104 protein-coding genes and 2 tRNA genes (2 of these 106 only partly in view) are annotated in these 114,736 nt (G+C 66.2%); 68 read left to right on the top strand and 38 right to left on the bottom strand.

Features of this window, described 5'->3' with window-relative positions; all coding sequences use genetic code 11:
• The 9 genes from F467_RS0105385 to F467_RS0105425 all read right to left on the bottom strand — a co-directional run.
• Positions 1–460, bottom strand: partial view of a glycosyltransferase family 4 protein gene (locus F467_RS0105385; protein WP_018138748.1) — the 5' portion only. Its footprint begins 755 nt before the window's first position; 460 of the gene's 1,215 nt are visible here — the first part of the coding sequence; it begins with the start codon at positions 458–460; its stop codon lies beyond the left edge, outside the window.
• A gap of 183 nt (positions 461–643) precedes the next feature.
• A complete protein-coding gene (locus tag F467_RS0105390) occupies positions 644–1,933 on the bottom strand; it encodes a nucleotide sugar dehydrogenase (RefSeq protein ID WP_018138747.1) in 1,290 nt (429 codons plus the stop codon).
• Positions 1,934–2,007: 74 nt separating this feature from the next.
• The gene (locus tag F467_RS0105395; RefSeq protein ID WP_018138746.1) at positions 2,008–3,354 is read right to left on the bottom strand and encodes a glycosyltransferase family 39 protein; all 1,347 of its coding nucleotides are present in this window, start codon (positions 3,352–3,354) and stop codon (positions 2,008–2,010) included.
• Entirely contained in the window at positions 3,351–4,487 is a 1,137-nt protein-coding gene (locus tag F467_RS0105400; protein ID WP_018138745.1) for a glycosyltransferase, read from the bottom strand. The genes F467_RS0105395 and F467_RS0105400 overlap by 4 nt, the downstream gene beginning before the upstream one ends.
• Positions 4,484–5,821 carry a phenylacetate--CoA ligase family protein gene (locus F467_RS0105405; protein ID WP_018138744.1) on the bottom strand — a complete coding sequence of 446 codons (1,338 nt, stop codon included), beginning with the start codon at positions 5,819–5,821 and terminating at the stop codon, positions 4,484–4,486. The genes F467_RS0105400 and F467_RS0105405 overlap by 4 nt, the downstream gene beginning before the upstream one ends.
• A 12-nt stretch (positions 5,822–5,833) precedes the next feature.
• Positions 5,834–6,553, bottom strand: a complete 720-nt coding sequence (locus F467_RS0105410) for a hypothetical protein (RefSeq protein WP_018138743.1) — start codon at positions 6,551–6,553, stop codon at positions 5,834–5,836.
• A gap of 26 nt (positions 6,554–6,579) precedes the next feature.
• Complete coding sequence (locus F467_RS0105415; protein WP_018138742.1) at positions 6,580–7,665, bottom strand: sugar-transfer associated ATP-grasp domain-containing protein; 1,086 nt, start codon at positions 7,663–7,665, stop codon at positions 6,580–6,582.
• A gap of 34 nt (positions 7,666–7,699) precedes the next feature.
• Complete coding sequence (locus F467_RS0105420) at positions 7,700–9,535, bottom strand: ABC transporter ATP-binding protein (protein ID WP_018138741.1); 1,836 nt, start codon at positions 9,533–9,535, stop codon at positions 7,700–7,702.
• On the bottom strand, positions 9,535–10,560 hold the full coding sequence (locus F467_RS0105425) for an NAD-dependent epimerase (RefSeq protein WP_018875225.1): 1,026 nt from the start codon (positions 10,558–10,560) through the stop codon (positions 9,535–9,537). The genes F467_RS0105420 and F467_RS0105425 overlap by 1 nt, the downstream gene beginning before the upstream one ends.
• 390 nt (positions 10,561–10,950) lie before the next feature.
• On the opposite strand from F467_RS0105425, the gene F467_RS0105430 reads away from it, so the two are divergent.
• From F467_RS0105430 to F467_RS0105440, 3 genes are read left to right on the top strand one after another with little or no spacing between them, the layout of a single operon-like run.
• On the top strand, positions 10,951–12,081 hold the full coding sequence (locus F467_RS0105430) for a polysaccharide export protein (RefSeq protein ID WP_018138354.1): 1,131 nt from the start codon (positions 10,951–10,953) through the stop codon (positions 12,079–12,081).
• Between the two features lie 2 nt (positions 12,082–12,083).
• On the top strand, positions 12,084–12,527 hold the full coding sequence (locus F467_RS0105435; RefSeq protein WP_018138353.1) for a low molecular weight protein-tyrosine-phosphatase: 444 nt from the start codon (positions 12,084–12,086) through the stop codon (positions 12,525–12,527).
• Positions 12,528–12,549: 22 nt separating this feature from the next.
• The gene (locus F467_RS0105440; protein WP_018138352.1) at positions 12,550–14,730 is read left to right on the top strand and encodes a polysaccharide biosynthesis tyrosine autokinase; all 2,181 of its coding nucleotides are present in this window, start codon (positions 12,550–12,552) and stop codon (positions 14,728–14,730) included.
• 488 nt (positions 14,731–15,218) lie between these two features.
• Here F467_RS0105440 and F467_RS0105445 read toward each other — a convergent pair whose 3' ends face one another.
• The 4 genes from F467_RS0105445 to F467_RS0105460 form a co-directional block, all read right to left on the bottom strand.
• A complete protein-coding gene (locus tag F467_RS0105445) occupies positions 15,219–17,312 on the bottom strand; it encodes a YjbH domain-containing protein (RefSeq protein ID WP_018138351.1) in 2,094 nt (697 codons plus the stop codon).
• A 17-nt stretch (positions 17,313–17,329) separates the two neighbouring features.
• Positions 17,330–18,073, bottom strand: coding sequence for a capsule biosynthesis GfcC family protein (locus tag F467_RS0105450; protein ID WP_018138350.1), 744 nt, complete (start codon positions 18,071–18,073; stop codon positions 17,330–17,332).
• A 38-nt stretch (positions 18,074–18,111) separates the two neighbouring features.
• A complete protein-coding gene (locus F467_RS0105455) occupies positions 18,112–18,651 on the bottom strand; it encodes a YjbF family lipoprotein (protein ID WP_018138349.1) in 540 nt (179 codons plus the stop codon).
• 147 nt (positions 18,652–18,798) lie between these two features.
• On the bottom strand, positions 18,799–19,101 hold the full coding sequence (locus F467_RS0105460) for a hypothetical protein (RefSeq protein ID WP_018138348.1): 303 nt from the start codon (positions 19,099–19,101) through the stop codon (positions 18,799–18,801).
• A 275-nt stretch (positions 19,102–19,376) separates the two neighbouring features.
• Between F467_RS0105460 and F467_RS0105465 the strand changes: the two genes are divergently transcribed.
• Positions 19,377–19,832 carry an RT0821/Lpp0805 family surface protein gene (locus F467_RS0105465; RefSeq protein WP_018138347.1) on the top strand — a complete coding sequence of 152 codons (456 nt, stop codon included), beginning with the start codon at positions 19,377–19,379 and terminating at the stop codon, positions 19,830–19,832.
• 68 nt (positions 19,833–19,900) lie between these two features.
• On the opposite strand, the gene soxB is transcribed toward F467_RS0105465, so the two are convergent.
• The 3 genes from soxB to F467_RS0105480 form a co-directional block, all read right to left on the bottom strand.
• Positions 19,901–21,712 carry a thiosulfohydrolase SoxB gene (gene soxB / locus F467_RS0105470; RefSeq protein WP_018138346.1) on the bottom strand — a complete coding sequence of 604 codons (1,812 nt, stop codon included), beginning with the start codon at positions 21,710–21,712 and terminating at the stop codon, positions 19,901–19,903.
• A gap of 253 nt (positions 21,713–21,965) precedes the next feature.
• Positions 21,966–23,408: a M48 family metalloprotease gene (locus F467_RS0105475; RefSeq protein ID WP_018138345.1), complete on the bottom strand. Its 1,443-nt coding sequence runs from the start codon at positions 23,406–23,408 to the stop codon at positions 21,966–21,968.
• A gap of 58 nt (positions 23,409–23,466) precedes the next feature.
• The gene (locus tag F467_RS0105480; RefSeq protein WP_012982042.1) at positions 23,467–23,778 is read right to left on the bottom strand and encodes a hypothetical protein; all 312 of its coding nucleotides are present in this window, start codon (positions 23,776–23,778) and stop codon (positions 23,467–23,469) included.
• A 268-nt stretch (positions 23,779–24,046) separates the two neighbouring features.
• Between F467_RS0105480 and F467_RS0105485 the strand changes: the two genes are divergently transcribed.
• The 20 genes from F467_RS0105485 (at position 24,047) to F467_RS0105580 (ending at position 41,517) form a co-directional block, all read left to right on the top strand.
• Complete coding sequence (locus F467_RS0105485) at positions 24,047–24,376, top strand: rhodanese-like domain-containing protein (RefSeq protein WP_018138344.1); 330 nt, start codon at positions 24,047–24,049, stop codon at positions 24,374–24,376.
• 140 nt (positions 24,377–24,516) lie between these two features.
• On the top strand, positions 24,517–24,747 hold the full coding sequence (locus F467_RS0105490; RefSeq protein ID WP_012982044.1) for a sulfurtransferase TusA family protein: 231 nt from the start codon (positions 24,517–24,519) through the stop codon (positions 24,745–24,747).
• A 188-nt stretch (positions 24,748–24,935) separates the two neighbouring features.
• A complete protein-coding gene (locus tag F467_RS0105495) occupies positions 24,936–25,610 on the top strand; it encodes a 4Fe-4S dicluster domain-containing protein (RefSeq protein WP_017941141.1) in 675 nt (224 codons plus the stop codon).
• A 45-nt stretch (positions 25,611–25,655) separates the two neighbouring features.
• Positions 25,656–27,062: a heterodisulfide reductase-related iron-sulfur binding cluster gene (locus tag F467_RS0105500; RefSeq protein ID WP_018138343.1), complete on the top strand. Its 1,407-nt coding sequence runs from the start codon at positions 25,656–25,658 to the stop codon at positions 27,060–27,062.
• Positions 27,063–27,085: 23 nt separating this feature from the next.
• Positions 27,086–28,114, top strand: a complete 1,029-nt coding sequence (locus F467_RS0105505) for an FAD-dependent oxidoreductase (protein WP_018138342.1) — start codon at positions 27,086–27,088, stop codon at positions 28,112–28,114.
• Positions 28,089–28,925: a hypothetical protein gene (locus F467_RS0105510; RefSeq protein WP_038038661.1), complete on the top strand. Its 837-nt coding sequence runs from the start codon at positions 28,089–28,091 to the stop codon at positions 28,923–28,925. Before F467_RS0105505 ends, F467_RS0105510 begins: the two co-directional genes overlap by 26 nt.
• A 49-nt stretch (positions 28,926–28,974) precedes the next feature.
• Entirely contained in the window at positions 28,975–29,691 is a 717-nt protein-coding gene (locus tag F467_RS0105515; RefSeq protein WP_018138340.1) for a 4Fe-4S dicluster domain-containing protein, read from the top strand.
• Positions 29,684–30,595 carry a CoB--CoM heterodisulfide reductase iron-sulfur subunit B family protein gene (locus tag F467_RS0105520; RefSeq protein WP_018138339.1) on the top strand — a complete coding sequence of 304 codons (912 nt, stop codon included), beginning with the start codon at positions 29,684–29,686 and terminating at the stop codon, positions 30,593–30,595. Before F467_RS0105515 ends, F467_RS0105520 begins: the two co-directional genes overlap by 8 nt.
• A 95-nt stretch (positions 30,596–30,690) precedes the next feature.
• On the top strand, positions 30,691–31,137 hold the full coding sequence (locus F467_RS0105525) for a glycine cleavage system protein H (RefSeq protein WP_018138338.1): 447 nt from the start codon (positions 30,691–30,693) through the stop codon (positions 31,135–31,137).
• Between the two features lie 8 nt (positions 31,138–31,145).
• On the top strand, positions 31,146–31,553 hold the full coding sequence (locus F467_RS0105530; protein ID WP_018138337.1) for a DsrE family protein: 408 nt from the start codon (positions 31,146–31,148) through the stop codon (positions 31,551–31,553).
• Between the two features lie 37 nt (positions 31,554–31,590).
• Entirely contained in the window at positions 31,591–32,028 is a 438-nt protein-coding gene (locus F467_RS0105535) for a glycine cleavage system protein H (RefSeq protein ID WP_081601199.1), read from the top strand.
• A 77-nt stretch (positions 32,029–32,105) separates the two neighbouring features.
• Positions 32,106–33,284 (top strand): radical SAM protein, encoded by a 1,179-nt coding sequence (locus F467_RS0105540; RefSeq protein WP_018138335.1) that lies wholly within the window; start codon positions 32,106–32,108, stop codon positions 33,282–33,284.
• The gene (locus F467_RS0105545; protein WP_038049568.1) at positions 33,277–34,368 is read left to right on the top strand and encodes a biotin/lipoate A/B protein ligase family protein; all 1,092 of its coding nucleotides are present in this window, start codon (positions 33,277–33,279) and stop codon (positions 34,366–34,368) included. Before F467_RS0105540 ends, F467_RS0105545 begins: the two co-directional genes overlap by 8 nt.
• Positions 34,369–34,405: 37 nt before the next feature.
• Positions 34,406–35,488 (top strand): NAD(P)/FAD-dependent oxidoreductase, encoded by a 1,083-nt coding sequence (locus F467_RS0105550; RefSeq protein WP_018138333.1) that lies wholly within the window; start codon positions 34,406–34,408, stop codon positions 35,486–35,488.
• 50 nt (positions 35,489–35,538) lie between these two features.
• Positions 35,539–36,711 (top strand): radical SAM protein, encoded by a 1,173-nt coding sequence (locus tag F467_RS0105555; RefSeq protein WP_018138332.1) that lies wholly within the window; start codon positions 35,539–35,541, stop codon positions 36,709–36,711.
• A gap of 248 nt (positions 36,712–36,959) precedes the next feature.
• Positions 36,960–38,279 (top strand): OmpP1/FadL family transporter, encoded by a 1,320-nt coding sequence (locus F467_RS0105560; protein ID WP_018138331.1) that lies wholly within the window; start codon positions 36,960–36,962, stop codon positions 38,277–38,279.
• Positions 38,280–38,492: 213 nt separating this feature from the next.
• A complete protein-coding gene (locus tag F467_RS0105565) occupies positions 38,493–39,464 on the top strand; it encodes a hypothetical protein (protein ID WP_018138330.1) in 972 nt (323 codons plus the stop codon).
• Positions 39,465–39,606: 142 nt separating this feature from the next.
• Positions 39,607–40,026 carry a hypothetical protein gene (locus tag F467_RS0105570; protein ID WP_012982060.1) on the top strand — a complete coding sequence of 140 codons (420 nt, stop codon included), beginning with the start codon at positions 39,607–39,609 and terminating at the stop codon, positions 40,024–40,026.
• Positions 40,027–40,029: 3 nt separating this feature from the next.
• The gene (locus tag F467_RS0105575) at positions 40,030–41,076 is read left to right on the top strand and encodes a lipoate--protein ligase family protein (protein WP_012982061.1); all 1,047 of its coding nucleotides are present in this window, start codon (positions 40,030–40,032) and stop codon (positions 41,074–41,076) included.
• A gap of 54 nt (positions 41,077–41,130) precedes the next feature.
• Positions 41,131–41,517 carry a hypothetical protein gene (locus F467_RS0105580; RefSeq protein ID WP_012982062.1) on the top strand — a complete coding sequence of 129 codons (387 nt, stop codon included), beginning with the start codon at positions 41,131–41,133 and terminating at the stop codon, positions 41,515–41,517.
• Between the two features lie 90 nt (positions 41,518–41,607).
• Here the strand turns inward: F467_RS0105580 and F467_RS0105585 are convergent, their stop codons facing one another.
• Entirely contained in the window at positions 41,608–41,925 is a 318-nt protein-coding gene (locus tag F467_RS0105585; RefSeq protein WP_012982063.1) for a hypothetical protein, read from the bottom strand.
• 245 nt (positions 41,926–42,170) lie between these two features.
• Between F467_RS0105585 and F467_RS0105590 the strand changes: the two genes are divergently transcribed.
• From F467_RS0105590 to F467_RS0105600, 3 genes are read left to right on the top strand one after another with little or no spacing between them, the layout of a single operon-like run.
• Positions 42,171–43,031, top strand: a complete 861-nt coding sequence (locus F467_RS0105590; RefSeq protein WP_012982064.1) for a CbbQ/NirQ/NorQ/GpvN family protein — start codon at positions 42,171–42,173, stop codon at positions 43,029–43,031.
• Positions 43,028–45,586 carry a nitric oxide reductase activation protein NorD gene (locus F467_RS0105595; protein WP_018138329.1) on the top strand — a complete coding sequence of 853 codons (2,559 nt, stop codon included), beginning with the start codon at positions 43,028–43,030 and terminating at the stop codon, positions 45,584–45,586. Before F467_RS0105590 ends, F467_RS0105595 begins: the two co-directional genes overlap by 4 nt.
• The gene (locus F467_RS0105600) at positions 45,583–46,803 is read left to right on the top strand and encodes an acetoin utilization protein AcuC (protein ID WP_018138328.1); all 1,221 of its coding nucleotides are present in this window, start codon (positions 45,583–45,585) and stop codon (positions 46,801–46,803) included. Before F467_RS0105595 ends, F467_RS0105600 begins: the two co-directional genes overlap by 4 nt.
• Before the next feature lie 12 nt (positions 46,804–46,815).
• On the opposite strand, the gene F467_RS0105605 is transcribed toward F467_RS0105600, so the two are convergent.
• From F467_RS0105605 to F467_RS0105620, 4 genes are all read right to left on the bottom strand, one after another.
• The gene (locus F467_RS0105605; protein WP_018138327.1) at positions 46,816–47,376 is read right to left on the bottom strand and encodes an SRPBCC family protein; all 561 of its coding nucleotides are present in this window, start codon (positions 47,374–47,376) and stop codon (positions 46,816–46,818) included.
• A gap of 130 nt (positions 47,377–47,506) precedes the next feature.
• Positions 47,507–48,733, bottom strand: coding sequence for an MFS transporter (locus F467_RS0105610; RefSeq protein ID WP_018138326.1), 1,227 nt, complete (start codon positions 48,731–48,733; stop codon positions 47,507–47,509).
• Complete coding sequence (locus F467_RS0105615) at positions 48,734–50,272, bottom strand: GTPase family protein (RefSeq protein ID WP_018138325.1); 1,539 nt, start codon at positions 50,270–50,272, stop codon at positions 48,734–48,736. It lies immediately after the preceding gene.
• The gene (locus F467_RS0105620) at positions 50,269–51,504 is read right to left on the bottom strand and encodes a GTPase family protein (protein WP_018138324.1); all 1,236 of its coding nucleotides are present in this window, start codon (positions 51,502–51,504) and stop codon (positions 50,269–50,271) included. The genes F467_RS0105615 and F467_RS0105620 overlap by 4 nt, the downstream gene beginning before the upstream one ends.
• A gap of 133 nt (positions 51,505–51,637) precedes the next feature.
• Between F467_RS0105620 and F467_RS0105625 the strand changes: the two genes are divergently transcribed.
• The 15 genes from F467_RS0105625 to F467_RS0105695 all read left to right on the top strand — a co-directional run bounded on the left by F467_RS0105625 (position 51,638) and on the right by F467_RS0105695 (position 68,639).
• Positions 51,638–53,002, top strand: a complete 1,365-nt coding sequence (locus F467_RS0105625) for a replication-associated recombination protein A (RefSeq protein ID WP_018138323.1) — start codon at positions 51,638–51,640, stop codon at positions 53,000–53,002.
• Positions 53,003–53,008: 6 nt separating this feature from the next.
• Positions 53,009–53,701, top strand: a complete 693-nt coding sequence (locus F467_RS0105630; protein ID WP_012982072.1) for a TVP38/TMEM64 family protein — start codon at positions 53,009–53,011, stop codon at positions 53,699–53,701.
• Between the two features lie 14 nt (positions 53,702–53,715).
• Positions 53,716–54,420, top strand: coding sequence for a TIGR04283 family arsenosugar biosynthesis glycosyltransferase (locus F467_RS0105635; RefSeq protein ID WP_018138322.1), 705 nt, complete (start codon positions 53,716–53,718; stop codon positions 54,418–54,420).
• Entirely contained in the window at positions 54,413–55,099 is a 687-nt protein-coding gene (locus F467_RS0105640; RefSeq protein WP_018138321.1) for a TIGR04282 family arsenosugar biosynthesis glycosyltransferase, read from the top strand. Before F467_RS0105635 ends, F467_RS0105640 begins: the two co-directional genes overlap by 8 nt.
• A gap of 10 nt (positions 55,100–55,109) precedes the next feature.
• The gene (locus tag F467_RS0105645) at positions 55,110–55,352 is read left to right on the top strand and encodes a hypothetical protein (RefSeq protein WP_012982075.1); all 243 of its coding nucleotides are present in this window, start codon (positions 55,110–55,112) and stop codon (positions 55,350–55,352) included.
• A 91-nt stretch (positions 55,353–55,443) separates the two neighbouring features.
• A complete protein-coding gene (locus F467_RS0105650; RefSeq protein ID WP_018138320.1) occupies positions 55,444–55,800 on the top strand; it encodes a DsrE family protein in 357 nt (118 codons plus the stop codon).
• Between the two features lie 126 nt (positions 55,801–55,926).
• Positions 55,927–57,246 (top strand): nitrate regulatory protein, encoded by a 1,320-nt coding sequence (locus F467_RS0105655; protein ID WP_018138319.1) that lies wholly within the window; start codon positions 55,927–55,929, stop codon positions 57,244–57,246.
• Positions 57,247–57,627: 381 nt separating this feature from the next.
• Complete coding sequence (locus F467_RS0105660; RefSeq protein ID WP_018138318.1) at positions 57,628–58,932, top strand: CmpA/NrtA family ABC transporter substrate-binding protein; 1,305 nt, start codon at positions 57,628–57,630, stop codon at positions 58,930–58,932.
• A gap of 48 nt (positions 58,933–58,980) precedes the next feature.
• A complete protein-coding gene (gene ntrB, locus F467_RS0105665) occupies positions 58,981–59,916 on the top strand; it encodes a nitrate ABC transporter permease (protein WP_026182200.1) in 936 nt (311 codons plus the stop codon).
• Between the two features lie 26 nt (positions 59,917–59,942).
• On the top strand, positions 59,943–60,743 hold the full coding sequence (locus F467_RS0105670) for an ABC transporter ATP-binding protein (RefSeq protein WP_018138316.1): 801 nt from the start codon (positions 59,943–59,945) through the stop codon (positions 60,741–60,743).
• Positions 60,743–63,223, top strand: coding sequence for a nitrite reductase large subunit NirB (gene nirB, locus F467_RS0105675; protein WP_018138315.1), 2,481 nt, complete (start codon positions 60,743–60,745; stop codon positions 63,221–63,223). The genes F467_RS0105670 and nirB overlap by 1 nt, the downstream gene beginning before the upstream one ends.
• The gene (nirD, locus tag F467_RS0105680; RefSeq protein WP_018138314.1) at positions 63,220–63,591 is read left to right on the top strand and encodes a nitrite reductase small subunit NirD; all 372 of its coding nucleotides are present in this window, start codon (positions 63,220–63,222) and stop codon (positions 63,589–63,591) included. Before nirB ends, nirD begins: the two co-directional genes overlap by 4 nt.
• Position 63,592: 1 nt before the next feature.
• Entirely contained in the window at positions 63,593–66,283 is a 2,691-nt protein-coding gene (locus tag F467_RS0105685; protein ID WP_018138313.1) for a nitrate reductase, read from the top strand.
• 2 nt (positions 66,284–66,285) lie between these two features.
• Complete coding sequence (gene cysG, locus F467_RS0105690) at positions 66,286–67,758, top strand: siroheme synthase CysG (protein ID WP_018138312.1); 1,473 nt, start codon at positions 66,286–66,288, stop codon at positions 67,756–67,758.
• Positions 67,755–68,639, top strand: a complete 885-nt coding sequence (locus F467_RS0105695; RefSeq protein ID WP_018138311.1) for a uroporphyrinogen-III synthase — start codon at positions 67,755–67,757, stop codon at positions 68,637–68,639. The genes cysG and F467_RS0105695 overlap by 4 nt, the downstream gene beginning before the upstream one ends.
• A 21-nt stretch (positions 68,640–68,660) precedes the next feature.
• Here F467_RS0105695 and F467_RS0105700 read toward each other — a convergent pair whose 3' ends face one another.
• The 5 genes from F467_RS0105700 to hisI all read right to left on the bottom strand — a co-directional run bounded on the left by F467_RS0105700 (position 68,661) and on the right by hisI (position 74,261).
• Positions 68,661–70,469 carry a long-chain fatty acid--CoA ligase gene (locus F467_RS0105700; protein ID WP_018138310.1) on the bottom strand — a complete coding sequence of 603 codons (1,809 nt, stop codon included), beginning with the start codon at positions 70,467–70,469 and terminating at the stop codon, positions 68,661–68,663.
• Positions 70,470–70,549: 80 nt separating this feature from the next.
• Positions 70,550–71,668, bottom strand: a complete 1,119-nt coding sequence (locus tag F467_RS0105705) for a nickel/cobalt transporter (protein ID WP_018138309.1) — start codon at positions 71,666–71,668, stop codon at positions 70,550–70,552.
• A 69-nt stretch (positions 71,669–71,737) separates the two neighbouring features.
• Entirely contained in the window at positions 71,738–72,394 is a 657-nt protein-coding gene (locus F467_RS0105710) for a DUF1007 family protein (protein WP_018138308.1), read from the bottom strand.
• Positions 72,395–72,396: 2 nt separating this feature from the next.
• A complete protein-coding gene (cysS, locus tag F467_RS0105715) occupies positions 72,397–73,821 on the bottom strand; it encodes a cysteine--tRNA ligase (protein ID WP_018138307.1) in 1,425 nt (474 codons plus the stop codon).
• Positions 73,818–74,261, bottom strand: a complete 444-nt coding sequence (hisI, locus tag F467_RS0105720; protein WP_026182199.1) for a phosphoribosyl-AMP cyclohydrolase — start codon at positions 74,259–74,261, stop codon at positions 73,818–73,820. The genes cysS and hisI overlap by 4 nt, the downstream gene beginning before the upstream one ends.
• 290 nt (positions 74,262–74,551) lie before the next feature.
• Here hisI and F467_RS0105725 point away from each other — a divergent pair, with 290 nt between their 5' ends.
• The 3 genes from F467_RS0105725 (at position 74,552) to F467_RS0105735 (ending at position 77,854) form a co-directional block, all read left to right on the top strand.
• Entirely contained in the window at positions 74,552–75,919 is a 1,368-nt protein-coding gene (locus F467_RS0105725) for a PAS domain S-box protein (RefSeq protein ID WP_018138305.1), read from the top strand.
• A gap of 168 nt (positions 75,920–76,087) precedes the next feature.
• On the top strand, positions 76,088–77,068 hold the full coding sequence (locus F467_RS0105730; RefSeq protein ID WP_018138304.1) for a M14 family metallopeptidase: 981 nt from the start codon (positions 76,088–76,090) through the stop codon (positions 77,066–77,068).
• 6 nt (positions 77,069–77,074) lie between these two features.
• The gene (locus F467_RS0105735) at positions 77,075–77,854 is read left to right on the top strand and encodes a sulfite exporter TauE/SafE family protein (RefSeq protein WP_018138303.1); all 780 of its coding nucleotides are present in this window, start codon (positions 77,075–77,077) and stop codon (positions 77,852–77,854) included.
• Positions 77,855–77,984: 130 nt separating this feature from the next.
• On the opposite strand, the gene F467_RS0105740 is transcribed toward F467_RS0105735, so the two are convergent.
• From F467_RS0105740 to F467_RS0105750, 3 genes are all read right to left on the bottom strand, one after another.
• The gene (locus F467_RS0105740; RefSeq protein ID WP_018875222.1) at positions 77,985–79,079 is read right to left on the bottom strand and encodes a GTP-binding protein; all 1,095 of its coding nucleotides are present in this window, start codon (positions 79,077–79,079) and stop codon (positions 77,985–77,987) included.
• 63 nt (positions 79,080–79,142) lie between these two features.
• On the bottom strand, positions 79,143–80,684 hold the full coding sequence (locus F467_RS0105745) for a S10 family peptidase (RefSeq protein WP_018138300.1): 1,542 nt from the start codon (positions 80,682–80,684) through the stop codon (positions 79,143–79,145).
• Positions 80,678–81,433, bottom strand: coding sequence for an FKBP-type peptidyl-prolyl cis-trans isomerase (locus F467_RS0105750; protein WP_018138299.1), 756 nt, complete (start codon positions 81,431–81,433; stop codon positions 80,678–80,680). Before F467_RS0105750 ends, F467_RS0105745 begins: the two co-directional genes overlap by 7 nt.
• A gap of 194 nt (positions 81,434–81,627) precedes the next feature.
• On the opposite strand from F467_RS0105750, the gene F467_RS0105755 reads away from it, so the two are divergent.
• Entirely contained in the window at positions 81,628–82,989 is a 1,362-nt protein-coding gene (locus F467_RS0105755) for a sulfite oxidase (protein WP_018138298.1), read from the top strand.
• A gap of 60 nt (positions 82,990–83,049) precedes the next feature.
• Positions 83,050–83,373 (top strand): cytochrome c, encoded by a 324-nt coding sequence (locus F467_RS0105760; RefSeq protein WP_018138297.1) that lies wholly within the window; start codon positions 83,050–83,052, stop codon positions 83,371–83,373.
• 161 nt (positions 83,374–83,534) lie between these two features.
• On the opposite strand, the gene rlmKL is transcribed toward F467_RS0105760, so the two are convergent.
• From rlmKL to F467_RS0105785, 5 genes are all read right to left on the bottom strand, one after another.
• On the bottom strand, positions 83,535–85,739 hold the full coding sequence (gene rlmKL / locus F467_RS0105765; protein WP_018138296.1) for a bifunctional 23S rRNA (guanine(2069)-N(7))-methyltransferase RlmK/23S rRNA (guanine(2445)-N(2))-methyltransferase RlmL: 2,205 nt from the start codon (positions 85,737–85,739) through the stop codon (positions 83,535–83,537).
• A gap of 50 nt (positions 85,740–85,789) precedes the next feature.
• Complete coding sequence (locus F467_RS0105770) at positions 85,790–86,578, bottom strand: ABC transporter permease (RefSeq protein ID WP_018138295.1); 789 nt, start codon at positions 86,576–86,578, stop codon at positions 85,790–85,792.
• The gene (locus F467_RS0105775) at positions 86,578–87,483 is read right to left on the bottom strand and encodes an ABC transporter ATP-binding protein (RefSeq protein ID WP_018875221.1); all 906 of its coding nucleotides are present in this window, start codon (positions 87,481–87,483) and stop codon (positions 86,578–86,580) included. Before F467_RS0105775 ends, F467_RS0105770 begins: the two co-directional genes overlap by 1 nt.
• A gap of 161 nt (positions 87,484–87,644) precedes the next feature.
• The gene (locus F467_RS0105780; RefSeq protein ID WP_018138293.1) at positions 87,645–88,085 is read right to left on the bottom strand and encodes a DsrE family protein; all 441 of its coding nucleotides are present in this window, start codon (positions 88,083–88,085) and stop codon (positions 87,645–87,647) included.
• Between the two features lie 288 nt (positions 88,086–88,373).
• Positions 88,374–88,817 carry a DsrE family protein gene (locus F467_RS0105785; protein WP_012982105.1) on the bottom strand — a complete coding sequence of 148 codons (444 nt, stop codon included), beginning with the start codon at positions 88,815–88,817 and terminating at the stop codon, positions 88,374–88,376.
• A 557-nt stretch (positions 88,818–89,374) separates the two neighbouring features.
• On the opposite strand from F467_RS0105785, the gene F467_RS0105790 reads away from it, so the two are divergent.
• Positions 89,375–90,292 (top strand): NAD(P)-dependent oxidoreductase, encoded by a 918-nt coding sequence (locus tag F467_RS0105790; protein ID WP_018138292.1) that lies wholly within the window; start codon positions 89,375–89,377, stop codon positions 90,290–90,292.
• A 9-nt stretch (positions 90,293–90,301) separates the two neighbouring features.
• Here F467_RS0105790 and F467_RS0105795 read toward each other — a convergent pair whose 3' ends face one another.
• The 3 genes from F467_RS0105795 to F467_RS0105805 all read right to left on the bottom strand — a co-directional run bounded on the left by F467_RS0105795 (position 90,302) and on the right by F467_RS0105805 (position 94,215).
• Positions 90,302–91,603, bottom strand: a complete 1,302-nt coding sequence (locus tag F467_RS0105795; RefSeq protein ID WP_018138291.1) for an NRAMP family divalent metal transporter — start codon at positions 91,601–91,603, stop codon at positions 90,302–90,304.
• Positions 91,604–91,703: 100 nt separating this feature from the next.
• Positions 91,704–93,287 (bottom strand): membrane-bound lytic murein transglycosylase MltF, encoded by a 1,584-nt coding sequence (gene mltF / locus F467_RS0105800; RefSeq protein WP_018138290.1) that lies wholly within the window; start codon positions 93,285–93,287, stop codon positions 91,704–91,706.
• Between the two features lie 67 nt (positions 93,288–93,354).
• On the bottom strand, positions 93,355–94,215 hold the full coding sequence (locus F467_RS0105805; RefSeq protein WP_018174730.1) for a diiron oxygenase: 861 nt from the start codon (positions 94,213–94,215) through the stop codon (positions 93,355–93,357).
• Positions 94,216–94,334: 119 nt separating this feature from the next.
• On the opposite strand from F467_RS0105805, the gene F467_RS0105810 reads away from it, so the two are divergent.
• The 5 genes from F467_RS0105810 (at position 94,335) to greA (ending at position 100,256) form a co-directional block, all read left to right on the top strand.
• Positions 94,335–94,676, top strand: coding sequence for a DUF1820 family protein (locus F467_RS0105810; RefSeq protein ID WP_018138288.1), 342 nt, complete (start codon positions 94,335–94,337; stop codon positions 94,674–94,676).
• Between the two features lie 93 nt (positions 94,677–94,769).
• Positions 94,770–94,860: transfer RNA gene (locus F467_RS0105815), tRNA-Ser, on the top strand.
• A 506-nt stretch (positions 94,861–95,366) separates the two neighbouring features.
• On the top strand, positions 95,367–96,500 hold the full coding sequence (gene carA / locus F467_RS0105820) for a glutamine-hydrolyzing carbamoyl-phosphate synthase small subunit (protein WP_026182198.1): 1,134 nt from the start codon (positions 95,367–95,369) through the stop codon (positions 96,498–96,500).
• Between the two features lie 46 nt (positions 96,501–96,546).
• Positions 96,547–99,780 carry a carbamoyl-phosphate synthase large subunit gene (carB, locus tag F467_RS0105825; protein ID WP_018138286.1) on the top strand — a complete coding sequence of 1,078 codons (3,234 nt, stop codon included), beginning with the start codon at positions 96,547–96,549 and terminating at the stop codon, positions 99,778–99,780.
• Complete coding sequence (gene greA / locus F467_RS0105830) at positions 99,777–100,256, top strand: transcription elongation factor GreA (RefSeq protein ID WP_018138285.1); 480 nt, start codon at positions 99,777–99,779, stop codon at positions 100,254–100,256. The genes carB and greA overlap by 4 nt, the downstream gene beginning before the upstream one ends.
• A gap of 21 nt (positions 100,257–100,277) precedes the next feature.
• Here greA and yhbY read toward each other — a convergent pair whose 3' ends face one another.
• A complete protein-coding gene (gene yhbY / locus F467_RS0105835; RefSeq protein WP_017925966.1) occupies positions 100,278–100,577 on the bottom strand; it encodes a ribosome assembly RNA-binding protein YhbY in 300 nt (99 codons plus the stop codon).
• Between the two features lie 73 nt (positions 100,578–100,650).
• Here yhbY and rlmE point away from each other — a divergent pair, with 73 nt between their 5' ends.
• From rlmE to nuoH, 15 genes are all read left to right on the top strand, one after another.
• On the top strand, positions 100,651–101,277 hold the full coding sequence (rlmE, locus tag F467_RS0105840; protein ID WP_018138283.1) for a 23S rRNA (uridine(2552)-2'-O)-methyltransferase RlmE: 627 nt from the start codon (positions 100,651–100,653) through the stop codon (positions 101,275–101,277).
• A 45-nt stretch (positions 101,278–101,322) separates the two neighbouring features.
• A complete protein-coding gene (gene ftsH, locus F467_RS0105845; protein ID WP_018138282.1) occupies positions 101,323–103,275 on the top strand; it encodes an ATP-dependent zinc metalloprotease FtsH in 1,953 nt (650 codons plus the stop codon).
• 90 nt (positions 103,276–103,365) lie between these two features.
• On the top strand, positions 103,366–104,259 hold the full coding sequence (folP, locus tag F467_RS0105850; RefSeq protein ID WP_018138281.1) for a dihydropteroate synthase: 894 nt from the start codon (positions 103,366–103,368) through the stop codon (positions 104,257–104,259).
• A gap of 33 nt (positions 104,260–104,292) precedes the next feature.
• Complete coding sequence (glmM, locus tag F467_RS0105855) at positions 104,293–105,633, top strand: phosphoglucosamine mutase (protein WP_018138280.1); 1,341 nt, start codon at positions 104,293–104,295, stop codon at positions 105,631–105,633.
• A gap of 183 nt (positions 105,634–105,816) precedes the next feature.
• Positions 105,817–106,584 carry a triose-phosphate isomerase gene (gene tpiA, locus F467_RS0105860; RefSeq protein ID WP_018138279.1) on the top strand — a complete coding sequence of 256 codons (768 nt, stop codon included), beginning with the start codon at positions 105,817–105,819 and terminating at the stop codon, positions 106,582–106,584.
• Entirely contained in the window at positions 106,581–106,961 is a 381-nt protein-coding gene (gene secG / locus F467_RS0105865; protein ID WP_018138278.1) for a preprotein translocase subunit SecG, read from the top strand. Before tpiA ends, secG begins: the two co-directional genes overlap by 4 nt.
• Positions 106,962–106,987: 26 nt before the next feature.
• Positions 106,988–107,072, top strand: a tRNA-Leu gene (locus F467_RS0105870).
• A 264-nt stretch (positions 107,073–107,336) separates the two neighbouring features.
• A complete protein-coding gene (locus tag F467_RS0105875; RefSeq protein ID WP_012982121.1) occupies positions 107,337–107,693 on the top strand; it encodes an NADH-quinone oxidoreductase subunit A in 357 nt (118 codons plus the stop codon).
• Entirely contained in the window at positions 107,684–108,160 is a 477-nt protein-coding gene (locus F467_RS0105880; RefSeq protein WP_012982122.1) for an NADH-quinone oxidoreductase subunit B family protein, read from the top strand. The genes F467_RS0105875 and F467_RS0105880 overlap by 10 nt, the downstream gene beginning before the upstream one ends.
• Positions 108,161–108,177: 17 nt before the next feature.
• Complete coding sequence (locus tag F467_RS0105885) at positions 108,178–108,897, top strand: NADH-quinone oxidoreductase subunit C (RefSeq protein ID WP_018138277.1); 720 nt, start codon at positions 108,178–108,180, stop codon at positions 108,895–108,897.
• Positions 108,890–110,143: an NADH-quinone oxidoreductase subunit D gene (locus F467_RS0105890; RefSeq protein WP_018138276.1), complete on the top strand. Its 1,254-nt coding sequence runs from the start codon at positions 108,890–108,892 to the stop codon at positions 110,141–110,143. The genes F467_RS0105885 and F467_RS0105890 overlap by 8 nt, the downstream gene beginning before the upstream one ends.
• On the top strand, positions 110,143–110,673 hold the full coding sequence (gene nuoE / locus F467_RS0105895; protein WP_018138275.1) for an NAD(P)H-dependent oxidoreductase subunit E: 531 nt from the start codon (positions 110,143–110,145) through the stop codon (positions 110,671–110,673). The genes F467_RS0105890 and nuoE overlap by 1 nt, the downstream gene beginning before the upstream one ends.
• Position 110,674: 1 nt before the next feature.
• Entirely contained in the window at positions 110,675–111,955 is a 1,281-nt protein-coding gene (gene nuoF / locus F467_RS0105900) for an NADH-quinone oxidoreductase subunit NuoF (RefSeq protein ID WP_018138274.1), read from the top strand.
• Positions 111,956–111,987: 32 nt separating this feature from the next.
• Positions 111,988–114,384, top strand: coding sequence for an NADH-quinone oxidoreductase subunit NuoG (gene nuoG, locus F467_RS0105905; RefSeq protein WP_018138273.1), 2,397 nt, complete (start codon positions 111,988–111,990; stop codon positions 114,382–114,384).
• Between the two features lie 13 nt (positions 114,385–114,397).
• Positions 114,398–114,736: the 5' portion of an NADH-quinone oxidoreductase subunit NuoH gene (gene nuoH, locus F467_RS0105910; protein ID WP_018138272.1), read on the top strand. 726 nt of this gene lie beyond the right edge of the window; 339 of the gene's 1,065 nt are visible here — the first part of the coding sequence; it begins with the start codon at positions 114,398–114,400; the stop codon falls past the right edge of the window.

The following is a 114,736-nucleotide window of genomic DNA, read 5'->3' on the forward strand; positions in this document are numbered from 1 at the left end:
TAAAGGCATGCCCGAGACCGGTAATCATCGCGTAGACCCGCGGGACCCCGGCCCAGCGGGCGGCCAGAGAACCGTACACCACGGGCTTCACGGTATAGCTGAACACGGCCTCCGGCCGCAGGCGGCGCATCAGTTGGGTCAGGGCGAAGGTCGTGCGCAGGTCTTCAATCGGGTTCACACCGGTACGGCCCAGGTCGAACGGGTAGATCGGGATGCCCAGCTCCTCGACTTCGGGCAGGTAGTCCTTGCGCGGGACGGCAGCGGCCACCGTTTGGCCGCGGCGGCGGATCTCGCGGATCAGGTCCCCGCGGTTGGCGATCAGCGACCGGGCATTGGCCGCCACGATCAGGAGATCGATACCGCTGTGTTCCCGCGACTCGCTTTCCCGTGCGGCCCGTTCTGTATGGGGGTGGTCCCCACGCAGGGTGGTGGCCATCCTGCGGTGCTCGGTGTTCTGCATGTCTTTTGCTCCTGTTCCCGAGGGGTGCCGGGTGGTCTCCGCCTATGCTGGAGAGGCCTCTCGGAAGTCCTTGTGCATAGGTGCAAAAGGTAAACAGGACAATGATTTATCGCCATGCTTCGGGGTGCTCAAAGTGTGCGAGACACCCCGAAAAGGCAGACCGGCTCAGGGGGGATGGCCGGTTTATAGACGCAGGTCACTCGCCTCGGGCGGGAGTACGGATTTCACGTCGAAGACCACCGCGCGCTCGCGTCCGAACCTCTGCAGGCCCTGGGCCCCAAGTTCGACGAACTCGTGGTGCGGGACCGCAAGGATGATGGCATCGTACGCGCCCTGCTTCGGCGACTCGGTCAGCAGGTCCAGTCCATACTCGTGACGGGCCTCGGCGGTATCCACCCAGGGGTCCCAGACATCGACCTCGGCGTTGTAGCCGTGCAGGTCATGGATGATGTCGACCACGCGCGTATTGCGCAGATCCGGGCAGTTCTCCTTGAACGCGAGCCCCATCACCAGGACGCGCGAGCCTACGACCGGGAACCCCTTGCGGATCATGGCCTTGATCGTGCGATCCGCGATGTAGCCGCCCATGCCGTCATTGGTACGGCGTCCGGCAAGGATCATCTCCGGGTGGTAGTTGGCGGCCTGTGCCTTGTGCGTCAGGTAGTACGGGTCGACGCCAATGCAGTGCCCGCCCACCAGACCGGGCCGAAACGGCAGGAAGTTCCACTTGGTCCCGGCCGCGGCCAGCACGGCCTCGGTATCGAGATCGAGTCGCTCGAACAGCATTGCGAGTTCGTTGATCAGCGCGATATTCACGTCGCGCTGGGTGTTCTCGATCACCTTGGCCGCCTCGGCCACGCGAATGCTGGGGGCCGGATGGGTGCCGGCACGGATGATGCGGGCGTACAGCGCGTTGACGAAGGTCGCGACCTCGGGGGTCGAGCCGGACGTGACCTTGACGATATCGGGGATGCGATGCTCCTTGTCGCCGGGGTTGACCCGCTCCGGGCTGTAGCCGAGGAAGAAATCCCGGTTCAGCTCCAGGCCGGATTCGCGGGCCAGCACCGGGGCGCAGTCTTCCTCGGTCGCGCCGGGGTAGACGGTGGACTCGTAGATCACCACGTCCCCTGGCTTCAGGGCACGACCCACCGTGCGGCTGGCCGCCAGTAGCGGGCCCAGGTCCGGGCGCCGGTGGGCATCGATCGGTGTGGGGACCGTCACGATGAACACGTTGCAGTCCTGCAGTCGCTCCAGATCGGCGGTCAGTTCCAGATGCTCGGCGGCGGCGAGTTCCTCACGGGAAACCTCGCGTGTGCGGTCGTGTCCCCCGCGCAGTTCCTCGACGCGGCCCGTATCGATATCGAAGCCCAGTGTGGGCAGGACCCGTCCGAACTCGGCTGCCAGAGGCAGGCCGACATAACCCAGACCAATTATGGCCAGACGCGGGGCGTCCGGTGCCGCAAATTCCGCCATCTTCCAATCTCCTGTGTGAATGTTGGTAATGGCCCCGGGAGCGGGGCGGGTGCGCGCGAGTCGCGCGCGGCCGATCAGGGCGCGGCACGCCGTGGTTGCGGCAGTTCCGCGCCGGAAATCTCCGGTGGATCCGTGGTGCTGTTCGGGGCTGACGAGCGACTGGCGCCAAGGCGTCGCAGTCGTTCCCAGCGCCACAGGCGGCGCCCGGCCAGGCCCGCCGCCAGGGCAATCAGGATCCCGAGGAACTTGGCCCGGTGACGGGCGGCGGTCCCGAAGTTACTGGTGCCCCAGGCGAAGATGATCGCCAGGACGATGAACACGACGACCAGCACGCGAAAATCCGAGCGATGCCACCAGTGGCGGCGATACACCGCCAGCAGCAGGACCAGTGTCAGATAGAACAGACCCTCCACCATGCCGATCAGATGCACGGGCGAGCGCACTTCCCACAGCGGGGGACCGAACAGCAAATAGCCCACCCGGATTGGTGTCAGGACCAGTGCCTGGAGGTCATTGGACGGGATCAAAAAGGACGGGTAGGCGGCCCCGCCGCGGGCGCTGCGCTCGGCCCGCTGGTCCAGCGTCTCGGTCTGTTCCATCACGTCGCCCAGTTGCCCGATCGACGAGAAGCGCATGTCGTCCATCACCACGAATCCGAGGACCCCGGCCGTGCCGAGCAGCATGCCGCCGAGCATCAGCCCGGGACGCATATGCCCCAGATCCGATGCGCGCAGGAATTCCTTGATCGACCAGCCGACCAGCACGACCGCGATGCCCGCGATCGCAAAGACTGCCGCGCCGTGCACGACCGCCGCGCCCAGCAGTACCCCGACGGCAGCCACCAGGAAACCGGTGCGCTGACTCTGAACCCAGCGCACCAGCCAGAGCACGCCCAGCAGGAAGAAGGCAGTAAACCAGACCTCGCGTAGTGGCACGGCCGCGTTCACGATCAGGATCGGGAACAAAGCAGCGATCCAGGCCGCACGCACGGCGGCCTGGCGGTCCCAGAGCTGCTCGGCGATGCGCGCAATCAGATAGACCGTCAGCATGCCCAGGGCGATGTTCACGGCCTGGAAGGCCAGGGGGGCGCGGTCGGCACATGCGTAGACGTTCGCGATCAGCCAGCTGTGCAGGTACGAGCTGCCCATGCTGAAGTGGTCGCCGAGATTGCCGCAGCCACTCTGGGCCCAGAACCAGGCCCGGCGCTCGAAGCTGATCGCATCGGCTCCACCCTGAGGCAGGGGAAACAGGAAGCGCTGTACCAGCGCCGCCCCGATGCGGGCCAGCAGGGCCGCCAACAGCGGCCACAGATAGCCCTCGCGTCTTGCCCCGGTCCACAGCACGGCGACCAGCACCACCATCAGGAAGCTGGCCGACAGGAGCAGCTCCATCGTCGTGAACGGGATCGAGGTGTAGCTCATGGCGAGACGGGCGCGGTATCGACCATCGCATCCTGGAACAGGGTCTGGTAGTGCGCGGCCACGGCCTCGAGGGCGTAATGCGATTCCATGCGTGCGCGCGCCTCGTCGCCCAGTTCGCGCAGGCGTTCACGGCCCTGGCCGATGGCCCGGGCAATGGCGTCGGCCAGATCCAGCGGCTCGGGGCTTGTGGCGACAAAGCCGGTGGACCCGACCACGCGGGCGGCATCACCGATATCCGTTACCACGGCTGGTCTGCCGCAGGCCATGGCCTCGCCCACGACATTGGGGAAGCCTTCGCCCCAGCGCGAGGGCAGCACTAGCAGGTCCAGGCCCGGGTAGAGGGCCTCGGGTTCGGGGGTGGGCGGCAGCAGCGTGACATGCCGGTCCATTCCGTGTTCGCGGATGGCCCGGTCCAGCGGGTTGTCATCCGCGGATACCCCGGTGCCTACCATTACGCAGTGAACGTCGGCTCCACCCCGGACCAGATGCGCCAGCGCGGCCACCAGTCCGGCATGGTTCTTCATCGGGTGAGCGCGTCCGACCATGCCCAGCAGCCAGGTATCCGCGCCAATACCCAGTTGGGTGCGCAGCCCGGGGGCGGCGTCCGGTGCCGGATGGAAGCGCGCCAGATCAAAGCCGTTGGGCAGGACCATGCGGCGATCCGCGGAGAATCCCAGTGCCTCGTGCTGGGCGGCCGCGGTTGCGCTGTTGTAGACGATGCGGGTCGGATACCGCGACAGCCAGGCGCCGCTGCGGATCACCCAGCGGGTCCCGCGTTTCTCGTGCGCCAGGTCATGCACCGAGTGGCGCACGTTCCAGAACACCGGTCCCTGATGCCCGAGGCGTCGGGTCAGCGAGGCCGCCAGATTGCCGTGGTACATCCAGCCCATCACGCCATCGGGCTGATAGGCGGCCAGCGCGCGGCGCAGGGCGACAATCCACCCCGTGGAGAGCGGGTTGCGCAGTCGTCCGGTATAGACCGGGATGCCCTGCGCGCGGATGTCGCCGGCCATCACGCCGGGCTCCTTGAGCGCGAACACGGCGCCGGCGTCCGGTGCCGCGTGCAGCAGGTTGCCCAGCTGGCGCTCCGCGCCGCCCTGGCCGAGCCCGTTGATCACGTGCAGGATCTTCACTGCCGGTTCTCCTGCAACTCGCTGATCACATGCAGGTGCTTGCCGCTGGGCGATGGCGGGATCTCGTTTACACGATCAATATCCAGGCGTGTGCCCGCGCCGAGTTGCTCGCGGATCTCGGGCGCCAGACGTGCCTGCAGGCGCTGTTCGCGTTCTCCCTGCGGGGCACGGTCGATGGGGATCAGGCGCAGGCGGATATGATCTGCCGCGTGCTGGACCCACTGGTACTGTCCGATCCAGTCTTCCGGGTACAGCAACTGGCGCAGCCACCCGCCGAACACGACGGCACCGTTGGCGCCGCGGATGTGGTCGGTCACGCGTCCCCATACCCCCTCCAGCAGCGGCCATTCCCGGCCGCAATCGCAGGTCTGGCCGGACCAGCTGGCCAGGTCGCCGATTGCATAGCGCAACAGGGGCATGCTGTGGTTCGTCAGCGAGGTGACCACGACCCGCCCGGGGGTTCCGGGTGGCGTCGGACGGCCGTCGTCGTCGAGGATCTCCAGGTACTGGGTCAGCGGATTCACGTGCAGCCCGCGGTGGTGCTCGCATTCGCAGGCGATGTCCCCAACCTCGCGCGAGCCGTAGCGGTTGAACACGGGGGCATCGAATGCCTTCTCGATGGTCTCGCGCATATCGGGAAAGAGGGTGCCGGCCGAGCTCAGGACACTGCCGATACCCGGCACACGGACCCCCCGGCGCAGGGCGTGCCGGGCGAGTTCGTGGCCACTCTCCGCGTAGATCTGCAACTGTCTGGGCGGTGCGGCGCGCAGCTGCTCGAGGTGCGCGTCCATCGTCTCCGGATCCATGCGGTAGGCGTTCAGCAGGGTGCGATTCTTCAGGCGTTCGGCGAGGCGGCGGGTGCCCCGGGGTGCGGTCAGGTCGCGCGAAGCCGCCCACAGCACGGCCTTGGGCTGACCCGGGCGGTAGCCGGTCCAGCCGTCGAACAGGGCCTTGGTGGCGCGACCCCAGCGGCGATAGGCGGTGTCCTGGTAGAACGTGGCGGGCTCGCCGGTGGAGCCCCCCGAGGTGTTGCGCCGCAGCCCGGGGCGGGGTTGCTGTGCGCACAGGCGCTCGCCTTCGCGACGGATGGTGTCCTTGTCGAGGATGGGCAGCGACAGCAGCGTGGCCAGCGGATCGGCGGCGATGGTGTCCGCATCTGGCAGGATTTCGCGGTAGTACGGCACGTCGTCGCGCGCGTGTACCAGCAGGCTTGCGATCCGCTCGGCCTGCAGGCGCTGCAGGGCGGGCAGGGACAGCCGCTCGGCCCGGCGCAGCGCGGCATATTCGCGCGGGCCGGAGAGCCAGGGGAGGAGGGCACCAAAGGCCAGGGACATGACGGTTGTGCCTCAGGCGCTGGCGGTGCGCGTCGAGCGCAGGCTGGAGCGCGCCCGGCGGGCCAGCTCCAGGAACGGACCCAGACGCGAGTACTGGATCGTGCGTCGCGACTCGCGCGAGAAGCGGCAGGGCTGGCAGTGACCACAGGGCTGTCCGAGGATCGGCGAATGACAGAACCACGACTGTTCGAGCAGCGGCAGGAAGCCCTTGGCCTCGGCGTCGTACTTCATCGCCTCCTTCGTCACCGACAGCAACGGGAAGCGGTAGTACTGGAACAGCTCCCAGGCGAAGTCGTCCTCGCGGAAGCGGAAGTCCCCGTACTGCGGGTTGCGGAACAGACGTTCCTGCAACTCGGTGCCGGCCTCGTGGCCGGTGAGCGACAGTTCCAGGTCGCGCAGGACTTCCTGTTCGCACAGGCGGGCGAGCCAGTCGTACTGGGTACCCACATGCACCTCGCTCGCCAGGCGCTGGTAGAGCTCGGTGATGTTCGGGTCCTCGAGGATGTCGCTGCGCAGATAGACACGAACCGGCGCTACGCGCCCGCGGGCCTCCGCCCGCGCCTCGATGCCCGCGCGGATATTGGCCATGGCCCGGAGCTCGTACACATAGGATTTCCGGCGCGGGTCCAGCACGTAGATTGGCTGCACCTTGCGGTTGCGATAAAGCGCCAGGTCCAGCAGGCGGTAGCTGGAGTCCCAGCCACCGGTCCACAGCAGTTTGATCGTGTTCATGTCGTTCTCCTGATGGCAGTGGCGGATCAACGCGGATAGCCGCGCGGGACCGAGGGCAGCAAGGGTCCGAAGCAGGACTCGTTGCGCGACCAGGCCACCTGCTCCGCATTCCACTCGAGGATTACGGGCTCGCTGTTGGCCTGAATGCAGACGTCCCAGCCAATGAAGCGCAGATAGGGGATGCGGCGATGGGCGTTCAGGCACAGCTCGCGTACCGCCCCGAAGTTGGGGATCCGGCAGTCCTTCACGTCCACGCCGCTGTCCGGGTGGACCGAGCCGATGCTGACGCAGACCGGGTCGCGCAGATGGCCGTCCAGCCAGCCCTCGCCATCGACACCGACGAAGTAACCACCGGTGGAGACGTTGTCGGTGCGCTGCCCCTCGCGGCCCAGGCGGAGGAAATGGTTCAGGATGCGCAGCTCGCCGGATTCCGGATCGAGGAAGGTCAGAACCCGCAGCGTATTGACCGAGCTGGCGTTGATCCGCGCGATATCCGGATGCTGCTCGATCAGGGGCTGTACGATGCAGTTTCCGGGGACCTTGCCGAGTTCCTCGGCCACCTGTTCGGCGGCGGTGAAGGTCACGCCGAGGCCCTGGCGACCCTCGTCGGGCTTGATCACATAGCTCTTGCCGGACTCGAGTCGGGAGAGGGCGGTTTCCAGTGGTTCCGGCGTCCCCTGGGCATCCAGGTACTGGCCGCCCACGCGCACGAAGACCGGGGGCACGACGCTGTCCGGGAACAGGCGCGAATCCATGGTCTTGAGCCCGCTCAGGCGGCGGATGTCCTGCCGGTTCCAGAGCGGGTTCAGGGACTCGGTGTAGTAGTCGTCGCCGATCCATCCCTCGACAAACTCGCGCCGCACCTCGGTGTAGGCGGCCAGCCACGGCCACCAGGACTCGCTCCCGTAGGTGTCGGTCGCATAGCGCTTGATCCGCTGCAGGACCGGGCGCGTGACCGCGGACTCGCCGTGGGCGCGGATCAGCTTCTCGCGCCACTGGATGGCGATCTTGCGCGACTTTTGCAGGTGGCGCAGATAGACCGCGCGCGCAATGGTGCGGGCGATGCGGCCGCTGTTCTTGATCTGCAGCGGCTGGGATTGAACGTGCGTCACGGGCAACTCCTCGTGTGGTGTCGGCATGGCGGGTTCAGCCATGGGTGCCGGAGGCCGCGGGGCCGGGGACGGACTGGACCTGGGGGTTATCTGCCTCGGTGTGAGTGACCAGCTCGTCGAAGCGGCCAACGGAGGCGAACGATCCCCGTTCCAGGTGGGCGACCTGATCGCAGGCGCGCACGGTACTCAGGCGGTGCGCGATCAGGATGATGGTCTTGCTGCGTGACAGGGACTCGATCGCCTCCATCACGGCGCGTTCGGTTGCGGTGTCCAGGGCACTGGTGGCCTCGTCGAACACCAGGACGTCGGGGTCGTGGTAGAGGGCGCGGGCGATCCCGATGCGCTGGCGCTGGCCCCCGGACAGGCGCACGCCACGCTCGCCCACCATCGTGGCGTACTGCTCCGGCATGTCCTGAACGATGAAGTCATGCACCTGTGCCATGCGCGCGCAGCGCTCGACGCGATCGTGGTCGATCTGCGCGGCGGGAATCCCCAAGGCGATGTTCTCGGCCACGGTCGAGTCGGTCAGGAAGATGTCCTGGGGGACGTAGCCCAGGGACTGCTGCCAGGCGCGCAGGTTGGCATCCGTGACCGGCTGGCCATCCACCGAGATGGCGCCCTCGGTCGGGCGCAACAGGCCCAGCAGGACATCGACCAGCGTGGTCTTGCCGGAGCCGGTGGTGCCGATGATCCCGACCGATGTACCGACCGGGATCTCCAGGTTGATGGACTGCAGCGCGGGGCGGTGGCCGCCCGGATAGGTAAAGTCGATGCCCTTGAGCGCGATGGTCTTGCGCGGGACGAGCGGCTGGGGGGCCCGGCGATGCAGTTCCGCCAGGGCCTCGCGTTCGCGCAGGTCCTCGGTCACGCTTTCCACGGCGGCGGCGCCGAAGCGAAGCTTCGCCAGGCCCGCGTAGATGTGCTGCGCGGCCGGCAGCAGGCGGTAGCCGGCAAAGGCGTACAGCCCGAGGATCGGCAGGATCTCGCCCAGCGCATCCGTACCGGTGCCGCCCTGGGTATGCAGCAGGATCAGGGTGAGCCCGATGATGCCGCCGAAGCCGATCGCCTCGATCAGGAATTTGGGGACCTGGGAGATGGTCTGGTTGGTCGCCTGGTGCCGGGCCTGGCGCTTGGAGGGAGCATCGAAGCGCGACAGGTATGCGTGTTCGCGACCCAGCAGCTTGATGTCCTTGATGCCGCCGAGGGCCTCGCCGGCGGCCGTGAAGCGTTCCTTGTTGGCGAGCGAGCGATCACGGCCGATGCGCCCGAGCAGGCCGCGCACGAACACGAAGATCGTCCCGTATACCCCACCGATCACGACCGCGACCCCCAGCGCGAGCCACGGATCCACAACGATCAGCAGTGCCACGATGGCGATGGTTACGACCAGGTAGGCGATCATCGTGATCCCGGGACGGAAGACGTTCAGCACCAGCTGGTCGACCTCGGACAGGATGCTCTTGGCCATGTCGCCGCTATGACGGTTCAGGAAGAACGCATACGGCTGGCGCAGGTAGGTCTCCAGCAGACGCTTGCCAAGGCTGTGACGGCGCATCTCGATGAAGCGGTTCATCGCGTAGTGCGTGAGCGTGCGGAATACCGCCGAGAACAGGATCAGCGCGAAGGCCGCCGCACCCAGGGCGAAGATGAACTGATCCACCGAGTTGAATCCCAGCCCCCTATAGAGCTGGTTCAGTACGGGGTTGGTGTTGACCAGCTCCGGGTTACCCAATACGGACAGGAACGGCATGATCGATGCGACCCCGGCGGTCTCCAGTACCGCCATGATCATCATCAGCCCCAGCACGAGCCCACCCCGGCGCTTTTCCGCCGGGGTGAGCAGCTGCAGCGTCTTGCGGTAGACCCCCATCAGGCGGCCGCCCGGTAATACCCCAGGTACCACTCGACGAAGCGGGCGACGCCCTCCTCGACCGAGGTGGTGGGTTCATAGCCGGTGTCGGCGCGCAGCGCCTCGACGTCGGCGTAGGTGTCCGGCACGTCGCCCGGCTGCAGCGGCAGGAGATTCTTCTCCGCCTTGCAGCCCAGGCAGTCCTCCAGCACCTCGATGTAGTGCATCAGCTCCACCGGGCGATGGGCCCCGATGTTGTACAGCCGGTAGGGTGCCGCACTGGTGGCCGAGTCGGGCTCGGCGCCGGTCCAGTCGAGGTTGGGCTGCGCCGGACGATCCAGCGTGCGGATCACGCCCTCGACGATGTCGTCGATGTAGGTGAAGTCACGGCGGTGGTGGCCGTAGTTGAAGACGTCGATCGGCTCGCCCGCCAGGATCTTCTTCGTGAACAGGAACAGCGCCATGTCCGGCCGGCCCCAGGGGCCGTAGACGGTAAAGAAGCGCAGGCCCGTCACCGGGAGCTGGTACAGATGCGCATAGGTATGCGCCATCAGCTCGTTGGCCTTCTTGCTCGCCGCGTAGAGGCTCAGCGGGTGGTCGACGTTGTCGTGCACCGAGAACGGCATCGTGGTGTTGGCGCCGTAGACGGAGCTGGAGCTGGCGTAGACCAGGTGCTCCACACCGTTGTGCCGGCAGCCCTCCAGGATATTGCCGAAGCCGACCAGGTTGGTGTCGACATAGGCCGCCGGGTTTTCCAGCGAGTAGCGCACCCCGGCCTGAGCCGCCAGGTTGACCACCCGCTCCGGGCGATGCTCGCGAAACACCCGCTCCATCGCCGCGCGGTCGGCGATGTCTTCGTGTTCGAACACGAAGCGCTGGCGGGATGCCGGCAGGGCGCGGATGCGGTCCAGCCGGGCCCGCTTCAGGCTCGGGTCGTAGTAGTCGTTCATGTCGTCGACACCGATCACGGTGTCGCCACGCTCCAGCAGGCGCAGGGCCAGATGGGAGCCGATAAAACCTGCCGCGCCGGTGATCAAGACTTTCATGTCGCCTCTTCCTTGTCGGATGGATGGGACCGGTGTGTCCGGACGTTTCGCTTGCCCAGGGGCGTTGTGACGAGGGTCCGGGTCACTCGTTCATGGGGTGAACGCGATGGATTCAAGCATCGGCCGGAATGGCCCCGCAACGCCGGTTCCGGGAAACGTGAGGTCGATCCGTCGAAGCTGTGACCAGCCCCGTAAGTTTCGGATCGCGGCATTGCCCGCAAGGGGTTGGCTGCCGATATTTTGCGCCAGTTCGACGACGATCCGGCCCATTCATGACATGGTCGGCCCGCTTGAGGCGGACCCGGTGGGGCTCGCCAGGATGAATCGCAAGGTGACGACGCGGCCGTGGGCGCCAGGGGCGTTGCGGCCATGCGCAAAAGAGGAAGATCCATGAACGTGATTCCCCCCGTACGCTGGGTCCTGTTACTGATCCTGCTGGTGACATTGGGTGGGTGTGCCTGGGCCCCTGGCGGGCACATTGCCGAGCGCACCTCCAGTGCCCCGGTGGAGGACCTGGTCGATATCGAGCCCATAACCTTTGGCCTGATCCGAGCCCAGGAGACTCGCTCGGTCCCGCCGGACCTTCGCCGTGTAAGCGACGAGATGGCACAGGACGTCGCTGAATACGACTACCGCATCGGTCGCGGCGACGTGCTGGCGGTCATCGTGTACGAGCACCCCGAGTTGACCATCCCCGCCGGGAGCGAGCGATCGGCCGTGGAGTCGGGGAATACCGTGCACCCGGACGGCACGATCTTTTACCCCTATATCGGGCGCGTGGAAGTCGAGGGGTACACGGTGTCGCAGGTGCGCGACCGTATTGCGCGCGATCTCGCCACCTTCGTGAACGAGCCCCAGGTCGAGGTGCGAGTGGCGGCCTTCAACTCGCAGAAGGTCCAGGTGACGGGCTCGGTACGCGAGCCCGGTGTGCAGCCGGTGACCAATGTCCCGCTGACGGTGCTGGATGCGATCCATCACTCGGGTGGGCTTTCCGACGATGCCAACTGGCACGAGGTGATCCTCACGCGGGAAGGCGAGGAGATCGTCATCTCGCTCTACGACATGCTGCGCTATGGCGACATGTCGCAAAACCGGCTCCTGCGTGACGGCGACGTGCTGCATGTCCCGGATACCGCCGGCCAGCAGGTCTACGTGATGGGCGAAGTGGGCGACCCGCAACGGCTGCCCCTGGGCCGCGGTCAGCTGACACTGATGGATGCGCTCAGCCAGGCCGGAGGGTTTAACGAGAACCGGGCGGACGCCAGCGGCATCTTCGTGATCCGCCGTGCGCCACCGGAGAGCGACAAGCTTGCGACCGTCTACCAGCTGGATGCGCGCAATTCCGCAGCGCTGATGCTGGGAGCCGAGTTCGAGCTGGAGCCGCTGGACATCGTGTATGTGACAACGACGTCGCTGGGCCGCTGGAATCGCGTGATCAGCCAGCTGCTGCCCACGGTCAGTGCCGTTTATCAATCCTCCCGTACCACGCGCGACGTGCGTCGCCTGTCGGATGACTTCTAGCCATGTTTAACCGGATTCTGGTGGTTTGTACCGGCAATATCTGCCGCAGTCCCGTGGGCGAGGCACTGCTGCGCGAGCGCCTGCCCGATCGCTCGGTGGAATCCGCGGGCCTTGGGGCGGTGGTCGGGGAGGGCGTCCACCCCGAGGCACGGCGCCTGGCCGAGGCCGACGGTCTGGACGTTACGGCGCACAAGGCCCGCCAGATCGAGGCGGACTGGCTGCATCACGCCGATCTGGTACTGGTGATGAGCGAGGGCCAGCGCCAGGCCGTCGGCGGGCGCCACCCCGAAGTGCTCGGCAAGACGATGCGATTTGGTCACTGGCTGGAAGGCGGCCGGGGCCGAGATATTCCCGATCCCTATGGCAAGAGCCCCGAGGTCTTTGCGCAGGCTCATGCCCTACTCGTGGAGGCTGCCGATGCCTGGGCACGGCGGCTGAACCGATGATCTCCGACACAGGTAAGTCCCGATGACAAAGAACCATTCCCCCGGGGTGCCGGAAGGCGAACTGGATATTGGCCGACTGCTCGGCCAGTTGCTGGACCACAAGTGGCTGATCATTTTCATAACGGCACTGTTTGCCATTGCGGGCGCGGTATACGCCACGGTGTCCACCCCGATCTACCGCGCCGATGCACTGGTGCAGGTGGAGGACATGGGACGCTTCAGCAGCCCGTTGTCCAGTGTGCGCGAGATGCTGGGGCAGGAGCCGCGCGTCGAGGCCGAGCTGCAGATCCTGCGTTCACGCATGGTCCTCGGGCGCACGGTCGATCAGGAGGCACTGGATCTGGTGGTACGCCCGCACCGTATGCCGGTGGTGGGCGATTACCTCGTTCGCCGGGGCATGGAGCGCCCCGCCTTTGCTCAGTCCAGTGTCTGGGCGGGCGAGTCGATCAACGTGGGCGAGTTCCAGGTGGCCCGAGCCTACGAGGGGCGCACCTTTACGCTGGAGGTCCTGGATGACGATCGTTATCGCCTGATCAACGGGGATCACGAACTGGGCGAGGGGCGTATCGGCGAGGACGTGGAGTTCTTCGAGGGTGACGTGCGCCTGCGTGTGGCCGAAATGGATGCGGGGCCGGGTGCGCGTTTTGATATCCAGCGGCGTTCGCGCCTGGCGGCGATCAACAGCCTGCGTGGGCAGTTCGAGGTGGGGCAGCAGGGCCGCGAGAGTGGCGTGTTCAGCCTGACCCTGACCGATCCGGACCCGCAGCACGCCCAGCGCATCCTGAACACCATCAGCCAGATCTATCTGACGCAGAATGTTCAGCGCAAGGCCGCCGAGGCCGAGAAGAGCCTCGAGTTCCTCGAGGAGAAGGTCCCGGATGTGCGCGATCAGCTGCAAACCGCCGAGGATGCGCTGAACGAGTACCGCACGGAGCGCGACAGCGTGGATCTCTCGCAGGAGACCCGTGCCGTGCTCGACCGCCTGGTCAACCTGGAACGTCAGCTCAACGAGCTGGAGTTCGAGGAGGCCGAGATCTCCCGGCGGTACACGGCCAGCCATCCGACCTATGCGGCCCTGATCGACAAACGCCAGAAGCTGCAGGAGGAGCGCAACCGGCTGAACCAGGAGGTCAGCGCGCTGCCGGAGACCCAGCAGCAGATCCTGCGTCTCAACCGGGATGTGGAGGTCAACCAGGACATCTACGTCCAGCTGCTCAATCGCATGCAGGAGATGGATATCGCCCGCGCCAGCACGGTGGGCAATGTCCGCATCCTGGACGACGCCCAGGCGGGGCTGTCCGCGGTCGAACCGCAGCGCAACCTGATCGTGATGCTGTCCACGGTATTTGGTGGTGGCCTGGCGATCGCGCTGGTGCTGGTGCGCGGGATGTTCAACCGCGGGGTGGAATCGCAGGAGGAAATCGAGGCGATCGACCTGCCGGTGTATGCCAGCGTGCCGCGTTCCAGGGCGCAGGAGAACCTGCTGCGCCGCGTGAAACGGAGCAACCAGCCGCGCGGCTACGATGTCCCGGGGGGCGTGCTGGCCTCGATCGATCCGGCCGACGATTCAATCGAGGCACTGCGTGGCCTGCGCAGCAGCCTGCATTTCGCGATGCTGGAGGCCGAAAACAACCGCCTGGTGATTACCGGTCCGAGTCCGAATGTGGGCAAGAGCTTTGTCTCGGTTAACCTGGCGACCGTCTGTGCCCAGGCGGGGCAGCGCGTGCTGATCATCGACGCCGATCTGCGCAAGGGGCATGTACACCACGCCTTCGGTCAGCGCAGCGACGGGGGACTCTCGGAGTTTCTGGCGGGCCAGGAATCCCTGGAAGGCGTGCTGCGCCGCACGGACATCCAGGGGCTGGACTACATCGCCCGTGGCAGCGCGCCACCGAACCCGTCGGAGTTGCTGATGAGCGACCGTTTCAGCCGCATGCTGGAACAGCTCAGCCGGGATTACGACCTGGTGCTGATCGACACGCCGCCGATCCTGGCGGTCACCGATGCGGCCGTGGTCGCACGCCAGTGCTCGACCACCTTGATGGTGGTGCGCTTCCAGTTGAACCCGCTGCGCGAGATCGAATCGGCACGGCGCCGTCTCGATGCGGCGGGGGTCGATGTGCGTGGCTGTATCCTGAACTCGATCGAGTACAAGGCCTCGACCAGCTACGGCTACGGCTATTACCACTACTCCTACAAGTAGTGGTCCAGGGGGGCCGCTAAACAGTGGCCCCATCTGACGCACCCCTGGCCCCGGCAAATGCCGGGGCTTTTTTGTGGCGCGGATCGGGTGCCGCCAGCCATGGGCCACGCCTTTGCCCTGGCCGGTTCTGCGTGACCCCCGCTGCGCGTGTGCAGTCTTTCAGTCGATTGCCAGGCGAATGACCCGGGCGGCCCGCACTGGCTGCTGGCCAGCGGACGTTGGGGTGCCCAGTCTGCCGGCGGGTTTCAGTGGGTTTCCTGCGCGGCGCGGAGAGTCGAAAGCCAGCTAACGGGTGTGTACCCGGGGGCGAACGATGCCGTGCGGTCCGGTTGGGGATGCGCGGCCGTGGCGGGCTTCCCGATTCAGAGGGGGGCTGGTTGTGTCGAATCTGGCAGGCGAACAAGGGCAGGCGACGCGGGTGCGTGCAGGCACGCAGGGTGTCTGGAAGGAAGGGGTGTCCGGGGCGCGACGCCCCGGACACCGGGGGATTAACGCCAGGTGGCGTCGGGCTCGTCCCAGTAGCGGCCGACCTGACGTTCTTCGGTGATGTCGAACAGCTGATGACGCCGGTTCAGGCGCGCACCACCGTCGCGGGTCAGCGGCTGCCAGGCGATGTTGGCCCGGTTGCGGCTGGAGGTGGAGAAGAAGGAGTCGTAGGGGACCGACAGGTACAGGCCCTTGTCGAAGCTGCCTTCGCCGAAATCGTCACCAGCATCGGTGAAGGTCGACCAGGCGCCGACCCGCACGCCATTGGCGAATTCGCGCGAGAAGTCGAGGGTGGTCCCGAGGTCGCCCGCCAGATAGCGGCCTACGCTCACCCGTGCATGGATGTCCTGCACGCCGGTGTCGATGTAGGTGGTCACATGCCCGGTCACCTGCTCGTAGTCCCGCAGGCCGAACTGCTGGTTAAACTCGCGCTGGCGTACCCAGTTGGCATCGACGCCGATGGCCCAGCGGCTGTTGAACGGCCGGTACAAGACCTCGGCCCCGACACCCGCGTACATCATCTCCAGAAGGCCACCGTAGCCCATCGCGTACCAGTTCTTGCCCAGTCGCTTGGTGTGGGTGGCCTGCAGGTTGGAGATGCCTACGCTGGTCTCGGCGAGATAGTCGCCGATGTGGGTGCGCACGCGGGGCAACTCGGAATCGGCGATGTATTCGTAGTTCTCGAGGTTGTCGGCCAGGGTTGTCGTGAGCATGGACGAGATCCAGGTGCCCTGGGCGAGGTGATAGCTGGCATCGAGATAGGCGGACAGCCGGTACAGATAGCCGTCGGGGCCGCCAAAGTTCTGTTCCAGAGAGGGGCCTGCGCCCCATTCGAAGCGCCGGGGTTCGGCCTCGTAAAGGACCTCGCCGCGATCATTGTTCGTCGTAGGTTCGATATCGCGTACCCGCACGCTGTGCCGGTAGTCGGTCTCGTGATCCGCGGAGGCCAGTGCGCGGCCAAAGGCCTCCCGGTCGTGCAGGCTCTCGCGCAGGTCGAGCCCCAGTGTCTGCCAGCGGTACTGGAAGGTGTGGATGCCGGCATCGGCCTGCGCCTCAAGCAGACGGTTGGCCCGCCCTTCGGACTGCTTCAGGTTGCGGTAACGGGCCGGTTCGCCCGTGACCTCGATGGTGTCGCCGACCTGGCGGATCTCGGTCACGTAGATCCCGGCATTGGTATTGAGGTCCGTGGCCACCGCATCCCAGTCGCGGCGCTCCACATGGGCGGGGTCGACTGGGGCCGGGTCGTCGGCCTTGGGCTGCGAGAGCCGCGCCAGGTTGGTCGTGAAATGGAGGCCCACCATCGCGGTATTGCCGCGCTGCCAGCCGGTATGCAGCTCAATGCTGTTGGTCAGTTTCAGCCGCGCGCCGAAATTAAAGCGGGAATCCTGTTCCTGGGCGTTGTCCTGAGGTTCTTGCTGATAGGTGTTGCCCTCGTATTCGACTTGAAGCAGCAGGCGGTCCCAGGGCGTCTGGTACTCGACCCCCCCGAACAGGGCCGCCGGGCCACGGAACATCTGGTGCGTGGCGACCTCGCCGCCTTGACCACCCCCGGCGGACCGTGGGCGTTCGTCAAAGCTGTCGTCAATCCAGCCAAGCGGTGATTCGATATCGCCGTGATTGCCCAGGTAACCCCAGCCAATCCCCAGGGAGAAGTCGAAGTTGTTCCAGCGCTTGTTGGCAACCAGGTACTCGCCACCGAACAGGGTCGTGCCGCCCAGGTCCTGAAAACCGACGGCCACTTCCGGGATATAGCGGCTCTCCTCGACCAGGCGGAGTTTGATGTCCGCGCCTTTGTCGATGTTGTAACGGTCGTCATCGCCGGCGGCCAGATATGGTCGGTTCTCGACCTGTATATAGCGAAAGCCGAGTTCCATCCAGTCGAGCGGCTGTACGAAGACGCTCCAGCGACGGTAGGGGTAGGTGCGGTTCCAGCCGGCGGCGAAGTGACCGGCATCACCGGTGCGGGCCGTGGGGGTCTGCATCAGACCGATCCCGCCGGTATCCCGCTGGCCCTGGCCGAGTCCGAATTCCTCGGCCTGTGCCGTGGGCAGGCCCAGGCCGAGGAGCACGGCGACCACCAGGCTGCGGCGGCGCATGCGCAAAGGTGTAGCGTTCATGGCAGTTTCCGAAGTGTGCAGTTGTCGCCCGGCAAACGGGTCGCAAGAAAGCGGGGTAGGCGCTGGTTGAGCAGGTCACCCTCTACCGACCCCCCCAGGTCACGGACATGGAGGTGCGTCATCACCCGGGTCCCGGGGGCGATCGCGGTGTCCTCACGGTTCCAGGGCGCGGCGCCGAATACGTGGACCTCGCCGACCGGCGAAACCACGGCGGCCGTGTCCGTGCCGCGCAGCGCCGTGCGCGAGGGCTTGGCGAGCAGGTCCTGCAGGGTCATCCCCGGGGTCCATTCATGGCGGTCCACACCATCCAGGGACCACAACTCCACCCAGTCGGGCGGGGTGCAGTAGCCAATGTGCTTCATGCCGGTGGGGTCGGGCGCTTGGCGCAGATTGGCCAGGAGCCAGGGCAGGTCGAGGCGCTCGGCACTGCGTACATTGGGTGCCGTCTCCATCGCGTCGACGGTTTCGCTCCAGGAATCGAGTGCCCGGGCCACCTCGGGGCGTCCGCCGATGTCCATCGTCTGTCCGATCAGTTCGATTTCGGCCAGGAGCCGTCGGCGTTCGTGGTCGATGGGGCGTACATCGCGGCTACGCAGGGCGAAACCGTAGGCCCAGTCGATGGGTTCGGACAGTTCTTCCTGCCAGGTCACCCAGGTTTCGGCGAGCGAGGGCGGGGCCGGCGTGTCGTCGGTCGAGCCCACCGTTGGGGCCAGGGCCAGCAAGCCCACGGCCAGCCACATGGGATGAAAATGGCGTTGCATCATGCCTCCTGCGAGGGCTACCACCAGGGGCGAGCCACCTGCCAGGCGATCGAGGGGCCATCCGGCCAGGCCTGGCCGTCGTATGCCCATAGATCGCGGGTTTCGGGGTCACGCCAGAAATCGGCGCGAGTCGTTCCGGCACCTTCCCAGTCGATACGCTCGCGGCAGCGCTCGAGTTCCAGAGTCACGAGGGGGAGGTCCCGCGATGTGCGAGTCCCGCAGTCCAGGGTGCCCTCGCCGACATGGCGGACAATGGCGCCGGAGGGTGCGCGGACATGCCGTTCGACCTGGTAGGTGGCGGGGCTTGCCTGGCGCCAGGGGGGGGCATCGGCATCGGGGTGGTGGGTTCCCAGAAGGTCCTGTTCGAGACCGGACGTGGCAAACAGCCCCCCGTCGCGCAGCTGCAGCGAAAGGCCCTCGGCACTCGGCCAGAAGGTGTGTTCGTCGGAGAGGGCCCCAAGGATCAGCAACCCCTGATGGTGTTCGGTGCGAACCGCGAGCGACGCATAGGGGATCTCCTCTGCCCGGGAGCTCACATCCGGCCCGCCCGTGACCATGCCTTGCAGGGATGCCCCCAGCGGCGTGGGCCCCCCGCTACCGCAGCCCGTGACCAGGCTCACGAAAACTCCAAGGCCCAGACATGCGAAAGCCGCCCGGAGGCGGCCTTCGCGAAGGAAGTGCGAATTGGTTCGCATGGGCGTTCGTTACCGAGTGCCGGTAGCGGGGGTGGTACCCGTGCCCGGGGTGGTACCGGTACCCGGAGTCGTACCGGTGGAGGCAATCAGGCCCACCAGGCGACCGGAGCGGGTCGCAATACGCGACACCGCGCCCGGTTCCGAACGCGCGGCTGCGGAGATGCCACCCGAGGGGGTGCCACCGGCGACCGGCGAGCTGGGGTTCCCCTGCGGGGCACTGGCGCTGGCGCCCGCGCCGGCGGACTGCGCCATCACCGGGCCGGCTACGAACACACTGGCAACAATGGCTGTGGCGAATATCTTCTTGATCATGGTCACGTTCCTCACTTCACCGGGGGGGTGTCTTGTACCGGAGGACAGTCTAGGAAGGGATGCCTGAAAGCGACAGCGGAGGGGGGCGATTCTGAGACATGAATACGAGGTTTCTCATACGTGTTTTGAACGGCTTGGAAGTTTTGCGGCCTGGAGGTCACATTCAGCCGCCGGCTTTGCGTGCCCGGATTTTCACGCAGCGTTCAGGTCTTCGCCGCTAACTTGAATGATGCAGTTGTGCAGTGCGGTCCGGTGGCCGCGCAACGGAGGCAGAGATGAAGAAGACAGTGTTGTTAGCGGCGGTGGCGAGCGTGACCTTTCTGCTCGCCGGTTGCCAGACGCCGCCCACCAAACAGCAGACCGGTGCAGTGATCGGTGGTGCGGCCGGCGGCGTCATTGGTTCCCAGATCGGCGGTGGTCGGGGGCGGACCGCGGCGATCATCGCGGGTACGCTGGCCGGCGCAGCGATCGGCGGCTCCGTTGGACGCACCATGGACCAGGTCGATCGCCAGCAGGTCTCGCATGCCCTGGAACACAATCCGGATCATCGGGCATCCACCTGGCAGAACCCCAATACCGGGTACCAGTATCAGGCCACCCCCACGCGCACCTATCAGGCGTCCGGGCAGGACTGCCGCGAGTACCAGGTGCAGACGACGATGAACGGACAGCCGGAAACGGTGAACGGTACGGCGTGCAGGGATGCGCAGGGACGCTGGGTCAATCAGTAAGACCGGTCATCTCCCACAAAAAAGCCCCGCGATCGCGGGGCTTTCTCGTTCCTGGACCTGCGGCAGGATCAGGAGGGACGGTACATGTCCTCGGTCGTCGGGACATAGCCGAGGTTGTCCTCGCCGATACCCTTGACCTTCGGCTCGTTGAGTTTGCTGATGCGAACACCGTCGGACTGGTTGCGCAGGTACTCGGCGACGTTGTCCCAGATCATCGTGCCGGTACCGCCCGCCGGCTCCTGCTGGACGCTGGCCCAGCCGGCGACGACGTATTCCTTGTCCGGATCGATCTTCTCGCCGCCCAGCTCCATCTCGGAGATGCGGCTACCGATCTCGGCTTCCGGATCGATCGCATAGCGGAGGCCGCCCACGCGGACCATGTCGCCCCCCTGCTGGTAGAACGGGTCGGCGTTGAACAGGTTGTCGGCGACGTCTTCCAGGATGTCCTTGATCTGCGCGCCGGTCATGGCGTTGCGGGTCGTCTCCGGATAGGTCAGGCCGGTCTGGTCCATGATGTGCTCGAAGGTGATCGGCATGCCCGGGAGTACGGTAGTGCCCCAGCGGAAGCCCGGCGAGAACGCGATCTGGGCATCGTGGACCTCCATCAGCGCATCACAGATCAGCTGGTCGAAGGTGCCGTTGAAATTGCCGCGACGGAACAGCAGGTCCTCGGCCACGGCCAGCTCTTCGGAGAGCTTCTCTTCCATGTTGAAGGTGTCGCCGTCGTAGGTGACTTCCTGGCTGCGCATGTTGTCGACGAACTCGGCCATCTCCGGATCTTCGTCCAGGAGGTTGGCGAACACCGGGACCAGGCGGTATTCCCAGTCCTTGATCTCGCCGTCGCGGAAATCGAAGTCCAGCACGCCAACGAACTTGGCATTGGAGCCGGCGTTGGTCACCAGGCAGGTGCCACCATCGGGGCGTTCTACCGGCAGCGGCTGCGGGACGGCATCGTGCGTGTGACCGCCCATGATCGCGTCGAGACCCTCGACCATGCCCGCCATCTTGATGTCCACGTCCATGCCGTTATGCGACAGCGCGACCACGATCTCGGCGCCTTCTTCGCGCGCGGCGTTGACCTGGCGTTGCATGTCGTCCGGACGAATGCCGAACGACCACTGCTCGACCATCCAGCGCGGGTTGGCGATCGGGGTGTAGGGGAACGCCTGGCCGATCACGGCGACGTTGACACCGTTCAACTCGCGGATCACGTACGGCTTGAAGATCAGGTCCCCCCAGTCCACGTCGCGCACGTTCTGGGCGACGAAGTCGATCCCGGCATCGGCGAAATCGCCGTTGACGACTTCTTCCACACGGTCGGCTCCGTAGGTGAATTCCCAGTGGCCGGTCATGATGTCGATGCCCAGCAGCTTCTGTGCATCGACCATGTCCTGGGCATTGGTCCACAGCGCGGTGCCCGAGCCGCCACCCCAGGTGTCGCCACCGTCCAGCAACAGCGAGTTCGGGCGCGAGTCGCGCAGCTTCTTGACCAGTGTCTTCAGCTGCGGGAAGCCGCCGACACGACCGTACTGTTCGGCCGCCTCCATGAAGTTCAGGTTGGTGTAGGCGTGGGCAAAGATGCTGTCGCGTTCGACGTCATAGTGCTTGAGGAAGTGCTCGCCGACGATGTGCGGCGGGCGGTTGCGCATATCGGCTACGCCCAGGTTCACGTTGGGCTCGCGGAAATAGATCGGCTTGAGCTGCGCATGGCAGTCGGTGTAGTGCAGCAGATGCACATTGCCGAAGCGATCCAGCATGTCGTACGGGTCTCCCGAGGTGCCGTACTTGCCATTGGTGGCCTTGGCGCAGCCCGCCAGGGGGAAGCCGGCCACGCTGGCGGCGGCCAGCAGCTGCATGAATTCGCGGCGTGAGATATGCATGAGGGTCCTACCTCTCTCTACAGTAGTTTATTGTGATTTTTGGGTTTCTCGAAGCAGCAATCTAGACGCTATTTCTTTGTGGAACATTCCCTGGGTATGGAGCTTCCTTGCCGACCGGCGCGACGCCCGGCTGGTATGAAGCCGTAGTCAGCCCGCAGCGCCTCAAGAACCGGATCCCCCGGTTTCTGGCCGTGACGGATGCTGATGTCTGCCCTTGACCGAGCCCCGAATCTTCGTGGGGGGCGGCGTCACCCTAGCGGCGCTGTTCGCGCGCCTGCCGCGCGGTTTCCTTGGCCGTGTCGCGCTTGTCCTCGATCCGCTGGATATCGCGCTCGCTGGCATCGCGTGCTTCGATGGCGGCCTCGAACTGGCGTACTGACTCTTCGTATTGCGCGCGGTGGAAGAAATATTCCGCCATGGCCTCGCGGCTGACCGCAATATAGCCGGCCCCATCCGCGATGTCTGCCTTCAGTCGCAGCAACTCGGGGTTGGGCGCGCGTTCATTGCGGATCATCTCGTTGACGATGCGGATGGCGCGGTCGGGGTTGTCGAGATCTCGGTGCACGCGGGCCAGCACTTCGCGGATGACCGGGTGCCCGGGGTAGACCGCGTCCAGGTCATTCAGGATCTCGAGCGCCGCTTCGTGGTTGCCGCGTTCGCGCTCCAGTGCGACGCGCGCCAGCTCCAGCGTCATCCCGGGGGCCTCCTCGACCGGGATTTCCTCCAGCCGTTCGGCGGCGCGGTCCAGTTCGCCGCGCTCCAGGTGAGCCACCATTGCGCCGTAGATCTGGTGCGGGGCCGGGTCCGAGGCCCCGCGATGGATCTCGATCGCACGGCGCGGGTCCTTCAGGGCCCGGGTGCGGGCCTGCATCCACTGGAACTCGGGGCCGCGGTTGCGCGTATCGACCGCCGGCAGGCCGGCCGCGCGATTGCGGGCGTCGGTGATGCGGTCGAGCGTGACCGGGTGGGTGCGCAGGTACTCGGGCACCGCGTCGCCAACGCCGCGCGAGAGTTCCTGTAGACGCTCGAAGAAATCCGCCATCGCGTTCGGGTCGAAGTCGGCGCTGGCCAGTATGCGCATGCCGGCGCGGTCGGCCTCGGCCTCGTTGGCGCGGGTGAAGTTGATCTGTTGCTGGATACCGCCCGCGACACCGCCGGTGATGATGGCCGAGCCCAGGGTGGGATCCGCCATCGATGCCAGGACCCCGGCGAGGATGGCCAGGCCGGTGGTGAAGTTGACCTCGCGCCCGCGCGCGAACATTCGGGCCAGGTGGCGTTGGGTGACGTGTGCAATTTCGTGGGCCATGACGGCGGCCAGTTCGGCCTCGTCGCGCACCTCGAGCATCAGTCCGGAGTGCACCCCGATGATTCCGCCGGGCATCGCAAAGGCGTTGACCTGACCGTTGTCGATCGTCAGGAAGTAGAACGGGCCATCTGCGTCAGGGGCATTGGCGAGCAGCTGCCGGCCAAGGGAGTCGACGTAGAAGGAAACTTCCGGATCGGTCACCAGTGGCAGGGACCGTCGGATCTCTCGAAGCAGTGAGCGGCCGAGCTCGCGCTCTTCCGCGGGGGTCAGTACGCCACCGGAGGCCTCGCCCAGATCGGGCAGGGCGGTCCCGGAGGCCGAAACCGTTGGAGCCCCCAGCGTGAGTACCAGGAGCAGGGTCGAAAGTAGCGTGAGAAGCCGTGTCTTCATACGACGGAGGCCGGCCGTTGGGGCCGGCCTCCGAAGGGTCTTGGCATCGCGGGCTCGGTTACTTGCCGAGGCCCGGAGCCGAAGAGTAGGTGCGCATGCTGTCACGGGTTTCCCAGAGCTTCGGCTTGAGCATCGCTTCCGGAATCATGAACTTCTTGCGGTCCAGCACCTTGTGGGTGCGCACGATCTTGACCACGTCGTCGTACTTCAGCTTGAACAGGAGACCCACGTCACCGCCGGAGGTGCGGCGCACGATCATGTATTCGTCTTCCATGCTGTGCACGTAGATGTTGGCCGGGCGCAGCTTGCCGTTTTCGTCCTTCATGGTCACGGCGTAGTGGCCGTTGACCTGGAATTCGCTCTTGTCCACCGCAAAGTCCTCCGCGAATGAATCAGGGGGTTGATCGTCTGGACGAGCCCGCCCGAGAGTCGGGTGCGTCCATCAGTCTTTCCTTCAACTCGGAACGATAGCACGACTTCTGTGCGCGAGAGAACAAACCACCTGCCGACCGTCGGACAAGTTTGCATTTGTGGTCCGTTTCGCTATTCTCCGCGCCCATCCTTCGTGACCGGTGCCATCTGTCGAGGCCCGCGAGCGAGGCAGGCAGATGCGGTTCAGCACACTTGGAGTGGGACGCATGTACGGATTCTCGGAGATTACGGCCGACGACCTCGAGCAGTGGCGAACGGAAGGCAAGTCCTTTCGGCTCGTCGATGTACGCTCCCCTGGCGAGACGTCCCGCGGCGTGATTCCTGGCGCCGAGCTGGTGCCGCTGACGGTTCTGCCATTGCGCAAGGACGAGTTTCTGGGAGGCGACACGCCGCTGGTCCTGTACTGCCAGAGTGGCGCTCGTTCCGCCCAGGCTTGCGCGTTTCTTGCGCAGCAAGGGCTGGAGACCGCAAACAGCCTGCGCGGCGGTATCGTGGCGTGGGCTCAGGCCGGCAAGTCGGTCGTCACCCCGGATTAGAATTCGGTTGTATTCCGATCCCGTTTCCCCTATAAGGGTGAATTCGGCTGGCAAGGGTTCGATCGTCGTGGTCCCCGAACCGCCACGATTGGTACCTCAGCACCCAACTGATTTTGGTAACGCACTAAAGGAGACACACCATGGCCAACTTTGACCAAGAACTCGACGCTTCCGGCCTGAACTGCCCGCTGCCCATCCTGCGCGCCAAGAAGGCCCTGGCGGCCATGGAATCCGGTCAGGTTCTGCACATCATCGCCACCGATCCGGGTGCCGTGAAGGACTTCCAGGCCTTCGCCAAGCAGACCGGCAACGAGCTGATGGAACACAAGGAAGAAGGTGGCAAGTTCTACTTCCTCGTGAAGAAGTCCTAAGGCGTCTCTAAGTGCCTGAAACGGGGCGGCGATCCGCAAGGATCGACCGCCCCGATTCCTGAAAAACGACGGTTGCCATGCGGTAACTGGATAGGTGCCTGGACGAGGTCTAGGCTGGCTGAGCAAGGTTCTCAAAGAAACCTGCCTCGCCAACAGCGAAGAGGTGACATATGGCGACATACGCTGAGATGCAGCAAATCTTCGACGACATCCGCGGAGATTTTCGCTACGACCACGAACTCAACGGCTGTCTGAACTGCGGCATCTGCACGGCGACGTGCCCCTCTGCTCAGTTCTATGACTACTCCCCGCGCGAGATCGTCCAGCTGCTGTGGACCGAAAACGTCGAGCAGATCTACGACGCGATGCAGGAAAAGATCTGGGCCTGCGCTCAGTGCATGACCTGCGCCGCTCGCTGTCCGTTCAAGAATTCCCCTGGTGGCCTGGTCGCGATCATGCGCGAAGTGGCCATCAAGCACGAAATGCAATCCGCGAAGGACGTGCTCCGCCCGTTCGGTCGCGTGATGCTGAAGCTGATCACCACGGGTAACCAGCTGTCGCCCGACATGATCCAGCCCGACCACTTCCCCGACTGGGGCCCCAATATCCAGAAGGTGGAAGGTGACCTGCGCATCCTGCGCAAGGCGATTCCGGTGAAGACGCTGCAGACGGTCGAGACCGCCTGGGAAGTGTCCCTGAAGACTTCGGTCGAGATGTACACCATCTGGGAAATGACCGGGGTGCTGAAGTCCCTCGAGCTGATGGACGAGAACCTCTTCGACGTGATCGAAGACTTCATCGACGAGAAGCGCGAGGACTACGAAGACTGGCTCGAGGAGCAGGAAGAGGAAGACGACGAATAAGTCGTCCCGTTTCCGACTCCACTCCAGGACATCAGGAGAAGCGTTATGAGTGAACAGACCCCAGGCAATCACAACCAGAACGGCGAAGGTGCCGGTGCTGGCACCATGAAGCCCGGCTTCCACAATACCGACGGTCAGGGTATCGCCGGTCACGGTTCCTTCTTCCAGGCGACCGACCTGTCCAAAGAAGACGCCATCAAGGCGACCGACTGGGTGCGCAAGCACGTTGACCGCCGTACGGTCGACCTCGGTGACCGCATGGATGACGTCCGCGAGCACATGTACGAGCTCGAAAAAGACGGCCAGATCATCATCCACCGCATCGAGGACCAACACGAGCCGATCTCGGTGAACACCCTGTTCGGCTGGGAGAAGAAGGTCCCGACCAAGCAGCTCTGGCACCACAAGTCCTGTGGCCAGTGCGGGAACATCCCGGGCTACCCGACCTCGCTGCTGTGGTTCATGAACAAGTTCGGCTTCGAGCCGGGCAAGGACTACCTCGACGAGACTGACCAGACCTCCTGCACCGCGTGGAACTACCACGGCTCCGGTATCGGGAACGTCGAATCGCTGGCCGCGGTGTTCCTGCGTAACTTCCACCAGTCTTATGTATCCGGCAAGCAGCACGGCCACGAGCTGGGCCACTTCTTCCCGCTCGTCCACTGTGGCACCTCCTTCGGTAACTACAAGGAGATCCGCAAGTATCTGGTCGAGTCTGCCGAGCTGCGCGAGAAGGTCACCAAGATCCTTGGGAAGCTGGGTCGCCTGGTCGACGGCAAGCTGGTCATCCCGGAAGAGATCATCCACTACTCCGAGTGGGTGCACGTGATGCGTAACCGTATCGCCTCCGAGCTCCAGACCATCGACGTTTCGAATATCCGCACCACGTCCCACGTGGCTTGCCATTACTACAAGATGGTCCACGAAGACGCGGTCTACGACCCGTCCGTGCTGGGGGGCAACCGTACCGCGATCATCACCTCCACGGCGCAGGCCCTGGGTGCGCAGGTGATCGACTACTCCACCTGGTACGACTGCTGCGGCTTCGGCTTCCGCCACATCATCTCCGAGCGCGAGTTCACCCGCTCGTTCACGATGGATCGCAAGATCCGCGTGGCCCGCGAGGAAGCCAATGCCGACGTGATGCTGGCCAACGACACCGGTTGCGTCACGACCATGGACAAGAACCAGTGGATCGGCAAGGCCCACAACCAGAACTTCCAGATTCCGATCATGGCGGAAGTCCAGTTCGCAGCCCTGGCCTGCGGCGCGGATCCGTTCAAGATCGTCCAGCTGCAGTGGCACGCATCGCCCTGCGAAGACCTGGTCGAGAAGATGGGGATCTCCTGGGACGAGGCCAAGAAGACCTTCCAGGAATACCTGAAGGAAGTCGAGGCCGGCAATATCGAATACCTCTACAATCCTGAGCTCGCTTACGGGGGCAAAGTCTGATGCAGCAAGATACTGTTCTAGTAGTGGGTGGTGGCCCGGCTGGGCTGGCCGCCGCCGCCAATGTCACCTCGGCCGGCTTCAAGGCCGTGATGGTCGAGAAGGAAGACGTCCTGGGTGGTGCCCCGATTCTGTCGGGTTACGCCAAGCTGGTCCCCTCTGGCGAGTGGGCCAAGGACGCCATTGGCCGCATGGTCAAGCGCGTGGAAGACGATTCCAACTCGACCGTGCACAAGGGTGCCAAGGTCGAGAAGCTGGAAGGCGAGGCCGGTAACTTCACCGCCACGCTGACCAACGGCGAATCGGTCCAGGCCGGTGCCGTCGTGCTGGCCACGGGCTTTACCCATTTCGATTCCATCAACAAGCCGGAGTGGGGCTTTGGCACGTACGAAGACGTGCTGACCACCACCCAGATGGAACAGATGGTCGCCTCCGGCAAGATCGCCTGCCCGTCCGACGGCCGTGTGCCGGAGCGGGTCTGCATCCTGCTCTGCGTGGGCTCGCGTGATCGCCAGATCGGTCGTGAGTGGTGCTCCAAGATCTGCTGCACCGTCTCCGCCAACCTGGCCATGGAGATCAAGGAACTGTCGCCGGAAACGGACGTGTTCATCTACTACATGGACATCCGCACCTTCGGCCTGTACGAAGACAAGTTCTACTGGAAATCCCAGGAAGAGTTCAAAACCAAGTTCGTCAAGGCCCGTATCGCGGAAGTGACGGCCTCTGGCGACGGCCGGCTGCTGGTCAAGGGCGAGGACACCCTGGTCAAGCGTCCGATCGTGATCCCGTTCGACATCGTCGTGCACGCCATTGGCATGGATCCGAACGCCGACAACCCGGAAATCTCCCAGGTCTTCGGTGTCGGTCTCGAGAAGCACGGCTTTATCGAGAAGGCCGAGCAGTACACCAACACCTGTGGCACCACCCGCAAGGGCGTTTACTCCTGCGGTGCGGCCTATGGCCCCGAGACGATCGATGATTCGATCGCGCAGGGTGCTGCTGCTGGTGGCCGCGCGGTTGCGGACCTGCATGCGCTGGTTTCGAAAGCCGGCTGAGGTCGTCAGCGACGCAGCGGCTTCGGGGCTGGCCCCGGAGCCGCTGGAGGTCAGCTTCGACAAGGATATCCTTGCGACGAAGCTGAACAGTCTGAACGAGGCCATCGCCGAGGCGGGTGGTGTCGACGGGCTGGGGACTTTCATCGAGGCCCTGCGGTCGAAACACGAAGTGTTTGCCGCGATTGTCGCGAAAGGGGACGAGATCGATGCCGAGGATGTTCGCACCCTCGGCGGTCTGGTTTTCTCGGTTCGGCGCAAGCTTGGCTCGTTGATGGCCGAGCGTCAGGGCGCCCTGGTGGACGGTGTGCGCACTCTGGTTCGCCCGGATGTTGGGGTGAACGAGCGGCTCGCGAACTTTGCGGATCTTGCGGCTGACGACAAGAAGCTTCGGCGCGCGATCTGGGATTTTGGCGCCGAGATCCTGCACTTCGCGGATCCGGACGCGGTGCCTCTGGCCTGCCGTTGGGTGTGGGATACGTCGACCACGACGGGCGCGTTGCGCGAGTTCATCCGCGGCAATGACACGCTCCGGTCGATCCCTATTGGGGATACGGTCGGTTCGATCGAGGGGGCGCGGCGCTGGTTTTTCGATGCGCTGGCCGAGGAAGGCTTTTATCGAGACCTGCCGTTTGTGACGGACCTGGTCTGGGTGCAAGCCTATTCCGACTATGCCCGAGCGCTTTCGATGAGTCTGGGGATGATCGACAACCAGTTCGGCGCCAAGCAGGATCCGCTGGAACTGGCGGTGAAGATGCTGGGGATCGACTCCCCGGAAGGTCGCCTGAAAGGAACCGATGCGTCGCTGCATTAAATAACGGAACGAACTTGAGCCTGGCTACACAGGTTTTCGGAGAGACGTCATGGCAATACATGAAAAGGCACTAATCGAGGACGAGCGCCTCCAGCAACACGACGAGCTGGTGGTCGACGGCGTGGACGTGTCCGGACACTGGAACACGATGATCGCCCCGCGCACTGTTCGCGATTACGACGACGATTTCGAGACGAAGATCCAGAGCTTTGCGGGTGGCGAGAACGTCCATCGTTGCTGGCAGTGCGGGTCCTGCACCAACTCGTGCACCATGTATGCGCAGAACGTGCAGTTCAATCCGCGTTATTGGATCTACCTCACCCGCCTGGGCATGAAGGAAGAGCTGGTCAAGGACAAGGACATCATCTGGCAGTGCGTCTCGTGCAACAAGTGCACGAACATCTGCCCGAAGGACGTGAAGCCGGAAGGCGTGATGAAGGCTCTGGCGCACTGGATGGAAGAGGAAGGGATCACCGAAAAGGCTCCGTCCACGATCTTCGACGAAGAGTTTGCCGATCAGATCTACAAGACTGGCCGCATCGAAGACTCCAAGGTGATGCAGAATTTCTTCAAGAAGACCGGCCAGCCTCTGGTGCAGGAATGGATGAAGATCTTCATCTTCCGGATGATGAAGCACCTGCCGGTGAAGCATCTGATGGCGATGGGCATCAACACCGTACATACGCCGCGCACCAAGTCCTGGGGCAAGACCGGGGACGTGCTGAAGAATTACGTGCGCGAACAGAAGGAGGCCGCTCATGGCTAAGGTTGCTTACTATCCGGGTTGCGCGCTCGAGGGCTCTGGTGGTCCGTACGACCGCTCCACCCGCGTGCTGGTCAAGGCGCTGGGACTCGAGATGGAAAACCTGCGCGACTACAACTGCTGCGGCGCGATGGAGGTGAAGAACATTCACCCGATGCTGCAGACCTATCTGTCCGCGCGGAACATGGCGATTGCCTCCGAACAGATGGGCATGGACACCGTGATGGCGCCGTGCAACGGCTGCTACCACAACCTGAAGAAGGCCGAGTACGAGACCGCGACCTCCCAGGATGCGATGGACACCGTCCAGGATCTGGCGCGCAAGTCCGACGACCCGGTCTACACCGGGGACGTCCGCACCCTGCATCTGCTCGAGTGGCTGATGGAAGAGCTGGGGCCCGAGGGCATCAAGCAGAAGATGACCAAGAGCCTGAATGGCATCAAGATCGCCAACTACTACGGCTGCATGTACACCCGTCCGCGCCAGATTTTCCCCGAGAAGGACAATGGCCCGGGTTCGGATTCCAGTTACCAGCCGCATTTCATGGATGACCTGCTGGGTGCCGCCGGCGCCGTGAACGTGGACTTTCCGCTTAAGACCTCCTGCTGCGGCGGTGCGCATACGCTGTCGGATTCTGACACCTCGACCCAGCTGGTGCTGAACCTGCTGCAGTCGGCGGAGGATTCCGGTGCCGAGGTGATCGCTACCGAATGCCCGACCTGCCACTCCGGTCTGGAGATGCACCAGGTGCGGGCCGAGACCGAGTTCGGCATCAAGACCGACGTGAAGGTGGTGTACTTCACGCAGCTGCTGGGCCTGGCGATGGGGCTGTCCCCGCGCAAGCTGGGTATCCACGAGAACGTGAGTGACTCCATCGGGCTGCTGAAGGAGAAGGGGGTCATCTGATCCCCTGATTCGAGGCCCGAATGGCCCAGTAGTACTTTCAGAAGACGGGCGCCTGGCGCCCGTTTTTTGTGTCGATGCCAGGAACGAGGCGAAACATGGACTGCAACGGTTGCGAGTTTCATCCCGAACTGTTCTACGACGACGAATTTCAGATCTGGCTGCGCCGCGAGGATGACGACACCCTGACCGTGGGGATGACCGACCTTTCGCAGACCATCGCGGGAAAGATCATTCACGTACGAGTGCGTCGCCCCGGTACCCGGCGTCCGCCCGGGAAGCCGGTCGCCACGATCGAAAGCGGGAAATGGGCCGGTCCGATCCCGAACTTCATCGACTGCAAGATCGTCGAGGGCAACGAGGAGGTGCTGGAAAACCCAGTGCTGCTGAACTCGGATCCCTACAATGCGTGGATCGCGCGTGTCGAAGCCACCGACGGTGTGGATGTTGCGCTGGAGCAGTTTCTGACCGGCGACAAGGCCGAGGAGGGCTACTGCAAGCGCGCCAAAGATGAAGACATCGAGTGTCAGCGGAAACTGCGATAGAGAGAACGATGGCGGAACTGGGCAACGATTACTATCTGGACAACGACGAGCAGACGGTCGTGTTCATCATGACCTCGGGGCCGTCGACGCCGCATCGTTGTGCGACGCCGTTCTACCTTGGGGCGGTGATGGCCTCGATGGATGTGGACGTCTATATCTTCTTCACCATGGAGGGCGTTCGCCTGATGGAGAAGGGGGTCGCCGACGACCTGCGGGCCATGGAAGATGGCAAGTTGATCAAGGATTTTATCCAGGACGCAAAACGCGCAGGTGTGCGCCTGCACGTTTGCCAGCCCGCTTTACCGGGGTATAGAATCGACGCGTCTTCGGATCTCATCGACGAGGTCGATGAAGTGAATCGGGCGAGCGAACTGGCGGACCTGATTCTGCGTAGCGATAAAACGATAACGTTTTAATTTTCCCGCATTATTACTTTCACGCTTGGAGGAAAACATGGGCGCAGTACGGGGTTGTGATATTCCGGAAGATCTGATGTACAACGTTGAAAACAACGTGTGGGTGCGCAAGGAAAGCGACGGTACCGCGACCGTGGGCCTGACCTCCTACGCGTGCTCGCTGGCCGGCACCATCGTGTCCTTCACTCCCAAGAAGGTCGGCAAGACCGTGAAGAAGGACAAGTCCTGCACCACCGTTGAATCTGGCAAGTGGGTGGGTCCGGCGAAGACCCCGGTGACCGGTGAAGTGACCGAAACCAACGACAAGGTTGCGGCCAACCCGGGTCTGATCAACGAAGACCCGTACGGCGAAGGCTGGCTGATCAAGCTGAAGCCTGAAGACTGGGACGGCGAAGTCGGCGACCTGAAGACCGGTTCCGACGCCCTGGCGGCGTTCGAAGCCAAGATGGAAGCAGACGGTTTCGGCGGCTGCTAAGCCCCTACCGAGCCTCGGGCCGCCGTTCCCCAGTGTTCGGCGGCCTTTTTTGATTCTGTGGTATCCGGAGCAAGCTGATGACGACCTGGAACGAGGTGATCCAGCGGGTCGAACCCCTGGAAGACATCCCTGTCGATGCGGCGTTGGTGAATGACCTTCAGCACAGCGTTCAGCGGGGCTCCGATCCCGGATCGGTGCATTTCTATACCCCGACGTTCAAGTCGTACCAGTCCAGTGAACTGGCGGACTGCGGCAAGAGCGCCTGGCCGGCGATGTCGATCACCGGTGGCGACTGCAAGCTCGCCTGTGACCATTGCAAGGCCAAGATCCTGGACCCGATGATCCCGGTGCGCACGCCGGAGGACCTATGGGCTCAGGTGAACAACGTGATCGAGTCCGGTGCCCAGGGCATGCTCCTGACCGGTGGCTCGAACCACCGTAACGAGGTCGAGTACGACCCGTACTATTCCACGATTCGTCGCATCAAGGACGAATTTCCCGAATTCCGCATCGCGCTGCATACGGCGCTGGTCGACGACGACATCGCAACGTCGATGGAGCAGGCCGGTATCGACGCGGCGATGATGGACGTGATCGGCGCGCAGGACACGATCACGCAGGTCTACCATCTGCGCCGCAGCGTGGATGACTTCGAGCAGACACTCGAGAGCCTGGTGAACACCAACATGAAGGTGGTCCCGCACATCGTGATCGGTCTGCACTACGGCAAGCTGCTGGGTGAGTGGAACGCGCTGGAGATGCTCGCGCGCCACCTGCCCGATGCCGTGGTGCTGGTGGTCGTGATGCCGTTTTACGCCCCGGCGAGCCGCCCATTCGAGACGCCGGATGTGCATGCGGTCGGGCGCTTCTTCCATGACGCCCGCGAGCGCCTGGGTGACACGCCGCTGCTGCTCGGCTGCGCGCGCCCACCAGGCGAGGCCAAGAGCCAGATCGATAGTTATGCGGTGATGGCCGGCCTGTCCGGTATTGCGCACCCGGCCGAGGGTGTGGTCGAACTGGCCGCGCGTCTGGGCAAGAAGGTCCGCGTGACTCCGGCCTGCTGCTCGATCGCCGTGGGCGACGAGGTGATGGCGGACGGGACCACGGTCGAGAGCGGTGTCGAGATCGACCTGGACACGATCGTCGCCGAAGAGGCGCGGCGTCGCGAGCAGGAACGCAAGGCGCGCCAGGGCCTCGGCGGGATCCGCATCGTGACCGAGGGCAATGTCGCGGCCGGAGGCGGTTGCCATGTCTGAGCGCGATCAGAAGACCCTGCGCGTCCTGGACACTGGCCTGCGCCCGGCGGCGGAGAACATGGCCTTCAACCGGGCCCTGCTCGAGTGCCACCAGGAGGGCGTGTCGCCGCACACCCTGCGTTTCCTGCAGTTCGAACCCTGCGCGCTGGTGGGTTTCCACCAAAATGTGGACCAGGAGATCAGCACTGAGTACTGCAAGGAAAACGGTATTGCGATCCAGCGCCGGATTACCGGTGGCGGCGCGATCTATTTTGATTCCACCCAGCTGGGCTGGGAGCTGTACCTCGACAAGCGCTTTCTCGGGACGGCCGACATGGGGCAGATCGCCGCGCGCATCTGCAATGCCGCGGCCGCCGGGATCCGCACGCTGGGGGTCGACGCGCAGTTCCGCCCGCGCAACGACATCGAGGTCGAAGGCCGCAAGATCTCCGGCACGGGTGGCGCATTCGATGGCGACTCGATCATGTATCAGGGCACGCTGCTGATCGAGTTCGATGTCGAGGACATGTTGCGCATTCTGCGGATTCCGGCCGAGAAGCTCTCCAACAAGGCGATCGAGTCGGCGCGCGATCGTGTGGTCAATCTGGCGACCCTGCTGGGCGAACGCCCGAATCTGGACCATGTGAAGGACGCGATTGCCAAGGCCTTTGCGGAAGAGTTCGCGGTTGAGCTGGCCCCCTTGGATCTGCTGCCCCAGGAGCAGAAGTCCTTCGAAGAGGCCCTGGCCGAGATCGACACCGAAGAATGGGTCTACCAGCGCAACCGTCCGGCCACCGATGCCCCGCTGTTCGAGAGCATCTTCAAGTGTGACGGCGGGCTAATGCGCGTCGGTGTGGCCCTGGACCCGGAGCGCAAGCGCCTGAAGCAGCTCTGGCTGACGGGCGACATCTTCGTGAAGCCCGCGCGTACCATCGCCGATCTGGAAGCGGCCCTGCGGGACACGCCGCAGGCCGAGATGGAAGAGCGTGTGCGCGCATTCTTTGCCGAGCGCGACGTCGAGATGCTGCAGTTGACGGTCGATGACGTAATCGCGGCGATTCAGTCGGCTCTGGCCATGGCCGAGACCGAGGAATCGGCGGGATGAAGGTCCTTTGCGCGGTATTTGCCGGGAGGCAGCAGTAATGCTCCCCGAAAAGGTCGATGTCCTGGTGGTCGGGCTGGGGCCGGGTGGCGCCTCGGCGGCGCGCGTGTGCGCGGCGGCCGGGCTGTCCGTGCTGGCGGTCGAGCGCAACAAGGCCTTCGGCGAGCCGGTGCAGTGTGCCGAGTTCATCCCGAACCCGATGGGCGCCTATGCCAAGGCGGATGGAGTCCTGCTGCAGCGCATCGACTCGATGCAGAGCTTCCTGCCCTCCGGGGCCGTGGAACACTCCGATTTCCCTGGCTTGATGGTGGACCGCGGCGAGTTCGACCGCGCGATCATCCAGGCGGCGAAGGCCAACGGCGCGCAGCTGGTGACTTCGACCCCGCTGCAGCGTGTGGATGCCGAGCGGCATGTGGCGACCGTCAAGCACCAGGGGCAGGAACACGCGGTCGAGTACCGTGTTCTGATCGCCGCCGATGGCCCGCATTCCCCGGTGGCCGAGTCCCTGGGGCTGCCCGCGCTGCCGGTCGTGCAGACCCGGCAGTACACGGTGCCGCTCAAAAAGCCGTATACCGCGACCGATGTCTGGCTGTCGGACGACTACCCGGGTGGATACGCCTGGCTGTTCCCCAAGGGCGAATGGGCGAACCTGGGGCTGGGTGCGGACAAGCGCATCGACAACGACATGAAGACGCCGCTGGAATCCCTGCATGCCCAGCTCGTCGAGCAGGGGCTGCTGGGCGAGGAGATCCGTCACCGTACGGGTGGCGCGATCCCGGTCGGCGGCCTGCGGGATTCGCTGTACGACGGCGATGTCCTGTTCGTGGGCGATGCCGGTGGATTTACCCATCCGATTACCGGGGCCGGGATTGCCGCGGCGGTGGTGTCGGGCGAGGCGGCGGGCGAGGCCGCGATTGCGCATCTCGAGGGTGACGCCGAGGCTTTCGACGATTACGATGAAGAGATGCGCGATCAGTACGGTCCGGCCCTGGAGCGCGCCTGCAAGCGCCGCGCGTTCCTGAATGAACACTGGCGTACGCCGCGGGCGCAGGAAGACGCCACGCAGCGCCGCGGATGGATTGCTTTTTCCGAGTATTTCAACGATGGTGACCAGGCCGCGTAGGCCCGGTTGGCGGGTGCCCCGCACCCGGTGAACAACGCTGGAGGAATTCCATGAGTGTAAGTGCAGAGGAGATGGTCGCGCCGATCAACTTTTACCGGCCCGATTATCACATCAAGACCCCGGACATGCGTTCGCCGGAGTACGTGCAGATGTCCACGGCGGCTGCGATCACGCTGGGCCTGGTGCCGGGCACTATGCACCGTACGTCCTGCACCCACTGCCTGAACCTGCTGGTCACCTACCCGGAAGGCTGCCGTGCGAACTGCTCCTATTGCGGTCTGGCGCGCCACCGCGAGGAATCGCGTGACTACGCCGATCGCAACTTCATCCGCGTCGACTGGCCGACCGCCAAGTACGACGAGGTGATCGAGCGCGTGAAGAATCACGCCGACGCCGGGCAGTTCGAGCGCATGTGCATCTCCATGATCACGCACCCGAACTCCGACGCCGACACCGTCGAGCTACTCGAACGCTGGGTCGCCGAGGTCAACCACATCCCGGTGTCGATCCTGTCCAACCCGACCACCATGAGCTACGAAGATCTCCAGCTCCTGCGGGACAAGGGCGCCGATATCTTCACTGTCGCGCTGGACGCGGTCACGCCGGAGATCTTCGAGCGCACCCGTGGCAAGGCGGTTGAGAGCCCTCACAGCTGGGACAAGTACTGGCAGTCCATCGAGTGGGCCGCCGAGATCTTCGGGCCGGAGAAGTTCGGCGCCCACCTGATCTGCGGCATGGGCGAGACCGAGGAAGAGATCCTGCAGGTCTGCCAGCGCATCCGCGACCTGGGCGGCCACAACCACATGTTCGCCTTCTTCCCGGAAGAGGGCTCGCTGATGGAAGACTGGAACCCGGTGCCGCGCGACCAGTGGCGGCGCGTGCAGCTGGGCCGCTTCGTGATCGACTACGCCGGTGGCCGCATCGACGACATGAAGTTCAACGCCGATGGTCAGGTGGTGGATTTCGGCCTGCCGCAGTCCGAGGTCGACGAACTGATCGCCTCCGGCAAGCCGTTCCAGACCTCCGGCTGCCCTGGCAAGTCGGATGAGGAAGTCTCGGCCTGCAACCGTCCCTACGGCGATTCCAGCCCGACGGACATCCTGTCCTTCCCGTTTGCCCTCAATTCGACGGACGTCGGGTTCGTCCAGCGGCAGATGGCCGGGGAGGATGTCGGCACCTTCGACTTCGACGCCGACGAGGCCGAGGACGAAAAGTCCGCATAAAACTCGATGCATGCTGAAAGCCCCGGTCTCCGGGGCTTTCGCACGTCAGGGGGGTTGATTAGACGTTTTGAATATTCAGGTTTCGAGCGGGGATATTTCAGGGGCCCCGTCGAAAGAACTCCGGGGGGATGGGTCGTCCACCCGCGAGCGGTCACTGCACCACATAACTGGACCGGCGGCATACAAGGGGGCCGCTGGTAACCGGGGTGCCGGGCCATACAACAAGAAGACCACCAAAGGAGAACAACATGGAAGCACGCATCATTCGCCGCAGTCTGGTGACGGTCGCGGTCGGCCTTGCAATGGGCAGCGCCGGCGTCGCCAATGCCACCAACGGCTATTTCGCGCACGGCTATGGCACCAAGGCCAAGGGCATGGGTGGGGTCGGCATGGCCATCTCCCAGGACGCCTATGCCCCCGGCATCAACCCCGCCGGTATCGCCGGCATGGAGACCCGCTTCGACGCATCGGTCGCCTACTTCCGCCCGGAACGGTCGTTCGAGGCGAGCCAGCCAACGCAGATGGGGGGCATTAATCCTGGAAGCGTAGATAGCGACAGCGAGAACTTTTTCGTTCCGTCGCTCGGTTTCGTGCAGCAGATCGATGAGAGCCGTTCGTGGGGTATTGCTCTTCTCGGTAATGGTGGGATGAACACCGATTACCCCGCCTATGGGCGCGATTTTTGCCAGATGATGGGGCAAGGAAACGAGGGTGGAGCATTTTGTAGTGGTACGGCCGGAGTGAATCTGGAGCAGCTAGCGATCATCCCGACGTATGCGCAGACATTCGCCGATGGGCGAGTCAGCGTCGGTTTCAGCCCCATCATCAGCTACCAACGTTTTAGCGCCGAGGGCTTGGATGCGTTTGCGGATCCAGCGTTCTCCGCGGATCACGAGAACATGACCAGCGGGCGAACCGATTCTAGTTGGGGGTATGGTGCCCAGATCGGTTTTCAGGCGGAACTGGCGGAGGGAGCTCGTGTTGGTGCGAGTTATCGTTCCAAGATCCGCGCAGGTGACTTCGATAGGTACGCAGGCCTGTTTGTGAACGGTGGCGAGTTCGATGTCCCATCAACCTATGGCCTCGGATTTTCGCTGGATGTGACACCGAATGTGACCCTGTCGGCGGATTACCAAAAGATCCGCTATTCGGAGATTGATGCGATTGCCAATCCATCCGCCAACATTGGTGGCGCGATGATGGGTGATCCTGATTCACGGTTCGGTGCATCCAATGGTCCCGGATTTGGTTGGGATGACGTGAACATCTTCAAGTTCGGGGCTCAGATCGACGGGGGTAATGGCTGGACCTGGCGCGTCGGCTATAACCGTGGCGAAAATCCCATCAGCTCGGACGATGTTGCGCTGAATATCCTTGCGCCCGCTGTGATGACGGATCACTTTACCGCGGGCTTCACCCGAGAGTTTGGCCAGCACGAGATCAATTTCGCTGCGATGTATGCACCGCGGCAAAGGGTGAGGGGGCAGAACGTCTTTGATCCGGGTCAGGACGTCGAGATCGAGATGCGGCAGTACGAGCTCGAGATCGGGTACGCGTACCGCTTCTGATCGATGGCGCCCGGGCGGTCGTGAGCGGCCGCACCGGTGCCCGGCGCGGGCTTCGGGATGAGCTGCCGACCCTGGAGGAGGGGGCGGTACCGCCATGGAGTGCGGACGGTGCCGGACACCGGGACCCATCGGGGGGTGGGGCCCGGGCCCTTTCGTCGGAAGGCATCCTGATCGAGCCTGTGCTCGAACTAGCAAAATCAAAAGGAGAATCCCATGCGAGCAATCCACGCATTGCGCGGAGGCATTCGCGTGCCTGCCGTTCTCGCGTTCTTCGGCGCGTGTCTGCTGACCCTTGGCGCGGCCGCCACGGCGCTGGCGGACGATGTCTATCGGCCCCTGGTACTGGCCTACACCACGTCCGGCTCCGATGTCAGCGGTGAGGTGGAGACGGTCCGCGAGCGACTGGAAGAGGCCGATTTCCAGACCCTCGGCGAGTACCCGGTCAGTGACGACCGGCACGTGATCGTGGTGACCCACGACGACCTGCTGGCGGTGGCGGGCTCCCAGGATCGGGCGGCGTACATCGCACCTATACGCGTCGCCGTGACCGCGACCAACGGCGGGGTTCAGGTCAGCTACAACAACCTCGAGTACTTTCGACATGCCTATCGCATTGATGACTCGGTGAACGCCGTGAGTTCGCGGCTGGCGGAGGTGCTGGGCGACGAGCAGCACTTCGGGTCGGAGGACGGCATGACCCCGCGGGAGCTGCAGCGTTACCGCTATACGTTTGGTATGGAGCGCTTCAACGCCCCGTATGACCTGGGTAGCCACGGCTCGCGGAGCGCCGCCCTGGAAGAGCTGGATGCCGGTCTGGGCGATCGGCGTGGGGGCGTGTCGGAGATCTACCGGCTGGATATCCCGGGAACGGACGCTACGCTGATCGGCGTGGCGATTCGGGCCGATGATGGCGCCGATTCCGAGGCCACCGACCTCAACACCCTGGAGACGATCGACGTGCGCGAGCTTCGCCACACCGCCTACGTGCCGTACGAGATCCTGGTAGAGGGGGGCGATATCGAGGCGCTGCACATGCGTTTCCGTGCGGCGCTGCACTGGCCGGACCTGCGCATGCTCGGCGATCACAGCTTCATGCAGCTTCGCCGCGTCCCGGGTGCGCTGGAGGATACCCTTCGCGAGGTGGCCGGCTTTGAGGAGCCCGCAGACGACGGTTTCGACTGGTAGAAGCATAACGCCAGGGATGGCGAACGAACCCAGCTAATAGCCCAGGGTTCCTCTCAAGAACCCCGGTCCGCCGGGGTTTTTTTACGGCCGGGGGCTGGACTTGTTTATGCTCCCGGTTCATTCGCGGCAGGACGCACGCCCCATGAAATCGATGAAGATCGCCAACATCGGCGAGATCCGTAACGAACTCAACAAGTACAAGAAGGGCAAGAAGCTCGATATTCACCAGTTCAACCAGGTCGCGCGCCTGGCCTGGCTGGGCAAGATCGTGATGCAGCCCCTGGATCTCGAGGACCCCGATTGCCAGTCGTTCCTGGTGTATATCCAGGAGCCGGAAGAGCTGGCCGCGCATTTCCTGAACACCGATCAGGAGCTGACCGGCGGGATCCATATCATCGACGGCGAGCAGGCCATGGCCATGGTCGAGATCATGCGCGGGGGTGTCGAGGAACGTGCCAAGCTGTACGAGGACCTCTCGCGCAGCGACTTCTACTTCCGCTACTTCTACAAGCCCGGCAAGGACGACGAGGCCCCGTCCGAGCAGGACAAACCCGAGGACTGATCCTTGGTCGCATCCACGGTCACCCCGGAATGGATTGATGCCGGGGCCCGCTCCGCGGAAGAACTCCACGCCCTCTATACCGGTCTGGCGAGCAGCACGCCGCCGGAGTCGCCGTTGCGCGTGCTGTGGGTGCATTCGCGAGAGGCGCACATCTCCGTGGGCGCCAGCCAGGACCCGGCCATGGATCTGGACCTGGTCGCCTGCAAGGCCAATAGCGTGCCGGTCGTGCGCCGCCCGCTCGGGGGCGGCTCCGTCTGGGTGGATGCCGACCAGGCCTGTTTCTTCCTGATTCAGCCCCGCCAGGTCCTCGCCCGTGGCCATCGCCACCTGTTCGCGCTGGGGCTGGGCATCGCGATGGATGTACTGCGCGAGCTGGGGCTGGAAGGCGTCGAGGCGCGCGGTCAGGACGTCTGGGTTCAGGGGCGCAAGATCATGGGTACTGGTGCGGCCACGCTGAACGAGGGTTGTGTGTTCGGCGCTAGCTTCCTGCGCCGCTTCCCGGTGGAACGCTTTCTATCGTGTGTAAATGCCCCAAGCGACGGCTACCGCGAATGGCTGCGCCCGGCACTGGAAGAGGGCATGACCGATTGTGCGGAGCAGTGCCCCGAGGCGGCGCCGACGCCGGAACGTCTGGAGGCGGCCCTGAGCGAGGTGCTGGAGCGCCGCTTCAGTACCCCCGCGCGGTGTTACCGTCCGAGTTCCGCAGAATGGGACGAGTGGCTGGCGGCCGGGCGCGAGGAACTCGCCGACCTGGCCGACAGCCAGGGCGGGCCGGCCGTGCGCGACGGTATCCGTGTGAATCGGGAGAACCATGTCTTCGAGACGCGCGGCCACTGTGGCCGCCTGCGCTTGCATATCGCCGGGACACACATTGCACGCATTTGGTGCGAGGACCCGAGCGTGGATCGCGTACTGCGCGAGACCCTGGTGGGCGAGTCGCCGGAGCGCCTGCGTGTGCGCTCGCGCCTGAACGGCCAGCTCGACGCGGTGATCGTCGACGAGGTCAGCGCACGCATCGACGGTCTCTACCGAGGGATCGCCGCCGCCTGATCCTGCTTTGCACGCCGCTGGATACTTCCCCAAAAAGCTTTACGAGGCGAACCGATGTCCGAACCGACCATTCAGCGCCGGCTGGAGAAACGCCTGATCCTGATGAGCCAGGATCAGGCGATGATCGAGCAGATTCGCACCGCATTGCCGGATGACTGGCATCTGCACCCGGTGACCGATCTGGAAGAATTGGGCGCCTGGAACGAGGTGCTGCTCTACCGCTTCCTGCTGCTGGATCTGGACGAGATCGAGGTGTTCGACCCGCTGGACGTAATCCGCATCCTGCGCATGGAGTATCAGATCAACCTGCCCGTGTTCTGTTTTGGCGGGGACCAGGACATCCGCGACGAGATGCGCCTGGCGCGGGCCGATCGCTTCTTCAATCGCGAGGAGATGGTCGAAAAGCTCCCCGAGTTCATCCGCATGTACGACTGGGGCTGAGCGCCCCATCAAAAAGGCCCCGGGCGTTAGCCACGGGGCCTTTTTGATTCGCGGATCCGCATGATGCGGATCGCGGGGCATCGCACGGCCTTAGCCGATCCAGGCGTGCTCCAGCACGTCGATGCGGATCTTCTCGTGGTAGGTCTCGCCGTTGGCCTCGATCACCAGGTCGCCCACGCGGGTGCCGGCGGTATCAAAGCTGAATTTGCAGTCGAAGGTGCCCGGCAGGGACACGCTGCTCTCGCACAGGGCCTCGCCTTCCACCGAGAACTTGCACTGGGCGGTGCCGGAGCCGTTCAGCAGGGCCTGCACCCGGAATTCCTCGTTGATCGGGCGCCGGTAGACTTCCGGATCGCGATTCGGGTTGTACTGCAGGTTGTTCAGCTTGACGAGTTTGACAAGTTTCATACCGGGTCCTCTATTGACGCGCTGAATCCGAGTTGCGGGCGCCTTCACCTGCCCGATCCCGTACCGGGAAGGGCGTTTGGTTCATGGAAGTGCGCAGGTTCGATAGAATATAAACAGCCAATGATACAACAAAGCCTGCGGGAACACGACGGGATGCCACGGGGCATGCCGCCAGCCCGGCGGAGGGTAACGCCGCTCCCGCGCATACACCAGCCCCGGCCCCCGCGGTCGGCATCGGAGACCCCATGAAGAACCTGATTAACCGTATCCGCGGTGTGGAACGCGACGTGATCGAGAAGCCCGGCGACGCGGGCGATGCCCCGTTCTACAAGGCCCAGGGCGACGAGATCGAGATCTTTCAGGCCGCGTACTCGAAGCGCCTGCCGGTGATGCTCAAGGGCCCGACCGGCTGTGGCAAGACCCGCTTCCTGGAACACGTGGCGCATACCCTCGGCCAGCCGCTGGTGACCGTCTCCTGCCACGAGGACCTGACCAGCTCCGACCTGGTCGGGCGCTTCCTGCTGGAGGGCGAGGAGACCGTCTGGCAGGACGGCCCGCTGACCCGCTCGGTCAAGGAGGGCGCGATCTGCTATCTCGACGAGATCGTCGAGGCGCGTACCGACACCACCGTGGTCATTCACCCGCTGACCGACCACCGCCGTCAGCTCCCGCTGGACAAGAAGTCCCAGATCATCGATGCGCACGAGGACTTCATGCTGGTGATCTCCTACAACCCCGGCTACCAAACGGTGCTGAAGGACCTGAAGCCCTCGACCAAGCAGCGCTTTGTCGGTATCCACTTCGACTATCCGGCCGAGGATGTCGAGCGCGAGATCGTGGCCAAGGAATCCGGCGGCCTGGATGCCGATCGCGTCGAGAAGCTGGTGGCTGCCGGACGCAAGGCGCGGGCCCTGAAGGACCACGGACTGGAAGAGGCGACCTCCACCCGTGCGCTCGCCTATGCCGGCGAGCTGATGCAGGCGGGGCTGAGCCCGCGCGTGGCCTGCCGCGCCGCGATGATCGCCCCGATCACCGATGACCCCGAGCTGATTCAGGCGCTGGAAGAGATCTTCGACGCCCACTTCCCCGAGTCCGAAGCCGCGTGAGCGACCAGGCCCGCAACAGCGGCGGGGCGAACACGGAAGCCGAAGATCTCGTCGAGATCGAGGAGATTCTCCAGCATCTGGAGGACATCAGCTTCGTCGCCCACCGCGACACCAAGGAGGCCCTCCCGGCCATCCGCGCGTTCGGTGCCGCCACCGCGCGGCGCTGGATCGAGACCGTGCGCGAGCTGTTCTTCCACGACCGCGAGGCCGGCAAGAGCTTCATGCGCAATTCCGCGCGGCTCGCGGAGCACATGCAGACGGTGGACCTGTGGCTGGACCAGGCCGCCCGCTTCAAGCAGTGGGTCAACTCCGCCGATGCCCTGGAAGGTTTCATGGCTCAGGCCGATCGCGTGTACGACGCCTGGGGCGAGGCCGGCGAGCGCGAGTGGGCCGAGATCGGCCTGCGCTGGTGCGAACGCAGCCTGCCCGATGCCCGCGCCTATTTCGAGACGCCGTTCGACAAGCTCTCCGCCGGCCGAGGTATCGAGGGCCTGCGCGCGCTGATCGAGCCGGCCGAGACGCTGTTCGACGAACGCGGCCTGACCCTGGATGCCTATCTTGAGGGTGCCCCGATCGCCCGCAACCTGGTCGGCGACCAGGGCCTGCTGTCCTGGGCCCGGCGCGGAGCGGACCTGCTGAAGGCCGGGCGCTCGCGCGGTGAGGCCTATTTTCGCCTGGAGAGCGACGAGAGCCTGAAGCTGCTCCTGGAGGCGCTGCCGGGCTTTCGCCCGCGCATGCACGGGCGCTTCCTGCGCCTGGTGCTGCTGGCCTGGCTGGATGCCGATATCCCGCTGGCCGATTCCAGCTGGAAGCCGGGCGAGGGCCGCCCGATGCTCGAGACCGACGGCCGGCGGCTGTTTATGCCGGCGGTGATGGACTCGCGCGAGGAGGCGATCGTCGCCACCCAGCACGCGGCCGCGCATCTGGCCTTCGATACGTATGCGCAGTCCGATGTCGAGCGGCTGTTCGAGCGTGCCGGGGTCGAGCACCCGCCGCTGGATGACCGCTCGCGCATCACCTGGCGCCCGCTGTTCGCGCCATTCGAGGCGCGCATGTTCCGCTTCCAGGTGCTGTTCGACCTGGCCGAGGACCTGCGCGTGAACGCGCGCCTGGCCCCGCGCATCCCGAACTTCCTGCCGCGCCTGGTGGCGCTGGCCGAGGACCATGAGCGCCCGGAGGGCGCGGCCGGCGTCTACTTCGATTTCGCGCTGAAGGCCCACCAGGCCCTGCTGCGCGACGAGGCGCAGGACCCGCGTCTGGCGCGCGTGCTGGAGCCGGACCCGGATGTGGTCACCGCCTGGGCCATCGGCGAGGAGCTGTTCGCCGACGAGGCCTTCCCCGAGATCACCATCGAGGAGCGCGCCGAGGCCTATCTGCCCGGGCTGTCGCTGAACCAGTCGCTGCCGGTGTATCCGCAGCGGAAACGCGACGGCAGCCTGGCCGACTTCCGCGACCACGAGGCGCACGACGAACACAAGTTCGAGCGCGAGAAGCAGGAAGAGCAGCCGCAGCAGGCCCCGGAGCAGGCGCAGAAAGACCCGGACGCCGACATCCAGACCCCGCAGCAGGAGACCTCTGGCACCGGCGGGCGCATCGGCACGGGTATCCCGCAGCCGGCCCAGGTGGCCAAGCGCGCCGCTCCCTACACCCCGAAGAAGGACGGCATCCCGTATCCCGAGTGGGACTACCGCGAGCAGCGCTATATCTCCGACTGGGTGAATCTCTACGAGCGCGTGCTGGACGACGAAAACCCGGAGCTGGCGGCCACGATCCTGTCGGAGAACGCCGACACCCTGAAACGCCTGACCCGCGGTCTCGAGATGCAGCGTCCGATGCGCCTGGCGCCGCAGCGCAAGCAGATGGACGGCGACGAGCTCGACACCGAGGCAGTAATCGACTTCATCGCCGACAAGAAGGCGGGGCTGTCGCCGAAGGCCTTCATCTACCGCCGCCGTGCGGTGCAGCACCGTGATACCGGCGTCATGATGCTGGCGGACATGTCCACCTCGATCATGGCGCGCCACCCGGGCGGGCAGGGCAAGATCGTCGACCGCGTGCGCGAGGGGATGATGCTGTTCGCCGAGGCGATCGAGAAGGTCGGCGATCCCTACGCGATCTCCGGCTTCGCCTCCAAGCAGCGCGACCAGGTCAACTACTACTGGCTGAAGGATTTCAACGAGGACCTGAACGACACCGTCCGCGCCCGCATCGCCGGGGTCTCCGGGCGCCTGGCCTCGCGTATGGGCGCGGGCATCCGCCACTCGCTGGAGGCATTCAAGCGCTGTTCGGCCCAGCGCCGGCTGCTGCTGATCCTGTCCGACGGCCGCCCGGCCGACTACGACGACGGCGGTGACCAGCGCTACCTGCACGAGGACACGCGCATGGCGATGAAGGAGGCGGTGGACGCCGGCGTGCACCCGTTCTGCATCACCCTGGACCCGTCCGGTTCGGAATACCTGCCGGCGATCTTCGGTCCCGGTCACTACACCATCATCGACCACGTGGACGAGCTGCCGCGCCGTCTGCCCGAGATCTATCTGAGGCTGCGCCAGTGAGTGCTACCCCCGAAGCCATCGACGCCTCCACCGGCGCTACGGCTCGGCACCCGGAGCCGGCCCGCCGTCATGCCACGCTGCTGCATGCCCCGCGCTATCGCGGGCACAGCTACGGCGACAACCACCCGCTCGGGATCCCGCGCGTCTCGCTGACCATCGACCTGATCGAGGCCTATGACGCGATCACGCCGCAGGAGATGGCCGTATCGCGCAAGGCACAGCCGGCCGAGCTCGAGTGGTTCCACACCCGCGAGTACGTGGCCGCGATGCAGCGCGCCGAGGCGTTGGGCAAGGTCTTCCAGCGCTACCGCGACCGCCACAACATCGGCAACTTCGAGAACCCGTTCTTCGCCGGGTTCTTCGCGACCCCGGCGACCGCCACCTGGGGCTCCATCCAGGGCGCCGAGGTGGTGCTGGACGGGCGTATGGCCTTCAACCCGGCCGGTGGCATGCACCACGCCGCCCCCGACCAGGCCCGTGGATTCTGCTACTTCAACGACCCGGCGCTGGCGATCCTGCGCCTGCGTCAGGCCGGGCAGCGCGTGCTCTATCTGGATATCGACGCCCACCATGGCGACGGGGTCGAGGCCGCGTTCAGCGACGACCCGGACGTGCTCACCGTCTCCCTGCACATGGACACCGAGTACGGCTACCCCTTCGAGGGCGGGCGCATCGAGGACACCGGACCGCTTGGCAACGCCGTGAACCTGCCGCTGCCCAAGGAGACCAACGACAGCGAGTTTCGCGCCGCCTTCGCGGCCGTCTGGGAGGCCGTGCGCACCCGCTGGCAGCCGGATGCGGTCGTCGTTCAGGCCGGTACCGATGCGCTGCTGCCGGACCCGCTCGGCAAGTTCGGCATCTCCACCCAGTGCTTCCTCGCCTGCGTCGACGACGTGATCGAGACCAGCCCGCGGCACGCCGACGGCACACCGAGGCTGCTGGTCCTGGGCGGTGGCGGCTATCACCCGCTGGCGCTGGCACGCTGCTGGACCGGGGTCTGGGCCCTGCTGACCGGTCGCGAGCTCCCCGCTGCGATCCCGGAGGCCGGCCAGGCCCTGCTGCGCGAGGTTGACTGGGACATGGACGAAGAAGAGGAATGGTACGAGTCCCTCTTTACCTCCCGTCTCGATGCGGATCGCGCCGGTCCGGTGCGCGACGAACTGCGCAATCGCCTTGAACGGCTGCTGGCAGGGCACCCGTTGTTCAGTTGCTCGTAGAGAGCCTGAGCGTCAGCGGCTGGCGCGGTAGTCGCGTTCGATGTAGCGCAGCAGCTCGGTCGTCTCTCGCAGGGTCGCGCGCTGGATGCGGGTCTTGCCGATAAAGCCGGGTACCCAGAAGTCCGGTTCCACATGCATCTGGATCGTCAGGTGCGTGCCGCCGGCATCGGGCTGCAGCTCCCAGCGGGTCGAGCCTGCACGCAGATTGCTGTGCTCCGGATCGACCTCGGCATCAATGCGTTCGGGGTAGTACTCGGTCACCCGTTCGTGCCTGCGGATGGTCCGGCAGAACACGAACACGCAGCTGTGCACGACGCTTGCGACCTCCACCTCGTCATCCGATCGGGAGACGATCCGGCTCTCGCGGATGGATTCCGAGTAACGGTTCAGCGCGTCGTAATCGGTCAGGTATGACCACAGGGCCTCGGGTGGGACTTCGACCCGGAAGGTCACCTCCAGCTCGTGCTGGTCACCGTCGGTATCAAAATGCCGCTCGACCACCTCCACCGCGAGTGCGGCACCGGGGGCCCAGCCGACCAAGGCAGCCAGGAGGAGGGCGGGCAACGTTCGCATCGCGGGTACCTCCTGGGCTTCGGTTCGGGGCCTGGCTGCTGCAGCTTTATGAAGAATTCGATCCCCGGATGCGGCCGGGGTTCAGGTTGCCCTACGACGGGCGGTTGGACTGTGATGATAGACAAAGACCTCAGGGGTCACTGTCGCGCTGGGGATGCGTGGTCCCCGTGACGGGCTCGTCGCGGATCGGCAGGGTGGCGAGAACGGCCAGAAGGCCGACGAGGTGGAGCGCGATCAGGATCATGAGATAGCCGCCTGTCAGGTCGACCCCGAGGCCGGTGAGGACCGGACCCAGCGCGGCGCCGAGGGCCACGGCGGTGTAGGTCATGCCCAGCAGGCGGCCCAGGCTGTACAGGCCGAACAGGCGGGCCAGGATCGCCGGTGTCAGGGCGATGTACCCGCCGTACCCGAAACCAAGTACCACCGCGAACAGCATAAGGGCGGCGTAGCTGCCTGCGGTGCCCCAGATCAGAAAGCTCAGCGTGATCAGGGCGAAGCACCCGCGATAGAGATGCATCAGGGAATAGCGATCGCCCAGCATGCCGATCGCCAGCCGCCCGACCACGCTCGCCAGCCCGATAATCCCGACCAGGCCCGCCGCGCGCAGCGGATCGATGCCGCCCGCCTCGGCCGCGGGCGGCAGGTGCACGAACGGTACGTACAGGATCGTATTCAGCAGAAAGGTCGCCAGATAAAGCTGGGCGAAGCGGCGCCCACCCCAGCGGGTGGTGGCGGCGTGGGTGCCATCCGGGGCGCGCCCGGGCCGTGGAAACAGGATGCCGGCGAGCGGCAGGATGACGGCTGCCGCGAGCGCGTAGAAATAGTACGTCGAGCGCCAGCCGTGGAGCTCGATCAGCCAGGCGGACAGCGGCGCGAAGCCAAGTACGCCCAACCCGATCCCGGATACCGCGATGCCCAGGGCCATGGAGCGTCTGCGGGCAAACCAGCGCCCGACCGCGGCCACGACGGGCACGAATACGCAGCTCGCCCCGATACCCACGCCCAGGCCATAGGCCAGGTAGGCCTGCCAGAGTTCGCCGGCACGCGCCGTCCCGACCAGCCCCGCCGCGATGAACAGGCCACCCGCAACGAGCAGCGGCCCTGGGCCGATGCGGTCGGACAGGGGGCCGGTCACACCGCTCAGGCCGAAGAACAACAGAGCGGTGGCGGAAAAGAACAGCGCGGACCCGCCGTGCCGTGTACCGAACTCCTGCGCCATGGAGGAGAAGAACGCCCCGTAGCTGTACGCGATGCCAAAGGCCACGAACAGCGCCACAAGGGAGAGCCCGCAGGCGAGCCAGGCGGTCGGGGAGTCCAGGGAGGGGGCGTCCTGGTGCTGGCGTGGACGCAGGGTCATCTAGCGCGGTCGGCCCAGCAGGCGACCGGCCCCCTTGCGGGTCTGACGCCAGATCTGGCGCAGGCTTCGGGATGACGGGTGGCGCAGCAGCCGGGTCTTGCGGGTTTGCTGCATGGCCGGGATCAGCGTCTCCAGTTCGGCCGTCAGGGCGTCGATGTTGTAGGGCGTTGTGCCATCGAGCCGGGCGGGAATCACCTCCTGTTCGGGCAGGCCGAAGTCCGCGGCGATCGCCTGGCGGGCGGCGGCGATGTTCTGCGCCTTGGGCCGTTCTTCCGGCGGGTCGAGCGTATACGGCGGCTCCCATTCGCGGGCGGGCGACAGGCGATCGATGTGGCTGGCCACGATGCGAATGGGCGGCTGGCGTCGATCCGGGCGCTCTGCAAAGAAGCGCCGTACGGCTTGCAGCGCCTCGTGGTCCGGGGAGCGGTCGGCCTGGTGCGCCGGCGCGACCCATAGCACCAGATCCGCCGTCTGGGCGGCATCAACCAGGGTATCCACGTCCATGCGGTCACCAAGCCCCGGGGTGTCCACCAAAAGCAGTTCCTGGCCGTCCGCGAGGGTCAGCAGGTAGCCCTCCTGCTCGGCGGTCAGCGGCAGCACGTCCGTGGCTGCGCGGTATTCCCCCAGCAGCGCGTTGACCAGCGTGGATTTCCCGGCCTGTGGCTGGCCCACGACCAGTATCTTCGGCCGGCCCGGGAATGCCTCCTCCGCGGGGCCGCTCGCCTGTGCTTCCTGGTCGGCGATCTCGGCCAGGGCGTCGGCATCGTGCTGCAGGCGGCCGGAGTAGAGCTCGATCGCGGCGCGGCCGACTTCCTCGATCCAGATGCGTGCGACCCGTCGCAGCAGGTATTCGCGTGCGCTGCCGGAGAGCTCGTTGAAGAAGCGATCACGCAGCTCCGCGGCCAGGGCGTGGAGGGGATTGGCCAGCCGCGCGATACGGTAGGCCTTGTAGGCCGTGCGCCCGTAGGACAGCCCCGATGCCACCATGGGCCGGTAGCCCCAGACGCGCAGGATCTGGCCCATGCGCAGGCGATCCGACAGCGGTACCTCCTCCAGCAGGATCTTGCGCAGCCGGGCGCTGACCCGCTCGCTGAGCAACAGGGCCTCGGGCACGGTGAACTCCCAGATGGGGTCTTCCTGTTCCGGGTGATAGTGCGCGGCCACGGTACGCAGGGTCTCTTCGCCCGCTTCCCGCAGGCGGTCGTAGTCGGTGACGATCTCGCCGCTGGCCTGCTCGCTCAGGCGCATCACCTCGGCCCAGGCGGCGTGTTCCAGTGGCGCCCAGTCGCCATCGGCGGGGCGCACGGGCTCGGTCGTCCGTTCGCGGGTGTGGACCTTGATCCGGTGGCGCGCCCACAGCGTCATGCCCCATACGCTTCCGGCGGCGATGGCGGCCGCGGCGATCCAGATCAGCAGGGCATTGTGTTCGTAGAGCCAGAGCAGACCCAGGACGAAGGCCACCACAAAGGGCGACAGCAGCAGGAACGCGGCGAAGGTCACGCCCGTGACCTGCAGACGGGTGAGCCAGCGGCGTTTCATCGCGTGTCGTTCCCCGAGGGCTCGGTCTGGCGGTGCCGGGCGAGGTTCAGGGCCTCGCGCAGGGCGTCGCGATAGGCCTGCTCCACCCCGGCCGTGGCCTCGCGCCCGTCATGTCGCCGGGCCAGGTAGTGGCGTGCGGCATAGCCCAGCGCATAGGTGGTGGCAAAGCTGGTGGCGGCCGCCGCTGCAGCACCTGCAGTCTGACCGTAGACGGGGACCAGCTTGCCGACCTGCCGGGCCCCGTGGCTGAGGCCGAGGCCGAGCAGGGTGCTGGAACCGAGCGCCGCGGAGAACTCGCTCATACTGCGAGAATCCCAGGTGACCCCGTAGATGCTGGCCAGACTGTGCAGCAGTTTCCCCTGGACCGCCGGAACGGAGAACAGGCCCAGCAGGGGGACGGCATCGGTGGTCGCGGCGACGCTGGCGTAGCCGAGGATGTGTGATCGGGCGCGCAGCCGACGGGCATCACCGCCTGCGGACTGGCGCAGCCCCTGCAGGATCACCCCCATGCGTTCCGGAGCCAGCTTCTCCAGGGCATCGAGCAGGGCGTCCAGGCCGTAGTGGGTCGGGGTGAAGCCCTCGTCCTCGGGCGTGATATCGACGGGCACGACCTGCACCGGGCCGGTCCCGGGCAGGTTGCGAAAGGCCTCGGCCTGGGTACGCCGCGCGCGGGCCAGTTCCTCCAGCCCGGGGCTGCGGTCCAGTTCGGCGTAGGGCGGATGATCGCGCCCGTCGGGATAGCCGTCGTGCAGGCAGGTCTGGACCAGCAGGACCGGCCAGTTCGGATGCCGGCGGCGAATGTCCCGCAGGGCATTCAGCACGGGTTCCTGCTGCAGATCCATCGCGCGCGCCACGGCGACCACCATGTGCGCGTGGCCCGCGAGCTCGGCGAGATCCTCGCTGGGGTCGTAGGCGACCTCGCCCAGTCCCCGCGTGTCCAGAAAGCGCAGCACCGGCGCTTCGGCCGGGAAGTCATAGGCGCGTGCCGTCCGGGTGCAGCTCCTGAAACCGGTCCCGATCGCCACGTCGGAGTCGCCGGTGATCGCGCGCACCAGCGTGCTCTTGCCGGACTGCACCTTGCCCAGCAGCCACAGCACGGGGGCCTGCTCGCGCGCTCGCTCGGCCACGACGTCGCCATCGGGGGCCTCGGCCTCGGGTCGCAGGACGGCCTGCATGACTTTGCGCCAGCCGAGGCCCTTCGGCAGGCGCAGGGATTGCCAGGGCAGCTTCATGCTGTGATTCCGTTTCGCGGCATGGAAACCTTTCATCAGTGAAGAAGGCGCAACTGTGCAGGGCTTGTGAGCCAGCCCGCCGCTCAGTGTGCCATGTCTCGGCCAATGTTCGCGGCGGGCGCGGTACACTGAAATGATGAGCGATATCTCCGAAGGCGACCTGTTCGGCCCGGATGCGGGTGGACTGCCCCCCGAGCCCGAACCGGCCGCACAGGGCCCGGACCCGAATGCACCGCTGGCCGAGCGCATGCGCCCGGCGCGGCTGGACGAGATGGTGGGCCAGGATCACCTGGTCGGCCCGGATGCCGCCCTGCGCCAGGCGATCGAGCAGGGGCAGACCCCGTCGATGATCCTGTGGGGCCCGCCGGGTTGCGGCAAGACCACGCTGGCCCGCCTGGTGGCGGCGGCCGGGGCACAGCGTCTGGTGACGCTGTCGGCGGTGCTGGCCGGGGTCAAGGACGTGCGCGCGGTGGTGGACGCGGCCAAGGCCCGGCGACGCAACGGGGTCGGCACGCTGCTGTTCATCGACGAGATCCATCGCTTCAACAAGGGCCAGCAGGATGCCCTGCTACCGCATATTGAGGACGGCACACTGACCTTCGTCGGTGCCACAACCGAGAACCCTTCGTTCGCGCTCAACAGCGCACTGCTGTCACGGGCGCGTGTCTATCGCATGGAGTCCGTCGGTGCCGAGGCGGTCGAGGCGCTAATTGAACGGGCGCTGAGCGATCCCGAGCGCGGACTCGGGGGGCGCGGGCTGCGGCTGGAGCCCACCGAACGCCAGCGGCTGGCCCGTGCGGCGGACGGCGATGCCCGGCGGGCACTGAACTGGCTGGAGACCGCCTCGGATCTGGCACGTGACGGCGAGATCACCGCCGACGCCCTGCGCGCGGTGATGGGGGCGCAGAGCCTGGCCTTCGATCGCCAGGGCGATGCCTTCTATGACCAGATCTCCGCCCTGCACAAGTCGGTGCGCGGATCCGATCCTGGTGCGGCGGTGTACTGGCTGACGCGCATGCTGGATGCCGGCTGTGACCCGGATTATCTCGGCCGGCGCCTGCTGCGCATGGCCTACGAGGACATCGGGCTGGCGGCCGTAGGGCTGGGTGCTCGGGTGCTGGCGGCCTGGCAGACGATGGAGCGGCTTGGGCGGCCGGAAGGCGATCTGGCGCTGATCCAGGCGGCGATCGAGCTGGCCGCCGCCCCCAAGAGCAACAGCGCCTACACCGCGTTGAACGAGGTCCGCGCCAGCATTCGCGAAACGGGCAGCCCCGGCGTGCCCCTGCATCTGCGCAATGCCCCCACGGAGCTGATGCGTGACGAGGGGTTCGGCGCCGGATACCGCTATGATCATGATGAACCGGACGGTTTCGCGCGCGGGCAGGTCTATCTGCCCGAAGGGCTGGAAGATCAGCGCTTCTATCGGGCGAAACGCGAGGGCACGGAGCGCGCGCTGGCCGAACGGCTGGAGCGACTGCGCGGCGACGGCAAAGAATAGAGACATATGCAGATACATCATCCCGAACGCTGGTGGCTGTTGGCCGCGGTCCTGCTGGCAGGGTCGCTGGTCTGGGTAGCACTGACCACCGAGTGGCCTGATCTGCTGCCGCTGCAGGACGTCGAGGCGTGGCTCGCCAGCTGGGGGATGGGCGCCTACATGATGTTTGTGCTGGCCTTTGTCGTCCTTGCGCTGTTTCCGTTGCCCAGCACCTTCTGGATCCTGCTGGGAGGGGCGCTGTTCGGGCCGTTCACCGGCGGGGCCCTGAGCCTGCTGGCGGCGACCATCGCTGCGATTATCGCGTTCATGCTGGCGCGCACCCTGCTGCAACCCTGGCTGGAACCGCGTCTGGGTCCGCGCAGCGCACGGCTGCGCGAGGATGTGGAGGCCGAGGGCTGGCGCGTGGTCGCACTGACACGGCTGGTGCCGGTCTTCCCGTTCGCCCCGACCAACTACGCCCTGGGCCTGGTGCGTATGCCGCTGACCGTGTTCACGATCACGACCCTGGTCGCATTGATCCCCAGCCTGTTCGCCTATGCCTGGCTGGGCCACGCTACGCGCGAGATGGTGGCGGGTGATACGGACAACCGGGTCCAGCTGGGGCTGGCGATTCTCGCCGTGCTGGCCCTGCTGCTGTTGCTGCCTCGGCTGTTGCGCCGGATCTGGCAGGGGCAGAAAGCCGTCCAGTCGCCAGCCTGAGTCCCGTAGCAACCATGTCGCGGGAGTCACCCTTCCTGTCCGTGATCATCCCGGTACTGAACGAAGCCGAATCTCTCCCGCCCTTGCTGGATACCCTGGGCGAGATCCTCGACTGCGAGGTGATCGTGGTCGACGGCGGGAGCACGGACGGGACTCTCCAGCAGGCAGGGCAATGCGGTGTGAGTGTGCTGTCCAGCGCCCCGGGGCGCGCACGGCAGATGAATGCCGGCGCCGAGCGCGCCCGAGGCGAGGCGCTCTGGTTTCTGCATGCCGACACCACGTTTCCGGACGGAGCCGGGGTGGCGGTGCATGCCCTGCGCGACGCGGTGGCCCGGGACGATCGCGCCTGGGGACGTTTCGACGTCCGCCTGTCGGGCGGTCGCGGAATATTCGCGCTGATCGCCGCGATGATGAACCTGCGCTCGCGTCTGAGCGGGATCGCGACCGGGGATCAGGGCATATTCATTACACGCTCGGCGTTCGATGCCGTAGGCGGCTGGCCGGACCAGCCGCTGATGGAGGACATCGAGCTCTCGCGGCGGCTGAAGCGATCGGTGGGGCGCCCAAGGTGCCTGCGCGCGTGGCTGGTCACGTCGTCCCGGCGCTGGGAGCGGCAGGGCGCATGGCGCACGATCTGGCTGATGTGGCGGTTGCGCCTGGCCTACTGGCTGGGTGCAAACCCGGACGGGCTGGCGCGACTTTATCGTGGTGATGCCTGAACGTCGGCCGACGGATGCGCCGCGCGTGCTGGTCTTTGCCCGCGTGCCCGAGCCGGGCCGGACCAAGACGCGGCTGATTCCCGCGCTGGGTGCCAAGGGCGCCGCACGGCTGCACGAGCGGCTGCTGGAGCACGCGCTGGACGTGGCCCGTCAGGTGGCACCGGACCATGTGGAGCTGTGGTGCACCCCGGATGCCGATCATCCGTTCCTCGAGCGTTGTGCGGAACGCTTTGGCTGTTCCCTGCACAGCCAGGTGGGTGATGACCTCGGGGCCCGCATGCGCCATGCACTGGAGGTGGGGCCGTTTCCGGCACTGGTGATGGGGTCCGATGCCCCAACGCTGGGTGTCGGGGACCTGGTCGCTGCACGTAAGGCGCTGGCTGAAGGGGCGGATGTGGCACTGATCCCGGCGCTGGATGGTGGCTATGTGCTGCTGGCCGCCGCGCGGCCCGTCCCCGGGCTGTTCGAGGCCGTCGAATGGGGCAGCGATCGGGTGCTGGAACAGACCCGTGAGCGGGCCCAGGCGCAGGGTCTTGTCTGGGCGGAGCTGGAAGCGCGGGCGGACATCGACCGACCGGAGGACCTGGTGCACTGTCCGCCGGTGCTCCTGCGTGGCATTGGGGCACCTCGAGAGTCCCCGATCCCAGAGCAGTCGCAAGTCGGCCCAGGCTTCGGGTAGGATGCGCGCCATGAAAGCCTTTGTTGCCTGGGTCGACCGTTCCCCACTGTGGTTGTTTGCACTGTTCGTGGCCACCCTGGGGCTGTCGCCCTATGTCCCCGAACCGCACATCGTCGAGAAGATCCGCTGGCTCTTCCAGGGCGAGCTGACCCGTCCGATCGATATCCTCGACCTGATCATGCACGCCATTCCCTGGCTGCTGATGGCCTTCAAGCTCTATCGCATGAGCATTACGTCGAAAGGCGCTTCCTGACTCGGCGTCTCCTTGAGGCTTGTGGGAACTCGACGGTCCCGACTTGGGTCGCTACGGTGCCTGCCACTTTGACGTGACCAAGGAGAGTCCCATGCGTTTTATTGTTGCTGTTACCGCCGGTACTGACGACCCGACCCGTGCCACCCTCGGCATGATCGCCGCGAACGTGGCCAAGCAGCAGGGCCATGACGTGACCGTCTGGCTGCAGGGCGAGGCCGTGAACATCGCCAACCGCAATGTCTACGACAAGATCGTCGGCCACAACATGCCGGCGATGAAGGACATCGTGGATTCGCTGGTCGAGGAAGGCGTCCCGTTCTGGGCCTGCGAAGCCTGCGCCAACGGCCGCGACGTCGGCGAGCACAACTTTCTGCCGAACGCCGAGATGGCCGGCATGGGTCAGTACGTCCAGGCCGTTGCCGAGTTCGACCGCTCCATGAGCTTCTGATCGAGCGGGCAGGTCCGCGGGTGGGGTGTGATCCCCCGCCCGTTTTGCCCGTGTCTCCTGTGTCAGCCCCTCGAACTGGCACATCGCATGCTTGTTTGTTCCGGGAGTGATCCACGGACGACGAGCATGACCCAGACCCCATCCCCGAGTTTTTCCTTCGAAGAGGCCATTGGCGACTTCCTGGTCGCCTCGCGCAAGTGCGAGGTGGTGAGCCTGGAGCGCCTGCTGGAGGCGGTACAGCTGGTCGGGCGCATCCGCGCGCTGGTGCATCAGCTCCAGCGCGAACGCGGTGCCTCCAGCCTCTGGATCGGCTCCGGTGGCCAGCGCTATGCGGACGAACTGGCGCAGTACCGAGCCGAATCCGACACCACCGCACAGGCGTTTCGTGAACACCTTGATGGCTGGCTGGAGCCCGGGGCCTGTGCCCACGCGCGCAGCCGTCTGCTGGGGCGCATGGCGCTGGCGCTGCATGGCCTGTCGGGTCTGCCCAGCCTGCGGGCGGAGGTCAGCGAACGCACGCTCTCGCCGATGGAGGCGATGCGCGGCTTCAGCGAGCTGATCCGGTCGCTGCTGGCAGTGGTGTTCGAGGCCGCTGACTCCGCCACGGACCCGGAGGTCTCGCGGGCCCTGGTGGCCCTGCTGAACTTCATGCAGGGCAAGGAGCTGGCGGGCCAGGAACGCGCGATCGGGGCCGCCGGCTTTGGTCAGGGCGTGTTCGATGGCGAACTGCGCCAGTCCCTGTTGCACCGGATCGATGCCCAGGAACGCTCGTTTCGGATCTTCTCCGAGTTTGCCCCGAAGCCCGCCTGCGCGGCCTGGCAGGAACTGCAGGGCGCGGGCTTCGCGGCGGAGGTCGAGCGGCTGCGCCGTCAGGCCTGTACCCACGGCGATCTCCGGGGCGATCCCCTGCCGGACCCGGCCCGCGCCGAGACCTGGTTTGCCTGCACCACCGCGCGCATCGACGCGATGAAGGAGATCGAGGACCTCTTGGAGATGCACCTGAACGAGTGTTGCTCGGCGCGGATTACGGCGGATCGCGCGGACCTGGGCGCGGTGCGTGATCGCATCGCCCAGCTGGCGGAATCGGAGTTGAGTGACAGCGTTCCGTATGCGGTGTTCTTTGGGGCGCCGGAGGGTCTGGATCATGAGGAGGATGGTGAGACGGTGCTCAACGTCCCCATCGTCGGACACTCGGTAATGGACCTGGTGCAGCGCCAGGCGACCCGGCTGCAGTCGGTGGAAGACGAACTGCATGCGGCACGCCAGGCTCTGGCCGAGCGCAAGACCATCGAGCGCGCCAAGGCGCTTCTGATCCAGCACCGCGGCCTCAGCGAGGACCAGGCCTACAAGCTCCTGCGCCAGACAGCGATGAACCAGAACCGGCGCCTGTCCGAGGTCGCCGAGGCCACAGTCGCGATGTCGGATCTGCTGGGCAAAAGCTTGTAGCAGCCCCCTTGTGCGGTGCACCAATGCGGTTCGCCTGCACCGCCAGCGCGCCCCAGGGTGGTGCCGCTGTCGGCCGAGTTGCGGTTGGCGTTGCCCTCGCGGGGTTCGATTGAGTAACCGAGACCATCCGATTTTCCCGCGCCATGGCGCGATTCTTCCTCACAGGCTCGATTAGTAACGGCTAATTGGCACACCTCCTGCAGGAGTATCGGCAAGACGAGCCAACGGCGGTTCGTCGCCTGACAACAGGGGGACCCGATGACCGGGTCTCCCATGGGACTGGACAAAGGCGTCCATCACCCGGCTGCAAACGCGGCCGGGCTGATGCGACGCCTTTTTTCGTTTTTGGACGTGTTTGCTGACAAGGGGAGTGAGCCCGCAATGACCGATTACACGAATGACACGAAGCAACCCTCCGGCCTGTCGCGCCGGCGTTTCCTGGGCGGTATGGCCGCCGGGATCGGCGCGACCGCTCTGGGTGTGTCCGGGGCCGCGCCCTGGGGCTATGCGAAGGCCGGCAACGGCAAACCGGAGACCACCGAGGCAAAGCTGGGATTTATCGCCCTGACGGATGCCGCACCGCTGTTCGTCGCGCTGGAGAAGGGCTTCTTCGCCGACCACGGTATGCCGGATGTACAGGTGCTGAAGCAGTCCTCCTGGGGCACGGTGCGCGACAACCTGGAACTGGGCTCGCGCCGCGGCGGCATCGACGGTTCCCACATCCTGACGCCAATGCCCTACCTGATCCATCGTCGCGGTACGCCGATGAGCATCCTCGCGCGGCTGAATCTGGCAGGGCAGTGCATCTCGGTGGGGGATGAGTACGCCGACCTGAAGGTCGGCCTGGATACCGGCGAGTTCAAGACCGCGCTGGCGGAAAAGCGCGCCGGGGGCGACGAGGTGCGCGCGGCGATGACCTTCCCCGGCGGGACCCACGACCTGTGGATTCGCTACTGGATGGCGGCCGGCGGGATCGACCCGAACCGTGACATCTCCACCATCGTCGTGCCGCCGGCGCAGATGGTCGCCAACATGCGCGTCGGCTCCATGGACACCTTCTGTGTCTGCGAGCCCTGGAACATGCAGCTGATCAACCAGGGCATCGGCTATACCGCGAACACCACCGGCGAGCTCTGGCACAACCATCCCGAGAAGGCGCTGGGCATGCGCGCGGACTGGGTGGAGGCGAACCCGAATGCGGCCCGCGCCCTGACCATGGCGGTGATGGAGGCGCAGATGTACTGCGAGGACCCGGCGAATATCGAGGAGGTCGCCGAGATCTGCTCGCGCCGGCGCTACATCCATGCCCCGTACGGCGACATCATCGACCGCATGCAGGGGCACTTCGACTACGGCACCGGCCGCGTGGTCGAGGATCATCCCGACCGCATGCGCTACTGGAACGACCAGGCCTCCTATCCCTTCAAGAGCCACGACCTGTGGTTCCTCACCGAGGACATCCGCTGGGGCTACCTGCCGCCGGATCTCGACATGCAGACCCTGGTGGACGAGGTCAACCGCGAGGACATCTGGCGCGAGGCGGCCGACACGCTCGGCATTGACTCGGCCGACATCCCCGAGTCCACCTCGCGCGGCAAGGAAACGTTCTTCGACGGCAAGGTCTTCGACCCGGAAGACCCGCAGGCCTACCTCGACAGCCTGGAGATCAAGGCGCTCGCGTCCTGACGCGACGGCCCGACGCCCCCTGCACAGACGATTCAAGAGGATTCAATGATGAGTGCCATTCTCGATCGCAACATGACCTTCGGCGCCGGGCGCGAACGCCCGGCGGCCGCGGAGACCCCCACGGCCCCGGTGGCCCGACCGGCGGCGCCGTCGGCGCGGTCCGGCGGTGCCCCGCCGCCCGAGCCCGGGGCCTGGGGGCGGCGTTTGCGCAACGCGGCCACCGTGGTCCTGCCGCCGGTGATCGTGACCGCGTTTTTTTTGCTCCTTTGGGAAATGATGACGTCCTCCCAGGGAGCCGTACTGCCCGGCCCGAGTCAGGTGATCACCGACACCTGGGAACTGATCGTCAATCCGTTCTATGACTACGGCGGCAACGACGTGGGCATGGCCTGGCAGCTGCTCGCGAGTCTCGAGCGTGTGGCCTACGGCTACGCCCTGGCGGTAGTCGCCGGGATCGGTCTCGGCGTGCTGGTCGGCCAGTCCACCTGGGCGATGCGCGGGTTGGACCCGCTGTTCCAGGTGCTGCGCACCGTGCCGCCGCTGGCCTGGCTGCCGATCTCCCTGGCTGCCTTCCAGGCCAGCAACCCGTCGGCGATCTTCGTGATCTTCATCACTGCGATCTGGCCGATCATCATCAACACCTCGGTCGGCATCCGGAACATCTCGCAGGACTACGTGAACGTGGCCCGCGTGCTTCGCCTGAACGGCTATGAGTACTTCACCAAGATCATGCTCCCGGCCGCCGCGCCGTATGTCTTCTCCGGTCTGCGCATCGGCATCGGTCTCGCCTGGCTGGCGATCGTCGCCGCCGAGATGCTGATCGGCGGGGTCGGCATCGGCTTCTTCATCTGGGATGCCTGGAACGCCTCCATGCTCAGCGACATCGTGCTGGCCCTGGTCTACGTCGGCCTGGTCGGGTTCTTCCTCGACCGTCTGGTCGCGATCGTCGGCAACTGGGTAACCCGCGGCACGCAGGCCGGCTGAGCCGGCCCCCTCACAGGAGAAACATCATGACCAGCTATCTCTCCATCGAACACGTCCACAAGACCTTTGGCGAAGGCCCGACAGCCAGCGAGGTGCTGCGCGACGTCGACCTGCACGTGGACCGCGGCGAGTTCATCTCCATCATCGGCCACTCCGGCTGCGGCAAGTCGACGGTGCTCAATATCGTCGCCGGGCTGCTGGAGACCAGCACCGGCGCGGTGATCCTGGACGGCAAGGAGGTCAGCAAGCCGGGCCCGGACCGCAGCGTCGTGTTCCAGAACCACTCCCTGCTGCCCTGGCTGACCGTGCGCGACAACGTGGCGCTGGCGGTGGACAAGACCTTCAAGGGCACCAAGTCCGCCGCCGAGCGCCGCGAATGGGTACTGCAGACTCTGGACATGGTCGGCATGAGCCACGCGCTGGACAAGCGCCCGGACGAGATTTCCGGCGGCATGAAGCAGCGCGTGGGCATCGCCCGGGCCCTGGCGATGGAGCCGAAGGTGCTGCTGATGGACGAGCCCTTCGGTGCGCTGGACGCGCTGACCCGGGCGCACCTGCAGGACGAGGTGATGCGCATCCAGTCGGATCTGGGCAACACCGTGCTGATGGTCACCCACGACGTGGACGAGGCGGTGCTGCTGTCCGACCGCATCGTGATGATGACCAACGGCCCGGCCGCGACCATCGGCGAGATCCTGGAGATCGACCTGCCGAAGCCGCGCGAGCGCCTGGCGATGGCCGACAACGCCGAATACAACCACTACCGGGCCGAGGTGCTGCGCTTTCTCCACGAGCGCCACAAGAACCCCGAGTCGGAGGCCGCGTGATGGATACCGCGAACGAGAAGCCGCGGCTGGTCCTGATCGGCAACGGCATGGCCGGGATGCGTACGGTCGAGGAGCTGCTGAAGCTCAAGCCGGACATGTACCACATCACCGTGTTCGGTGCCGAGCCCTGGGGCAACTACAACCGCATCATGCTCTCGCCGGTGCTGGCCTCGGAGAAGACCGTCGACGAGATCATGCTGAACGATGATGCCTGGTATGCCGAACGCGGCATCACCCTGCACAAGGGCCGACGCATCGAGCGGATCGACCGCGTGAACCGGCGGGTGATCGCCGAGGACGGCACCGAGGCGCCCTATGACCGCCTGCTGCTGGCGACCGGCTCCGACCCGGTGATGATCCCGGTGCCAGGGCACGAACTGGAGGGCGTGGTTGCCTTCCGCGACATCCACGACGTGGACGCGATGCTCGCGGCCAGCCGCGCACACCAGCATGCGGTGGTGATCGGCGGCGGCCTGCTGGGCCTGGAGGCCGCCAACGGCCTGATGCGCCAGGGCATGGAGGTCACCGTGGTGCACCTGATGGACCACCTGATGGAGCGCCAGCTGGATGCCGAGGCCGCCGGGATGCTGCGCGGCTCGCTGGAGGAGCGTGGCATGCGTTTCCGCATGGCGCATCAGACCGAGACGATCCTGGGCGAGGACCGCGTCACCGGCGTGCGCTTCACCGACGGCAGCGAGGTCGAGGCGGATCTGGTGGTGATGGCGGTCGGCATCCGCCCGAACACCGCGCTGGCCGAGTCCGCCGGGCTGCACTGCGAGCGCGGCGTGGTGGTGAACGACACCATGCAGACCTATGACCCGTCGATCTATGCGGTCGGCGAGTGCGTGCAGCACCGCGGCGCCACCTACGGCCTGGTCGCGCCCCTGTGGGAACAGGCGAAGGTCTGCGCCAACCACCTGGCCGAGTACGGCATCGGGCGCTACGAGGGCTCGATGACCTCCACCAAGCTGAAGGTGACCGGGATCGACCTGTTCTCCGCCGGCGACTTCACCGGTGACGAGACCACCGAGGACCTGGTGTTCAAGGACGCCGCGCGCGGCGTCTACAAGCGCCTGGTGCTGAAGGACAACCGCATCCAGGGGGCCGTGCTGTACGGCGATACCCTGGACGGCTCCTGGTATTTCCAGCTGATGCGGGACGCCACGCCGGTGGCCGACATCCGCGAGAACCTGCTGTTCGGCCAGGCGCATATCGGCGACTCCGGCCACGGCGACGAGGCCTCGCGGGTCGCGGCCATGCCCGACGAGGCCGAGATCTGCGGCTGCAACGGCGTGTGCAAGGGCGAGATCGTCCAGGCGATCAGCGAGCACAAGCTGTTCACGCTGGAGGACGTGCGCGCCCACACCAAGGCGTCGAACTCCTGTGGCTCCTGCACCGGGCTGGTGGAGTCCGTGCTTGCCACCACGCTGGGCGGCGACTACTCCGACGCCCCGGCGAAAAAGCCGGTCTGCGCCTGCACCGACCACAGCCACGACGAGGTGCGCGCGGCGATCAGCCGCGACGGGCTGAAGACCATGGACGCGGTGTTCGAGGCCCTCGACTGGAAGACCCCGAACGGCTGCCATGTCTGCCGTCCGGCGCTCAACTACTACCTGCTGGCGGCCTGGCCGAAGGACTACCAGGACGACGCCCAGTCGCGCTTCATCAACGAGCGCGCCCATGGCAACATCCAGAAGGACGGGACCTATTCCGTCGTGCCGCGCATCTGGGGCGGGGTGACCACCCCGGCCGAGCTGCGCGCGATCGCCGAGGTGGCCGAGCGCTACCAGGTGCCCACGGTCAAGTTCACCGGCGGCCAGCGCATCGATCTGCTGGGGGTGAAGAAGGTCGACCTGCCGGCGATGTGGCGCGATCTCGGCGACGCCGGGTTTGTCTCCGGCCATGCCTACGGCAAGGCCCTGCGCACGGTGAAGACCTGTGTCGGCTCCGAATGGTGCCGCTTTGGCACCCAGGACTCGACCGGGCTCGGCATCCAGCTGGAGCGGATGACCTGGGGCTCCTGGACCCCGCACAAGTTCAAGATGGCGGTCTCCGGCTGTCCGCGTAACTGCGCCGAGGCGACGATCAAGGACCTCGGTGTGGTCTGCGTGGACTCGGGTTACGAGCTGCACGTGGGCGGCAACGGCGGGGTGAAGGTCCGCGCCACCGACTTCCTCTGCAAGGTGGAGACCGAGGCCGAGGTGCTCGAATACGCCGGGGCCTTCATGCAGTTCTACCGCGAAGATGCGCGCTACCTGGAGCGCACCGCCCCGTGGATCGAGCGCGTCGGCCTGACCCGGGTGAAGGAACGCCTGGTGGACGACGCCGACTACCGCGCGGCGCTGTACGCCCGCTTCCTGGAGTCGCAGGAGGTGGCGCAGGTGGACCCCTGGGCCGAACGCGCCGCCGGGCATGCGGCGCACGAGTTCATCCCGATCACGCCGGTGGACGCGGCCCCGCGCCAGGGGGTGTCGGCATGAGCTGGCTTGCGATCTGTCCGCTCGAGGACATCCCGTCGCTGGGCGCGCGCGTAGTGGCGGGCCCGAACGGAGACATCGCCGTGTTCCGCACCGCCGATGACCGCGTGTTTGCCCTGCGCGACCAGTGCCCGCACAAGGGTGGGCCGCTGTCGCAGGGCATCGTCCACGGCGAGCGCGTGACCTGCCCGCTGCACAACTGGGTGATCGACCTGCAGTCCGGCGAGGCCACCGGGGCGGACAGTGGCTGCACCCATGCCTTCCCGATCCGGGTGACCGACGGTCAGGTGTGGCTGGATCTCTCCGGCGCCACGGGCGACGCCGCGGACGATCCCGCTGCGGCACCGGTCGCCTGCCGCGAGGCGGGCTGAGATGGCCACGGCCGAGCCGGTGACCCGTACCACCTGCCCCTATTGCGGGGTGGGCTGCGGGGTGGAGGTGACCGCGACGCCGGGCGGCGAGTTTCCGGTTGTGGTGCGCGGTGACCCCGCCCATCCGGCGAATGCCGGTCGCCTGTGCTCCAAGGGCGCGGCACTGGCCGAGACCCTCGACGACGAGGGCCGGCTGCTGCACCCGGAGATCGGCGGGCGGCGTGTCGACTGGGAGACCGCGCTGGATCATGTGGCGAACGGCTTTCGCGAGACCATCGCGGCACACGGGCCGGATGCGGTCGCCCTGTACGTCTCCGGGCAGATCCTGACCGAGGACTACCACGTCGCCAACAAGCTGATGAAGGGCTTCATCGGTTCGGCCAATATCGATACCAACTCCCGGCTCTGCATGTCCACGGCCGTGGCCGCCCATACCCGCGCCTTCGGGGTGGATGGCGTGCCGGGGAGCTATACCGACCTCGAGCAGGCCGATCTGGTCGTGGTGACGGGCTCCAACATGGCCTGGGCCCACCCGGTCCTGTTCCAGCGCCTGCAGGCCGCCCGCGCGGCGCGCCCGGAGATGAAGCTGGTGGTGATCGACCCGCGGCGTACGGCCACCGCCCAGGCGGCCGACCTGCACCTGCCGCTGGCGCCGGGTACGGATGCCTGGCTGTTCAACGGCCTGCTGGACCATCTGCGCCGGGAGGATGCGCTGGACCCTGGCTTCCTGGAGCGGCATGTCGACGGCTTCGCCGACGCCCTGGCGGCCGCGCGGGCCTCCAGCCCGTCGATCGCCGCGACCGCCGAGGCCTGCGAACTGGAGCCGGAGGCGGTGGCAACGTTCTTCCAGTGGTTTGCCCGTACCGAACGCACCGTGACCGCCTTCTGCCAGGGCATCAACCAGTCCGACAGCGGCGTGGACAAGGCCGGGACGATCCTCAATGTGCACCTGGCCACCGGCCGTATCGGGCGCGCGGGCATGGGCCCGTTCTCGCTGACGGGCCAGCCGAACGCGATGGGCGGGCGCGAGGTCGGCGGACTGGCCAGCCAGCTGGCAGCCCACATGGGCTTCGACGACGCGGCCCTGGACCGGGTCGGACGTTTCTGGGGCGCACCGAACCTCGCGCGCCAGCCGGGGCTGAAGGCGCTGGACCTGTTCCGCGCGGTCGAGTCGGGGCAGGTGAAGGCGGTCTGGATCATCGGCACCAATCCGCTGTTCAGCCTGCCCGAGGCCGCGCGCTTCGAGCAGGCCCTGGCCGCATGCCCGCTGGTCGTGGTCTCCGACTGCGTGCGCGAGACCGAGACCACGCGGGTAGCCGACGTCCTGCTGCCGGCGACCACCTGGGGCGAGAAGGACGGCACGGTAACCAACTCCGAGCGCCGCATCTCGCGCCAGCGCCCGTTCCGCGCGCCCCCGGGCGAGGCCCGTCACGACTGGTGGGCGCTGGCCCGGGTCGCGCAACGGCTGGGTTTCGCTGCGGCCTTTCCCTATACCCGCCCGGGCGAGATCTTCCGCGAACATGCGGCGCTGTCCGCCTTCGAGAACCACGGCACGCGCGACTTCGACATCGGCGCGCTGGCCGGGATTTCCGACGCGGCGTACGACGCCCTGGAGCCGGTACAGTGGCCGCTGCCGGCGGGGAGCCAGACGGGCGCCGAACACCTTTATGCCGATGGCCGTTTCTTCACCAAAAGCGGCCGGGCGAGTCTCGCGGCCGTGACCCCGCAGGCCCCGACCGACCCCGTCGCTGCCGACTATCCGCTGCGCCTGAACACCGGCCGCATCCGCGACCAGTGGCACAGCATGACCCGCACCGCCCGCACCCCGCGCCTGAGTGCGCATCAGCCGGAGCCGTTCGTCGAGATCCATCCGGTGGATGCCGGCCTGTTCCGGGTCCAGGCCGGCGACCTCGCCGAGGTGACCAGTCGCCACGGGCGTCTGCTGGCGCGGGTGCAGGTGCGCCGCGAGCAGCGCCCGGGCAGCGTGTTCGTGCCCATGCACTGGAGCCGGCCGATCGCGCGGCTCGCCCGAGTCGATGCTCTGGTGCCCGCGCATGTCGACCCCGTCTCCGGGCAGCCGGCGTTCAAGCACACGGCCGTGGCCGTGCGCCCGGCGGCGCTGGACTGGCACGGCTTCGTGCTGAGCCGCGAGCCGATCTCCGCGCCGGAGGCCGACTATGCGGTCACCGCCCGTGGTCCCCGGCACCTGCGCACCGAACTGGCCGGGCGGGGCGCACCGCCCACGATGGATGCGTGGCGCGAGCGCCTGGACGGGCCGGGGGAATGGCTGGAGTTCGCCGACCCCGCCGGGGGACGCTATCGCGCCGCGCGGATCTACGAGGGCCGGCTCGCCTGCGTGCTGTTCGCGGGCCCCGACCGGGGCCTGCCCGAGCGCGAGTGGCTGGGTGGCCTGTTCGCGGCCGAGACGATCAGCGATGCCGAACGGATGGCTCTGCTGACCGGGCGACCGCCGAACGGCCGGGCCGCGCGCGGGTGCATGGTCTGCGCCTGCTTCGGCGTGGACGAGACGTGCATCCGCACTGCGATCCGCGAGCAGGGGCTGGCCACCTGCGAGGCCGTGGGCGCGGCCCTTGAGGCGGGGACCAACTGTGGCTCCTGCCGACCCGAGATCCAGACCCTGTTGAATGAAGAAGCCGAGGCGCCCACGAACCCCGTGGCGCGGGAGGGATAAGCATGGAACACCTGCCGATTTATATGCAGTTGCACGGCCGCGAGGCCCTGGTGGTCGGGGCCGGGCCGGTGGCCACGCGCAAGGCCGCGTTGCTGCTGGAAGCCGGGGCGCGGGTGCGCCTGCGCTCCCCCGAGTACAGCGAGGCCGCCGAGCGCCTGCTGCGCGAACAAACGGGGGCGATCAGCCGCGATCCGGGGGTCTATGACACCGATTGCCTGGATAGTGTGGCGATCGTGATTGCTGCGACCGACGATGCGGCGGTCAACCGCCAGGTCTCGGAGGACTGCCTCGCGCGCTCGATCCCGGTGAACGTCGCCGACCAGCCCGAGCTGTGCAGCTTCATCCTGCCGGCGATCGTGGAGCGCGGGCCGCTGACCGTCGCGATTGGCTCGGGTGGCCGCGCCCCGGTGCTGGTCCGCCTGCTGCGGGCGAAGATCGAGAGCCTGATCCCGGCCGGCTATGGCCGGCTGGCCGATCTCGCCGGGCGGCTGCGCGACCGGGTGCGCGCCCGTTTCGACCACGTGAATGCCCGCCGCGCCTTCTGGGAACGGGCCTTTGCCGGGCCGGCCACCGAGCTGGCCCTGGCCGGTCGCATGGACGCGGCCGAGGCGCGCCTGGAACAGGAACTGGCGGACGCCGCGGCCCGCACGCCGGGCGAGGTCTACCTGATCGGCGCCGGACCGGGCGATCCCGACCTGCTGACCTTTCGCGCGCTGCGCCTGCTGCAGCAGGCAGATGTGGTCGTCTACGACCGGCTGGTGTCCTCCGAGGTGGTGAACCTCGCGCGGCGCGAGGCCGAGCGCTTCTATGTCGGCAAGGAGCGCGATCACCACTGCGTGCCGCAGGAGGAGATCAGCGCGCTGCTCTCCCGACTGGCGCGAGAGGGCAAGCGCGTGGCACGGCTGAAGGGCGGCGACCCGTTCGTGTTCGGCCGGGGCGGCGAGGAGCTGGACGTGCTGGCGCGCGACGGCGTGGCCTACCAGGTCGTCCCCGGCATCACCGCGGCCAGCGGCTGTGCCGCCTATGCGGGCATACCGCTGACCCACCGCGACCATGCCCAGTCGGTGCGATTCATCACCGGCCATACCCGCGAAGGGCGGCTGGATGTGGACTGGTCGCAGCTGACCAGTACCCGCGAGACCCTGGTGTTCTACATGGGCCGCAAGGGCGTGGGCGAGATCTGCCGGGGGCTGAAGGGTGCCGGCCGCGCCGGGCAGACCCCGGCGGCGATCATCGAGAACGGCACCACCGCCCGCCAGCGCGTGGTCAGCGGCACGCTGGATACGCTGGCCGCGCGTGCCGAGCGCGAGCAGGTGGGCTCGCCCAGCCTGATCGTGATCGGCGAGGTGGCGGCCTGCCACGCGCGTCTGGCCTGGTTCCAGCCGGATGCCGGGGCCGCCACGGTGTTTCCACAGCCGATGCCGATGCCGATGCCGATGTCGGGGCCGCGTGCCGCGGCGGCGAGCGCGGCGTGACGGCCGCATCCGTCCTGCCGGAGGCGGCGGCCAGTGGCCTCGCGGGTCGCCGGGTGGCCCTGCCGGAGAGCCGGGCGCTGGAGGTCTTCGCCGGTCTGCTGGAGCGGCGCGGGGCCGAGGTCTGGCGCTGCCCCCTGATCGCGATCCACGACAGCCCCGACCGCACGGCGATCGAGGCCTGGCTGCACAGGGCGATCGAGGCGCCGTTCGACCGCCTGATCTTTCTGACCGGCGAGGGCTTCACCCGCCTGACTGGCTTTGCCCGGAGTGCCGGGCGCGAGGACGCCTGGCTGGCCGCCGTGGTGCGGACGCCGACCCTGGTGCGCGGCCCCAAGCCGGGGCGGGCAATGAAGCCCTTCGGCGTGCGGCCGGATGCGATCGCGGCCGCACCGACGACCGAGGGCATCATCGAAACCCTTTCCGAACAGGATTGGGCCGGACAGGATCGGGCCGGGCAGCATCTGGCCGGGCAGCGTATCGGGGTGCAGCTCTACGGCGCGGAACCCAACCGCCGCCTGCTCGAGTTCCTGGAGCAGGCGGGCGCCGAGGTCTTTCCCGTCTGGCCCTACCGCTATGCGGACGCCGCCGAGACCGGGCGCGTGACCGGGCTGATCGAGGCCCTGATCGCGGGGGACGTGGATGCGATTGCCTTCACCAGTCAGGCCCAGGTGCGGCGCCTGCTGCGCGTCGCCCGCGACGCGGGGCGCGAGGACGCGCTGCTGGCAGCGCTCGGCCGCACCGTCGTCGCCGCGATCGGCCCGGTGGTGGCCGACGAGTTGCGCGCCCACGGGGTGCACCCGACAGTGGTCCCTGACGGGCAGTACTTCATGAAACCCCTGGTCTCGACGCTCGCGCGCCACCTGGGTGCACATGGCGGCTGAATGGCGGGCCCGGCGCGGGTCTCAGTGACCGTCGTGGCCGGCGTACATCGCCTCGATGGCTTCGCTGTAGTGCTCGACGATCACCGGGCGCTTGAGCTTCATGGTCGGGGTCAGCATGCCGTTGTCGACAGACCAGGCCTCGTGCGTTACATGCACATGGCGGATCTTGGCGTAGCCGGGGAAGTCGCGTAGCTGGTACTGGATGCGCTGCAGCAGGGCGCGTTCGGCCTTGCGCGGCAGGCGACCATCGGCCTCGGCTTCGAGATCGTGGTCGCTGGCGAACGAGGCCCAGGCCTCCGGCTCCGGAACGACCAGCGCGGTCAGGAAAGAGCGGTTGTCGCCGACGATCATCACCTGGTCGAACAGCGCATCCAGTGCGATCGCCATCTCCATGTCGGCCGGCGGGACCTTCTCGCCGTTGGTCAGCACCAGGATGTCCTTGATGCGACCGGTGATGAAGACATGCCCGCTGTCGTCGATCCGGGCCTGGTCGCCACTGTGCAGCCAGCCGTCCTCGTCGATGGTCTCGCGGGTGGCCTCCTCGTTCTTCCAGTAGCCGAGCATTACGCAGGGGCTGCGGGTGAGCAGTTCGTCCATCTCGCCAATCTTCACCTCCACCCCGGGCAGCGGCTTGCCGATCGAGGCGGGCAGGTTGTTGTCCGGGGTATTCACGGTGACCACCGGACTGGCCTCGGTCATCCCGTAGCCGTGCAGGACCGGCAGGCCCAGGCCGATGAAGAACTGGGCGATCGGCGGTGGGAGCGGCGCGCCGCCACAGACCGCGAAGCGCAGCTCGCCGCCCAGGCGGTCCAGCACCTTGCGCGCGACGATGCGCTCCAGCAGGGGCCAGAGCAGAAAGCCGGGGGACCAGCCGCCGCGGCCCTGCTGGTGCTCGAAGCGCTTCCAGCCGATGTTGACGGTCGCCTTGAACAGGGCGCGGCCGAGGCCCGATTTCTGTTTCAGGCCGGCCTGGATGCGGCCGTGCACGCGTTCGTAGATGCGCGGCACCGAGATCAGCACGGTGGGGCGCACGTTGACCAGGTCTTCGCCCAGGGCCTGAATGGAGCGCGCGAAGGCGACCTCGGCACCGATCAGCATGGGCATGTACAGCCCGGCGGTGCGCTCCAGCATGTGCGACAGCGGCAGGAACGAGAGAAACCGGTCGGCGGGCGACAGCGGGCCGGCCTGCGAGGAGGCCCAGGCGTTCTCCAGGATGTTGCGGTGCGAGAGGATTACGCCCTTGGGGCGCCCGGTGGTGCCGGAGGTATAGACGATCGTGGCCATGGCCTCCGGGTCAAGATCCGGATAGTGGACATCCGTACCCTCGTGCTGTGCGAGCCAGTCTTCCAGCTCGACTACGCGGTCGTCTTCCGGCTCCGTGTCCTCGCCGCCGATGTTTACGATGCGCCGCAGCGACGGCATGTTCTCGAAGTGCTCGGACAGCCGGCGGCTGTGGGCGCTCTCGCCCAGCAGCAGGATGCGCGCCTGCGTCTGGCCGATGATGTAGGCGACGTTGTCCGGACGGTCATCGGTGTACAGCGGGACCGGGACCAGACCCAGCCCCATCGCCGCTTGGTCAAACGCGACCCACTCGCGTGAGTTGCCGAGCATCAGTGCAACGCGTTCGCCAGGCTTGAGGCCCTCCGCAGCCAGCGCGGCCTGCCAGCGATCCACCATCGTTCCCATCTCGCGCCAGGAGGTCTGCTGCCACCCTCCGCTTTCGCTGTTGTACTGGCGATAGGCCGGGGCATCCGGCGTCTGCTCGACGCGGACACGGAACAGCGAGGGGAGGGTCGGGGCCTGGTCGGGACGGATCGCGGAATCGGACATCGGCGCGTCTCGCAGCTTGGAGTATGTTCGGGACGTTAGAGGACCCGGACCTGTGCGGCAACCTTGGCGTCTGTGGCGTTCTACAGTCCCAGCGGGTGGGCGGCGGGCCGGTAGGCGACCGCACCAATCACCAGGCTGATACCGATCAGCGCGATGATGCCGCCACCGGCAAGCCCGAAGGCCGGGCCTACGTAGGTCAGGCGGCCGACGCGCGTCGGGCCTAGCCAGCGGCGGGTCCAGTCGCGTGCGGAGACGGCCAGTGTGGCCAGAACGGATACCGTGGCCGCGGTTCCCAGCGACATCGCCAATACGGCCAGCACGCCAGCCCAGGCCAGACCCAGGGCCGCCGAGACCGCCATGATCAGCACCGCGCCGGAGCAGGGGCGGATACCCACAGCCGCGACCGTACCCCACCAGGTCCCGCTGTGGTTCGGGTCGACATGATGCGGGGTGCCGCAGCCGCAGTGATCGTCGTGGGTGTGGTGGTCATGGTGATGATGGTCTGCGTGCTCATGACGGGCCTCCGCACGTGCCTGGGCATGGGCCTTGTGCAGGCGCCAGGCGTGGCTCAGGGCACGCAGCATCAGCCAGACCCCCAGCAGGGCGACCAGCGCGAAACTGGCGATCTCCAGGGTGCGCACCTGGCCCAGCGTATCGCGCGCCAGCCAGCCGAGCAGGCCGATCAGCACCCCGACCAGCACAATGGCCGTGACCCCCTGGGCCAGTGCCGAGACGGTGGAGAGCAGGATGCCGCGTTTCAGGTTCTGGGGCTGGGTCAGCAGATAGGCGCTGATGACCGCCTTGCCATGGCCGGGGCCGGCCGCGTGGAAGACGCCGTACAGCAGGCTGACCAGGATCAGGGCGCCGGCCGTCTGGGCGGTGGGGGCGTCGCGCAGGGCGTGCAGTCCCTGAGTGAGGTCGCGATGCAACTGGCGCTGCGTCTGCAGCATCCAGGCGGTGACGCGCTCCAGTGCCCCGGGTGGATCGGCAAGTGTCTCGGGTACCGGTGCGGTGGCGGTATCCGGCATGGCCGAGCGTTCCTCGGCCTCGGTTTCGCCCGCAGGGGTGCCGCCGCCCAGCGGATGGGCCGATTCGCCGGCGTGGGCGCTGAAAGCGCCCAGCAACAAGAAGAGCCCCAGGACCAGGAGGACCAGGGGGCCAGTGAGGCCGTGAAGTCGATGGGCGGGGGCGACGATCATATCGTTACACTATAACGCTGTCCTGCGGATTCATCGAACGGTTTTCGTTCTAATCCTGTGTGGTCGCGCTCAGTCCGAACGGTTCCGGCATTGCAGGGTGGCGGTCTCGGCAAAGTGGCGTCCGAGATTGTCGACAGGACTGCGGTCCTGACGTTCCAGGGTGGCGGCATAGCGCATCAGTTGCGGGTCCGGGCGCGCCTCTTCGATCTGTACCTCGCAGCCCTGGCGATTCTCGATATGCACCACGTCGTCCGCGTCGTGCAGGACCTCGATCCAGTAGGTCGGGTCGAATACGCGATAGGTGAAGCCGCTGGCATCCTCGAGGGCGTGCTCGGCCAGCGGCAGGTCGAAGCGCAGATAGAGCCGCCGGTCCTCCAGCGAGAGCCGGGCGTTTTCCGCCCGAGGTACCGCGATCTCCGCGTCGTCGTGGCGCAGCTCGGTGAAGTAGTCGTAGGCGGCCAGGTTTTCCAGCATGCGCTCGGCGACCCGATCCAGCGCCTCGTCGATGCCGATATCGCCTTCCAGGTCCCGGGTCATCTCTTCCAGCAGCATGTGGCTGTAGGTCGGATCGATCAGCCAGGCCTGCTGCATGCGCTCCAGCTGGCCGTTGTCGTCGAACACCAGCCCCACGCGCAGGTCGATCCAGGCGTGGGGGTGTGCCAGCGCAAGGCCCGGGATCAGTAGCGCCAGGCCCAGCAGGAGTCGCCGGATGAGGCGTCGGGCCATGTTCAGGCGACGCTCCCGCTGCGCTGCCAGCGTGTCCCCTCCGGGGTGTCCTCGAGTTCGATCCCGCGGGCGGTGAGCTCGTCGCGGATGGCGTCGGCGGTGGCGAAGTCGCGGTTCTGGCGCGCGGCCTGGCGGGCGGCGATGCGTTCCTCCACCCAGGCGGCGAGTTCGTGGTCCTCGCCATCCCCCTGGAACCAGGCCGTCGGGTCCTGCTGCAGCAGTCCGAGCAGCCCGGCGCCGGCCATCAGTTCGCCCTTCAGGCGGGCCCGTTCGGCCGCGTCGCCAGCCGCGGCCAGGGCATCCGCCAGGCGGTGCAGGGCGGTGATGCCGCCGGGGGTGTTCAGGTCATCCAGCAGCGCCGTGAACACCGGGGTCTCGGCGGCGTTCACGGGGGCCGGTTCGACATCGGCGTGGTCGCGCAGCACGCGGTAGAGCCCGTTCAGGGCATTGCGCGACTGGTTCAGCGTGTCCTCGGAGAAGTTCAGCGGCGCGCGGTAGTGGCGCGACAGCAGCGCCATGCGCAGGACCTCGCCCGGATAGGCCTGCAGCAGGTCGTGCAACAGCTGGAAGTTGCCCAGCGACTTGGACATCTTCTCGCCGTCGATGGTCACGTGCCCGTTGTGCACCCAGTAGCGGGCGTAATGCGTGCCGTGCTCCGCGCAGCCTTCCGCCGCGCAGCCCTGGGCGATCTCGTTCTCGTGGTGGGGGAAGACCAGGTCGTGCCCACCACCGTGGATGTCGATCATCGCGCCCAGGTGGCTGCGGATCATCGCGGTGCATTCGAGATGCCAGCCGGGGCGGCCATAGCCCCAGGGGCTGTCCCAGCCCGGTTCGCCTTCGGCGGCCGGCTTCCACAGCACGAAGTCGCCGGGGTGGCGTTTGTAGCTGGCGACCTCGACCCGGGCGCCGGCCTGCATGTCCTCCAGCGTGCGCCCGGACAGCGCGCCATAGTCTGGATAGGAGGTGACGTCGAATAGCACGTGCCCCTCGGCCGGGTAGGCATGGCCGCGCTCGATCAGCCGTTCGATCAGCTCGACCATCGGCTGGATGTGATCCGTGGCGCGCGGCTCGAGGGTCGGCGGTAGCGTGCCCAGCTCGGCGATGTCCTCGTGGAAGGCTCGGGTGAAGCGCTCGGTCAGCGCGGCGATCGGTTCGCCGTTCTCCGCCGCGGCCTTGTTGATCTTGTCGTCGACGTCGGTGATGTTGCGCGCGTAGATCACGTGCTCCGGGCCGTACAGCTCGCGCAATACGCGAAACAGCACGTCGAACACCACCACCGGGCGGCCGTTGCCCACGTGTACCCGGTTGTAGACGGTGGGGCCGCAGACATAGAGCGTGACGCGTTCGGGGTCCTGCGGACGAAAGGGCTCGTCGCGCCCGCCGAGCGTGTTGTGCAGGATCAGCTCGCGGCCGGGGTTGGCGCTCATTTCGTGTCGTCCTTGTGGCCGTACAGGGTCTCGGGGGCGATCTCCGGGTCGCTGGTGATCACGGCCTCGTCGTTGTCGATCTGCACGTAGAAGCAGCTGCGCCGGCCGGTATGGCAGGCGGGGCCGGTCTGGTCGACCTTCAGCAGGATGGTGTCGCCGTCGCAGTCCAGGTGCAGCGATTGCAGCTGCTGCACCTGACCCGACTGCTCGCCCTTGCGCCACAGCGCCTGGCGCGAGCGCGAGTAGTAGCACACGCGCCCGGTGCGCAGGGTCTCGTCCAGCGCCTCGCGGTTCATCCAGGCCATCATCAGGACCTCGCCGCTGTCGAACTGCTGGGCGATCGCGGGGATCAGGCCGTCCGAATTCAGCTTGAGTTTTTCCAGCACCTCGGCGGCTGGCTGGCGGGTGCTGCGCGAGGCTTTTTCCAGTGTCTTGAACATGTACGCCGGCATAGCGGAAACCAGCGCCAAGGGTACCATTCTGCGCCCGTGATGAGCAGAACGGGACGCGCATCCCGATGCGACTTCCGGGAAAACCGTTGTGGCCCGATATCGAATGCAAACAGCGAGCACGGGCCGTTGGCAGCCTGTGCCTTGGAAGCCCTTGCATCCCCGGGCCGGCTGGTCGATCCTCAAACGAAATTAGCAACACGCAGGCGGATTTCTGCGCGGGCTGGGGAACGGGATTGAGGCGCGACACGAGGGACAAGGCCGGTATTCCCGACAGAGGAGTGAGTGCCTGGCGTACCGCCAGCTGGGTGGCACTGGTCTATCTGGCGCTCGGGCTGCTGTGGATTGGGCTGTCCGACAAGGCGTTGCTGTGGCTGGTGGACGATATCCAGTTGCTGGGCTGGTTGCAGACGGTCAAGGGCTTTTTCTATGTCACTGTGACCGCACTGGTCCTCTTTCTGCTGTTGTACTGGGTGCTCGCGGCCCGTGACCAGGCCTCGGCCGAAGCCCGTTATCTGACCGAAGTGGTCAATCGCTCGCCGGTAGTCGCCATCGAGTGGGCCGCGCGTCCCGGCTGGCCGGTGGTGTATGTGTCCCCGAATGTGCGGCGCTGGGGCCTCGAGCCGGAGGATTTGCTGTCCGGTGCGGCGGACTATGCGCAACGGATTCACCCGGACGACCGGGAGGCCATCATCAAGGACGTGCACCGGCATATGGAACGCGGGCCGGACGAGTATGTGCAGTACTACCGCCTGGATGTCGGGGGGACGCGCTGGATCTGGGTCGAGGATCGGACCTGGCTGGAGCGGGACTCCGGTGGCGAGATCCTCGGCTTTCATGGCCTGCTGACGGATGTAACCGAACGGGTCGAGGCCGAGCGTGGCCTGCGCGACAGCGAGAAGCGCTTTCGGGCCATCTTCGACAACGTGCAGGAGGGTATTCTGCTGCAGGACTTCGAGACGGGTGCCTTTGTCGGAGCGAATGCCGCGTCGCTGGCCATGTATGGCTACGAGCACGAGGCGATTCTGCGTTGCACGGTCAGCGATCTTAGCGCCCAGGAGCCCGGCTACGAGGTCGAACGCCAGCAGGCCTTGATCAACCGCGCGCGACATGGCGAACAACTGTCGTTCGAGTGGCGCGCTCGCCACCGTGACGGCCATGTCTTCTGGGTGGAAGCGAATCTGCAGGCAACCGAGATCGCCAACGAACGTCTGCTGCTGGTGACCCTGCGCAATATCGAATCACGCAAGAAGGCCGAGCAGGCGTTGAATCGCCAGGTGGATCGCCTGGCACGCGCCGAGCGTCATGCGGGCCTCGGTTCATGGGAGTACGTGGTCGAGACTGGTCGCCTGTGGTGGTCCGATCACCTGTATGACCTGATGGGGCTGGATTCTCGCCACCATACGCCCAGTCTGAGCGAAGTCTGGAATGTGCAGTTCGACCCGGATGCCGGAGATGCGGAAGAACTGCGAGAGGTCTTGCGTAAGCTGGCCCCCGGTCAGGAGGGTGTTGGGCGGCGGTTCCGGCTGCGGCGGCATCCCTCGCGCGGCGAAGAGCGCTGGTTCAGCCTGGTGGTGGACTCGGTGGTCCAGGGCGACGACGGTCTGCACGCGGTCCAGGGGACGATGCTGGATATCACGGATCTGTAGCGGGAAGAGTCGTTATGTCGGGGGGTGACAGCGGAAGGGCCCATATACGGTCCCGCTGTGACCGAAACAGCGGTTTGACCTCTTCCGCTTGAAGTAGTCGCCCGTTCGCGCTCACGGGGTGCGAGCGTACAATGGCGAGCTGATTCCCCGTTCGCCGGAGCTCTCGATATGTCGTCCCAGCCGCACCCTACCGCCATGCGTTCCCTGACCTTCCACGGCCTGACCCCGGGGCCGCGGCTGATCGTGCTGGGGGCGGTGCATGGCAACGAGACCTGCGGCACGCAGGCGGCCGAGCGGTTGCATGACGAGCTGGAGAGCGGCGAGCGTCGCCTGCAGTGCGGGACGCTGACGCTGGTCCCGCGCACGAATCCGCTGGCCTACGAGCTGGGGCAGCGCATGGGCGAGCGCAACCTGAACCGCAACTTGCGCGTGACCGAGGACCCGCAGGATTTCGAGGACCGCATTGCCAACGTACTGTGCCCGCTGCTGGCGGCGCACGACGTCCTGCTGGATCTGCACTCGTTTCATACCGGCGGTCAGCCGTTCATCATGCTGGGCCCGCGGAACAACCAGGGCGGACTGGAGGACTTTGCCCGTGCCCGCGAGGAGGAGGCCCTGGCCGCCTGCCTCGGCCCGCGGCGCATGGTCGAGGGCTGGCTGGATACCTACGCGCGCGGGGTCGCCCGGCGCATGAAGAACCCGAACGCCAGTCACCGCGCGCAGATGCTGTCCACCGACCCCAGCTACGGCATCGGCACCACCGAGTACATGCGCTCGCAGGGCGGCTACGGCGTGACGCTGGAATGCGGCCAGCACGACGACCCGCAGGCCCCGGTGGTCGCCTACAATGCGATCCTCAATACCCTGGCCCACCTCGGCATGATCGAGGCCCCGGCCACGCCCGGGCAGGACGACCCGGAGGTCCTGCGCCTGGTCGAGGTGATCGACCGCGACCACCCCGATGACCGGTTCGTGCGCGAGTGGAAGAGCTTCGACCCCCTGCACGAGGGTGATGTGATCGGAGTTCGCGCGGACGGGACCGAGGTGAAGGCCCCGGCCGACGGCTTTATCGTGTTTCCCAACCCCAGCTCGCTGCCGGGCAACGAGTGGTTTTATCGCGCCGAGTTCAGTGACCGCCGCGTGATCTAACGTCCTGTGGAGTTCGCCTTCTCCGGCGTTGCCGTATTGCTGCTTGCCGCCGGGTTCTTCGCTGGTGCCTTGAATGCCCTGGCCGGGGGCGGCAGCTTTCTTACGCTGCCGGCCCTGATGGCCGTGGGGGTCCCGCCGGTGGCGGCCAATGCCACCGGGACCGCCGCATTGCTGCCCGGGTACGCCGCCAGCCTGCTGGTGGACCATCGACGCCTGCGTACCCTCTGGCGGGATCTGAGAATGCGCCTGCTGGCGCTGTTCCTGATCGTGGGTGTGCTGGGCGGGGCGCTGGGTGCGGCCCTGCTCCTGCTTACGGGGGATGCGCGTTTTCGGGCCTTCATCCCCTGGCTGCTGTTGCTGGCGACCCTGCTGTTCGCGTTGGGTCCGTGGCTGCAGCGTCGCGCGGCCCATGCGGCACACCCGGCACTGGCCCGGGTGGCGGGCGCGGGGCTTGGCTGCGTCTACGGTGGCTATTTCAACGGCGGGGTCGGCATCCTGCTGCTGGCGATCCTGCGGGGGCAGGGGATGGCCGACCTGGCACAGGCTAATGCCCTGAAGAACCTGCTCTCCACGGTGCTGACGCTGATTGCCGTCGTGGTCTTTGTCGTGGGTGGACAGGTGGTTGCGACCGGGCTGCTGGCCGTCGGGGCCGGGGCCATTCTCGGCGCCCGGGTCGGGATTGGGCTACTGGGGGTTCTGCCCGAACCGTGGTACCGGCATCTGGTTACGCTGGTGGGTGCCGGTACTACGGTGCTCTTCTTCGTCGATCCGGTCTGGCTGGGGTAGTGCTCTGGCGTTGGGTTGATGCAATTCGCGGGGCTCATTGCATCCTACGGTCATCTCGGAGGGGAGCTCGGGCGCGTAGGATGCGATGAGCGTAGCGAATCGCATCGGTTGCCCGGGCCGTCCCCCTGACTTATTGCGCGATACGCTGAGGGCCGGTGCGAGCCTGCTGCAGGGCCTGGTCGAAGTTGTCCAGCGCCTGGGCGTCGGTCTCCGGAAGGATGGCCTCGATGCGCGGGCGGGTGCCGGCGGCGGGCGCTTCCATGGCCTCGAGTCCGCCGTCGCCCGTCACGCGGTTGATGCGCTGCCAGCCCTGATCGGTCAGCACCAGACCCTTGAGGCGTTCTCCGGTGAAGCCGCTCACCAGCGTCTCCAGGACCGTGTGGTCGAACGCCTGCCCCTCGGGCAGCAGCCAGCTGCGGCCCAGGTAGCCATCGCCCCGGGTGTCGATGGTCACGGGTTCGTACCCGTGCTCGTTGGGTGCATGACCATGACCATGGTCGTGGTCGTGGTCGTGGTCGTGGTCGTGGTCGTGGTCGTGGTCGTGGTCGTGGTCGTGGTCGGGCGTGTCACCCGCGGATAGAAACGCCCGAGCCTCCGGGAACAGGGCCCCGCCGCGTTCCAGCCGGGGGTGCTCCAGCCACGCCGGTTCCACACGTCCCTGGGTCGTCTCGACCACCAGTGGACGTGGTGGCGGCATGGCGGCGACAAACGCCTGCAGGGCCTCGCGATCCGCCTCGCTGTAGAGGTCGGCCTTGTTGGCCAGCAGGACATCGGCCAGTGCGATCTGGTCGTTCCAGTTCGGGTGTTCGCGGTGGCGGGGCGAGGATAGGTGGCGGGCATCCATGACCGTGATCGTGGCGCGCAGGTCCAGCACGCCATCGTAGGGGGGCTGGGTGAGGGTGCGGATGATCTCGGCCGGGTGCCCGAGCCCGGTGGGCTCGATCAGGATGCGGTCGGGGTGCTGCGAGCGGATCAGCCGGTTCAGGCCGACGGTGAACATCTGCGCGGAGACGCAGCAAAGGCAGCCGCCGGGGATCTCCTCCAGCGCGACGCCGGTATCCGCGAGCAGGCCGCCGTCTACGCCGATCTCGCCGAATTCGTTGACCAGCACGGCCCAGTGCTCGCCCTCGGGGCGCAGTGCGAGCAACTGGCGGATGGTGGTCGTCTTGCCCACCCCCAGAAAGCCGGTAACCAGGTGGGTGGGGATGTCGTGGTGGGTGGTCATGTGGTGTTGGCCAGGTTGGCGGGCGGACCCGGGCAGCGGGCACGCCACGCGATTGGTTTCGGTTCAGTCGTCGGCGCGCAGTTCGCCCTGATAGAACGCCTCGGCGTCGTTGAACAGGGCTTCGTTGGTGTCCGCCCGCATGTACAGCATGTGCCCGCCCGGGTAGGCGCGCGGGATGATGCGCGAGTCGGCCTCGTCGCCGGCGGCGAACGCGATCTGGCCCAGCAGCCACTCGGTGGTGAAGTAGGGCGTGATCAGATCTGCCTCACCATGCACGCTGAAGATCCGGAAGTCGCGGTTGAGCGAGAGGGCGGTGGCCAGCTCGTCCATCGCGGTGAAGTGTCCCTCGCGGCCGCTGGCCTCCCAGTCCCAGGCCCGGAACACGTCGCGACTGAGCAGGCGGTACTGGTGCCCGTGTTCCCAGTCCAGGGTGTTGCGCAGGTGGTCCAGCATCGCGGTGGACAGCGGGGCGGTCAGGCCGTCCAGGATCGCATCGGCTTGCGGCATGATGTTGGTGGGCACCGGGTCGAGGTTGTCGATGCCGCCGTCGTACAGGCTGACCAGCCGGCCTTCGTCCATCAGCAGGCCGCGCTGGGTCATGTCCAGCGTGATGCGTCCCCGTGTGGCCTTCAGGCGATCGCGCGACAGTCCGGTAAAGCGGGCGACCTCGCCGATCCAGTCGTCGTCGATCTGCCCGGGGTGGATCAGGCCCTGCAGGTAGTCGCCCAGGGCGAAGGCCTCGGCCTCTTCCAGGCTGGGCGGGTCATCGCCCAGGCGACCCTGTGCCTTCGCGGCGGCGGTGATCGCCGGCAGGCTCAGGGCCCAGCCGATCGGGCGGGCGGTGCCGTGTTCCAGCATGCCGTAATCCAGCGCGGGCGAGATCAGCACTGTGCCGCTCAGGCTGATGCCGGAGCCCTTGGCAATGCGCGCCGGCAACGCGGCGGCGCGGTAGCCCCCGTAGCTTTCGCCTGCCAGGTACACCGCGTCGCCACGCCGGCCGTGTTCATCCAGCCAGCGTTCCAGCGTCTCCTCCATCGCGGCCAGGTCGCCGTCGCGGGAGAAGTACTGATCGGCTTCGCCGCCCATCACGCGCGAGAAGCCGGTCCCGACCGGGTCGATAAAGACCAGATCGGTAAACGCCAGCCAGGTCTTGGGATTGTCGACCAGCCGGGGCGGCGTGGAGGCGGCCAGACCCTGGTCGTCGGTCTCCAGTACCCGCGGCCCCAGGCCGCCCACGTTGAGGTAGGCCGAGGCCGCGCCGGGCCCGCCGTTGACCATGAAGGTGACCGGACGATCTTCGTCGCTGTCCACCGTGTAACTGACGGTAAACACCCGGGCATCGGGGTCGTCCATCGACTCGCCCAGCGGGACATAGCCGACCGTGGCCTGGTAGTCCAGCGTGCTGCCGTCGAGCAGTTCCAGCGAGTGCTCGGTGGTCACGGCCTCGGGCAGGGGGGGCGTCGGTTCAGTCTCGTTGGCCAGCAGGGGAGCGGACATCCCGGGACCGATCAGCAGGCCGAGCGCCAGCCCGTAGAACGGGCTGGCGACGGTACGCGATGCAGGTGTGGGTTTGAGCGGGCGTCGTTGCGGCGCCGTTATCAGCATTGAGCGGTCTCCTCGTGATCCGGGCAGTCATGGCGTACGACACGGTCATCGTCCAGCCATTCCATGATCCCGTCGGTCACGTTGTAGATCTTGTCGTAGCCGAGCCCCTCCGACAGGGCCTGGGCGAGTGCGCTGGTGCGGTTGCCGACGCGGCAGATCAGGATCACCTCGTCGTCGGAGTCGACCAGCGCGGTGAACTTGCTGCCGAACTCCGGGTTGAGGCTGCCGTCTTCCTCGAACGCGGTGATGCGATGGCTGCCTTCCACCACGCCCGTCTCGGCCCACTCGTCCGGGCGACGGATGTCGACGATGGTGACCCCCTCATCCAGCTTCTCGGCCAGTCCCTCGTTGTCCAGGCTGCTGAACGGGGCGCGCTGGACCTCGACGACCTCGAGTTCGAAGCGAAGGGTGGCGTTCGGCGGGATGATGTTGCCGGCGCCGCGCTCGCCGTAGGCCAGCTCCGGCGGGATGATCGCCTCGCGCTTGCCGCCCTCGCGCATGCCCTTCACCGCCTGCTCGAAGCCGGGGATCGTCTGGCCGGACCCGATGGTCACGGACAGGGGCTGGCCGCCGCGGCTGGAGTCGAACTCGGAGCCGTCTTCCTCGAGGCGTCCGACATAGTGGACCAGGGCCGTGTCGTGCCGTACGAGTTCGGGGCCCTCGCCCTCCTCGATGTCGCGAATCTCGATGCTGTCGGCCAGCGCGAAGGCCGGGGTCAGGAACAGGGCGAACAGAAACCAGGCTTTCATCATTTTATCCTTATAAATTGCAAGTTTTTGTTTTACATGCCGGCTTTTACCAGACCAGAAAACTCCTTCCAAAATTCCTTGGAAAAACTTTGAAATTCATTTGAACCTGATCTAAATGATTCAGGGATCCCTGAATCGACAAGGCCTTGTTGAGGGGGATCTTGACCGCAAGGATCCGTGTGACGGAGGAGCATATGACCAGGAAACAAGAAAACCAATTCTGGGATCGCCTGCGAGGCGTAACGGAAGACGCCGGGGCGGACCCGCAGACCCTCGAGATCTTTGACGAAGCCGTCTCCCGGCGTCGTTTCATGGGCCGCATGGGCGTGGGCGGCGCTGCCCTGACGCTGTTCGGCTTTGGTGCCGGCACCGACGCCGCGATGCGCGGCCTGTTCGGGCGTGGCCTGATCCCGGCTGCCTGGGCGGACGAAGCGAATGGCCTCGAGGACGAGCAGGCGAAGTCCGCGATGTCCGACGCCGGCAAGGAGGATGGCCTGATCGTCCATAACGATCGCCCGTTGAACGTCGAAACCCCGCCGCACCTGCTGGAAGACGAGGTTACCCCGGCCAGCCGTCATTTCATCCGCAACAACGACCTGATCCCGCAGCAGGCGCTGGATCGCGACCCGAATGGCTGGTCGCTGAAGATCGACGGCGAGGTGCATGAAGAGCTGGAGATCGGTCTCGACGACCTGAAGAGCATGGACAGCAAGGACCTGGTCCTGCACATCGAGTGTGGCGGCAACGGCCGTGCGAACTTCGACCCGCAGCCGCGCGGCAACCCCTGGGACCGCGGTGCGGTGGGTAACGCCAAGTGGACCGGCGTGCCGCTGAAGGACATCCTCGAGCGGGCCGGCGTGAAGGACAGCGCCGTCTACACCGCGCACGAGGGCTACGAGCCGATCCTCGGTGACCGCGGTCCGTTCTCCCGTGGCGTGCCGATCGACAAGGCGATGGAAGAGCACACCATCGTGGCCTATGCGATGAACGGAGAGGACATCCCTGCGACCCACGGCTTCCCCGTGCGTCTGGTGGTGCCGGGCTGGTACGGCTCCTGCTCGCACAAGTGGCTGAACAAGATCACGCTGCGCGATCAGGAACACGACGGCCGCGGCATGACTGGCTACTCCTACCGCATGCCCAAGTATCCGGTGGCCCCGGGCGAGCGCCCGCCGGAAGAGGACATGAAGGTCGGCGGCCCGTGGCTGATCAAGTCCGTGATCACCGGTCCGAAGAAGGACACCGGTCTGGAGCGTGGCGAGACCGTCAAGGTCACCGGCCATGCCTGGGCGGGCGAGGACGAGGTCGCGGAAGTCTGGATCTCCACCGACTTTGGTCTCAACTGGGAGAAGGCCGATCTCAAGGGCGACCCGGTCAACAAGTACGCCTGGGTGCACTTTGAGAAGGAGCTGTCCTTCGAGAATCGCGGCTACTACGAGATCTGGGCCCGCGCGGTGGACGACAAGGGCAATACTCAGCCCATCGTTCAGCCGTGGAACCCGCGTGGCTACGACGGCAACATCGTCCACAAGATCCCGGTCACGGTCGCTGCGTGACAAACCTCCATACCCGGGGCATCATTTCCCCGGGTTTCTCTTGAGCAGAACGGAGTACGCATGAAGCGTTTTGTAATGCTGTCGCTACTGGGGTTGGCGTGTGCGGCCCTGGCTTCGCCCGTTGTTGCCGAGGAGGCCATTCCCGAGGAAGAACAACAAGCCCAGGAAGAGAAGGCCGAAGAGGTCTCGGCGACCAAGGAATTGTTTGAACAGACCTGTGCGGCCTGCCACGGCATCCGTCAGGCGACCAACCAGAACCTGAATCGTGCTGACTGGAACTGGGTCATGGACGACATGGAAGACTACGGCATGACCTGGCTCACCGATGAGCAGCGTGACGACATCGTGGATTTCCTCGTGGAGAACTACGGTTACGGTGATTAAGGCTGTGCAGGAGAGCTCCGTTGTCAGGAGCCGTACTTCCAGGCGCCCCACGGGGCGCCTTTTTTGTGGTGGTCTCTGTGCAGCGCGGCAAGCCGTGTGCGCTTCGCGAGCCTGTCCGTCGCCCTTGCATGGCCGGTGGCGATGCCGGGTCTCGTGGTGGGTCAGTCCGCGGCGTGCGAGATGGCCCAGCAGCGATGGGGTGGGGGTGGGCGGCGGAAATCCTCGTCCAGCGTCTCGCGAGTGATCTCGCGGACTTCCAGGCCCGCGAGGGACTCAGTGTCGAGTTCGAAGCGGCGGCGGTTGGTCGAGAAGTACAGGATGCCGCCCTCGGTCAGCAGGCGCGCGGCGTCCCGGATCAGTTCGACATGGTCGCGTTGCACCTCGAAGTTCGCCTCGGTGCGTTTCGAGTTCGAGAAGGTCGGGGGATCGAGGAAGATCCGCTCGAAGCGCAGCGCCGGGTCGTCTGCGGCCTCCCGTACCCAGGTGATGCAGTCGGCACGCAGCAGCGCATGGGTGTCGGGGCGCCGCCGACTGCGCCCATCGCGCACGCTGGCCTCGAAGCCGTTGGCCGCGAGGTTGTCGGCGGCCCAGTCGAGGTAGGTATTGGACAGGTCCACCGAGACGGTCTGGCGGGCGCCCCCCACGGCGGCATGGGCACTGACCGCGGCGGTGTAGCAGAACAGGTTCAGCAACCGCAGTCCGCGGCATTCTTCCTGCAGGCGGCGACGCATCGGGCGGTGGTCCAGGAACAGGCCGCTGTCCAGATAGGCATCCAGCTCTACCTTCAGCCGGCAGCCGTGTTCCTCGACCCAGAAGGGGGCGGGTTGTGCGGTCTCGGCGCGCTGGTACTGCGAGCGACCCTTCTGGGCGCGCCGCTGCTTGTAGTGCAGGTGGGCGGGCGCGACGCCGGTGACCTCCAGGGTCGCGGCCAGCGCCCCGCGCAGGCGTGCCTCGGCGCGCGCGGGTTCGACCGAGGCCGGGGCGGCGAACTCCTGCAGATGCAGGTGCACGGAGCCGTCGGTGGCCTGGTAGCGGTCGATCAGAAGCGGGTATTCGTCGAGGTCCGCGCTGTAGATGCGGTAGCAGGTCACGCCCTGGCGCCGCGCCCACCGATCCAGGTGCTTCAGGTTCTTGCGCAGGCGGTTGGCGAACTCGGGTGCAGGGGCTGCCGCCTCGGCCTGTCCCTCGCGGGCATGGATGTCGAACTCCAGCAGCTGGCAGTCGATCGGGCCGTTGTGTACGCGGTACTTGCGCGTGGCCCGCAGCCCGAGGCGGCGGGAGTCGGTGGTGTCCGCGACCAGCAGGGCCACCTGCCAGCCGCCAAAGGCCTGTTTGAGGTGCTCGCCCAGCAGGCTGTAGAGCTTGATCAGTTCGGGCTGGTCGCCGATGCGTTCGCCGTAGGGCGGGTTGCTGATCAGCAGCCCGTTCGGTGCGGGGGGCGTGAGGGTCAGCACGTCGGCGACCTCGAAGCGGGTGCAGGCGGCGACTCCGGCTGTGCGGGCCGCCTGGCGCGCGGCCTGCACCGCGCGCGGGTCGCGATCCGACCCCAGCAGCGTCGGGCCCTGCCAGGGGCGGACCGCCGCCTGGGCCGTATCCACACAGCGCTGCCACAGGGCGGCGTCGTGCCCGGCCCAGCCCTGCGGACGGAAGTCCTGGCGCAGCAGCCCGGGAGCGGTGTGCGTGGCGATCAGGGCGGCCTCGATCACCAGGGTGCCGCTGCCGCAGAACGGGTCCAGCAGCTGCGCCTGTTCCGGGTCGTCCTCGACGCGTGCGGGCCAGCCGGCACGGGCGAGCAGGGCCGCGGCGAGGTTCTCGCGCAGCGGGGCCGCCCCTCCGGCGCCGCGATAGCCGCGCCGGTGCAGGCCGCCATTGCCGATATCCACGGACAGCCGGGCGTGATCCCCCTGCAGCTGCAGCAGGATGCGGACGTCCGGGTGTTTCGGGTCCACGTCCGGGCGGGCGCCGGTTGCCTCGCGGAAGGCGTCGGCCACCGCGTCCTTGATGCGTACCCCGGCGAAGTGGGTATGGCGGATGTGGCGGCTCTTGCCGCCGACCTCGACCGCGAAGGTCGCACCGGGGTCCAGCAGCGCGGGCCAGTCGATCGCGCGGGCGGCGGTGTAGCAGCCATCCCCGTCCGGCTGCTCGAAGCGCGCCAGTGGCAGCAGGATACGGCTGGCGATGCGGCTGCCCAGCAGTACGCGGTACAGCGTCTCGAGATCGGCCGAGAAGTGCACCGCGCCGCCCTCCTCGCGCACGTCGGCGGCGCCGAGGGTAACCAGTTCCTCGGCCAGCAGGGGGCCGAGCCCGCGGGCGACTGTGGCGCGGTATTCCTGCGGGGTACTGGGATCGTTCTCGGGCGTGGCCATGCGGTGTCTTCCTGGGACGGGGGCCTATCTTGCCACAGCCGCCGTTGGGGTCAGCGCAGCAGGCGGCGTCGGATCAGCGCGGTCGCCAGGATGATAGCCGCCGCGCCGTAGCCCGTGATCACCGCCAGGTGCGGCCAGACGCTGGCGGGCCAGCTGCCGGTCATCAGCGGACGCACGATCTCGACCACGTGCGCCAGCGGCAGGGCCAGCGCCAGGGTCTGCACCCAGTTGGGCAGCTCCTGTAGCGGGAAGAACACCCCGGAGAGCAGGAGCATCGGGGTCACCGCGAGGGTGAAGTAGTACAGGAAGAAGTCGTAGCTGCGCGCCAGCGCGGTGATGACCAGGGCGAGCGCGCCGAAGGTGAACGCGGCGAGGAAGATCACCGGCAGGGCGAGCAGGGCGCGAGCGTCGCTCACCAGCCCCAGGACTGCGGCGACGACGAGGATGGTGGTGGCACTGATCAGGCCCTTGCTCGCGGCCCATATCGCCTCGGCGAAAACGATGTCGTCCAGCGTCAGCGGTGTGGCCAGCATCCCGAGCCAGGTGTTCTGCTCCGCCATGCGCGTGTAGGCGGAATACATGCCCTCAAAGCTGGCGGTGAACATCGCCGAGGAGCAGATGATCCCGGAGGCGATGAACACCATGTAGCTCATGCCGTCGAGGTCACCCACCAGGCGGCCGAAGCCGTAGCCAAATGCGAGCAGGTAGAGGATGGGTTCGCCGAAGTTGCCGAGCATCGACGGCACCAGGAGCTTGCGCCAGACCAGAAGGTTGCGGCGCCAGACCGCGACGAAGCGCAGGCTGGGCCGGGGGAGCCAGGTCGAGGTTGGGTCGGACATCAGTCGCGCAGCTCGTGGCCGGTGAGTTTCAGGAACACGTCTTCCAGGTCCGCCTCGCGCAGGGTCGGTTCGAGGCCCCGGGCGCGCAGGCGTTCGCGCAGCCGGTCCGGTTCGGCCGTGTAGACCAGCCAGGTATCCGCGACCTGATGGGCGCGATCCCGGGGGCCGATCTCCTGCTCGATCGCGGTGCCGGCATCGGGCCCGCCGACCGTGACCACCCAGGGTTCGATGTGCTCGGCGATCAGGCGGCTGGGTCGGTCACAGGCAATGATGCGGCCGTGGTCGATGATCGCGATGCGATCGCACAGCTCCTGGGCCTCCTCCATGTAATGCGTGGTCAGCACCAGCGTGACGCCGGAGGCGCGCAGCTGCCGGAGCTGGCGCCAGAGGTGGTGGCGCGCCTGTGGGTCCAGCCCGGTGGTCGGCTCGTCCAGCACCACGACCTCGGGTTCGTTGATCAGGGCGCGTGCGAGGGTCAGCCGGCGCTTCATGCCGCCGGACAGGGCATTGATGCGCGCGCCGCGCTTGTCGTTCAGGTTGACCTGCTCCAGCAGGTGATCGATGCGCGCCTGGACCGTTGCGCCGGAGAGACCGAAATACGCGGCATAGGTTCGCATGTTCTCGATCACGGTGAAGTCCGGGTCCAGCGTGTCGAACTGCGGCACGATGCCCAGGCGCTTGCGCACCTCGCGCTCGCCTTCCGGCATCGGAAGGCCCAGTACTTCGACCTGACCGCCGTCGATCGGGGTCATCCCCAGCAGCATGCGCAGGGCCGTCGTCTTGCCCGCGCCGTTGGGCCCAAGCAGCCCGAAGAACTCGCCGCGCGGGATCTCCAGGTTCACGCCATCGACAACGGCTACGCCGTCGTATCGTTTGTACAGGGACTGGATGCGGATTGCGGGCAAGCAGGCGGTTCGCGGAAGAAAGGAGTGCATACCTTACCGGTTTGCCGCGGATAGCCCAATATGATTCGCGCGTGTTCCAGGGCTCTGGCGCGGGCACAAAAAAGGCCCGGCAGCTGCCGGGCCTTCAGACGACAAACGTGCGTGTGATGGCAGGTGTCGCTTTACGGGCGCAGGTAGACGAAGCCCTGCTGCTGCAGATGGGCGATCTCGGCCACACCGCTGGGGACGATGTCGTCCTCGGAGGCATCGTAGAGCTCGTCGGCGATGCTGATGTTGCCGCGGGTGACGGTGACGTTGCAGATGTTGAAATCAACACCCTGCAGCTTCAGTTCGTCGATGCGGCCGGCCAGGTCCTCGTTCTCCTTGGCATTGCGCAGAAGGCCCAGGCCCGGACCATGCATGACCACGCGGATGTCCATCTTGTCGGCGCCCACGGCATTGATGTGGTTCTGGATGTTGCCCATGGCGGCCATGTGGCGGTCCATGTCGTTGTAGTTCACGTGGTAGACCACCTTCTGGTCGCCGTATTCCGCCAGCGCGGTCGCCGGGGCGATCAGCAGGAAGGAGACCAGAGCCAGGGCGATAATATGCAGGTGCTTCATGACGCGTTTTCCTCGTTCAAGGTCCCGGTTGGGATTTTCCTTTTATTTTGCAGCCGGTGCTTCCCTTTGGGGCTGCTTTGTCCGGCTTTGATATGACGCGTTAACGGGGTGCTTATTCCGGCTGGTCCGGCTGATTTTTGCGGGTATTTATATATTCAAATAAAGACTGGAATTTTGGTTGTGTATTTCCTTCGGGAAACCTGGTTCCGCTCAAGAAAAAGGCCCGGCCAAGGCCGAGCCCAAAGGGCCACCGGGAGAACACTCGGTGGCTTGGAGGAAATGTGGTACTTACGGGCGCAGGTAAACGAAGCCCTGCGTCTGAAGGTGGCCGATCTCGCCGACCCCGCTAGGTACCAGGTCGTCTTCGGTGGCATCGAACAGCTCTTCCGAGATGTCCACGTTGCCCCGAGTGACGGTGACATTGCAGATATTGAAATCAACGTCTTGCATCTTCAGTTCTTCGATGCGGGCGGCCAGGTCTTCGTTCTCCTTGGCGTTACGCAGCAGGTGCAGGCCCGGGCCATGCATGACCACTCGGATCTCCATGTTTTCCGCGCCCACGGCATTGATGTGATTCTGTATGTTGCCCATGGCGGCCATGTGGCGGTCCATGTCGTTGTAGTTCACGTGATAGACGACTTTTTGTTCGCCGTAGTCGGCCATGGCGGCGCCGGGAAGGGTGAGCATGGCGGCGGCGGTCAGGGCCAGAGGCAGGATAAAAGCTTTCTTCATTGGTGGGCTCCTTGCGGTTTTCCCGTTCTTTTAAATATTCGGTGTGGCGTATGCCGAGCTTCTAGGAAGCACACTGGACCGTTTTGCTTCCGTGGCTTTTTGAATCCAGTTGTGGGTAGGACGGGAACGCGGGGTAATTATTCCGATCTAATTAAAGATAATCGCATCATGAAATACGGTAAATAATTAAATAATAAAAAACCGTTCGGAGGTCTCAGTGAAGCCATGGGCGGGGGATTGGGTTCAGGGCTGTCGCGGTGACTGGGTGGGTAGGGCGGGGAGGACGAGGCGGGCTGCGGTCAGGGCGAGCCGGGCGGGGCTTCGGCGAGAGTTCGCCAGACCCATGACGTTTACTTCGGAGAAATCCGTCAGCCGGACCAGCGGGCCGCCAAAACTGACGGTCATGACTTGAACAAACGCCAGAAGTCAGCCGACCAGGGGGTGTTCGCCGATGCCTCGCGGTCTCCACCCTCCGGTTGTGTAGGTTGCTAGAGTGTGGGGCTTTCGAAACCACTGGACGCCCATTCGATGGCCGTCCCTCGCCAGGAGTCCTCGCCATGACCACTGCATCCAGCCTCCCCGAAGCACTGCAGCCGATCGGCTGCGTGGGCCTGGGCATCATGGGGGCCCCCATGACCCGCAATCTGCTGCGTGCCGGGGCGGATATCCGGGTCTGGGCGCGTCGGGCGGAGGCGGCGGAGTCCCTGGTAGCCGAGGGTGCCGGGGCCGCCTCCAGTCTGGCGGAACTGGTCTCCAGCGTGCGCGTGCTGGTACTGAACGTCTCTGACACCCCGGATGTGGAGCAGCTGATGCTGGGCCCGGATGGGGTGCTCGAGCACGCCCGCCCGGGGCTGCTGGTGGTCGACCACAGCACGATCGACCCGATCCGCACCCGCGCGATTGCGCAGGCCGCGGCAGAACGGGAGGTGGTGTTTGTGGATGCGCCCGTGTCCGGCGGCGAGCCGGGGGCCCGCAGCGGCACGCTCAGCCTGATGGTTGGTGGCCCGGAGGAGGCGGTCGATCGGCTGCGGCCGATCTTCGACATCGTGGGTTCGACGCTGACGCATGTCGGGGCCAGCGGGGCCGGTCAGATCACCAAGGCCTGCAACCAGCTGGTGGTGGGCGAGACCCTGGTCGCCATTGGCGAGGCCTTCGCGCTGGCGGAGCAGACCGGGGTCGATCCGGCGCGGCTGCGCGAGGCGCTGATGGGTGGGTTTGCCGCTTCGCGTATCCTCGAGGTGCACGGCCAGCGCCTACTGGACGGTGACTTCGAACCCGGCTTTCAGGCTGGGCTCTACCACAAGGATCTGGGCATCGTGGCCGGTCTGGGCGAGCAGGTGGGCCTCAGCCTGGACGGCCTGGAGCCGGTGCGCCACGCGGTAGACAAGGCGCTGGCGGCCGGGCAGGCCGATCACGATGTCGCGATCCTGGCGCGTTTCTGCCTGCATGCCCGTGGCGAGGGCACCAGGGATTGAGGTGCGAGGTCAGCCGAACAGACGCCAGAGGATATACAGCAGCGAAAAGATCAGGCTGAACGCGATGCCGGCCCAGGCCAGACCGCGCAGGCCACGCCCCGGGCGGGCCGCCTCCGGCATGTCCGGCGACATGACCACCTTGAAGGTGATCCACGCGAGTATCGGTGCGGAGAGGAAGGACAGCAGCGTCGCGATATCCACCAGCCGCGTGAAGTGCTCCCCGGCCTGCGAGATCAGCAGCAACGCACCGCTGGCCACGGCCAGCAGCGCAATGCGATAGCCCCACCAGTCGAGTCCGCGCTCGCCCTTGCGCGACGGGTCCATAGTCTGCGGCGCGTGGCCGTCCTCGCGCAGGGTGCGGATGATCGCCACGATCACGCGTGGGTAGGCATCGGTGACGGCCAGTGTCGTCGAGAACATCGTGGTCAGGGCCGCCACTGCGATCAGGGTGCGGCTCCATTCGCCCAGGCTCTGGGCGTACAGGTCTACCAGCTGGGCCGAGAACGCGGCGGCCCCGGCGGCAAAGCCAATGCCGCTGCCGTACATCAGGACCGCGCCCAGCAGCATGAATGCGACGGCAATGACTACGGCCCCGAGATACCCCAGGCGGAAGTCGAAGATGGCCTCGCGCACGGTCGGCGCGTGGCCGGTCTGGCGGGCGCGTTCCTGGGTCCAGATCGAGTGCCAGGCGGCCACGTCCAGCGGGATGGGCATCCAGCCCAGAAGCGCGAGGATGAAGGCGAAGCCGGCCAGGGTCCAGAGGTTCGACCACTCCTGGGCACCGGACAGGGTGGCGAGGTCCGGGGCCTCGCGAAAGGCCAGCGCGACTGCGGCCACGGTGGATACGCTCAGCGCGGCCATGATGATCTTCATGCCCAGGTCCAGGCCGCGGTAGGCGCCGATCATCAGGAAGGTGATGCAGGCAGCGAGGACCAGCGCCGAGACCAGCGTGACCGAGAGGTCGAGGTCGAATACCAGTGTGACCAGCCCGGCAGTGGTCAGCGTGACTACCGCCTGGATGGCGAACAGCGTGCCCACGGTCACCGCGATGTAGAGACCCAGGGCCCAATTGCCCAGCCGGTGGTAGCCGGTCAGCAGGTGATGGCCGGTGGCGGCTGCATAGCGCGGGCCGAACTCCAGAAACGGGTACTTGAACAGGCAGGCCAGTAGCACGATCGGGATCAGCAGAAGCCCGTACTCCGCGCCGCCCCGGGTGGCCTGGACCAGATGCGAGACCCCCACGGCCGCACCGGCCATCAGCAGCCCCGGGCCAATGGCGGCCCGAAGCGAGGCGCGAGTGGACGGACTCATCCAGGTTCCTTTCGGTCGGGAATTCGGCCCGCGATTATAGGGGAATTGCCCGCGACCGCCATCCGGCGACGGCTATAGCCGTGAGCCCGCTGTTACGTCGTTAAAGTGCCAGCGGGGTTCGGCGGTAGAGCTCGGGGGCGGGCGGCTTGAGTTCTTCGGATTCCGGGAAGCGCTGCACCAGCTTGTCGTAGTAGCTGCGGATGTTCCGCACGTAGTGGACCGGCTCCCAGCCGCGGGCGTAGCCGTAGCGGGTCTGCTCGTACCATTCGGACTGCGCCAGACGCGGCAGCCATTGCATCACATCCAGCCAGCGATCCGGGTCGTCGCCGTTGGCGGCCGCCAGGCGCCGGGCATCGTGCAGATGACCCAGTCCCACGTTGTAGGCAGCCAGCGTCATCCAGGTGCGGTCGGGCTCGGAGATCGATTCCGGCAGCCGTTCCCGCAGGTCGATCAGGTACCGCGTGCCACCGTCGACGCTCGCGGCCGGATCGGTGCGGTCCTCGACGCCCAGCCCCTCGGCGGTAACCTGGGTCAGCATCATCAGTCCGCGCACGCCGGTGGGGGAAACTGCATCGGGATTCCAGTGGGATTCCTGGTAGGCCACCGCGGCGATGAAACGCCAATCGAGATCGTGGGTCTCTCCGGCCTCCTCGAACAGCGGACGAAACTGGTCCAGGCGATGCTCGACGCGGCGCGCGAAGGTCAGGGCATCCACCAGGTCGTGGGTGTCCAGATGGCCGAGATAGCGATCGAGTAGCAACTCCAGTTCACGGTTGTCGCGCAGCCTGGCGATGTACTCCTCGGTGGCGTCGATAAGGCTACGATCAAAGCCTGCCGGGAATAGCCAGCGGACCTCGGCGCTGCGTTCCAGTTCGTGTGCCTGACGCAGGTTCGGGTGCATGCGCCGCAGTCGACGGTACTCCAGGGAATTCATCACTGCGTAGTCGATCTCGCCACGCTCCAGGGCCTCGCGCAGGGCCTCGGCGTTGGTGTAGGGGATGAGTTCGCCATTGGGCTGGTCCGTTTCTTCGTCGCCGTCCGGGGGGGAGGCGCTCGGGTCGAATGCCCCCCCCTCGGGCGCTGGCTCGGCCTCGGTTGCTGGATCCGGTGACAACCCCGGCGGGGTTTCCGGTTCCATGCCGACCTCGGCCAGCAAGGGCTGGCTCAGGCTCTCGGGTACGGGGGCCTGTGCGGTCATGCCGACGCGCGCCCCGGCTGGTATGTCGGTCAGCGCCAGCAGCGGTGTAGCCCGTTCGTTCTCGTTCCAGAAGACCACGACATGCTTCACGCTCAGGATTTCCGGGCCGGCTTCGATCAACGGATCGTGTGGCGGCACGAGCAGGCCGGCGGCGATGTCGATGCGGCGTTGGCGCAAAAGGCGATGGGCGGTGGCGGCGTCGTCCACGCGGGTCACGCGCAGGCGCGTGTCGAGCTCCTCGGCCAGACCGTACAGCAGCTCCAGCTCGAGTTGGTCCCGCCCGGCGGTGGCGGCGAGCTCGGAGCGGCCCAGGGGGCGCTCGACCAGGGCCACTCGCAACTCGTCACGGAAGGTGAGCTGTTCCAGCGCCGCTGGCGGGTTGTAGTACACCCGCAGCACGATGGCCGTCAGCAGCACGATGAAGAGCCCCAGTTCGATCTGGCGCCAGGTGCTGCTTGGGGGGCGGAGTTTCAGATGCGTGCCCATGGCACTGGATCATACCCAATTGCCCCGGTGGTCACCGGGGATGGTAGGGAAACACGTTCGTGTTTCCCTAGCGCCAGTTCAGCACCAGACCCTGGTCGCGCAGGATCTTGAGCGCGGGGTCAACGCAGGTGTCGATGAAGGAGGCGCGGCGTGGGTTCTCGCGGGCGATGCGGCGATAGTCCGGCCCCTCGGGCAGGCCGGCCAGTTCGTAGATGTCGCGGGTGGGGTAGTAGAACGCATGCACGAACTGGCGGAACACGCGGCGCATCAGCGGGCGGTAGGCCCATTTCTGCCAGGACGGGAGCGTATCCAGATAGGATTCCAGCGTGTCGCGGGCATGCGCCATGTGACGCGCCTCGTCGATCATGTGCCGGGTCACGATGTCGTCCACCGTCGGGCTGATCGAGTCCTTGTGCTGGCGGATCAGTCGGTTCATGCGATCCGGGACCTCTTCGCCGATCATCACCGCGATCCAGAAGATCGAGGACTCGAACGGAGAGAAACGACCGACCAGGGTGGCCAGCTTCGGCTTCGGGAACCGGCGTTCCGGCAGGGGCAGTCCGCTGCGGCGCATGAACTCGATGAACATCAGGCTGTGGCCGGCTTCCTCGCGCAGCTCGTGCAGGCGATAATTCAGCCGGTCCAGACGACCGGCCGAGTGCATGGATATGCGCGAGATGCGCTCCATGAAAAGGCCTTCCAGCCACAGCGCGCCACTGATGAAGTACAGAAACTCGTATTGCGACAGGCGCCGTTTGCAGGCATCGTCCAGCGCCGAGTATTCGGGGGTGCCGAAGAGCGAGACAGCCTCCTCCGGGATCCAGAAATCGTCCAGCGACAGCGCGTCCCAGCGCACGTGAGTGAGCGGGTCCTCGTACGGCTGGCTGTTGCGGCTCAATAGATCGAGCAGCTCCTGCGAGGGATTCATCGAAGGCGTACCGAAGGCGCTGGGCGGTTAAACGCCCGAATCATACCGGCATTGTCAGTCCGGACCAACGCCAACCCGTTGCAATCTGCGGTTGCTACCCCAATATGAGTCAAATGAATATGTCCGCCACCCGTTACCGCGTCAGCTTCCTCAACCAGGGCAAGGTCTACGAGATCTATGCCCGCGAGGTCTATCAGGACGAACTCTACGGCTTTGTCACCGTCGAGGATCTGCTGTTTGGCGAGCGCTCGCAGGTGGTAGTCGATCCCTCCGAGGAGCGCCTGCGCACCGAGTTCGAGGGGGTCGAACGCTTCCATGTGCCGATGCATGCGCTGATCCGGATTGACGAGGTCGCGGCCGTCGGCACGCCCCGTATCCGGGACGCCAGCCAGGACAGTGGCAATGTCCACGCCTTCCCGTCGCTCCCCAGCCGCGGCCCGGGCAAGCCCTCGGACGGCTGATGGTGCCCGTGTCGGGTGTCCGCATTGCTAACCGACCGCCGCTGGTTTACCCTTTCGCGCTTCGCGTAGGCCAGTGCCTTCGCGGGACAAACCGGAGAGGTGGCCGAGCGGTCGAAGGCGCACGCCTGGAAAGTGTGTATACGGTAACCCCGTATCGAGGGTTCGAATCCCTCCCTCTCCGCCAGATTCAAGCAAGGGGGCCCGAGTGGCCCCTTTCGCATGTCTGGCCCCGGAGCTATCGGGATTCGAACCCTCGATACATGAGAAAGCCGGGTTCGACGGGTGACGCGCCGCGGCACCCGAACGTCGCCGCAGGCGACGACCCGGAGGGCGAGGCACGCGGTGCCGAGTAGTCCCTCCCTCTCCGCCAGATTCAGCAAGGGGGGCCGGGTGGCCCCTTTCGCATGTCTGGCCCCGAGGTGCTGTGATGTGATCCTCCCGGACAGGGCCGTATTTAAAGGCGTTCCACGAGGGCGCAGCGGCCATTCTCGTTGGACGTCGTGCGCGGCGCTCGCGTACACTTGCAGGCGTAACCGCACCCGTCACTCAGCCGCCGAACCGTTGTCCGAATGCGGGGTCCAGCCCCGGTAGACGGTGCGGGCGAGGTCGGGTCAAAGATCCCGAATGAATCGCAGTATCGCCGCCGGCAAATGGCCTGGCGGCCTCGACCCAGACCATCCGGAGGTCCCCGTGTCCGCGCCCGCTCTGCTCGTCCTGGAAGATGGCACTGTGTTTCATGGTCAGGCGATTGGCGCCCTGGGCCAGACGGTCGGCGAGGTGGTATTCAACACCGCGATGACCGGTTATCAGGAGATCCTGACGGATCCCTCCTACCACCGGCAGATGGTCACGCTGACCTATCCGCATATCGGCAACACCGGTACCAACCCGGAGGATGACGAGTCCGCACGCGCCCATGCCGCCGGGCTGATCATTCGCGACCTGCCGCCGCTGGTGTCGAACTGGCGTTCGCGCGAGTCGCTGCCGGATTACCTGCTGCGTCACGGCATCGTGGCGATCAGCGGGATCGATACCCGCAAGCTGACCCGTATCCTGCGCGAGAAGGGCGCGCTGAACGGCTGCATCCAGGCCGGCGATGTGGACGAGGCCGCGGCCCTGGCGGCCGCGCGCGAGTTCCCCGGCATCAAGGGTATGGACCTGGCGCGCGAGGTCACCACGCGCAGCCGTTATGAATGGCTGGAGGGTACCTGGCAGCTCGGCGAGGAGCCGGCGCGGGTGAACCCGGAGCAGGCCGAGTTTCATGTGGTGGCCTACGACTTCGGCATGAAGCAGAACATCCTGCGCAAACTGGCAGACCGTGGCTGTCGCGTGACCGTGGTGCCGGCCGAGACGCCGGTGGACGAGGTGATGGAGCTGAAGCCCGACGGCGTGTTCCTGTCCAACGGCCCGGGTGACCCCGAGCCCTGCACCTACGCGATCGAGGCGATCCGCGACATCTGCGAGCGCAAGCTGCCGCTGTTCGGCATCTGCCTCGGGCATCAGCTGCTGGGCATCGCCAGCGGCGGCAAGAGCGTGAAAATGAAGTTCGGCCATCACGGGGCGAACCACCCGATCCGACACGAGGAAAGTGGGCGGGTGATGATCTCGTCGCAGAACCACGGTTTTGCGATCGACGAGGACAACCTGCCCGATACGCTGACGCCGACCTACCGGTCGCTGTTCGACGGCACGCTGCAGGGGATCGCCCGCACCGACTGCCCGGCCTTCAGCCTGCAGGGGCACCCCGAGGCCAGCCCGGGCCCGCACGACGTGTCCCCGGCGTTCGACGACTTCGTCGAGATGATGCGCGCCGCGCGCAGCTAAAGCACCTCCCGAATTTCCGATTTCGACAGCCTGCGAGAGCCGTCACATGCCCAAGCGTACCGACATCCAGAGCATCCTGATCCTCGGGGCCGGCCCGATCGTGATCGGTCAGGCCTGCGAGTTCGACTACTCCGGCGCCCAGGCCTGCAAGGCCCTGCGCGAAGAGGGTTACCGGGTGATCCTGGTGAACTCCAACCCGGCGACCATCATGACCGATCCGGAGATGGCGGATGCCACCTACATCGAGCCGGTGGAATGGGAGACGGTCGCCAAGATCATCGAGAAGGAGCGCCCGGATGCGGTCCTGCCGACCATGGGTGGTCAGACCGCGCTGAACTGCGCGCTGGACCTGTCGAAGGAAGGCGTGCTCGAGAAGTACGGCGTGGAGATGATCGGCGCCAACGAGGCGGCGATCGACATGGCCGAGGATCGCGACCACTTCAAGGCGGCGATGGCCGATATCGGCCTGGATACCCCGACCGCGATGCTCGCGCATTCATGGGAGGAGGCGCAGGAGGTCCAGCCGAAGATCGGCTTCCCGGTGATCATTCGGCCGTCGTTCACCCTGGGCGGTTCGGGCGGCGGTATCGCCTACAACCGCGAGGAGTTCGAGTACATCGTCAAGAACGGGCTCGATCTCTCGCCGGTGAACCAGGTGCTGCTGGAGGAGTCCGCGCTGGGCTGGAAGGAGTTCGAGATGGAGGTGGTCCGCGACAAGGCGGACAACTGCATCATCATCTGCTCCATCGAGAACCTGGACCCGATGGGTATCCACACCGGGGACTCGATCACCGTGGCCCCGGCGCAGACCCTGACCGACAAGGAATACCAGATCATGCGCGACGCCTCGCTGGCGGTGCTGCGCAAGATCGGTGTGGAGACCGGCGGCTCCAACGTGCAGTTCGCGATCAACCCGGAGAACGGGCGCATGATCGTGATCGAGATGAACCCGCGGGTGTCGCGTTCCTCCGCGCTGGCCTCCAAGGCGACCGGCTTCCCGATCGCCAAGGTCGCGGCCAAGCTGGCGGTGGGCTATACCCTGGACGAGCTGAAGAACGATATCACCGGCGGACTGACCCCGGCCTCGTTCGAGCCGTCCATCGACTACGTGGTCACCAAGATCCCGCGCTTCACCTTCGAGAAGTTCCCGCAGGCCGAGGCGCGTCTGACCACGCAGATGAAGGCGGTGGGCGAGGCGATGGCCATCGGCCGCACCTTCCAGGAGTCGTTCCAGAAGGCGCTGCGCTCGATGGAGACCGACATGGACGGCCTTGACGAGCGGATTGATCTGACGGCCGAAGATGTCGTCGATCAGCTGCGCACGAAGCTCGCCAACCCCAGCCCCGACCAGGTGCTGTACGTGGCCGATGCCTTCCGCGCCGGCTTCTCGATCCAGGACATCTTCGAGCTGACCGCGATCGATCCCTGGTTCCTGGCCCAGATCCAGGAGCTGGTGGATGTCGAGAAGAGTCTCAAGGATCGCATCCTGAGCGACATCAAGGCCGAGGAGATGTACCGCCTGAAGCAGCGCGGCTTCTCCGACCTGCGCCTGGCCAAGCTCCTCAACGAGACCGAAAAGGCCGTGCGCAAGCACCGTCACGGCCTGGGCGTGCGCCCGGTGTACAAGCGGGTGGATACCTGTGCGGCCGAGTTCGCCACCACGACCGCGTACATGTACTCCTCCTATGAAGAGGAGAACGAGGCGGAGCCGACCGACAAGCAGAAGATCATGGTCCTGGGCGGCGGGCCGAACCGCATCGGCCAGGGTATCGAGTTCGACTACTGCTGCGTACATGCCGCACTCGCGATGCGCGAGGACGGGTACGAGACCATCATGGTCAACTGCAACCCGGAGACTGTCTCCACCGACTATGACACCTCGGATCGGCTGTACTTCGAGCCGCTGACCCTGGAGGACGTGCTGGAGGTCGTGGCGACCGAACAGCCGGCCGGCGTGATCGTGCAGTACGGCGGCCAGACCCCGCTGAAGCTCGCGCGGGATCTCGAGGCGGCCGGCGTGCCGATCATCGGCACCAGCCCGGACTCGATCGACCTGGCCGAGGACCGCGAGCGCTTCCAGGCCCTGCTGAACAAGCTGGGACTCAAGCAGCCGCCGAACCGCACCGCGCGCAGCGAGGAAGAGGCGGAGAAGCTGGCCGACGAGATCGGCTACCCGCTGGTGGTGCGCCCGTCCTACGTGCTCGGTGGCCGCGCGATGGAGATCGTGCGCGACCGCGAAGACCTGCGCAGCTACATGCAGAACGCGGTGTCCGTCTCCAACGATGCCCCGGTGCTGCTGGACCGCTTCCTGGATGACGCGATCGAGGTGGATGTCGATGCCATCTCGGATGGCGAGAACGTGATCATCGGCGGGATCATGGAACACATCGAGCAGGCCGGCGTGCATTCGGGTGACTCGGCCTGTTCGCTGCCGCCCTTCTCGCTGTCCCTGGAGCTGCAGGACGAGATGGTCGAGCAGGTGCGCAAGATGGCACTGGGGCTCAAGGTCGTCGGCCTGATGAATACCCAGTTCGCGATCAAGGGCGACGATATCTACGTGCTGGAGGTCAACCCGCGCGCCTCGCGCACCGTGCCATATGTCTCCAAGAGCGTCGGCCGGCCGCTGGCCAAGATCGCCGCCCGCTGCATGGCCGGGCAGACCCTGCCCGAGCAGGGCATGGGTGATGCCGTCTACCCCGACTACTATTCGGTGAAAGAATCGGTGTTCCCGTTCGCCAAGTTCCAGGGCGTGGACCCGATCCTGGGGCCGGAGATGAAGTCCACCGGCGAGGTGATGGGGGTCGGTCGCAGCTTCGCCGAGGCCTTCGCCAAGAGCCAGTTGGGGGCGGGCGTGCTGTTGCCGTCCACCGGCAAGGCCTTCGTGTCGGTGCGCGAGATCGACAAGCCGCATGTGGCCGAGGTCGCCCGGCGCCTGGTCGAGCTGGGATTTGAGGTCCTGGCGACCCGCGGTACGGCGAAGGTTCTGGAGGAGGCCGACATCACGGTCACGCGCGTGAACAAGGTGACCGAAGGCCGCCCGCATATTGTCGACATGATCAAGAACGACGAGATCAGCTTCATTATCAATACCGTGGAGGGCAAGCAGTCGACCTCCGATTCCTACACCATTCGGCGCGAGGCGCTGATGCACAAGGTGGGCTATACCACGACCATCGCCGGTGCGCGTGCCACGGTGCAGGCCCTGGATCATCTGGGGGCGAACGATGTGTTCCGGCTGCAGGACCTCCATCAGGAGAATCTCGGAGGGAAGAGCGCATGAACAAGACCCCGTTGACCGTCACCGGCGCTGAGAAGATGAAGGCGGAGCTGAAGAAGCTGAAAGGCGAGGATCGCCCGCGGGTGGTGAATGCGATCGCCGATGCGCGCGAACACGGTGACCTGAAGGAAAACGCCGAATACCACGCTGCACGCGAGCAGCAGAGCTTCATCGAGGGTCGCATCCGCGAGCTGGAGGGCAAGCTCTCCAATGCCCAGATCATCGACGTCACGGCCCTGCCGCAGACGGGCAAGGTCGTGTTCGGTGTGACTGTGGTGCTCGAGGCGACCGAGGACGGGCGCAAGGTGACCTACAAGATCGTTGGCGAGGACGAGGCCGACATCAAACAGAACATGATTTCGGTGTCCTCGCCGATCGCGCGCGCGCTGATCGGCAAGGAAGAGGGCGATGTCGTGACCGTCCAGGCGCCGGGCGGCGAGACGGAGTACGAGATCCTCGAGGTGCGCTACGTCAACTGACGTAGCGGCCTGCGGCTGGGATCAGGCCGGGTCGAGGGTCACCTTGGGCTCGTCCGGATTGCGCCGGAACAGGGTTGCCACGTAGCCGATTCGCTGGACCAGGGCCGCACCCGTGCGTTCGCACAGGTCCTCGACCGTGCCATTGCGGGCCTCGCGGTCGCCGATATTGACCTTGATCTTGACCAGTTCGTGATGTGCCAGTGCCTGTTCCAGCTCCTTGACCACGGCGTCCGTCAGGCCATTGCGGCCGATGGTTACGATGGGCTTGCGCGGGTGGGCGAGGCTGCGCAGGTGGCGGCGTTGCGCGTCGGTCAGATTCACGTGGGATTCGATTCGGTATTGGAACACGGAAATTGTAGCACGCGGATCGCGTGCCTGAGCCAGGAGAACCTCGGTGCCCAAGCGTAGCCGTTCCAGTCAACGCTGGCTGAAGGAGCACTTTGACGACCCGTACGTGCAGCGGGCGCAGCAGGAGGGCTACCGCGGTCGCGCCGTGTACAAGCTGCAGGAGATCGACGAACGTGACCGGCTGCTCAAACCGGGCATGCGCGTGGTCGACCTGGGGGCGGCACCGGGCGGCTGGACGCAGTACGCCGCCCAGAAGATCGGTCGCAAGGGGGTGCTCGTGGCCTCCGACATCCTGCCGATGGACCCCGTGCCCGGTGCCACGATCATTACCGGTGACTTTCGCGAGGATGCGGTCCTGGGGGCGATCCTGGAGGCGCTGGACGGGCAGCGCGCGGACCTTGTGCTTTCCGATATGGCCCCCAACCTAACCGGTACGGATGCCATCGACCAGCCGCGGTCGATCCACTTGTGCGAGCTGGCGCTGGAGTTGGCCTGCGATGTGCTGAACCCTCGGGGTGCGATGCTGGTCAAGTTGTTTCAGGGTGAGGGATCGGACGCCTACCTGGCCGAGGTACGGCGCCGGTTCGAGAAGGTGCAGGTGCGCAAACCGCAAGCCTCGCGCCCACGGTCACGCGAAGTGTACGTATTGGCGCGCGGCCCTCGGGATGTGTAAAGCTCGCGAGAATCCACGTAGGTAAAAGTTTTTCGAGGTGGCGTTTTGAACGGTCTGGCCAAGAATTTGATCATCTGGGCGGTTATCGCAATCGTCCTGATGTCGGTATTCAACAACTTCAGCCCGCAACAGCAGCAGGATGTGCGGAGTATTACCTATTCCGAGTTCATCCGGGATGTGCAGGGCGGTCGGATCGACAGCGTCACCATCGAGGGCGACAAGATCCGTGGCCAGACCATCGAGGGTCAGCGCTTCACCACGGTCAATCCCAATGACACCGGCCTGATCGGTGATCTGCTGCAGAACAATGTGGAGATCAATGCACAGGAGGATGCCGAGCGTTCGCTGCTGATGAGCATCCTGATTTCCTGGTTCCCGATGCTGCTGCTGATTGCCGTGTGGATCTATTTCATGCGCCAGATGCAGGGTGGCGGTGGCGCCGGCCGTGGGGCGATGTCCTTCGGCAAGTCCAAGGCCAAGCTGATGTCCGAGGACCAGGTAAAGGTTACCTTCGGCGACGTGGCCGGCTGTGACGAGGCGAAGGAAGAGGTCTCCGAGCTGGTCGACTTCCTGCGTGACCCGTCCAAGTTCCAGAAGCTCGGTGGCCAGATCCCGCGTGGCGTCCTGATGGTCGGCTCGCCGGGTACCGGGAAGACCCTGCTGGCCAAGGCCATTGCCGGCGAGGCCAAGGTCCCGTTCTTCAGTATCTCCGGTTCAGACTTCGTGGAGATGTTCGTGGGTGTGGGCGCCTCGCGTGTGCGTGACATGTTCTCCGAGGCCAAGAAGCACGCCCCCTGCATCATCTTTATCGACGAGATCGACGCAGTCGGACGCCAGCGTGGCGCCGGCATGGGTGGCGGTCACGACGAGCGCGAGCAGACCCTGAACCAGCTCCTGGTCGAGATGGACGGCTTCGAGGGCACCGAGGGCATCATCGTGATCGCCGCGACCAACCGCCCGGACGTGCTCGACCCGGCGCTGCTGCGCCCGGGCCGCTTTGACCGCCAGGTGGTGGTGCCGCCGCCGGACGTGCGTGGCCGCGAGCAGATCCTCAAGGTCCACATGAAGAAGACGCCGATCGCCGAAGACGTGCGTCCGGACCTCATCGCGCGTGGCACGCCGGGCTTCTCCGGCGCGGACCTGGCGAACCTGGTCAACGAGGCAGCCCTGTTTGCGGCCCGGGCCGGCAAGCGCCTGGTCGACATGAGCGACTTCGAGCGCGCCAAGGACAAGATCATGATGGGCGCCGAGCGCAAGTCCATGGTGATGTCCGAGGACGAAAAGAAACTGACGGCCTACCACGAGGCGGGGCACGCGATCGTCGGGCTCACGGTCCCCGAGCACGACCCGGTCTACAAGGTCAGCATCATTCCGCGTGGACGGGCCCTGGGTGTGACCATGTTCCTGCCCGAGGAGGATCGCTACAGCCACTCCAAGACCCGACTGGAGAGCCAGCTGGCGAGCCTTTTTGGGGGGCGTCTGGCGGAAGAAATCATCTTTGGCGACGACAAGGTGACCACCGGTGCCTCCAACGACATCGAGCGCGCCACACAGATTGCGCGCAACATGGTGACCAAGTGGGGTCTTTCCGAGAAGCTGGGTCCGCTGGACTACGGCGAAGAGGAAGGGCACCCGTTCCTCGGCGGGCAGATGGGGGCGAAGTCCAAGCCGATGTCCGACGAGACCGCGCGCCAGATCGACGCCGAGGTGCGCCGGATCATCGACACGAACTACCAGAATGCGAAGCAGATCCTGCTGGACAACCTCGACAGACTGCACGCGATGGCCAAGGCGCTGATGAAGTACGAGACCATCGATGACAAGCAGATCGAGGACATTATGGCCGGACGCGAGCCCCGAGAACCGGCGGACTGGGACAGCGACAGCGGATCCGGTGGGTCGGCGCAGGCGAGTGACGAGCCCGCTGGCGATTCCGACGACGGCCGCGAGGACGACGACAGCAAGGGTGTCGTCGGCGGGCCTGCCCCGCAGTCCTGATCGAGCGAGGTATCACTCCGGTGGCGAAAGGCCACCATGGGCCGCCAGGGACTCCTTGGCGGCCTTTTCATTTGGCGGGGAGGCAAAGACATGGGCATGGATACGGAAGGCGCGCCTGCGGTCCTGCGCTGCGGAAGGCACCGGCTGGCGCTGGATCGCCCGCGGATCATGGGCATCCTGAATGTCACGCCCGATTCGTTCTCCGATGGCGGCGCACATCAGCGTGTGGAACAGGCCCTGGAGCATGCCCGCACGATGGTGGAGCAGGGCGCTGACCTGATCGATATCGGGGGCGAGTCGACGCGTCCGGGGGCGCAGCCGGTCGCACTGGACGAGGAACGGCGGCGGGTGTTGCCCGTGGTCGAGGCCCTTGCCGCGGAACTGGATGTCCCGCTGTCGGTGGACACGATGAAGCCGGCCCTGATGCCCGAGGCCGTGGCGGCGGGGGCTACGCTGCTGAACGACGTTAACGGGTTTCGCGCCGAGGGGGCCTGGGAGGCTGCCGTGGCCGCCGCCCGCGAGCAGGGCGTCGCCCTGTGCGCGATGCACATGCAGGGGGAGCCGCAGTCCATGCAGCAGGCCCCGCACTACAATGACGTCGCGCGGGAGGTGGGCGCGTTTCTGCGCGATCGGCGCGAGGCGTTTGCGCGCGACGGCGTGCCAGCCGAGCAGTTGCTGCTGGACCCGGGCTTCGGATTCGGCAAGACGCTGGAGCACAACCTGGCACTCTTCCATGCGCTGCCCGCGCTGGCCGAGCTCGGGTCCCCGCTGCTGGTGGGGGTCTCGCGCAAGTCGATGATTGGTGCCCTGCTGGGGGATTGCCCGGTGCAGGAACGTGACGCCGGTTCCGCGATTGCCGCGTTACTGGCGGCGCAGGCCGGCGCGCGTGTCCTGCGTGTGCACGATGTCGCAGGGACACACGATGCGCTGGCGCTATACTCCGCACTGACACCACAGGCGTGGCGGGGCTCCCGTCAGTCGTGATTCGTATTCAGTATTAAGGGAGAAGCAAGCGGCATGGGGCGTTATTTCGGCACCGACGGGATTCGTGGGCGTACAGGCGACTGGCCGATGACGCCCGAATTCGCGCTGCGTCTGGGCTATGCGGTAGGCGAGGTGCTGGGCGCGCGGGCCCAGCGTCAGGGTCCGGTGCTCGTGGGGAAGGACACCCGGGTCTCGGGCTACATGTTCGAGTCTGCCCTGCAGGCCGGGTTGTCGGCTGCGGGCCTGGATGTCGCCCTGCTGGGGCCGATGCCGACCCCCGCAGTGGCCTATCTCACGCGGACCTTCCGTGCGACCGCCGGTGTGGTGATCAGCGCCTCGCACAACCCGTTTCACGATAACGGCTTCAAGTTCTTCACCCCGGAGGGCGACAAGCTCGCGGATGCGGTGGAGGAGGCTATCGAGGCACGGCTAGAAGAGCCGCAGCGCTCGGTGGACGGGGCCCACCTCGGCAAGGCCGTCCGTATCGCCGATGCCGCCGGGCGTTACATCGAGTTCTGCAAGAGCGCGATCCCGGCGCGCTCCGAGCTGCGCGGCCTGCGTGTCGTGGTCGATTGTGCCCACGGCGCGACCTACAACGTCGCCCCGCCGGTATTCGAGGAACTCGGGGCCGAGGTGGAAGTCCTGGGTGCCCGCCCGGATGGCTATAACATCAACGCCGGCGTGGGCGCGCTGTACCCGGAGGTCGTGGCCGAGCAGGTGAAGGCCTCCGGGGCTGACCTCGGGATCGCCCTCGATGGGGACGGTGACCGCGTGATCCTGGCCGATGCGAACGGCAACGTGGTCGATGGTGACCAGATCCTGGGGATTCTCGCCCTCGATCGCCAGCAGTCGGGCCTGCTCCAGGGCGGCGTGGTCGGTACCCTGATGACCAACCTTGGGCTCGAGAATGCCCTGGGCGAGCACGGGATCCCGTTTATTCGCGCCAAGGTGGGTGATCGCTACGTGCTCGAGGAGCTGCGTCAGCGCGCCTGGATGCTGGGCGGAGAGGGATCCGGGCACATCGTCTGCCTGGAGCACACGACGACCGGTGACGGGACCGTTGCGGCATTGCAGGTCGCCCACCTGATGCATCGCACCGGCTGCTCGCTCGCGGAGCTCGCGGCGAAGATCCCGAAGCTCCCGCAGTGCCTCGTGAACGTCCCGGTCTCGGGCAAGGCCAATGGCTGTCTGGAGGCGCCCACCGTGCGCTCCGAGGTCGCCGCGGTTGAGGCCGAGTTGGGTGCGCACGGGCGTGTCCTGCTGCGCCCGTCCGGTACCGAGCCCCTGGTGCGCGTGATGGTCGAGGCCGAGGACGAAGTCATTACCCGTCAGGCCGCCGAGCGCATCGCCGACAGCATCCGCGCGGCTGTTTGATCCCGGTCTGCGGGCGTCGTCGGCCGATGGGTGATTCTTCACGGGACAGGCCGCCCGTTTGCCCGGACCTGGGCTCGGTTGATTTGCACCGGGTGCGCCGGTAACATCCCGCCGCTCTAATCATCATGATCGGACTCCGTGTATCCGCACGGATCCGACCGTTCTCGCAGGAGGAAGATCCGCATGCGCAAGCCGCTGGTCGCCGGTAACTGGAAGATGAACGGTTCGCGCGAAGCGAACCGCGCCCTCCTGTCGGCCCTGAAGGGCAGTCTGGGTGACCTGCAGGGTGTCGACGTTGCGGTGTGTCCGCCCGCCGTCTACCTGGCCGAGATCGCCGAGACCCTGTCGGGTAGCGTGATCGAGGTCGGTGCGCAGGATTGCTCTGACCAGGAAAAGGGCGCGTATACCGGCGAGCTGGCCGGCTCCATGCTGGCTGAGGCGGGCTGCCGTTACGTGATCGTTGGCCACTCCGAGCGGCGCGAGCGCCAGAACGAGACCAGCGAATGGGTGGCGGCCAAGTTCATCGCCGCCCAGGCCGCTGGCCTGACGCCGATCCTGTGTGTTGGCGAGCAGAAGAGTGACCGCGAAGGCGGGCGCACCGAATCCGTGGTGGCCGAGCAGCTGGATGCGGTGCTGGATGCCGCCGGCGTCGAGACCTTCGATCGCGCCGTGATCGCCTACGAGCCCGTCTGGGCAATCGGAACCGGCCTGACCGCCACGCCCGATCAGGCGCAGGAAGTGCACGCCTTTATCCGCAACCGAGTGGCGGGCCGCGACCCGCGTGTCGCTGCGGATCTGCGTATCCTCTACGGCGGCAGCATGAAGGCGGACAACGCCGCGGGCCTGCTGGCGCTGGAAGACATCGACGGCGGGCTGATTGGTGGCGCCTCGCTGGACGCCGATGCCTTTACCGCGATCGCCCGTGCGGCGGCCGAGCGGGTCGCGGCATGATCTACGGGTTGCTCCTGGTCGTTCAGGTCTCGGTCTCGATCGCCCTGATCGCCCTCGTGTTGATGCAGCATGGCAAGGGTGCCGACGCGGGGGCGGCCTTTGGCAGTGGTGCGTCCGCGACCGTGTTCGGTGCGCGCGGGTCGGCCAATTTTCTGAGCCGCTCGACCGCGTTTCTGGCTGTTGTGTTCTTCGTGAACAGCTTGACGCTGGCCTATCTCGCCTCCTCGACGCCTCAGGCCGAAAGCCTGATGGATCAGCTCGAAGCGGAAGAGATGCGCGAGGAGGGTGATATTCCGGAAGGCATTCCCGGTACAGTACCCCGGGATGACGAATCGGATGCCCCGGCCTCCGACCGCCCGGCCGACGTACCTGAATAGGCCGGCGACCGCGGCCTCTTAGACAGGCAGATGTGGTGGAATTGGTAGACACGCTATCTTGAGGGGGTAGTGGCGAAAGCCGTGTGGGTTCGAGTCCCACCATCTGCACCATTTCGAAGGCCCCTGGCGACGTTCGAGAATCGGCGTCAGGAGTCAAAACAAAATAAAATCAGTAACTTATAAAATTACAAATACTTGACACCGTTTTCACGGTTCACCTAGACTCCGTGCCCGGTATGCGCCCTTGCCTCGTCCATCGAGGTGGCCACCAACCGGTGCATTCAACCAGCAACGCTAGAACGGCTCGCGGACGCGCCGGATCCACGCGGCACCCTGCGAACCGACCCGCCCGAGGGCGGTGTACGGGAGAGAGACATGCTGGAAGGTTATCTACCCATCCTGCTGTTCATCGCAGTGGGGATCGTGATCGGCATCGTGCCGCTGGTGGTCGGGATGGCCGTCGGGCCGCGCAAGCCCGACGCCGCGAAGAATTCGCCATACGAGTGCGGCTTTGAGGCCTTCGAGGACTCGCGGCTGAAGTTCGATGTGCGCTTCTACCTGGTCGCGATCCTCTTCATCATCTTCGATCTCGAGATCGCATTTCTCTTCCCGTGGGCGGTATCGCTGGATGCCATTGGCCTGTTCGGGCTTCTTGCGATGGCCGTGTTTTTGCTCATTCTGGTCGTCGGATTCATTTATGAGTGGAAGAAGGGGGCGCTGGAATGGGAATAGAAGGCGTTCTTGAAAAGGGCTTCGTCACCACCTCGGCTGACAAGCTCATCAACTGGGCCCGTACCGGCTCCCTGTGGCCGATGACCTTCGGGCTCGCCTGCTGTGCGGTCGAGATGATGCACGCCGGTGCCGCGCGCTATGACCTCGACCGCTTCGGGATCATCTTCCGGCCCAGCCCGCGCCAGTCCGACGTGATGATCGTCGCCGGCACGCTGGTCAACAAGATGGCGCCGGCGCTGCGCAAGGTGTACGACCAGATGCCCGAGCCGCGCTGGGTGATCTCCATGGGCTCCTGCGCCAATGGCGGCGGCTACTACCACTACTCCTATGCCGTGGTGCGCGGGTGCGACCGCATCGTGCCGGTGGATGTCTACGTGCCGGGCTGTCCGCCCACGGCCGAGGCACTGCTCTACGGCATCATCCAGCTGCAGAACAAGATCCGGCGCACGAACACCATCGCGCGCTGACGCACCCGGGGTTTCAGATGGCTGAACAAGACAACTGGATCGACGCCCTGCGGGCGGAACTGGGCGACGCCCTGGAGACGGTCACCGAGGCCTATGACGAGGTCACGGTCGATATCCGGCCGGAGTCCTGGCGCGAGGCCGCCGAGAAGCTGCGCGACGCGTTCGGCTTCGAGATGCTGATCGACCTGTGTGGAGTGGACTATCTCGAATACGGCCAGGACGAGTGGGGCACGGAGTCCGCGACCAACACGGGTTTCTCCCGCGGGGTCGAGGCGGCCACCTCCGGGCGCTTCACGTTCGACGACGCGCCGGAAGACAGCCTCTGGGACGGGCCACGCTTCACCGTGGCCGTGCAACTGCTGTCGATCCAGCACAATCGTCGCCTGCGTATGCGCGCCTGGCTGGCCGATGACGAATTCCCCGAGATCGAGTCGCTGGTGGAGGTCTGGGCCTCGGCCAACTGGTTCGAGCGCGAGGCCTTCGACCTGTTCGGGATCCTGTTCTCCGGGCACCCGGACCTGCGCCGCATCCTCACGGACTACGGCTTCGTCGGTCATCCGTTCCGCAAGGACTTCCCGCTGGTCGGTCATGTGGAGATGCGCTACGACGCCGAACAGGCGCGCGTGGTGTACCAGCCGGTGACCATCGAGCCGCGTGTGCTGGTGCCCAAGGTGATCCGCGACGACCATCGCTACAGCGAGGGCGAGAAGCCAGGCGAAGGAGCCGAGAATGCCTGAGATTCGCAACTTCACCCTGAACTTCGGGCCGCAGCATCCGTCCGCCCACGGCGTGCTGCGCCTGGTGCTGGAGATGGATGGCGAGGTCGTGCAGCGCGCCGACCCGCATATCGGCCTTCTTCACCGCGGGACCGAGAAGCTCGCCGAGAGCAAGCCGTACAACCAGTCTATCGGCTACATGGACCGCCTCGACTACGTGTCGATGATGGCCAACGAGCACGGCTACGTGCTGGCGATGGAAAAGCTGCTCCAGATCGAGGCCCCGCTGCGGGCACAGTACATCCGGGTAATGTTCGACGAGATTACCCGCATCCTGAATCACCTGATGTGGCTGGGCGCCCACGCGCTGGATATCGGCGCGATGGCGGTGTTCCTGTATGCCTTCCGCGAGCGCGAGGACCTGATGGACTGCTACGAGGCGGTCTCGGGTGCGCGCATGCACGCGACCTATTACCGTCCGGGTGGGGTCGCGCGCGACCTGCCGGGGACCATGCCGCAGTACCAGCCGTCCTCCTGGAAATCTCAGGAAGTGGTGGACGACCTGAACAAGGTTCGCCAGGGCTCGCTGCTGGACTTCATCGAGGCCTTTACCGAGCGCTTCCCGGGCTGCGTGGACGAGTACGAGACCCTCCTGACCGACAACCGTATCTGGAAACAGCGCACTGTGGGCATCGGCGTGGTCGATCCCGAACGTGCCATGCAGCTGGGCTTTACCGGCCCGATGCTGCGCGGCTCCGGCATCGAGTGGGACCTGCGCAAGAAGCAGCCCTACGAGGTCTATGACCGCCTCGACTTCGATATCCCGGTGGGCGTCAACGGCGACTGCTACGACCGCTACCTGGTGCGGATCGAGGAGATGCGCCAGTCCAACCGCATCATCCGCCAGTGTGTGGACTGGCTGCGCCAGAATCCGGGTCCGGTGCTGCTCGAGGATCACAAGATCACCCCGCCGAAGCGCGAGGAGATGAAGGCCGACATGGAGGCCCTGATCCACCACTTCAAGCTGTTCACCGAGGGGATGTGCCTGCCGGAAGGCGAGGCCTATGCCGCGGTCGAGCATCCGAAGGGCGAGTTCGGCGTGTATCTGGTCTCGGATGGTTCCAACAAGCCCTATCGCCTGAAGGTCCGTCCGCCGGGCTTTGTGCACCTGTCCGCGCTGGACGAGATGGCGCGTGGCCACATGCTGGCCGACGTGGTCGCGATCATCGGGACCCAGGACATCGTATTCGGGGAGATCGACCGCTGATGGCTGCCGAACAGAAAACCGTCGCCTTCCACAAGCCCGCCGGCAAGAAGGTGGAGCTCAGCCACCACGAGCGCGAAGAGATCGACGCCTGGGTGGCGCGCTATCCGGACGACCAGAAGCGCTCCGCGGTTCTCGGCGCCCTGCGCGCAGTGCAGCACGAGGACGGCTATCTCTCTACCGCGAAGATGGACGCCGTGGCCGAGTACCTCGGCCTGCCGGCGATCGCGGTGTACGAGGTCGGCTCGTTCTACTCGATGTACGAGCTGGAGCCGGTTGGGAAGCACACCATCATGGTGTGCAACAACATCTCCTGCATGCTGCGCGGCTCGGAACAGATCATCGAGCACCTGGAGAATCGTCTCGGCATCAAGCTCGGCGAGAGCACGCCGGACGGCAAGTTCTACCTGAAGATGGAAGAGGAGTGCCTGGCGGCCTGCTGTGGTGCCCCGATGATGCAGGTAGACCACGTCTACTACGAGAATCTCACCCCCGAGAAGGTGGACGAGATTCTTGACGGTCTGGAGAAGTAGCATGGCCAACCAGATCTGCTTTGCGACCCGCTACCTGGACGACCCTGCCTCGCTCGAGACCTACAAGAGCGTCGGCGGCTACCAGGCGCTGGAGAAGGTCTACAAGGGCAAGATGGCCCCCGAGGACGTGATCGAGGAGGTCAAGGCCTCCAACCTGCGCGGCCGCGGCGGGGCGGGCTTCCCGACCGGGCTCAAGTGGTCGTTCATGCCGCGCAACACCCCGGGCCAGAAGTACATCGTCTGCAACTCGGACGAATCCGAGCCGGGCACCTGCAAGGACCGCGAGATCCTGATGTACAACCCGCATGCCCTGATCGAGGGCATGGCGATCGCCGGCTACGCGATCGGCGCGACCGTGGGCTACAACTACATGCGCGGCGAGTTCATGGACGAGGTGAACACGCGCTTTACGGCAGCCCTGAAAGAGGCCTACGACGCCGGTTATCTCGGTAAGGACATCTTCGGTTCCGGGGTCGATTTCGATCTCCACCCGTCACTGGGCGCCGGCGCCTACATCTGCGGCGAGGAGACGGCGCTGCTGGAGTCGCTGGAAGGCAAGAAGGGCCAGCCGCGCTTCAAGCCGCCGTTCCCGGCCAACTACGGCCTGTACGGCAAGCCGACCACGATCAACAACACCGAGTCACTGGCCTCGATCCCGGCGATCATCCGCAACGGCGGGCAGTGGTTCGCCGATCTGGGGGTGCCCAAGTCCGGTGGCGAGAAGCTGTTCTCCGTCTCCGGACACGTGAACAAGCCCGGGAACTACGAGATCCCGCTGGGCACGCCTTTCAAGGACCTCCTGGAGATGGCCGGTGGCGTGCTCAACGGGCGCAAGCTGAAGGCCGTGATCCCCGGCGGATCGTCGGTTCCGGTGGTCCCGGGCGATGTGATGCTGAAGGCCAACATGGACTTCGACTCGATCGCCCAGGCCGGGTCCATGCTGGGCTCCGGCGCGGTGATCGTGATGGATGAGACCGCCGACATGGTCAAGGCCCTGCAGCGCATCTCGCGCTTCTACTTCTCCGAGTCCTGCGGCCAGTGCACGCCCTGCCGCGAGGGGACCGGCTGGCTCTATCGCATGCTGACCCGCATCGTGGAAGGGCAGGGCCGTCCCGAGGATCTGGAGCGCCTGGACGACGTGGCCAGCAAGATCGAGGGGCATACCATCTGCGCCCTGGGCGATGCAGCGGCGATGCCGGTGCGCAGCTTCATCAAGCACTTCCGCCACGAATTCGAATACTACATCCAGCACGGTCGGAGCCCGGTGGCAGACGCCGCCTGACGCCCCCCGCGCATCCGCAGCAGGAATCGAGCATGAGTCAGGATCAGAAGCAGGATCTGGTCAGCATCGAGATTGACGGCCGCACGATCGAGGCGCCCAAGGGCTCCATGCTGATCGACGTGGCGGACGATGCCGATATCCGCATTCCGCGGTTTTGCTACCACAAGAAGCTGTCGGTGGCGGCGAACTGCCGTATGTGCCTGGTCGAGGTGGAGAAGGCACCCAAGCCGCTGCCCGCCTGCGCGACCCCGGTCATGGACGGGATGAAGGTCTACACCCAGTCTCCACTGGCGTTGCGCGCGCAGAAGGGGACCATGGAGTTCCTGCTGATCAACCATCCACTGGACTGCCCGATCTGCGATCAGGGTGGTGAGTGCGAGCTGCAGGACGTGGCCATGGGCTACGGCGACAGTGTGTCCAAGTACACCGAAGCCAAGCGCGTGGTGAAGGACAAGGATATCGGTCCGCTGATCGAGACCGAGATGACCCGCTGCATCCATTGCACCCGCTGCGTGCGCTTTGGCGAGGAGATCGCCGGCGTGCGCGAACTGGGCGCGACCGGGCGTGGCGAGCATATGCGCATCGGCACCTACGTAGAGAAGACCGTGGCCCACGAACTGTCGGGCAACGTGATCGACCTGTGCCCGGTTGGCGCGCTGACCGCCAAGCCGTCGCGCTACACCGCGCGTGCCTGGGAGCTGTCGCAGGCCGCGACCATCGCCCCGCACGACGCGGTCGGTTCCAACCTCCACCTGCATACCCACGACGGGCGCGCAATGCGCGTGGTCCCGCGCGACAACGAGGCGGTCAACGAGACCTGGATCTCCGACCGCGACCGTTTCAGCTACACCGGCCTGTACGCCGAGGATCGCCTGACCCGCCCGCGCATGAAGGTGGACGGCCAGTGGCAGGACGTCTCCTGGGAGACCGCGCTGAGTTATGTCGTCGAGGGCCTGAAGGAGACTGCCCCCGACCGCATCGGTGCGCTGCTGTCGCCGTCGCTGTCGGTGGAAGAACACTACCTGGCGCAGAAGGTCCTGCGCGGCATGGGCGTCACCGATATCGATCATCGGCTGGACCAGGTGGATTTCTCCGACGAGGCGGCCGCGCCGCTGTTCCCGTACCTGGGCGCGGCCATTAGCGATCTGGATACGGCCGATGCCGTGCTGCTGGTGGGCTGCAATCCGCGCCGCGAACAGCCGCTGCTCGCCCATCGCCTGCGCAAGGCGGCCTCGCGCGGGGCGCGGGTCAGCCTGATCAATGACATGCTGCTGGATCTGACCTATCCGGTTCAGGCCCAGCTGGTCGGCCACGAGCGCGATCAGGTCATGGCCCTGGCGGGTGTGGCCGGGCAACTGGCCGCCGCCGGCAAGTCGCTGCCCAAGAAGCTGGAAAAGGTCGTCAAGGCCGCCGAGGCCGATGACGCCGATACGCGGGCCGCGTTCGAACACATTGCCAAGTCGCTGCTGGATGCCGAGCAGGGCCATGTCCTGCTGGGCCAGGTCGCGATCCACGGGCCGGCCTTTGCGACCCTGCGCGCCCTGGCCGGCTGGATCGCCAAGCACACCGACGCCCGTCTGGGATACCTGCCGGCCGGCGCCAGTGCCGCGGGTGCCTGGCTGGCCGGCGTGCTGCCGCACCGCGGCCCGGCCGGGGCCGAAGTCGAGGTCGCCGGCCGGAACGCGGCCGAGATGCTGGCCGAGGGTCGGGATGCCTTCGTGGTCGCCGGTATCGAACCCGGGCGTGACGGGGCCGATCCGGTTGCGCTGCGCGCCGCGCTCGAGAAAGCCGGCTTCGTGGTCGCACTGAGCGCCTATGCCAATACGGATCTGGAAGCCGTGGCCGATGTACTGCTCCCGGTTGCCACCAGCTTCGAGAACTCCGGGACCTTCGTGAACGCCGAGGGCCGTTGGCAGAGCTACCGTGCCGCGGCCCGCGCGCAGGAAGACACTCGCCCCGGCTGGAAGGTCTGGCGCGTGCTCGGGAATCTGCTGGAACAGCGCGGCATGGACTATCTCGACTCGCGCGCGGTGCGTGACGAGCTGAAGGGCCTGCTGGCGGATGCCAATTTCGATACTGCGGTCAACATGAACAAGGCGCAGATTTCCATTCCGGAGCCGGCGCAGGGCGACCTGTATCGCGTACAGGCGGCCGGGCTCTACAGCACGGATGCTCTCGTGCGCCGTGCCGAGCCACTGCAGACCAGCCCCGAGGGCCAGCTGGCCGAGTGCGTAATCGTGCATCCCGAATCCGCCGGCGGGCTTGATACCGGCTCGCGCGTGAAACTGCGTCAGGCCGGCGCCGAGACGGAGCTGACCCTGATCCTGGACGACGCCGTGCCGGTAGGCCTGGCGGTGACCTTTGCGGGCTCGACGGCCATGGGCCGGTTGGGCGCCCCGAACGCCACGGTCACGCTCGCGCGTGCCTGAGGGAACGTAAGACATGTTCGACTGGATGATGAACCTCTACAGCAGCCTGCCGACGGTGATGCAGATCCTGATCGGCATTCAGCTGATCGTGATCCCGCTGATGCTGGCCGTGGCCTACACGACCTTCGCCGAACGCAAGGTGATCGGCTATGCGCATGTGCGCGTCGGGCCGAACCGGGTCGGGCCGCGCGGCTGGCTGCAGCCGATCGCGGATGCGCTGAAGCTGCTGACCAAGGAGGTCATCCTCCCGACCAATGCCAACCGCTTCCTGTTTCTGAGTGCCCCGGTGCTGACCATCGCCCCGGCGCTGGCCGCCTGGGCGGTAATCCCGTTCTTCGATGGCGGGGCGCTG

Origin of the sequence: Thioalkalivibrio sp. ALJ12 (assembly GCF_000378305.1) — a bacterium.
Classification (GTDB): Bacteria; Pseudomonadota; Gammaproteobacteria; order Ectothiorhodospirales; family Ectothiorhodospiraceae; genus Thioalkalivibrio.

Excerpts from the sequence above, each read along its gene's own strand:
- F467_RS0105390 (WP_018138747.1), bottom strand. The coding sequence starts at position 1,933 with ATGGCGGAATTTGCGGCACCGGACGCCCCGCGTCTGGCCATAATTGGT.
- F467_RS0105395 (WP_018138746.1), bottom strand. The coding sequence starts at position 3,354 with ATGAGCTACACCTCGATCCCGTTCACGACGATGGAGCTGCTCCTGTCG.
- F467_RS0105405 (WP_018138744.1), bottom strand. The coding sequence starts at position 5,821 with ATGTCCCTGGCCTTTGGTGCCCTCCTCCCCTGGCTCTCCGGCCCGCGC.
- F467_RS0105410 (WP_018138743.1), bottom strand. The coding sequence starts at position 6,553 with ATGAACACGATCAAACTGCTGTGGACCGGTGGCTGGGACTCCAGCTAC.
- F467_RS0105420 (WP_018138741.1), bottom strand. The coding sequence starts at position 9,535 with ATGGGGGTCTACCGCAAGACGCTGCAGCTGCTCACCCCGGCGGAAAAG.
- F467_RS0105425 (WP_018875225.1), bottom strand. The coding sequence starts at position 10,560 with ATGAAAGTCTTGATCACCGGCGCGGCAGGTTTTATCGGCTCCCATCTG.
- F467_RS0105430 (WP_018138354.1), top strand. The coding sequence starts at position 10,951 with ATGAACGTGATTCCCCCCGTACGCTGGGTCCTGTTACTGATCCTGCTG.
- F467_RS0105435 (WP_018138353.1), top strand. The coding sequence starts at position 12,084 with ATGTTTAACCGGATTCTGGTGGTTTGTACCGGCAATATCTGCCGCAGT.
- F467_RS0105440 (WP_018138352.1), top strand. The coding sequence starts at position 12,550 with ATGACAAAGAACCATTCCCCCGGGGTGCCGGAAGGCGAACTGGATATT.
- F467_RS0105445 (WP_018138351.1), bottom strand. The coding sequence starts at position 17,312 with ATGCGCCGCCGCAGCCTGGTGGTCGCCGTGCTCCTCGGCCTGGGCCTG.
- F467_RS0105450 (WP_018138350.1), bottom strand. The coding sequence starts at position 18,073 with ATGTGGCTGGCCGTGGGCTTGCTGGCCCTGGCCCCAACGGTGGGCTCG.
- F467_RS0105455 (WP_018138349.1), bottom strand. The coding sequence starts at position 18,651 with ATGGTCACGGGCGGGCCGGATGTGAGCTCCCGGGCAGAGGAGATCCCC.
- F467_RS0105460 (WP_018138348.1), bottom strand. The coding sequence starts at position 19,101 with ATGATCAAGAAGATATTCGCCACAGCCATTGTTGCCAGTGTGTTCGTA.
- F467_RS0105465 (WP_018138347.1), top strand. The coding sequence starts at position 19,377 with ATGAAGAAGACAGTGTTGTTAGCGGCGGTGGCGAGCGTGACCTTTCTG.
- soxB (WP_018138346.1), bottom strand. The coding sequence starts at position 21,712 with ATGCATATCTCACGCCGCGAATTCATGCAGCTGCTGGCCGCCGCCAGC.
- F467_RS0105475 (WP_018138345.1), bottom strand. The coding sequence starts at position 23,408 with ATGAAGACACGGCTTCTCACGCTACTTTCGACCCTGCTCCTGGTACTC.
- F467_RS0105485 (WP_018138344.1), top strand. The coding sequence starts at position 24,047 with ATGTACGGATTCTCGGAGATTACGGCCGACGACCTCGAGCAGTGGCGA.
- F467_RS0105490 (WP_012982044.1), top strand. The coding sequence starts at position 24,517 with ATGGCCAACTTTGACCAAGAACTCGACGCTTCCGGCCTGAACTGCCCG.
- F467_RS0105495 (WP_017941141.1), top strand. The coding sequence starts at position 24,936 with ATGCAGCAAATCTTCGACGACATCCGCGGAGATTTTCGCTACGACCAC.
- F467_RS0105500 (WP_018138343.1), top strand. The coding sequence starts at position 25,656 with ATGAGTGAACAGACCCCAGGCAATCACAACCAGAACGGCGAAGGTGCC.
- F467_RS0105510 (WP_038038661.1), top strand. The coding sequence starts at position 28,089 with ATGCGCTGGTTTCGAAAGCCGGCTGAGGTCGTCAGCGACGCAGCGGCT.
- F467_RS0105515 (WP_018138340.1), top strand. The coding sequence starts at position 28,975 with ATGGCAATACATGAAAAGGCACTAATCGAGGACGAGCGCCTCCAGCAA.
- F467_RS0105520 (WP_018138339.1), top strand. The coding sequence starts at position 29,684 with ATGGCTAAGGTTGCTTACTATCCGGGTTGCGCGCTCGAGGGCTCTGGT.
- F467_RS0105525 (WP_018138338.1), top strand. The coding sequence starts at position 30,691 with ATGGACTGCAACGGTTGCGAGTTTCATCCCGAACTGTTCTACGACGAC.
- F467_RS0105530 (WP_018138337.1), top strand. The coding sequence starts at position 31,146 with ATGGCGGAACTGGGCAACGATTACTATCTGGACAACGACGAGCAGACG.
- F467_RS0105535 (WP_081601199.1), top strand. The coding sequence starts at position 31,591 with ATGGGCGCAGTACGGGGTTGTGATATTCCGGAAGATCTGATGTACAAC.
- F467_RS0105540 (WP_018138335.1), top strand. The coding sequence starts at position 32,106 with ATGACGACCTGGAACGAGGTGATCCAGCGGGTCGAACCCCTGGAAGAC.
- F467_RS0105545 (WP_038049568.1), top strand. The coding sequence starts at position 33,277 with ATGTCTGAGCGCGATCAGAAGACCCTGCGCGTCCTGGACACTGGCCTG.
- F467_RS0105550 (WP_018138333.1), top strand. The coding sequence starts at position 34,406 with ATGCTCCCCGAAAAGGTCGATGTCCTGGTGGTCGGGCTGGGGCCGGGT.
- F467_RS0105555 (WP_018138332.1), top strand. The coding sequence starts at position 35,539 with ATGAGTGTAAGTGCAGAGGAGATGGTCGCGCCGATCAACTTTTACCGG.
- F467_RS0105560 (WP_018138331.1), top strand. The coding sequence starts at position 36,960 with ATGGAAGCACGCATCATTCGCCGCAGTCTGGTGACGGTCGCGGTCGGC.
- F467_RS0105565 (WP_018138330.1), top strand. The coding sequence starts at position 38,493 with ATGCGAGCAATCCACGCATTGCGCGGAGGCATTCGCGTGCCTGCCGTT.
- F467_RS0105570 (WP_012982060.1), top strand. The coding sequence starts at position 39,607 with ATGAAATCGATGAAGATCGCCAACATCGGCGAGATCCGTAACGAACTC.
- F467_RS0105580 (WP_012982062.1), top strand. The coding sequence starts at position 41,131 with ATGTCCGAACCGACCATTCAGCGCCGGCTGGAGAAACGCCTGATCCTG.
- F467_RS0105585 (WP_012982063.1), bottom strand. The coding sequence starts at position 41,925 with ATGAAACTTGTCAAACTCGTCAAGCTGAACAACCTGCAGTACAACCCG.
- F467_RS0105590 (WP_012982064.1), top strand. The coding sequence starts at position 42,171 with ATGAAGAACCTGATTAACCGTATCCGCGGTGTGGAACGCGACGTGATC.
- F467_RS0105605 (WP_018138327.1), bottom strand. The coding sequence starts at position 47,376 with ATGCGAACGTTGCCCGCCCTCCTCCTGGCTGCCTTGGTCGGCTGGGCC.
- F467_RS0105610 (WP_018138326.1), bottom strand. The coding sequence starts at position 48,733 with ATGACCCTGCGTCCACGCCAGCACCAGGACGCCCCCTCCCTGGACTCC.
- F467_RS0105615 (WP_018138325.1), bottom strand. The coding sequence starts at position 50,272 with ATGAAACGCCGCTGGCTCACCCGTCTGCAGGTCACGGGCGTGACCTTC.
- F467_RS0105620 (WP_018138324.1), bottom strand. The coding sequence starts at position 51,504 with ATGAAGCTGCCCTGGCAATCCCTGCGCCTGCCGAAGGGCCTCGGCTGG.
- F467_RS0105625 (WP_018138323.1), top strand. The coding sequence starts at position 51,638 with ATGATGAGCGATATCTCCGAAGGCGACCTGTTCGGCCCGGATGCGGGT.
- F467_RS0105630 (WP_012982072.1), top strand. The coding sequence starts at position 53,009 with ATGCAGATACATCATCCCGAACGCTGGTGGCTGTTGGCCGCGGTCCTG.
- F467_RS0105635 (WP_018138322.1), top strand. The coding sequence starts at position 53,716 with ATGTCGCGGGAGTCACCCTTCCTGTCCGTGATCATCCCGGTACTGAAC.
- F467_RS0105640 (WP_018138321.1), top strand. The coding sequence starts at position 54,413 with ATGCCTGAACGTCGGCCGACGGATGCGCCGCGCGTGCTGGTCTTTGCC.
- F467_RS0105645 (WP_012982075.1), top strand. The coding sequence starts at position 55,110 with ATGAAAGCCTTTGTTGCCTGGGTCGACCGTTCCCCACTGTGGTTGTTT.
- F467_RS0105650 (WP_018138320.1), top strand. The coding sequence starts at position 55,444 with ATGCGTTTTATTGTTGCTGTTACCGCCGGTACTGACGACCCGACCCGT.
- F467_RS0105655 (WP_018138319.1), top strand. The coding sequence starts at position 55,927 with ATGACCCAGACCCCATCCCCGAGTTTTTCCTTCGAAGAGGCCATTGGC.
- F467_RS0105660 (WP_018138318.1), top strand. The coding sequence starts at position 57,628 with ATGACCGATTACACGAATGACACGAAGCAACCCTCCGGCCTGTCGCGC.
- ntrB (WP_026182200.1), top strand. The coding sequence starts at position 58,981 with ATGAGTGCCATTCTCGATCGCAACATGACCTTCGGCGCCGGGCGCGAA.
- F467_RS0105670 (WP_018138316.1), top strand. The coding sequence starts at position 59,943 with ATGACCAGCTATCTCTCCATCGAACACGTCCACAAGACCTTTGGCGAA.
- nirB (WP_018138315.1), top strand. The coding sequence starts at position 60,743 with ATGGATACCGCGAACGAGAAGCCGCGGCTGGTCCTGATCGGCAACGGC.
- nirD (WP_018138314.1), top strand. The coding sequence starts at position 63,220 with ATGAGCTGGCTTGCGATCTGTCCGCTCGAGGACATCCCGTCGCTGGGC.
- F467_RS0105685 (WP_018138313.1), top strand. The coding sequence starts at position 63,593 with ATGGCCACGGCCGAGCCGGTGACCCGTACCACCTGCCCCTATTGCGGG.
- cysG (WP_018138312.1), top strand. The coding sequence starts at position 66,286 with ATGGAACACCTGCCGATTTATATGCAGTTGCACGGCCGCGAGGCCCTG.
- F467_RS0105700 (WP_018138310.1), bottom strand. The coding sequence starts at position 70,469 with ATGTCCGATTCCGCGATCCGTCCCGACCAGGCCCCGACCCTCCCCTCG.
- F467_RS0105705 (WP_018138309.1), bottom strand. The coding sequence starts at position 71,668 with ATGATCGTCGCCCCCGCCCATCGACTTCACGGCCTCACTGGCCCCCTG.
- F467_RS0105710 (WP_018138308.1), bottom strand. The coding sequence starts at position 72,394 with ATGGCCCGACGCCTCATCCGGCGACTCCTGCTGGGCCTGGCGCTACTG.
- cysS (WP_018138307.1), bottom strand. The coding sequence starts at position 73,821 with ATGAGCGCCAACCCCGGCCGCGAGCTGATCCTGCACAACACGCTCGGC.
- hisI (WP_026182199.1), bottom strand. The coding sequence starts at position 74,261 with ATGTTCAAGACACTGGAAAAAGCCTCGCGCAGCACCCGCCAGCCAGCC.
- F467_RS0105730 (WP_018138304.1), top strand. The coding sequence starts at position 76,088 with ATGTCGTCCCAGCCGCACCCTACCGCCATGCGTTCCCTGACCTTCCAC.
- F467_RS0105740 (WP_018875222.1), bottom strand. The coding sequence starts at position 79,079 with ATGACCACCCACCACGACATCCCCACCCACCTGGTTACCGGCTTTCTG.
- F467_RS0105745 (WP_018138300.1), bottom strand. The coding sequence starts at position 80,684 with ATGCTGATAACGGCGCCGCAACGACGCCCGCTCAAACCCACACCTGCA.
- F467_RS0105750 (WP_018138299.1), bottom strand. The coding sequence starts at position 81,433 with ATGAAAGCCTGGTTTCTGTTCGCCCTGTTCCTGACCCCGGCCTTCGCG.
- F467_RS0105755 (WP_018138298.1), top strand. The coding sequence starts at position 81,628 with ATGACCAGGAAACAAGAAAACCAATTCTGGGATCGCCTGCGAGGCGTA.
- F467_RS0105760 (WP_018138297.1), top strand. The coding sequence starts at position 83,050 with ATGAAGCGTTTTGTAATGCTGTCGCTACTGGGGTTGGCGTGTGCGGCC.
- rlmKL (WP_018138296.1), bottom strand. The coding sequence starts at position 85,739 with ATGGCCACGCCCGAGAACGATCCCAGTACCCCGCAGGAATACCGCGCC.
- F467_RS0105770 (WP_018138295.1), bottom strand. The coding sequence starts at position 86,578 with ATGTCCGACCCAACCTCGACCTGGCTCCCCCGGCCCAGCCTGCGCTTC.
- F467_RS0105780 (WP_018138293.1), bottom strand. The coding sequence starts at position 88,085 with ATGAAGCACCTGCATATTATCGCCCTGGCTCTGGTCTCCTTCCTGCTG.
- F467_RS0105785 (WP_012982105.1), bottom strand. The coding sequence starts at position 88,817 with ATGAAGAAAGCTTTTATCCTGCCTCTGGCCCTGACCGCCGCCGCCATG.
- F467_RS0105790 (WP_018138292.1), top strand. The coding sequence starts at position 89,375 with ATGACCACTGCATCCAGCCTCCCCGAAGCACTGCAGCCGATCGGCTGC.
- F467_RS0105795 (WP_018138291.1), bottom strand. The coding sequence starts at position 91,603 with ATGAGTCCGTCCACTCGCGCCTCGCTTCGGGCCGCCATTGGCCCGGGG.
- mltF (WP_018138290.1), bottom strand. The coding sequence starts at position 93,287 with ATGGGCACGCATCTGAAACTCCGCCCCCCAAGCAGCACCTGGCGCCAG.
- F467_RS0105805 (WP_018174730.1), bottom strand. The coding sequence starts at position 94,215 with ATGAATCCCTCGCAGGAGCTGCTCGATCTATTGAGCCGCAACAGCCAG.
- F467_RS0105810 (WP_018138288.1), top strand. The coding sequence starts at position 94,335 with ATGTCCGCCACCCGTTACCGCGTCAGCTTCCTCAACCAGGGCAAGGTC.
- carB (WP_018138286.1), top strand. The coding sequence starts at position 96,547 with ATGCCCAAGCGTACCGACATCCAGAGCATCCTGATCCTCGGGGCCGGC.
- greA (WP_018138285.1), top strand. The coding sequence starts at position 99,777 with ATGAACAAGACCCCGTTGACCGTCACCGGCGCTGAGAAGATGAAGGCG.
- folP (WP_018138281.1), top strand. The coding sequence starts at position 103,366 with ATGGGCATGGATACGGAAGGCGCGCCTGCGGTCCTGCGCTGCGGAAGG.
- glmM (WP_018138280.1), top strand. The coding sequence starts at position 104,293 with ATGGGGCGTTATTTCGGCACCGACGGGATTCGTGGGCGTACAGGCGAC.
- tpiA (WP_018138279.1), top strand. The coding sequence starts at position 105,817 with ATGCGCAAGCCGCTGGTCGCCGGTAACTGGAAGATGAACGGTTCGCGC.
- secG (WP_018138278.1), top strand. The coding sequence starts at position 106,581 with ATGATCTACGGGTTGCTCCTGGTCGTTCAGGTCTCGGTCTCGATCGCC.
- F467_RS0105875 (WP_012982121.1), top strand. The coding sequence starts at position 107,337 with ATGCTGGAAGGTTATCTACCCATCCTGCTGTTCATCGCAGTGGGGATC.
- F467_RS0105880 (WP_012982122.1), top strand. The coding sequence starts at position 107,684 with ATGGGAATAGAAGGCGTTCTTGAAAAGGGCTTCGTCACCACCTCGGCT.
- F467_RS0105885 (WP_018138277.1), top strand. The coding sequence starts at position 108,178 with ATGGCTGAACAAGACAACTGGATCGACGCCCTGCGGGCGGAACTGGGC.
- F467_RS0105890 (WP_018138276.1), top strand. The coding sequence starts at position 108,890 with ATGCCTGAGATTCGCAACTTCACCCTGAACTTCGGGCCGCAGCATCCG.
- nuoE (WP_018138275.1), top strand. The coding sequence starts at position 110,143 with ATGGCTGCCGAACAGAAAACCGTCGCCTTCCACAAGCCCGCCGGCAAG.
- nuoF (WP_018138274.1), top strand. The coding sequence starts at position 110,675 with ATGGCCAACCAGATCTGCTTTGCGACCCGCTACCTGGACGACCCTGCC.
- nuoG (WP_018138273.1), top strand. The coding sequence starts at position 111,988 with ATGAGTCAGGATCAGAAGCAGGATCTGGTCAGCATCGAGATTGACGGC.